Source organism: Microbacterium jepli (assembly GCF_047237905.1).
Taxonomy (GTDB): domain Bacteria; phylum Actinomycetota; class Actinomycetes; order Actinomycetales; family Microbacteriaceae; genus Microbacterium.
In genome coordinates, this window is the sequence record NZ_JBDFLW010000005.1 from 111546 (window position 1) to 223518 (window position 111973).

The window sequence follows — 111973 nt, forward strand, 5'->3', positions numbered from 1 at the left end:
CTCAGCTCGCGTGCCACGGGCACGGGGCGGACGTAGGCGTCATCGGTCACGCCCCCACGCTACGCACGAGCGGATGCCGCGGCATCCGCCTCTCGACGGATCTCGAACTTGCTCTTGACAAGCATGCTTGCTTTTAGCAAGTATAAGTCCAGCCCGAACGGGCGCCACCGACAGAGGAGTCATCGTGAGCACCAGCATTTTCGTCAACATCGCCACCACCGATCTGGAGCGCGCGAAAGCGTTCTACACCGGCCTCGGGGCGACGATCAACCCGCACTTCACCGACGACAACGCCGCCTGCCTGGTCTGGAGCGACGACGTCTACTTCATGGTCCTGAAGCGCGAGTTCATGTCCACGTTCACCGAGAAGGAGATCGGCGACCCGACCAAGACCACGACCGCGCTGGTGTCGCTCAGCCGCGACTCGCGCGATGACGTCGACGCGGCTGTCGCCGCCGCGACCTCCCACGGCGGCCGCGAGCTGCGCGAGCCGCAGGACTACGGCTTCATGTACAGCCGCGACATCGAGGACCCGGACGGCAACGAGGTCGGCTTCCTCTGGATGGACCCGAAGGCCGCCGAGATCGGCCCCGAGGCCTACATGGCGGAGCAGGCGCAGGCCTGAGTGGCCGCCCGAAGCTACGGGCAGTACTGCGGCGTCACGACCGCGGTCGAGCTGGTCGGCGAGCGGTGGGCGATGCTCATCGTCCGCGACCTGCTCGTCGGACCGCGGCGCTACACCGACCTCTCGCGGGGACTGCCGCGCATCCCGACCAACATCCTCTCCGCCCGGCTCAAGGAGCTGCAGGAGGGAGGCGTCGTGCAGCGCGTGCCGCTGAAGAACTGCGGTCTCGTCTACGAGCTCACCCCCTACGGCCGGCAGCTCGAGCCGATCGTGCTCGCGCTCGGGCGCTGGGGCTTCGCGCAGATGGGCGCCCCCGAGCCCGGCGACGTGGTGACGGCGGATTCGCTCACGATGGCGCTGAGGACCGCTTTCCGGCCGGATGCCGCGGCCTCCGGTCCCGCGGTCGACATCGAGCTCCACGTCGGCGACGTGGCACTCCGCGCGCAGGTGGCCGGCGGTGCTCTGCAGGTCTGGCAGATCGCCCCGCCTGCTCCGCCGGTAGGAGGAGCGCCCCCCGCCGGCGACCCCGACGTCGTGATCGTCGCAGGCCCCGGCATCCGCTCCGTCATCTCCGGCGAGCTCTCGCCGGCCGACGCGGTCGCGCAGGACCAGGTGACCGTCGTCCGCGGCGACGCCGACCTGCTCGAGCGCTTCGCCCAGATCTTCCACATCGACCCCACGGGCGGCATCATCTCCGCATGACGACGGCACCGCCGCCGGGAAGGAGGCGACCATGACCGGTCGCATCACCATCGACCTGTTCACCACCCTCGACGGCGTCGCCCAGGCGCCGGGCGGCCCCGACGAGGACACCTCCGGCGGCTTCACCTGGGGCGGATGGCAGACGCCGTACCAGGACCAGATCATCGGCCGCGAGATCATGGCCGGCATCTCGGCCATGGACGCGCTCGTCCTCGGTCGCCGCACCTACGACATCTTCGCGGCCTACTGGCCGCAGCACGAAGAGGGCGACGCGGAAGGGGCGATCGGCCGCCGGTTCGCCGAGATCCCCAAGTACGTCGCCTCCCGCGGCGACGTCGACCTCCGCTGGGCGGGATCGCATCGGCTGGGGGAGGACGCCGCGGCATCCGTCTCCGCGCTCCGCGAGCGACACGACGACATCCACGTCATCGGCTCGATCGACTTCGTCCACTCCCTGCTCGCGGCCGAGGCCTACGACGAGCTGGTGCTGTGGGTGTACCCCCTCGTCCTCGGCACCGGACGCAAGGTCTTCCCCGACGGCACGATGCCGGCTCGCCTGAAGCTGCTCGCACCCGCTGTCACGGGAGACTCCGGAGTCGTCTCGCTGCGCTACGGCCCCGACGGTGCGCCCACGACGGGCGACATCACCGCCTGATACGGTGCGGGCGTGAGCCAGGAGCCGCCGGCGTCGACCGCCGCCCCCGAGCGTCAGCGCCGCGACGTGCCCGTGGGCGTCGTGATGGTCGGCATGTCGGCCATCGCCTGGTGGCCGGCGTTCACGCTCGGCGCGTGGGGCGAGATCTTCTTCGACAACATCCCGGGACTCTGGGCGGCCTCGACGGCGGCCTTCGTCTTCGTGCTGGTCGAGCGCCGGCCGGTGCGCGGGCGTCTCGTGCGCGCGCTCGTGCTGCTGATCCCGACGGTGTGGCTCGTGCTCAGCTTCGCGATCCCCGAGCAGGATCCCACCGACCTCGGCGCGATCGTGGTCGACCTCGTCGCCGCGCTCGTGGTGCTGGCGGGCATCCCGTTCACCCTGTGGGTGCTCGTGCGCATCATCTGGCCCGACTTCGCCGCCGAGCGCCGTCGGCGCACGATCTGGCTCATCACCTCGGTCGTGCTGGGGGTGGCGGTGATCTCGCTGCTGCTCGGCATGAACCAGTCGCGGTTCCTCACCTGCGAGGACTTCGCGATCAGCGGCAACTCCGAGCCGCCGGGCTGCACGCCCGAGGTCACCCCGACGACCGCGGCGCCGTAACTCGCGGCGCCTTAGAAGATCATCGGGCGGTCGTCGTCCTCGTCAGGGCTCGCCAGATCGAGGTCGACGACGACGGGCACGTGATCGCTCGGCGCCTTGCCCTTGCGCTCGTTGCGATGGATGGCCGCGCCCGTCACGGCGTCGGCGAACGCGTGCGAGCCGAGGATGAAGTCGATGCGCATGCCCTCGTTGCGGGGGAACGCCAGCTGCTTGTAGTCCCAGTAGGTGTAGCCGGTCGGCACCAGCGGGCGGACGACGTCGCTCACCCCGGCCTCGACGAGCGCCGCGAAGGCGGCGCGCTCGGGCGGCGAGACGTGCGTGGAGAAGCCCTCGACGACACCGGGCACGCCGTTGTCGGGGTTCGTGGGGGCGATGTTGAAGTCGCCCACGAGCGCCAGCGCGAGGTCGGGGTTCGCGGCCAGCGACTCCCGCGTGTACTGCTCGAGCGCGGAGAGCCAGTCGAGCTTGTAGTAGTAGTGCGGGTCCTCGAGCGCGCGCCCGTTCGGAACGTAGAGGCTCCACACCTCGACCCCGCCGATCGTCGCGGCGATCGCGCGGGCCTCCTGCGGGGCGTCCGGACCCTCGTGGCCCTTCTCGAACCCGGGCATGCCGGGGAACGAGGTGCGGACGTTCTCGAGCGGCTCGCGGCTCGCGATGGCGACGCCGTTCCACTGCGAGAACCCGTGGGCTTCGACGGTGTAGCCGGCGTCTTCGAACGCGTCGTACGGGAACTGCTCGGCCTTGCACTTGATCTCCTGCATGGCCAGCACGTCGACGCTCTCGCGCACGGCGAACTCGACGATCCGGTCCACACGAGCACGCACGGAGTTCACGTTCCAGGTGGCAAGGCGCATGCTCCCAGCCTAGGGTCGGCCGCCGACGTCCGAAGAGCGGATGCCGCGGCATCCCGATCCCTAGAATCGAGGTCATGACCGTCGCCTCCACGCCCGAGCTCGAAGCCGATCGCCAGTACCTCATCGCGCTGATCGAGGACGAGGCCGTGTTCCACGGGGACTTCACGCTCTCGAGCGGCAAGAAGGCCACCTACTACGTCGACATGCGCAAGCTGACGCTCGACCACCGCGCCGCCCCCGCGATCGGCCGCATCATGCTCGATCTCATCCGCGACGTCGACGGCGTCGTGGCGGTCGGCGGGCTGACGCTCGGCGCCGACCCCATCGCGAATGCGGTCATGCACGAGTCGGCCCGCACGCCCCGGCCGCTCGACGCCTTCGTCGTGCGCAAAGAGCCCAAGGACCACGGCCGCGGCCGTCAGGTCGAGGGCGCCGAGGTCTCCGGCAGGCGCGTGGTCGTCCTCGAGGACACCTCCACGACCGGCCAGTCCGCGCTGAAGGCGGTCGAGGCGCTGCGCCGCGAGGGTGCCGAGGTGGTCGCGGTCGCCGTCATCGTCGATCGCCGCACCGGCGCCCAGGCCGCCGTCGAGGCGGAGGGCCTGCAGTGGCTGGCCGCCGTCGATCTCGACGACCTCGGCCTCGACGCCCAGTAGCGCGCGTCAGGCCTCGGGCCCGTCCTCGCGATCGCGCTCGTCGCGGTCGCGCCGGTTCATGCGCACGTACTGCATGACGAAGACGACGAGCGTTCCGAGCAGCACGACGGCCGAGACGCCGTAGATCAGGCCCTGATCGAGTCCGTTCACGGTCTCCTCCCCTCCGCCGCGTCGGCGACGATCTTGGCGATGCGGGCGGAGCGCGTCTCCGGGCGCTTGGCCATCGCGATGTTCGTGAGTCCGACCTTGCGCGTCGACGGCGGGAACGCATCCCAGGCGGCGCGGGCGGCAGGCACCGCGTCGAGCGCAGCGGTCAGCTCGGGCGGCTCGATCAGCGCCTCGGGTCCGTCCAGGAGCGTCCACGACCCGCTGGCCTTCGCCGCCTCCAGCACCCGGATGCCGGCCTCGGCCAGCAGCCCCTCGGCCTCCAGACGCGCGATGCGCGCCTTGTTCGTCGCCGCCCAGCCGCTGCCCGGCCGGCGCGGGGTGAACCACAGCCCCGACGTCTCCTCGTCGAAGACGCGCACCGGCCCGTCGATCCACCCGAAGCACAGCGCCTGGAGGATCGCATCCTCGTAGGCGACGTGCCGGTCGGCGTAGCCCGCGCGCCCGCGCACCAGCCAGGCGCCGGTCGCCGTCGCATGGTTCTCCTCGAGCCAGGCGCGCCAGGCCGCGGCATCCGGAGCCACGACCTTCTCGCCGTCGTCGAGGGCGCCCATCAGAGGATGTCCGCTTCCTCGGTCTCGATGGGCTCGTCGCGCACGAGGTCGGCGACGGAGTCCAGCACCTCATCGGGGCGGAACGGGTAGCGCTCGATCTCGGCGGCGTCGCTGATGCCGGTGAGCACCAGGATCGTGTGCAGCCCGGCTTCGATGCCTGCGACGATGTCGGTGTCCATCCGGTCGCCGATCATGCCCGTGTTCTCGGAATGTGCGCCGATCCGGTTGAGCGCCGAGCGGAACATCATCGGGTTCGGCTTGCCGACGACGTACGGCTCTTTGCCGATCGCCTTCGTGATGAGTGCGCTGATCGCGCCGGTCGCCGGCAGCACGCCGTCGGTCGAGGGACCCGTCGCGTCGGGGTTGGTCGCGATGAAGCGCGCCCCGGCCGCGATGAACCGGATCGCCTTCGTGATCGCCTCGAACGAGTAGTTGCGCGTCTCGCCGACGACCACGTAATCCGGGTCGGTCTCGGTCATGATGAAGCCGGCCTCGTGCAGCGCCGTCGTGAGGCCCGCCTCGCCGATCACGAACGCCGTCGCGCCGGGCGCCTGCCCCTTCAGGAAGTCCGCGGTCGCCATCGCGGAGGTCCAGATGGATGCCTCGGGCACCACCAGTCCGGACGCGCGCAGCCGCGCACTCAGGTCCCGCGGGGTGAAGATCGAGTTGTTGGTGAGGACCAGGAACGGGGTGCCCTCGTTCGTCCACTGCTGCAGCAGCTCGGCCGCCCCCGGGACGGGCGTGTTCTCGTGGACGAGCACGCCGTCCATGTCGGTCAGCCAGCACTCGATCTCGGCGTGGGTCCGCATGCGGTCAGCCTAGCCGCGGGGTGCCTCGTCCGCCCGGGTCGGGTGAGGGGCTTGCGCGCGCGGCTCGCGGGCTGCGGAGCCCGCTCCCCGGCCGACGGCGGGGCTAGTGTCGAGAAATGGCACGCGGCGACTGGGACCCCGAGAACCTCCCCGACCTGTCCGGTCGCACCTACCTCATCACCGGCTCCAACGCCGGCCTCGGCTACTTCTCCGCCGAGCAGCTCGTCGGTGCGGGCGCCCACGTCATCATGACGGGCCGCAGCCCGAACCGGCTGGCGGCGGCGCGCGCCGCGGTGACGCGCCGGGTGGTGGATGCCGGAGCCCCCGGCAGCGTCGAGACCCTGCTGCTGGACACGAGCAACCTCGGATCGGTCCGCGCGGCCGCCGCGACCGTCAAGGGCCGCGGCAAGCTCGACGGCCTGCTGCTGAACGCCGGCATCGTGCACCCGCCGAGGGAGCGCGAGACCTCGCTCGACGGCAACGAGCTCGTCTTCGCCACCAACGTGCTCGGGCACTTCGCGCTCGCGGGCGCCCTGCTGCTGACGCTCGCGGCAGGACGCGGCCGCATGGTGTGGCTCGGCAGCATGTCGACGTCGCTGGGGGCGCAGGACCCCGTCGATCCGCAGCTGCGCGAGAACTACACCGGCTGGCGCGCGTACGTGCAGTCGAAGGTCGCCACCACCGCCCTCGGCTTCGAGGCCGATCGAAGGCTGCGCGACGCAGGCGTGCCCGTGCGGAGCATCATCGCCCACCCCGGATACTCCGTCAGCGGACGCACCCGCGGCGTCGTCGGCGTCAACGAGCCGAGCCGGCTGGCGCGCTTCACCGACAACCTCCAGGCTGCGCTCACGCAGTCGAAGGAGCGCGGCGCCTGGCCGCTGGTGCGCGCGCTCGCCGATCCCGAGGTCGAGGGGGGCGACTTCCTCGGACCGCGCTTCGTGACCCGCGGCGAGCCGCGGAAGGGCAGGGCGTCGAAGATCACCCGCGATCCGGAGATCGCCGAGCGGCTCTGGGGGGTCTGCGAGGACGCCGCGGGCGTGCGCTGGCCGTTCCTCAAGGCCACCAAGACCCGCCGCTGAGGCTCGCACCGCTCGCTCCGCGTTTCACCTGACGCGTGTTGTCGCCGTCTCGCCGCCGTTCCGACATCTTGCGTCAGATGAACACCCGACCGGCTGCGCGAATGACGCCCGAGCCGCGCGTTGAGCGAGCGCAGCGAGTCGAAACGCCGCACCCCCCGCTCGTCGAGCGAGCGCGGCGCATCGAAGCGCCCGCCGCCGGGTGAGCGGGCTCAGGCGGTGAGCCAGACCGCCTCCGCCGCGCCGGGCGGCAGCGACAGGGGCGTGCCGTCGAGCTCGCAGGTCGCGGCATCCGTCACCACCATCTCCGTGCCGGGGCGGACGCCCGCCTCCTCCAGCGCACGCAGCAGACCGGCGTCGCGGTCGCTCACGCGCAGCACGCGACCGCGGTGCCCTGCCGGCGCCGAGCCGAGGATGACGAACTCGTCGCGGTGCACCCGGCCCGCGGCATCCGGGATCGCATCGCCGTGCGGATCGAAGCGCGGGCGTCCGAGGCGCTCGTCGATGCCGTCGAGCAGGCGATCGCTGATCGAGTGCTCCAGCACCTCGGCCTCGTCGTGCACCTCGTCCCAGCCGTAGCCGAACTCCTGCACGAGCCATGCCTCGATGAGCCGGTGCCGGCGGATCACCCCGGCCGCGCGCTGCTCCCCGTCGGCGGTGAGCGAGATCGGCCCGTACGGGCGGTGCGTGACGAGGCCCTGCGCGGCGAGCTTCTGCACCATCTCGGTGACGCTGGACGGGGAGAGGCCCAGCACGAGCGCCAGCTGCGACGGGGTGATCTTCTCGCTCTGCCACTCGGTGTGGTGGTAGATCGCCTTCAGGTAGTCGTCGATCGCGGGGGAGGCCACGGACCTCAGGCTACCGGCGGCCGCCTGTCAGCCGCCGCCGAGCACGAGCCAGAGCAGCACGCCGTTGAGGGCGATGAGGAACACGGATGCCGCGATCCCGGCCGCCGTCGTGATGCGCCGGTTGCGGTGCTCGCCCAGCAGTGCGCGGTCGGCCGTCAGGACGATGAGCGGAATGAGCGCGAACGGGATGCCGAACGACAGCACGACCTGGCTCAGCACCAGCGCGAGGGTCGGGTCGACGCCGGCGCCCAGGATGATGAGCGCCGGGATGAGCGTGACCAGACGGCGGGCGAGGAGCGGGATGCGCACCCGGAGCAGTCCGTGCATGATCTCAGCACCGGCGTACGCGCCGACGGACGTGCTGGCCAGGCCGCTGGCGAGCAGACCGACGGCGAACAGGGTCGCGACGACCGGTCCGATGCCCGCCTCCAGCGCCGAGTAGGCGCCCTCGAGGGAGTCGGTGCCCGGCACGCCCGCGAGGTTCGCGGCGGCGAGCAGCAGGATGCACAGGTTGACCGTGCCCGCGATGAGCATCGCGATGCTCACGTCCCAGCGGGTGGCGCGCAGCAGCCGGGGGATCGGGATGCCGGTGGCCGAAGCATCCGTCCCGTCCTGGGGCTCGGTGTCCGCCATCCGATGACCGGCGAAGCGGTCGCGTGCGAGGGCGGAGTGCGCGTAGATCGCGTGCGGCATGATCGTCGCGCCGAGGATGGAGGCCGCCAGCAGCACCGATTCGGCGCCGTCGAAGCGGGGGACGAGTCCCGCGACGACGCCGGCCGGGTCGGGCGGGCCGACGAAGACTCCGACGGTGAAGCCGACTGCGATGATGACGATGAGTCCGACGATGACGAACTCGAAGGTGCGGGCGCCGCGCCGGGTCTGCAGGACGAGCAGCGCCATCGAGACGAGGCCGGTGACGAGTCCGCCCCAGATCAGCGGGAGACCGAAGAGCAGGTTGAGCGCCACGGCGCCGCCGATGACCTCGGCGATGTCGGTGGCCATCGCGACGAGCTCGGCCTGCAGCCAGTAGGCGCGGCGCGCCCACGGGCGGCGGATGCGCGTGCCGAGGTTCTCGGGGAGGCTGCGCCCCGTGACGATGCCGAGCTTCGCGGAGAGGTACTGGATCAGCCAGGCCATGACGTTGCCCAGCACGACGACCCACACCAGCAGGTAGCCGAAGCGGGCGCCGGCGGTCATGTTGCTGGCGACGTTGCCGGGGTCGAGGTAGGCGACGCCGGCCACGAGCGCCGGACCCAGCAGCCAGGCCAGCCGCTGCGGCGTCGGCGGCCGGGTCGCGCGTCGCGGAGCGGCCCGCAGCGTCGCGGAATCTTTCGGCATGCCGAAAACCTATCAACTCGGTCCGCCGGCGGGTAGTCCGGACGACACACACTCGCGTTGCCGCTCGCCCTGCCCGCGTGCACAGCTCAGGCAATCTGCTGCCGTGTGGACAGCGGCCCCGCGGAATCCCGCGGTTGTCGGCCGAGGTGACGTCGGATCTGCCTGCGTTGTGCACGAGGAGGGCCGGATACTGTGGGCCGGTGAGCGCGGAGGGGAAGCAGGACGAGCCGGAGGAGGCGCGGCTGCCGCACGGCGTCGGGCCCTGGCCGGACGGCGCTCCCGCCGGTGCTGGGTCGGCGCCGCCCACCGACCCGCGCTACGACCCCGAGCTGCTCGCGCAGGGCGACAGGCGCAACGTCGTCGACCGCTACCGGTACTGGCGGATGGACGCGATCGTCGCCGATCTCGATGAGCGGCGGCATCCGTTCCATGTCGCCATCGAGAACTGGCAACACGACATGAACATCGGCTCGATCGTGCGCAGCGCCAACGCCTTCCTCGCCGACAGCGTGCACATCATCGGCCGCCGCCGCTGGAACCGTCGCGGGGCCATGGTCACCGACCGGTACCAGCACGTCGTGCACCACGAGGACGTCACGGCCTTCCAGGCATGGGCTGCGGGGGAGGGCCTGCCGATCATCGCAGTGGACAACGTCGAGGGGTCGCTTCCCCTCGACCGCGCCGACCTGCCGGAGCGGTGCGTCCTGCTGTTCGGGCAGGAGGGCCCGGGGCTGTCCGCAGAGGCGCAGGCCGCGGCATCCGGCGCCGTGGAGATCACGCAGTACGGCTCGACGCGCTCGCTGAACGCCGGCGCCGCCGCGGCCGTCGTCATGTACGAGTGGTGCCGGCGGTGGGCGAGGGGCTGAGTCAGTCCTGGTTGGATTCGCCGGCGGTGAAGGCCGCCGCGCCCCCCGGAGACCAGGCGACCATCGAAGACTCGCCCGCGGGCTCGGCAGGAGCGACACCGGCCGCCGCGCGCCCGCCGAACAGCACGTGCGCGATCCCCTCCGCCGCTTCCATCATCTCGGTGAGCGCAGCATCCAGATCGGCGTCCGTCGGGGTGCGGTCGGCCACCGCGGCACGCAGCACCACCCGGCGGATGAGCTCCTTCGCGAATGACGCGGTGACGCCATCCGCGCGGTCGGCCGCGGCGTCGAGCGCGTCGGCGGACAGATCGACCCCGGAACCGTAGATGCGGAACAGCTCGCGGCGGGCCGTCGCATCGGGGAGCGGCACCTCGACCGCGAGGTCGATGCGTCCTGGACGAGCGGCGAGTGCCGGCTCGAGGATCTCGGCGCGATTGGTCGTCAGCACGAAGGCGACGTCGGCATCGCCGTCGAGCCCGTCGAGCGCGTCGAGGATCTCGAAGAGCAGCGGCTGCGGCCCGCCGAACATCATCCGATCGGAGGCGACGAGATCGACGTCTTCCAGCACGACGATTGACGGCGTCATCGCCCGCGCCAGACGCACCGCCTCGCCCACCGCACCGAGCGTCATGCCCTGCAGCAGCACCGCGGTTGTGCCGGGCGTCTCGCGCAGCAGGTGACGGACGGTGAGGGTCTTGCCGGTTCCCGGCGGGCCGTACAGCAGGAGGCCGCGCTTGAGGTGCTGGCCGAGGCCGCGCAGGGCATCGGCGTTCTCGCCGATGCCCACGACGTGATCGCGGACGCGCGTGAGGAGGCCGGCCGGGAGCACCACATCGGCAGCCGCGACGCCCGGGCGCTCGAGGAACACCATCCGTCCGACGCGATCATGATCGTCCGACTTGGCGAAGGTCACGATGTTCCCGCGCACGACGCTCAGCTCGTTCATGCGTCGGCGGAGGTGCTCGACGACGGCGGCGGTCGTCGCCGGGTCGTCGGTCAGGATGTCGAGCTCGGCGTTCTCCCGGCCGAACATCCGCGCCGCGCCGCGCTGGAGCACGGCGACGGGCTTGTCGTGGAAGTGCAGCAGTCGGATGCCGGCGGTCACGGTCTGCCGCGACGTGCCGAACCCGGTGGCCGACGTCTGATACTCCACGGGGCCGTCGGGGGAGAAGGTGCTGAAACGGTGGCGCAGCAGCCCGGCGAAGTCCTCGTGCTGACGTTCCTGACCGCCCTCGATGCCGAGGAGCTCGGCGCGCGGGTCGGCAGCAGCCAGCTCTTCGAGAGCGAGATCGACGTCGACCAGACGATGCGACGGGATGCTCTCGCGGACGAGGGGGAGAGATGCCGCGTTCACACCCAGGTGCGCATTGATGCGCTCGCCGAGCGGCGTGACCCGCGCCGCACGCTCGTCGGGCATCTCGTTCAGACGGGCCACGAGGGACCGCAGGTCGCGCAGGAGATTCCGCTCGTCGGAGGACTGATCCATGGCCCTCACCCTAACGAGGGGCTGAGTCAGTCCTGGTTGGCGGTCTGCGGCGTGATCACGTAGGTGTAGACCGCCGGGACCGTCGTCGACAGGGTCAGCGAGTGACCGCTGCCGCCCGAGAACGCGATGCTGCCGAGGTCTCCGCGAGCCGCGTCGCCGGCCGTCGAGCAGCGCAGCGGCTGCAGCTCGTTCGTCTCCACGGGCGCGGGGGTCATCGTCATGGCGGAGCCGTCGGCGGACTGGCACACCAGCGTCAGCTGCCACTGGCCCTCGTCCTGGGTCAGGTCGATGACGGCGTCCTTGCCGGGCTCGACCTCGCCGGCGCCGCGGGCGACCTCGGTCGATCCGCCGACCTTGTCGTCGGGGAGTGCCACGAGCGCCCAGGCCTCCACGGCCGCACCGGTGGGCAGCAGGCTCGCGTCCACGCTCTTCGTCGGCAGGGGGGTGAATCCGCCGTCGCCACCGTTCGATTGCGGCTCCGAGGCGGAGCATCCCGCGAGCACACCGACGGCAATGGCGACGGATGCCGCGGCGCCGGCCCTGCGCGAAAGCGGTGACATGACCCCACGATAGGCAGGCATCCTGGAAACCGGCACCACATCGGGCGCGAGCCGGGAGAGCGGATGCTGCGGCTCAGACGCCCGCCGTCATCCACGCCTGCCCGCGCACACGCCTGCCGAGCGTGAGCAGCCGCGCGACCATGTAGACGCCGAAGAACGCGGCGGCCAGCCAGGCCAGCCCCGGCGCGTCCATCGGGTGCAGCACCCCGACGAGGACGAGCGCGGGGACGTACGGCACGAGGTTGAGGGCTCCCGCCAGCGCCAGGTACTTCGCGTCGCCCGCGCCGATGAGCACGCCGTCGAGCACGAAGACGACCCCCGCGATCGGCTGCGCGACCGCCAGTACGAGGAGCGCCGGCTGGATCAGCGCGGCGAGCGCCGGGTCGCCGGTGAAGACGAGCCCGATCACGCCGGAGAGCGCCGCGATCAGCCCGCCGACGATGACCCCGAACCACGCTCCCCACGCGACGGTGCGGGTCAGGACGCGCTGCACCTCGCCGGTGTCACCCGCGCCGAGCCCCTTGCCGACGAGGGCCTGGGCGGCGATCGCCAGGGCGTCCAGCGCGAACGCGGCGGTGGAGAACATCGTGAACGCGACCTGCCAGCCGGCGAGCTCCTCGGTGCCGAGCAGGCTCGCGACGCCCACGGTGCCGAGCAGGGCGGCACGGAGCGACAGGGTGCGCAGCAGCATCCATCCCCCCGACAGTGCCGACGAGCGCACGCCCGCGCCCTGCGGACGCACCGATGCGGAGTGGGTGCGCGCCAGCCGTCCGATGACGACGACGTACGCGGCGACCATGCCCCACTGCGCGAGCACGGTGCCGAACGCCGACCCGGCGATGCCCCACCCGAGGCCGTAGATGAGCAGCCAGTTGAGCAGGGCGTTCGCGGCGAAGCCGATGCCCGCGATCCACAGCGGCGTGACGGTGTCCTGCATGCCGCGCAGCAGTCCGGTCGCGGCGAAGACGACGAGCATGGCCGGCAGCCCCCACACCGAGATGCCCAGGTAGATCTCCGCCTGCTCGGCGACCTCGGGGGCGGCGCCGAAGAGCGCCACGAGCCCGGGCGTGGCGAAGGAGCCGGCGAGGGCGAGGATCGCGCCGATGCCGACCGCGAGCCACATGCCGTCGATGCCCGCCGAGACCGCACGGCCCGGCTCGCCGCCGCCGAAGCGCCGGGCGACGGCGGGGGTGGTCGAGTACGCCAGGAACACCATCAGCCCGACGATCGTCTGCAGCACCGCGCCGGCGATGGCGAGGCCCGCCAGCGGCGCGGCGCCCAGGTGCCCGATCATCGCCGAGTCGACGATGAGGAACAGCGGCTCGGCGACCAGGGCGCCCAGCGCGGGCACGGCGAGCCGCAGGATGTCGCGGTTCAGCGTCGCGGACCCGGTCATGTCGTCAGCCTAGGAGCGACCGGATGCCGCGCTCGGCCGAACACGTCGGCACGGCCTCGACCACCCCTCGGGACGACCCCTCACGACCCGGCCATAGACACGGCGCATATCCTGGATCGCATGACCGACACCCTTCCCCCCGGGCTGGCCCTGGACGACCTCAGTGCCGAGATCCGACCGCAAGACGACCTCTTCCGCCACGTCAACGGGCAGTGGCTCGAGCGCACCGCGATCCCCGAGGACAAGGCCCGCTGGGGCTCGTTCCACCTGATCGCCGAGCAGGCCGAGAAGGACGTCCGCGCGATCATCGAGGAGCCGCAGGACGCCGAGCCCGGCACGGAGACGCGCAAGATCGGCGACCTCTACACGAGCTTCGCCGACACCGCGGCGATCGAGGAGCGCGGGGCGACGCCGCTCGAGCCGAGCCTGGCCGCCGCCGACGCGGTCACCGACATCCCCTCCTTCCTCCGCACGGTCGGCTCGCTCGAGCGCGACGGCGTGAGCGGGCTCATCGACCTCTACGTCGAGCCCGACCCGGGCGATCCGACGCGCTACGTCCCGTTCCTCATCCAGGGCGGCCTCTCGCTGCCCGACGAGAGCTACTACCGCCTCGACAACTTCGCCGAGACCCGTGAGGCGTACACGGCGCACATCGGCCGCATCCTCGGCCTCGCCGGCGTCGACGACCCCGAGGGCCAGGCGCAGCGCATCTTCGCGCTGGAGACCGAGATCGCCTCGCACCACTGGGACAACGTCCGCAGCCGCGACGCCGTCGCGACCTACAACCTCAAGACGTGGGCCGAGGTGCAGGAGCTCGTCGGCGTCGACCTGCAGCCGTGGCGTGACGCCGTCGGCGCGTCGCACGCCGACGCGTTCGAGGAGGTCGTGGTCTATCAGCCCAGCTTCTTCGAGGCCCTCGGCGGACTGCTCACCGACGAGCGCATCGAGGACTGGAAGGCGTGGCTGCGCTTCAAGATCGTGCACTCCGCCGCGCCGTTCCTCTCCGAGGTGTTCGTCGACGAGAACTTCTCGTTCTACGGCACGCAGCTCACCGGCGTGCCCGTGAACCGCGAGCGCTGGAAGCGCGGTGTCGGGCTCGTCGAGGCGGCGCTGGGCGAGGCCGTCGGCCGCGTCTACGTCGAGCGCCACTTCCCGCCCGCCGCCAAGGAGGCGATGGACGAGCTGGTCGCCAACCTCATCGAGGCGTATCGCCGCAGCATCCGCTCGCTCGAGTGGATGACCCCCGAGACGCGCGAGCGCGCGCTCGCCAAGCTCGACGCGTTCACGCCGAAGATCGGCTACCCGGCGAAGTGGAAGGACTACTCGACGCTCGAGATCGACGCGTCCGACGTCGTGGGCAACGTCCGCCGTTCGCATGTGTGGGAGCACGACCGTCAGCTCGGCAAGGTCGGCCGGCCGATCGACCGCGACGAGTGGTTCATGACGCCGCAGACGGTCAACGCGTACTACAACCCGCTGATGAACGAGATCGTGTTCCCGGCGGCGATCCTGCAGTACCCGTTCTTCGACGCCGATCGGGATGCCGCAGCCAACTACGGCGGCATCGGAGCGGTCATCGGCCACGAGATCGGCCACGGCTTCGACGACCAGGGCAGCCGCTTCGACGGCGACGGATCGCTGCGGGACTGGTGGACCGATGAGGACCGCTCCGCCTTCGAAGAGCGCACGTCGGTGCTCATCGCGCAGTACGACGAGCTCGTGCCGCGCGGGCTCGCTCCGGAGAACCACGTGAACGGCGCCCTGACAATCGGCGAGAACATCGGCGACCTGGGCGGACTCGGCATCGCGCTGAAGGCCTACGAGCTGTCGCTCGACGGCCAGGAGGCCCCGGTCATCGACGGCTACACCGGCGTGCAGCGCCTGCTGCTCAGCTGGGCGCAGGTCTGGCAGCAGAAGGGCCGGGATGCAGAGACGATCCGTCTGCTGACGATCGACCCGCACTCGCCCAACGAGTTCCGCTGCAACCAGATCGTGCGCAACGTCGACGCGTTCTACGACGCCTTCGAGGTGACGCCCGCCGACGAGCTGTGGCTCGACGAGGACAAGCGCGTCACGATCTGGTGAGCTCCGCGACCCGGGCGGGGCACCGGCCGGGTCGCGACTCCCGCTCCCCGCACATCGACGAAGGAAGGACCCGCCCGTGGGCACGCCGCCGGAGCCCGCTCGGGACACCGAGCCGCTGCGCGGCACCCGCGGAGCCGGACGCCGTTCGCCCCGCCGTGCGGCCGCGGGCCGGCGCTCCTTCGCGTCGACGCTGAAGACCCTCGACGCGCTCGCCGCCTCGGGTGCCCGCATCTCGGTGCGCGTCGACGACCTCGACCGGGGCACGGAGCTGCTGGCCGGCGACGACTTCGAGACGCTGCCGATCGCGGGCATGGGCGTGGTGCCGCTGCTCATAGAGGTCGCGGCGGCCTTCGAGGCCGGCACGCTCGAGCCGTTCGAGATCGTCGAGCGCTCGTCGGTCGATCCGGTGGTGGTCGCCGGCGTGTGGCAGCACCTCGCCGCGCCTGCGCTTCCGCTCGTCGATCTCGCGGTGCTGGCCGCGTCGACCGGCGACGCGCTCGCGGCGAACGCCCTGCTGGAGCGCCTGGGCCTGCCTGCCGTGCGAGCGCGCATCGAGGCCCTCGGCCTGACGCGGCTCGCCCTGCTCGACCGCTTCCGTGACGCGCGCGGCCTCGACGATGCGCCGCACGTCGCGCTCGGGTCCGCGCGCGAGCTGGCGGCGATGTTCGCCGCCCTCGTCGACACCTCCGCCGTCTCGACCGGCGTGAGCGCCCAGGTCTCGGAGTGGCTGAGCCGCGGACACGACCTCTCGCTCGTCGCCTCCGCCACGGGTCTCGACCCGTTCGCCCACGAGAGCGATCAGCACGGGCTCCTGCTCGTGAACAAGACGGGCCGGGACGCCGGGGTGCGCGTCGAGGCGGGCGTGCTGGCCGGGCCCCGGGCCGGGGTCGCGTACGCGCTCATCGTCTGCTTCGACGACCTCTCGATCGCGCACCGGCTCCGCGCGCACGACGCGTTCCGCGTGCTCGGGACCGACCTCATGGAGTACGTCATCTAGGCGCACCGCCGCCCGTCGGCGCGGATCGCCGCCCAGACGGACAGCGGATGCCGCGGCATCCGCTCCTCTATGCTGGCGCCGTGAGCACCGCCGCTTCCACCGCGCCCGACGTCGCCGCAGCCGGCCCCGCGCGAGCGCGCGACGACCGCATCACCCTGCGCTTCCTGACGACACCGGCCGACACCGCGGCGGGAGGCCGCTCGGTCGCGGCAGGCAGCGTCATGGAGTGGATCGACAAGGCGGGCTACGCCTGCGCCGTGGGCTGGTCGGCGGCCTACTGCGTCACCGCTTACGTCGGCAACGTGCGCCACCGCCGCCCGATCGCGCCGGGCAGCCTGATCGAGGTGCAGGCGCGTCTCGTGCACACCGGGCGCTCGAGCATGCACGTGGTGGTGACGGTCTCGTCCGCCGACGTCGACACCCGCCTGTACACGCCGGCCACGACCTGCATCCTCATCTTCGTCGCGAAGGACGCCGACGGCCGGCCGCAGCAGGTGCCCTCGTGGGAGCCGCGCACGCGCTCCGACCGGGTGCTGGCCGAGGGGGCGCTGCTGCGCATCCCCGCCCGCACCGAGATCAAGAGGCTGATGCTGGAGGAGGAGTACACGGATGCCACGGCCGCGCCCCGCAGCATCCTGCGCTTCCTCGTCCCGCCCGGGGTCGTGAACTGGGGCGGCAAGGCCCACGGCGGCACGGTGATGCGCTGGATCGACGAGAGCGCCTACGCGTGCGCCGTCGGCTGGATGGGGAAGGACCCGCTCGCGGATCACGCCGTCGCGGTGTACTCCGGCGGCATCCACTTCTTCGCGCCCGTGCGCATCGGCGACATCGTCGAGGTCGACAGCCGGCTCATCCACACGAGCGACCGCAGCATGCACGTGAGCACGCGCGTGCTGACGGCCGACCCCCGTGCACCGCACGAGCGCACGCTCACCACCCTGTGCCTGAGCGTCTTCGCCGTGCCGGGGGAGGGTGGCGTCGCACTTCCCGTGCCCTACTGGGAGCCGGTCGAGGCCGAGGACCGGCGGCTGAACGCGCACGCCCGCGAGATCATCCGGCTGCGCGAGGACATCGTGCCGATCGCGGCGTCGCTGTCGCTCGAGCCCTGAGGGGCGCGGTCTACGCGGGTCCGTCGAGGCTGTCGACGAGGGCGAGGCCGCGGCGCGCCCACTCGATTTCGCCGCGCGCGCGCTCGACGAGACCCTCGTAGGCGAAGCGCTTGAAGGCGACCGTGCGGTCCTGCTCCTCGGCGGGGGTCTGCGCGAGGCGGCGCATGAGCATCGGGTTCTCCCGCGCGTCGATGCGGCGTAGCTCGATCTCCCACTGCTCGCGCAGCTCCTCGTGGTGCTCGATGTGCCCGACGAGGAACGCCCGGGCCGCCTCCGGCGTCGTCGTCTCGAGGTACGCGGCGCGCAGATGCGCGGGGTCGCGGACCCGCGCATATTCGAGCGGTGACGACATCCACGCCAGGAAGGCCGCGTCTCCCGCGGGGGTCACGTGGTAGACCCGGCGGGTGCCGCGTTCGCCGCGCGCCTGCTCCTCGCCCTCGATGAGCCCCTCGGACTCCATCTTGCGCAGCTCGGGGTAGATCTGGGAGTCGGGCGCATGCCACACGTGGCCCACCGACAGGGAGAACTGCTTCTGCAGGTCGTACCCCGACAGCGCCCCGACGCGCAGGATCGCCAGCAGCGCGTAGCGCAGGCTCATGGCGCCTCCCGGAGGTGTCGAAACGGAGTGAGGGGGCCCGGCCGGCGACGAACCGCGCGACCGAACCCCCTCGAGACTATTGCCCGGCCTCAGGCCGACTCGTAGCCGGTGCGCCAGCCGCCCTGGTAGGTGGCGCGGGCGACGGTGGAGTACGGCACCGGGCTGACCACGGCGCGCACCTCGGTCTGCTCGTGGGGCTCGACGCTGGCCTTCTTCGTGCCGCCGTTCGGCTCGCCCCAGACGACCTTGAGCTCGGTGCCCTCGGGCACGCTCGGGTCGACGGTGGCGAGCGACAGGCCGCGACGTTCGTTGGCGCTGTAGCCGGTGAACATCGAGTAGCCGACGACGGTGCCGTCCGCATCCACGACGGCGTCGTAGTTCGCCGAGCCGTAGTTCGCCAGCGGCAGGTCGAAGAACTTGTAGTTGGGGCCGTCGACGTTCAACAGCGACGTCCAGACCTTGCCGAGGTCCTCGGCGTCCCAGGCGAGCGTGACCTTCTTGCGCTGCGAGGCGGGGTCGATCTTCTCGAGCGCGTCACGGCCGATGAAGTCGTGGTCGAACTTCACGAACGAGCCGTAGCCGAGCTCCCACGGCGTCAGGTAGTAGTCCTCGATGTCGTCCGAGACGAACGAGCCGGCGAGCGTGCCGGTGGCCTCGTAGCCGTCGGCGGGCAGCCACTCGCGGTAGGCGCGCTCCGCCTCGCCGGTGTAGATGGCGGGGAGCGGCGAGGGGATCCAGCCCGACTCGAGGGTGTTGGACGGGTACGCGCGGGAGCCGACGGGAAGCAGGCCGAACTCGGCGCCGGCCTCGACGATGGCGGTCCAGATGCGGTCGTGATCCTCGTAGGGGCCCCAGATCTCGAGGCCGGGGGCGCCTGCCATGCCGTGACGCAGCGTCTTGACGGTGGTGCCGTCGATCGTCATCGTCGACATGTTGAAGAACTTGAGCTGCTCGAGGGAGCCGCCGTTGAGCTTCTCGATGACCGACCAGGCGTTGGGGCCCTGGATCTGGAAGCGGTAGTACTGGCGCGTGACGGCGTGGCCGTAGGGACGCGAGGGCGAGCGACGGTCGACGGTGATGTCGAGGTTGCTGTAGCCGCCGGTCTCGCCGTGGAACATCAGCCAGTTCGACGCGGGCGCACGGCCGACGTAGGTGTACTCGTCCTCGCCCTCGCGGAAGAGGATGCCGTCTCCGATGACGTGGCCCGACGCGGTGGTGGGCACGTACTGCTTGGCCTTGTTCAGGGCGAAGTTCGCGACCGAGTTGATGGCCGTGTCGGAGATGAGCTTGATGGCGTCGGAGCCGCTCAGGAACACGTTGTCCATGTGGTGCGACTGGTCGTAGAGCACGGCGGTGTCGCGCCACGCCTTCTGCTCCTTGATCCAGTTCTGGAAGTCGGCCGGCACGACGGGGTAGATGTACGAGCCGATCTGGGAGTTGCGCAGCAGCTCGACGGGGCTTCCGGCCGCGTCGATGACTTCCTGCAGATTCTTGGGTGCCACGGTGAACCTCTTTCTGTTCGGGAGGGGGGAGGGATGCGGCGAGGCATCCCTGGTTTCAGGAGAAGACGATGGTCTGGTTGCCGTCGCGGATGACCCGGTCCTGGGCGTGCCACTGCACGGCGCGGGACAGGACGGCCCGCTCGACGTAGGCGCCGCGGGCCTGGAGGTCGGCCGCGCTCATCGAGTGGTCGACGCGGGCGACGTCCTGCTCGATGATGGGGCCTTCGTCGAGGTCCTTGGTGACGTAGTGGGAGGTCGCGCCGATGAGCTTCACGCCGCGCTCCTTCGCCTTCCGGTAGGGCGCCGCGCCGATGAAAGCGGGGAGGAAGGAGTGGTGGATGTTGATCACCGGCACCCCGACGGCGTCGAGGAAGTCCTCCGAGATGATCTGCATGTAGCGGGCGAGGACGACGAAGTCGACGTTGCCGCGCAGCAGGTCGAGGATCTTCGCCTCGGCCTCCGACTTGTCCGGCCCCTGCGAGGGGACGTGGAAGAAGGGGATGCCGAACGAGCGGACGTCCTCGGCGGTGTTGGTGTGGTTGCTGATGACCATCGGGATGGTCACGGGCAGTTCGCCGCGGCGGTGGCGCCACAGCAGCTCGAGCAGGCAGTGATCGGACGTGGAGGCGAGGATCGCCATCCGTTTCGGGATCGACTGGTCCGTCAGCGTCCACTCGAGTCCGAGCGGGGTGACCGTCGCGGTGAGGTCCTCCTCGATCACCGGCATCGCGGCGGCCAGGTCGGGGCGGTGGAAGACGACTCGCTGGAAGTACTCGCCGCCGTCGGCGTTGGAGGAGTACTGGTCGAGGGTGGTGATGTTGCCGCCGTTGCGGGCGATCAGGGCCGTGACGGCCGCCACGATTCCGGGGCGGTCGGGGCCGTGGACGATCAGGCAGGCGTGATCGGCGAGCGCAGGGGTGTGCACGGTCATGGGGGCTCCTGTCAGGACTGGGCGCCGAGGTAGTCCCGCGCCCACTCCGATGTTGCCAGCAGTCCGCCGAACGTATAGAAGTGCAGGCTGACCTTGCCGGCGGCGGGGTCGGCGGACACGAGCGTGGCGAGATCACTGACGAAGCGGTCGGGTCCGGCGGTGCCCATCAGGTTGGTGAGGGAGAAGCCGTATTTCTTCACGATCATCGCGTTCGCGCCGATGCCGAAGCGGCGGGCGAAGCCGAGCAGGCGCTTGATGCCGGCCGGTCCGGGGGTGCCGATGCGGATGGTGGAGTCGATGCCGCGGGAGCGCACCTGGTCGATCCAGCTCATGACGGGGTCGGTGTCGAAGGAGAACTGGGTCAGCACGGTGGTGCCGAGGTTCTGCTCGCGGAGGGAGACGGCCTTCTCGTCGAGCGAGCGCCACAGCACCTCGTCGGAGATGTCGGGGTGGCCCTCGGGGTAGCCCGCGATGCTGACCTCCTTCACGCCGTAGTCGGCGAGGATGCCGGTGCGGATCACGTCGTACGCGCCCTCGTACGGTCCCTCGGGAACGGCCGGGTCGCCGCCGACGACGAAGACGCTCTCGGTGGCGTCGACGTCCTGCAGCCGGGAGAGGAACTCCTCCAGCTGCGCCTGCGAAGAGAGGCGACGGGCGGAGATGTGCGGCACCGGGATGAAGCCCATGTCGCGCACGGCCTTCGATGCCGCGACGCGCATCTCGAGGTCCTCGTTCCCGAGGAACGTCACGTTGATCTTGGTCCCCTGGGGGATGGAGTCCTTCGCCTCGATGAGGCCGGGGACGTCCTTGCCCGTCATCTCGAGCGAGAAGTCGCTGACGAGCTCGCGTTCCGCCGCGGCATTCCGCGTGGACGTGGTGTGTGCCATGAGCGAGGTCCTTTCCTCCGACCGGCCGGACGCCTCTTCGCGTCCTCGCTGAGCACTTTACCTATACACATAGGGAATGTACATAGCGACTTCGGATGCCGCGGCCGCAGGCCCGCTCAGGAGTCGGCGTCGCCGTCGACCAGGGCCTCGCTCTCCAGCGTCATGAGCGCGCGCGTCTCGTCGAGGAGGCGCTGCAGGAGGTCGTTCAGGCGGACGATCTCGTCACTGTCGAGGTGGGACAGCACGATCTCCTGCCCGCGCAGGGAGATCGGGAGCATGAGGTCGTGCATCTCGGCGCCGGCCGTCGTCAGGTACATCGGCCGGGATCCCCGGGGGCCGTCGGACAGCACGATCAGCCGGCGCTCGAGCAGCGTGGCGACGCTCTTGGACACGACCGCCTTGTTCATCGCGGCGTACGCCGCGATGTCGGTCGCGGCCATGCCGGGGTTCACTGCGAGGGTGGAGATCACGCGCCAGTCGTTCGTCCCGAGGCCGTATCGCCGCCGCAGCTCGTGCGACTCGCGCCAGACCAGTGCGTTGGAGACGAGCGCCAGCAGCCGCGGGGTGAAGTGGTCGGGGTCGATGGTGTTCGGCAGCGGCTCGGTGACCACGTCCGCTCTGCCGGCGTCGCCGCCGACCGTCATGTGCGCCATCGCCCATCCTCTCGCCGGGGGCGGTACGGCGTCCTCGCCGTACCGTGTGCACTCCATGGAACACCCCCAGGAGCGTGGATGATTCCCCGGAAAGTAGTTTACGTGCATTCCTGTTTACATGTAAATGAGATCGTGCTAGCTTCACTTCTCGTCGGACCCGCCCTGCGGCGGACGACCATCACGGAGCGTCGACGAAGACCTGCTGCATGCGCCTTCCCGACGTCCACGCGACCCACGACGAGGAGGCTTGCGATGAGCGACACCGTTGCCCTGACCACCCAGCGACCCAGCGTCGCGGAGCTCGAGGAGCTGGCCTACGAGCTGCGCGCCAAGCTCCTGCAGCTCTGCGGCACCTACGAGGGCGCCGTGCACATCGGCGGAGACCTGTCGGCCGCCGACATCTTCACGGCGCTGTACCAGTACGGCCTCAGCGTCGACCCGACCGACATCCGCAACCCCGCCCGCGACCGCTTCGTGCTGAGCAAGGGCCACGCCGCCGTGTGCATGTACATCGCGATGGCCATTCGGGGGTTCTTCTCCTACGACGGCATCGTCGACACCTACGGTCAGCTCGACAGCGCGTACGGCATGCACCCCTGCAAGGTGCAGCTGCCCGGCGTCGAGTGCTCCACCGGCTCGCTCGGTCACGGCCTCCCGCTCGCCGTGGGCATGGCTCTCAGCGCCCGTGGTCGCGGCGAGTCGCACCGCGTCGTCTGCCTGCTCGGCGACGGCGAGACCGGTGAGGGGTCGGTCTGGGAGGCCGCGATGGCCGCCCGCAGCAACCAGCTCGGCAACCTGGTCGCCTTCGTGGACCGCAACCGTCAGCTGATGACGAGCTTCGCCGAGGAGCGGGTCGTGTTCGAGCCGTACCCCGACAAGTGGGCGGCCTTCGGCTGGAACGTGGTGCAGGTCGACGGCCACGACATGTCGCAGCTCGTCGCCGCGATCGACGCGCTGCCGGCCACCGACAGCGACCGGCCCACGGTGGTCATCTGCGAGACCGTCAAGGGCAAGGGCGTCGACTTCATGGAGGCCAACCTCGCCTGGCACGCCGGGTCGCTGGGCGCCGCCGATCTCGAGCGGGCGATGGCCTCGCTCGACGCATCCCGCCAGAAGGAGTCCGTCTGATGCCCAAGACCTTCACGTTCGGTGAGTTCCTCGGAGCCCGCTCCGTCATCGGGACCACCCTCGCCGAGCTCGGCCACGAGCACCCGAATCTGTGGGTGCTGACCCCCGACATCGGCGCCACGGTGATCGAGTTCCGCGACACCTTCCCCGACCGGTTCATCGACGTCGGCCTCGCCGAGCAGGTCTGCGTCGGCATCGCCGCCGGCCTCGCCTACGACGGCAACATCCCCGTCGTATCGGGCATGCTGCCCTTCCTGTCGATGCGCGCGCTCGAGCAGATCCGCACCGACGTCTGCTACCCCAACCTGCCCGTGAAGATCATCGGCACCCACGGCGGACTGGTCGGCAACGGCGGATCCACCCACTACGCCGTCGAGGACCTCGCCCTCATGTGCGCGCTCACCAACATGACCGTGACCTCCGTCGGAGACCCGCTGATGGTGGGCGAGGTGATCCGGCAGTCGATGTCGATGGAAGGACCGCTGTACGTCCGGCTCGCGGTGGGCAAGAAGGACAAGGTGCTCTACGAGCCCGGGGAGCACGACATCCGCATCGGCAAGGGCATCACCGCCCGGCAGGGCACGGATGCCACGATCTTCACCCACGGCACGGTCGTCGCCCAGGCGCTCGACGCCGCCGACGAGCTGGCCAAGGACGGCCGCTCGGTGCGGGTGGTGGACATGTTCACGCTCAAGCCGATCGACGCCGATCTCATCGTGCAGTGCGCGGAGGAGACCGGCGGCCGGGTCGTCGTCCTCGAGGACCACCTCGCCTACGGCGGTCTCGCCAGTCGCGTCGCCGACGTGGTGGCCGATCGCGGGATCCGCCTCGCCGCCTTCGAGCGGCTCGGCATCCCGCAGGTCTACGCCGGCTTCGGCGACGACGAGGAGCTGCGCGACAAGCACGGCTACGGGCTGTCGGCCACCGTCGCCGCCCTCCGCCGCGTCATCGCCGCGGACTGATCCCCCCTCGTGCCCCTCGCTCAACGGAGAGTCGAATGAGAACAGTCGCCGTCACCAGGATCGGCAGCCTGCGCGACCCGGACGAGTCCGCCCGCGGACGCATCGGCATCGTCGACATGCCCCAGCCCGACCTCGGGCCGGAGGACGTGCGCATCCGCGTCGCGTACTCCGCGATCTGCGGGTCCGACCCGCACCTCGCCGAAGGGTTCTTCGGCACGGACGTGCCCATCGGCCTCGGCCACGAGCTGTCGGGCGTGATCGAGGCGCTCGGCGAGCGGGCCCACCGCAACGGCCTGCAGGTCGGCGACCGGGTCTCGGGGAACTTCCTGCGGTTCTGCGGCACCTGCCGCCCCTGCCAGGAGGGCAAGCAGCAGTTCTGCGAGAACATCCAGGAGTACAACCGCCCGGGCATGGCCGAGACGATCACCTGGCACGAGTCGCAGGTCTACCGACTGCCCGACGAGGTCACGCTCCGGCAGGGATGCCTGCTCGAGCCCACCTCGGTGGCCGTCCGGATCGCCGACAAGACCCGCATCCGCGTCGGCGACCGCGTCGCGGTCTGCGGCGGCGGCCCGATCGGACAGCTGACCCTCCAGGTGCTCAGGATGTACGGCGCCACGTCGCTGACCATGATCGAGCCCATCGCCGAGCGCCGCGAGATGGCCCTGCGCCACGGAGCCCAGCACGTCATCGATCCCGTCGCCGAGGACCAGCAGGCCCGCGCCGACGCGATCACGGACGGCCGCGGCTACGACGTCGTCGTCGACGCGTCCGGCTCGCCCCGCGCCGTCCAGGGCCTCCTCGACATCGCCGCGAAGGGCGCCACGGTCGTCTACGGGGCGATGTACCCGCACGACTTCGCGATGCCCCTCAACCTCTCGGATCACCTGTACCTCAAGGAGCTCACGCTCACGGGCGTGTTCGTCTCGCCGTACGCGTTCCCCCGCGCCCTGCAGGTGCTGCCCCTGCTCGATCTCGACGAGCTGACCGAGGCCGTCTTCGACCTCGACGACGCCACCGAGGCCTTCGCCGTCCACGTGAGCGGCCGGCATCCGAAGGTGCTGCTCCGCTGCAACGACCTCGACGACCTCGGGAGCGCCTCATGACGATGACGGATGCCGCGGCTCCCGCGGTCGCGCCCGGGACGCCCGCGCTCGAAGCCCGCGACATCGTCAAGCGGTTCGACGGCGTGCACGCGCTCGACGGTGCGCGCTTCGAGGTGCTGCCGGGCGAGATCCACGCGCTGCTGGGCGAGAACGGCGCCGGCAAGTCGACGCTGATCAAGGTGGTCACCGGCCTCTACGCCCCCGACGAGGGCGTGCTCCTGCGCGACGGCGAGGAGGTCGAGTTCGCCACGGTGCGCGCCGCCAACCACGCCGGCGTCGTCGCGCTCTACCAGGAGCTGTCGGTCATCCCGTCGATCAGCGTCGCCGAGAACATCCTTCTCGGCGACCAGACCCCGAGCCGCGGCGGTCTCGTGCAGTGGCGGGCGCTCAAGCGCAAGGCGCGTGCGCAGCTCGACAGCATCAACCAGCGCATTCCACTGAACATGCTCGCCGGCGACCTCACTCCCGTGCAGCAGACGATGGTCGCCTTCGCGCGGGCCCTCGCGACCGACGCGCGCGTGCTGATCCTCGACGAGCCGACCGCCTCGCTGACCGACACGGAGATCACCGACCTGTTCGCGGTGCTGCGCTCGCTGCGCGAGCGCGGCGTGGCCATCGTCTACGTGTCGCACCGCCTCGAGGAGGTCTTCGAGCTGTGCGACCGGCTGACCATCATGCGCAACGGCCGCACCATCGTCACCAAGGACGTCGCGGACTCGCACATCGACGAGGTCATCTCCACGATGGTCGGCCGCTCCGCGGGCGAGCTCTACCCCGAGCGGGGCTCCGGCGCCGGGGCCGTCGCCCTGACGGCCGCGCACATCGACGGCCGGCGCGTGAAGGACGTTTCGTTCGAAGTGCGCGAGGGCGAGGTCCTCGGCATCGGCGGGCTGGCGGGTTCGGGCCGCAGCGAGCTGCTGCGCATCCTCGCCGGGGCGCAGAAGCACAGCGGCGGCGTCGTGACCGTCGGCGGCACCACGCTGAAGCAGTCGGCCGGCGTGGGCCGCGCGCTCGAGGCCGGCATCGCGCTCGTCCCGGAGGAGCGCCGCAGCCAGGGCGTCATCCTCGGAGCGACCATCCAGGACAACATCGCCGTGGCCAACATCGGCGAGGTCAGCACCATGGGAATCGTCTCGGCCTCCCGCATCTCGGTCATCACCCAGCGCGGGATGAAGGACCTCCAGATCAAGGCGCGCAGCCCCCGGCAGCCCGTCAGCGAGCTGTCGGGCGGCAACCAGCAGAAGGTGGTGCTGGCAAAGATGCTGGCCCGTCGTCCGAAGGTGCTGCTCATGGACGAGCCGACCCGCGGCATCGACGTCGGCACCAAGGCGGAGATCTACCGCCTCATCCGGCAGCTCGCCGAGGGCGGTACGGCCGTCATCGCGGTCAGCTCGGAGCTGCCGGAACTCATCGGGATGAGCGATCGCATCCTCATCATGCACGAGGGGCGGGTCTCGGGAGAGGTCCCCGCCGAGGGCGCGGACGAGGAAGTCCTGCTCGCGTACTGCTACGGAAAGGCGGAAGCACATGACCACCACCAGTAACCCCGGACTGGAGGACACCTCGACCTTGCGCGTTCCGCGCCGCTCGGTCGGGCAGTCGCTGCTGTCGTCGGGCACCGTGCTCGCCCTGGTCGTGCTGATCATCTTCTTCTTCGCGATGCGACCCGACGTGTTCCTGAGCTTCACGAACGTGCGCAACATCCTGTACCAGGTGGCGATCCTGGCGATCATCGCCGGCGCGCAGACGCTGGTCATGGTGGTCGGCGACTTCGACCTGTCGGTGGCGGCCACGTCGGCCCTGGCGGGGGCGACGTCGGCGGCCCTGATGCTGGGCGGCACGCCCACGGGCGTCGCCATCCTCGCCGGCCTCGCCGTCGGACTCCTCGTCGGTCTGGTCAACGGGCTGCTGATCGCCTACCTGAACCTGTCGGCCTTCGTCGCCACGCTCGCGACCCTCACCTCGGTGACGGGTCTGGCGTATCTGGTGACGCAGGGCACGACCCTGTTCAACCTGCCGGCCGACTTCAACAACCTCGGCCAGGGGCGCATCCTCCAGATCCCCCTGCCGGTGTTCTTCGCGATCGGCGTGCTGCTCGTGCTGTGGTTCGTGCTGAAGTACACGACTCTCGGCCGGCGCTGGTACGCCACCGGCGGCAACGTCGAGGTGTCGCGGCTCTCGGGCGTGAACGTGCGCCGGGCGCGGCTCCTCGCCTTCACCGTGGCGGGCGTAGTCTCGGCCTTCGGCGGCATCCTGCTGGCGGCCCGCCTCGGCAGCGCGAGCGCGGTGCAGGGGTCGGACAACCTCCTCTTCTCCGTCGCCGCCGTCTTCCTCGGCATGACCGTGGTCCGCTCGGGCGCCGCGAACATCGTCGGCACCGTCGTCGGCGTCGCGATCATCGGCGTCATGAGCAACGGCCTCAACATCCTCGGCGTGAACTCGTACGTCCAGCAGGTCGTCACGGGCCTCATCATCATCGCCGCCGTCACCCTGTCGTCCCTCAAGACGCGCGAACGCTAGCGCCGGCGCGTCCGACCCCTCGACGCTCCGGCGCCCCCGCGCCGGCTCGTCACCTCGCAGTCCCACCCGCAATCCGCAGTTCAACGAAGGAGTTACACATGCGCAAGCGAATCTCGTCTCTGGTGGCCGTGGCCGCCGTGACCGTGCTCGCCCTCACCGGATGCTCATCCGGATCGGGCGGCGGCGGCGGCACCGGCGGCTCCGGCGACGGACCGTTCAAGGTCATCGCCTTCACCTCCGGCAACCAGACGCCCATCGGCGCCTGGTGGGTCAAGGCGGTCACCGCCAAGGCCGACGAGCTCGGCTGGGATCTCACGATGATCCAGGGCGACTTCGACTTCCAGAAGATGAACCCGCAGGTCGAGAGCGCCATCGGCCAGGGCGCCGACGTCATCCTCGACGGCTACACCGACGTCGCCTCGATCAGCTCGATCGTCACGGCCGCCAAGGACGCGGAGATCCCTATCTTCGCGATCGACAGCGCCACCGAGGCCAGCGACGCGTTCGCGCTCAACATCACCTCCGACCAGCAGGGCATCGTCGATGAGACCGTCGGCGCGCTCGAGGAGCAGCTCGGCGGGCTCGAGGGCAAGACCGTCATGGTCATCGGGCACGACCCGCACCCCGGCATCCGCCTGCGTGCGGGCCTCGCCGAGGAGGCCTTCAAGGCGGCCGGGGCGACCATCGCCGGCGGCTCCATCCAGAAGGTCAAGTCGCCCGCGACCGGCCGCACCGAGGCCCTCGCGCTCACGGCCGACTACCTCTCCGCCAACCCCGACGGACTCGACGCCGTGTGGGTGGGCTGGGACGACGCCGCGCTCGGCGCGGCGAAGGCCATCACCGAGGCCGGATCGAAGGCGAAGGTCACGGGCGTGGATGCCACGAGCGAGGCCATCGCGGGCATCGAGGGCGGCGGGGCGTTCCTGGCCACCGTCGAGCAGCCCTGGCCCTCGATCCTCGACACCGTCATGGAGGCCGTCCAGGCCTACCAGAAGGACGGCACGATGCCCTCGAGCAACTTCGACGCCGTCGCGACCACCCTCGTCGACAAGGCCAACGCCTCGACGATCACCCCGTCCGACAAGCTCCAGTGATCCGCGGAGGGGCGGGAGCAGCATCCTCCCGCCCCTCGTCCCCTCTCCCCTCACACCAGAAGGTCTGCCATGCGCTTAGAAGGAAAGGTCGCCGTCATCACCGGCGGCGCCAGCGGGATCGGTCGCGCGACCGTTCTGAAGTTCGTCCGGGAGGGCGCGAAGGTCGTCGTCGCCGACCTCAACCTCGAACAGGCCGAGGCCGTCGTGGCGGAGGTCGAGGCGCTGGGGTTCGCCGGTGCGGCATCCGCCTCGAAGGTCGACGTCTCGCAGTTCGCGCAGGTCGAGGCCACGGTCGCCCACGCGGTCGAGGTGTTCGGCCGCCTGGACGTCATCTTCAACAACGCGGGCATCGCCGGCGGCAAGGCGCTCCTCGATCACGATCCCGCGGTCGACTACGCGCCCATGATCCGCATCGACCAGGACGGCGTCTACTACGGCATCCTCGCGGCCGGTCGTCAGTTCCGCGAGCAGGGCACGGGCGGCGTGATCATCAGCACCTCCTCCATCTACGGCGAGCAGGCCGCGGAGCTGGCGTTCACCTACAGCGCCGCCAAGGCCGCCGTCATCTCCTTCACGCGCTCCGCCGCATACGAGCTGGCCGAGTACGGCGTACGGGCCGTCGCCATCACGCCCGGCCGCGTCGCCACGCCGATCATCGGCCAGTTCAGCGCCGAGCTCCAGGCGCTGTTCGCCTCCGAGCAGCTGCGGGGGCGCATGACCGCCCCCGAGGAGATCGCCGACGTCGTGGCGTTCCTCGCCTCCGACGAGGCCAACGTCATCAACGGCACCGTCGTGCACGTCGACGACGGCTACTCGGCCTACAAGCAGCGCTTCACCCTGCCCACCTTCTGAGCACGGCGATGACGGACACCACCCGCGACCTGCGGACAGACACCGGGCTCGACGTCGCGTGCCACATCAACGCGCTGCTGCCCACCGCCGACCCCGGCGCGCTGCCCGCCGCCCTCTCGGCGCTGGCCGACGCGGGCTACTCCCGCATCGTGCTGCCGCCGCTGGATCCGAAGACGACGGATGCCGCGACCCTGGCCGCCGTGCTGAGGGATCACGGCATGACGGGCCTCACGATCGCCGGCGGGCAGGGCGGCGAGGCCGACGTGTCGTCGGAGGATGCCGGGCGCCGCGCCGCGGGTGCGGCGCTCCTGCGGGAGGTCGTCGACCTCACCGTCGCCCTCGGCGGCGATCAGATGAACGGCGTGCCCTACGGTCCCTTCGGGCCGCCGCAGGGCCCGACGTCGCCGGCGGCGGTCGAGCGCGCGGCCGCGGAGGTCGGGGCGGTAGCCGACTACGCGCACGAGCGCGGCGTCACGATGACCTTCGAGGTGCTGAACCGCTACGAGACCTCCCTGGTGAACACCGCGGAGCAGGCGATGGCCTTCGCCGAGCTGAGCGGCTCCCCGCATCTGCGCATCCACCTCGACACCTTCCACATGGCGGTCGAGGAGGCCGACATGTCCGCCGCGATCCGCACGGCGCTTCCGCGGCTGGGCTACCTCGAGCTCGGTCAGTCCGGCCGCGGTCGTCTCTCGACCGGCGCGGTCGCGCTCGCCGACGTCGTGCGCCAGGCGCTGGACGACGGCTACGAGGGCCGCTGGGGCGTCGAGGCCTTCTCGCGCTCCGTGCTGGCCCCGCCCGTCTCCGACATGCTGGCCATCTGGCGCTCGCCGTACGACGATGGATCGGAGCTCGCCCGCGACGCGATGCGCGTCATCCGCCAGGGATGGTCCCTGAGCACCGTGGGCCGCCGCAACCAGCGCCTCGCCCGCAGCGCCACGTCCTGACGCATCACCCTTCGAACACCCACCCGCACCACAAGGAGTCACGCTCATGAGCACGACAGCCACCACCTCCGGGACCCTCCTCGACGCCGAGGTCTTCGCCGGACGCATCTTCCTCGACGGCGAATGGGTCGTCGGCGGCGCCGGCGAGATCGCGTCGACCGAGCCCGCGACCGGTGAGACGCTCTCGATGGTCGGCATGGCGGATGCCGCGGACGTGACCCGTGCGGCGGAGGGCGCCGCCCGTGCGCAGAAGGAGTGGGCGGCCCTGCCCCACCCGGCCCGCGCGGCGGTGCTGCGTCGCGCCGGCCAGCTGTGGGAGGAGCACGCCGAGGAGATCTCCGGCTGGAACATCCGGGAGGTCGGGGCGATCCCGCCGCTCGCCGGCTTCGCCCTGCACGTCACCGCCGCCGAGTGCTACGAGGCGTCGTCGCTCCCGTCCGCGCCGCGCGGGACGGTGCTGTCCAGCGAGGAGCCGCGCCTGTCGCTCGCCGAGCAGATGCCGGTCGGCGTCGTCGGCGTCATCTCGCCCTTCAACGTGCCGCTGATCCTCGGCATCCGCGCCGTGGCGCCGGCGCTGGCGCTCGGCAACGCCGTCCTGCTCAAGCCCGACCCCCGCACGGTCGTCACCGGCGGCGTGTCGATGGTGCGCATCTTCGAGGAGGCGGGGCTCCCCGCCGGCGTCTTGCAGCTCGTCCCCGGGGGCGCCGAGGTCGGCGAGGCGATGATCGCCGATCCGCGCGTGCGCGTCATCGCGTTCACCGGCTCGACGCGCGCCGGTCGCTCGGTCGGCGAGCAGGCGGGGCGCCACCTGAAGCGCGCCCACCTCGAGCTCGGCGGCAACTCCGCCTACATCGTGCGCGCCGACGCCGACGTCGACAAGGCCGTGAACCTCGCGACCTGGGGCGCCTTCCTGCACCAGGGCCAGATCTGCATGACGGTCGGGCGCCACATCGTGCACGAGTCGGTCTTCGACGAGTACGTCGCCAAGCTCGCCGCGAAGGCCGAGTCGATGCACGTCGGCGACCCCGCCGCCGGGCAGGTGCACCTCGGGCCGCTCATCGACGAGGTGCAGCGCGACCGCGTGCACACGCTCGTGCAGGACGCCGTGGCGCAGGGCGCAGAGCTCAAAGCCGGCGGCACCTACGACCGGCTCTTCTACCGCCCGACGGTGCTGGCGAACACGCCGAGGGACGCGGCGGCCTACTGCGACGAGGTCTTCGGGCCCGTGGCATCCGTCGTCTCGTTCTCGACCGACGACGAGGCCGTCGAGCTCGCCACCGAGTCGGACTACGGCTTGTCGCTGGGCATCGTGACCGCCGACGTGTTCGGCGGGCTCGAGCTGGCCCGGCGGATCCCCACCGGCATCGTGCACATCAACGACCAGACCGTCAACGACGAGGCCAACGCCCCGTTCGGCGGCACCGGCTCGTCGGGCACGGGCTCGCGCCACGGCGGTGCGCAGGCGAACATCGACGCGTTCACCGAGACCCGCTGGATCACGATGCGCCGCGAGCCGGGGCAGTACCCGCTCTGACACTGGGCGGCCCCGCGGGGCGGCAGCAGACCTAGGCTCGACACACCGAGCCGTCGATGAGGAGCCCGATATGAGGATCACCGCCGCCGTGGCCGAGGAGACCGGCGCTCCGCTGCAGATCGAGACGCTGGAGCTCGACCCCCCGGGGCCCGGGGAGGTGCGCGTGCGGCTGGTCGCGACGGGCGTCTGCCACACCGACGCCATCACCCGTGACGGCCACCTCCCGCTGCCGCTGCCCGGCGTGCTCGGGCACGAGGGCGCCGGCATCGTGGAGGAGCTCGGAGACGGCGTCACCGGCGTGGAGGTCGGCGACCACGTCGTGATGGGCTGGCCGTTCTGCGGCGAATGCCGCAACTGCCTGCGCGGGGAGCCGCGCTACTGCGCGCAGCTCGGCCCGGCGGTCGCGGCCGGCGTGCGCTTCACGGGGCCGCTGGCCGGCACGGGCGCCTATCACCGCGAAGACGGCTCGTCGCTGTCGGGGCACTTCTTCGGTCAGTCCTCGTTCGCGACGGCGTCGATCGCCCTGGCCTCCTCGCTCGTCAAGGTCGATCCCGCTCTGCCGCTCGAGCTGCTCGGCCCGCTCGCGTGCGGCATCTCGACCGGCGCCGGCGCCGTGCTGAACACCGCGCGTCCGCAGCCGGGCGAGAGCATCGTCGTGTTCGGCGCGGGGGCGGTGGGCCTGGCCGCGATCATGGCGGCGCGCAGCACCCCCGCCACGACCATCGTCGCCGTCGACCTCAACGCCGACCGCCTCGAGCTCGCCCGCCGCTACGGCGCCACCCACGTCTTCACGGCGGGGGAGGGCGACGTGGATGCCGCGATCCGCGAGGCGTGCGGAGGAGACCCGGACCACGTCATCGAGTGCACGGGGGTCATCGCCGTCGTCGAGCAGGCCGTCGGGCTGATCGGGATGCTCGGAACGTGCATCCTCGTGGGCGGCGCGCCCGCCGGGACCGCGTTCTCGGTGGAGCACCAGCCCGCGCTGTGGGGCAAGCGCATCGTCGGCACGCTCGGCGGCAGCAGCACCAGCGCGCGGCTGATCCCCGCGCTGATCGCACTGCACGCGCAGGGCAGATTCCCCTTCGACGAGCTCGTGCGCTTCTACGACCTCGACCAGGTGGAGCAGGCCATCGCCGACAGCGCGTCGGGCGAGGTCATCAAGCCGATCCTGCGTATCTCGTCCGTCTGAGGCGGGTTCTGGGGCGCGCGCCGCCGGTCCCTTTCACTCGTAAACGCATTCCGCGCCGGGAAACACCGCGAGGCGGCGTTTCCCGGCGCGAATGGCGTTCACCAGCGCAACGGCGAGGGAGCTCAGCCCAGGTGCACGGCGGGGCCGCCGTCGCCCGAGGGCAGCAGGTGCTCCTTCGTGCCGCGGATCATGAAGAACGCCACGACCGATCCCGCCGCCATGACGACGGCCGACGCGAAGAAGGTCGCCGAGTAGCCGGCCGTGAACGCGGCCAGCTGCGACGCACCGTCGGTGACGTCGACGGTCGCCACGGCCGCGGCGTAGAACGCGGTGAAGACCGACAGCCCGATCGATCCGCCGATCTGCATCGCGGAGTTCGCCGCGGCGGACGCGACCCCCGCATCGTGCGGCGCGACGCGGGCGAGAGCGAGATTCTGCATCGGGATGAAGAGGTTCGCCATGCCGAGGCCCAGGAGCACGAGGCCGGGGAGCACCTCGGTGAAGTAGTTCCCGCCCGGCGTGATGCGGCTGAGGTAGAGCAGGCCCGCTGCCGCGATGAGGGGTCCGGCGATCATCATCGGCCGCGGCCCGATGACGGGGAGCAGGCGCGTCAGCAGCGGCGCGCACACCATGATGACGATCGTCATCGGCAGGGAGGCGACGCCGGCGACAAGCGGCGTGAAGCCCAGCACGATCTGCAGGTGGAACGCGAGGTAGACCGTGCCGCCGATCATGGCGCTGCCCGAGATGGCCTGGAGCAGCAGCGCGCCGCCGCGCACCCGGTCGGTGATGACGCGCAGCGGCAGCAGGGGCTGCGCGACGCGCGATTCGATGACCACGAAGGCGACGAGCAGCGCGATGCCGAGCACGACGAAGCCGATGGTGTCGAGGCGCGCCCAGCCGAACTCCGCGAGGCTGAAGCCGTAGACGAGCGAACCGAGGCCGGCGGTGACCGTCAGTGCCCCGGCGAGGTCGTAGCGGTTCTCGCCGTCGGCGCGCGACTCGCGGAGGAAGAGGAAGCCGCCGATGACGCCCGCGACGACGAACACCACGTTCACCAGCAGGCACCACCGCCAGTCCGCGAACTCGGTCAGCACGCCGCCGAGCAGCAGGCCGACGGCCGCGCCGGTGCCGGCGACCGTGCCGAAGACGGCGAAGGCCGTGTTGCGCTCCTTGCCGCCCGGGAACGACACCGTGAGCAGCGCGAGCGCCGCGGGGGCGAGGAGCGCCGCGAAGACGCCCTGCAGGCCGCGGGCGGCGATGAGCTCGGTGGGGTTCTGAGCGAGACCGCCGAAGACGGATGCTGCGCCGAACCCGATCATGCCGACCATGTAGGTGCGCTTGCGGCCCCAGTAGTCGGCGATGCGGCCGCCGAGCAGGAGCAGGGCGCCGAAGGCGAGGGCATAGGCCGTCACGACCCACTGGCGCTGGCCGTCGGTGAGACCGAGGTCGAGCTGCGCCTGCGGGAGGGCGATGTTGACGATCGTGCCGTCGAGCACGACGACGAGCTGGGCCAGCGCGAGGATGATCAGCGCACCCCAGCGACGGGCGCCGCGGATGCCGCGGGAGCCGACGGGGACGGCCCCGGTGCGGGGAAGGGGGATGGTGCCGGTGGACATGAAGAAACCTCCGGGGCTTCATGGGAAGGATGCCGGAGGTTTCAAGCCTCGGACCGCGATCGCCTTCGGCGACGCAGCCGTCACCCGCCTGTCGTCGGCGGGTCAGGGTTCCATTCTACCCGGCGTCGGCGGCCGGCATCCGCTCGCTCACGATCCGCGCGGTCGCGGCCGGATCGGGGCGGTGCATCACCGACTCCGGCACGATCACGAGCTCGGCGGCGGGCATCGCGTCAGACAGCCGGTCGGCCGCGGTCATGAGCATCGGGAAGGTCTGCTCCCCGCGCAGGATGGTGACGGGCGCCGATACGCTCCGCATCGCCGGCGTCGGTGTCGACAGCCGGGCGGTGAGCAGGGCGTCGTACACCGTCGACTGGGCCAGCGGCACGAGCGCGGGGAACATCTCGCTGCGGCGGATCGACTCCACCATCTCGCGTGGCAGCTCCACGCCCTCGAGCTGGAACAGCGAGACGGCCTCGCCGGGGTCGCCGGCGTCGATCAGCTCCTGCAGCCGATCCGGGAGGCCGGGCTCGGGTTCGTCGATGCCGAAGCGGAACGGCGGCTCTGAGAGGAACAGCGCCCGCACGGGCACTCCGAGCGAGGCCGCGTAGAGCGCGAGCACGGCTCCCGAAGAGTGCCCCAGCACCGCCGCCTCGCCGCCGACGGCGTCGATGACCGCCGCGACATCGGCGACCTCGTCCTCCGGCTGCGATCCGCGGCGGTCGCCGCTCTCGCCCCGCCCGCGCCGGTCGAGGGTCACCGCGCCGAGGCCGCGGGTCACCAGGGCGTCGGCGAGTCCCTGCCCGTCGGAGGCCCGCGAGAAGGCGCCGCCGAGGATCACGACCGGCGGGCCGTCGCCTGTCCGCTGGAATGCGATGCGGGTGCCGTCTGCGGACGTCGTCGTCTCCATGCCGACAGCACACCACGCCCCACCGACATCGCGCGACCGGCGCGGGAGCGAGACCGGCGCGAGACTCAGGGATGCCGTGAAGATCAGGCCGCTTCGCGGGGAATGCCCTGACTTTCGCGACATCCCTGACTATCGTCACCGCTCGGCCTGCGCGCGCAGCCGCGCCCACTCGGGCCGGCGCGCACAGCCGCGCCCGCTCGGCCTGGCACGCGCAGCCGCGACGGATGGGTCAACGCGCACGGCGGCGACGGACGGGCCGACGCGCGGCCGTGACGTGTCGGCCCGCCACCGCTACACGCCCCACCGACATCGCGCGACCGGCGCGATACTCAGGGATGCTGCGAGAATCAGGCCGTTTTGGGGGTAAGGCCCTGACTTTCGCGACATCCCTGACTCTCGTGACCGCTCGGCGTGCGTGCGCAGCCGCGTCCGCTCGGCCCGGCGCGCACAGCCGCGACGGACGGGTCAACGTGTACAGCCGCGACGGACGGGCCGACGCGCGCAGGCGCGACGGCGCACAGCCGCGACGGTTCGGCGTGAGCGCACGGCCGCGCCCGCTCGGCCCGGCGCGCGCAGCCGCGCCGGTCGGGCCGACGCGCGCAGCCGCGACGTGTCGGCCCGCCACCGCTTCGCGCCCGCCGACATCGCGCGACCGGCGCGAGACTCAGGGATGCCGCGAGGATCAGGCCGCTTCGGGGGGAATGCCCTGACTTTCGCGACATCCCTGACTCTCGTGACAGCTCGGCGTGCGCGCGCAGCCGTGACGTGTCGGCCCAGCGGCCGCTCCGCGCCCCTCGAGTTCGCGCGACCTCTTCTCAGCCGAGAGGGGTCAGCGCAGCATCCGCTCGACGTCCTCCGCCCAAATGCGCAGCACGCCGACGTGGCCGCGGCCGGCGCGCAGGTGCACCTCGGCCTGCGGGCACTGGGCGGCGAGGAGGTGCGCGTGCCGCATGGGGATGATCCGGTCCTCGTCCCCGTGCACCAGGTGCACGGGCGCCGTGATGCGCTCGAGATCGACGCCCCACGGGCTGACGAAGGCCACGTCGTCGTCGATGCCGCCGCCCTGCTCGGCCGCTCCGCCGCGCCCCGCATCCTCGCCGACCGCGGCGAGCTCGTTCTGGAGCGCTGCCCAGTCGTCGGCGGTGAACTGCCCGGGGTCGAAGTCGGCCGTCTCGCCCCACGTCTCTCGGGCTGCACGGCCCCGCTGCGCACTCCGGAGCGCTGCCGGATCGTGCATGCCCGCGAACCACGATTCTTCGCCGGTGCACGGCGCGGGCGACGCGAAGGCGACCGCGCCGAGTGCGCGCTCGCCGGCGAGGGCGGCGGCAGCCAGCGCGTGCGGTCCGCCGCCGGAGTACCCCGCCAGGGCGAACCGGTCGACATCCAGCGCGTCGGCCACGGCGAGGAGGTCCGCCGCCGCGTCGGCGACGGAGCGCCCCGCCCGCGGCTCGGAACCGCCGAAGCCCGGCCGCGCGACCGAGATCAGTCGCACGTGGTGCGCGCGTGCCCAGGCCGCGTGCGGAGCCAGCGGCACGCCGGTGTGCGGCGTGCCGCCCGACCAGAGGAGGACGGATGCCGCATCTAGGCCCGCGCCCGCCTCGTAGGCGACCACCGTCCGACCGTCGACGGCGAACTCGTGGCGGACGGCATCGGCGCTCATGCGAGCACCCTACGCCCGACGCCCGACGCCCGACGCCCGACGCCCGACGCCCGACGCCCGACGCCCGACGCCCGACGCCCGACGCCCGATGCCCGACGCCCGACGCCCTACGCCCGACGTGACCGACCGGCCCGAGGCGCCGTGCCCGACCGGCCCGACGCCCCGCGTCCAGCGCCAAGGCGGCGGCGTGGACGGTGTGCGGGACGGTGCACTGTCCCTCCACGCCGGGTTCCGCGACACTGGGCGCATGGATCAGAGCCTGCACTTCGTCACCCTGTCGACGCCCGACCTCGACGCGACGCGACGGTTCTACAGCGCCGGCCTCGGCTGGACCGCGCTGGTCGACGTCGAGGGGGAGGTCATCTTCTTCCAGGCCGCGCCGGGCCTCGTCCTGGGGTTCTTCGACGCCGACAAGTTCGAGCAGGACCTGGGGCGCGAGCGGCCCGGCTCCGGGGTCGAGGGCGTGGTGCTCGCGCACAACGTGGCCGATCGGGAGGCCGTGGCATCCGTGCTCCAGGCCTTCGAGGACGCGGGCGGGACGATCCTCACCCCTGCTCGCGACGGGGCGTTCGGCGGGATCTTCCACGGACACGCGGCGGACCCCAACGGTGTCGTGTGGGAGATCGCGCACAACCCCGGCTGGCGCATCGCGGACGACGGCGCCGTGGTCTTCGACCCCCCGGAGTAGCAGTCGCTCGTGATCGCCGGCCTGCCACACCGATGCCTCCGGTCGCTGAACGAAGGATCTCGCGCGAGGAGAGGACGGATGCTGCGCCATCCGTCCTCTCCCGACGCGAGCACCTCGGCTCGGCCGTGGGTGCGCCTGAGCCCACGCGAGCACCTCGGCTCGGCCGCGGGGACGCCCGAGCCGACGCAAGCGAACGCGCTGACCCGATCGCTCAGTCAACGGATCGGTGACGATCGTCAGGAAACGCTTGACAGTGCCCACGGCATGGCTGACCATGATGTCGTCAGCACAGAGGCGTGTGGACAGGTCTCAGCAGCCCCCGCGCCTCGTCGACGCACCGTCCGTCAACGAGAGGCCCGTCAATGAAGAAGAACCTCGCAGCGCTCGGCCTGCTGGCCGCAGCCGCACTCGCGCTCGCCGGCTGCACCGATTCCGCAGCCCCGGCGCCCGCCGGATCCGCCGCCCCCACCGCCGACGTCGGCTCGGGCGAGATGACGCAGGTCCGCGTCGCCGCGCTGCCCATCGCCGAGAGCGGCGCCCTGTGGGCCGCGATCGACGAGGGCATCTTCGCCGACCACGGGCTGGAGGTCGAGGTGGTCCCGGCCCAGGGTGGTGCCCAGGCGATCCCCGCCCTCATCAACGGCGACATCGATTTCGCGATCGGCCAGCCCTTCGGCCCCTTCCGCGCCAGCCTGCAGAACCTGGGCGCGGTCATCATCAGCAACTACGCCAGCTCGCTCCCGGCCAGCGCCGACACCGACGTGAACGCGGTCGTGGCGCTGTCCAGCTCGGGCATCGCCAGCCCGAAGGACCTCGCGGGCAAGCGCGTCTCGGTCAACAGCCTCGGCGCCGCCGGTGACGTGACGATCATGAAAGCCGTCGAAGACGACGGGGGCGACCCGAAGAGCATCCAGTTCGTCGAGGTCGCGTTCCCCGACGTGCAGGCGCAGCTGGAGACCGGCAGCATCGACGCCGGCTGGGTGCCCGATCCCTTCATGTCGCAGATCGCCGGCAACGGCGGCGCGATCATCACGCACCCGTACCAGGCCACGATCCCGGGGCTCGAGCTGCTGACGAACATCACGACGCAGAAGAAGATCGACGAGGACCCCGAGCTGGTCAAGAACTACGCCGACGCGATGTCGGAGGCTCTCACCTGGGCGTCGTCGAACGAGGACGCCGTCCGTGCCGCCATCGTGGAGAACATGAAGATCCCCGAGGCGGCCGCCGCCGGCATCACCCTGCCGGTGTTCACGCCCGAGCTCGATGTCGACAACCTGCGCACCCTGGCGGGGCTCGCCGTGGGCTACGGCGTGCTCGACAAGGAGCCCGACTTCGACGCGATGATCAAGCTCCAGTGACGTCCGGATGCCGCGTCCCCGGCCTCGCCGGGGACGCGGCGTCCTCCTCGCCTTTCGCCTGAGAACACGGAGCCGGATGATGACCACGCTGGACACTCCGCTGACGACCCCGCCGCCCGCGGGGCGCGATGCGGCCGCGCACACCCGCGCGCGACGGATGCCGAGCACGGCGCGCAAGGCGCTGCTCGGCGCCCTGGGCGTCGTCGGCTTCCTCGCGACCTGGCAGCTGATCCCCGCGCTCGGGATCATCGACGCGCGCTACCTTCCCTACGCGACCGACACCCTCGCGCGGCTGGCGACGATGCTCGGCGACCTGGAGTTCTACCGCAACATCGGACGCACGATGACGTCGTGGGCTATCGGTCTCGCGATCGCGCTGGTCGCCGCCGTCGTGCTCGGCGCGGTGGTCGGGCTCGTGCCCGTGCTGCGCCGCGCGACGCACACCACCGTGGAGTTCCTCCGCCCCATCCCGTCGGTGGCGCTCATCCCGCTGGCCATCCTCATCTTCGGCATCCAGCTGCCCGCCGCGCTCGTCATCATCGTCTACGCGACCTTCTGGCAGATCTTCGTGCAGGTGCTCTACGGGGTGGCCGACGTCGACGCGGTCGCCCGCGACACCGCGCGCAGCTTCGGCCTCGGACGCGGGGCGCGGTTCCGCCACCTCGTGTTCCCGACGACGCTGCCCTACCTCATGACCGGCCTGCGCCTCGGCGCGGCGGTCGCCCTCATCCTGGCCATCACCGCCGAGATGACCATCGGCGTGCCGGGGCTCGGCAACGTGCTGAACGTCGCGCGCAACGCGGGCGACAACGTGACCGTCTTCGCCGTCGTGGTCACGACCGGGCTCCTGGGCCTGCTGGTGAACCTCGTGTTCCGCTTCATCGAGCGCCGCACGCTGTCGTGGCACCAGTCCGTGCGCGGGGAGGAGGTGCTGTGACGCTCTACACCAGCACCGTCGTGACCCCCCGCCGCCGGCCGGGGGTGTGGGCGAAAGTCGGACAGAGCACCGTCTACGCCATCGGGCTGCCGCTCCTGCTCCTCGTCATCTGGGGCGTCTGGTCGAGCGCGTCTCCGCAGATCTTCCTCCCGAACCCGGTCGTCATCGTGCAGGCGTTCGTGAAGACCTGGGTCGGTCCCGCCTTCGTCGTCGACGTGCTCCCGAGCCTCGGCCGGCTGGCGCTGGCGATCGTCCTCGCCGTCGTGCTGGGCGTCGCAGCCGGCATGGTCATCGGCCTCACGCGCTGGCTGCGGGAGATGCTCGAGCCGACGCTGGAGTTCTTCCGCGCCATCCCGCCGCCCACCCTCATCCCCGTCTTCATCCTGCTCATGGGCATCTCCGACACCATGAAGGTGAGCGTCATCGTCGCGGGGGCGATCTGGCCGGTGCTGCTGAACACGATCGAGGGCGTGCGCGCGACCGACGCGATCATGACGGAGACCGCCCGATCGTTCGCCCTGACGCGGACGGAGCACATCCGATACCTCGTGCTGCCGGCCGCGAGCCCCCGCATCATGGCGGGCGTCCGCCAGACCCTGTCGATCGCCCTGATCATGATGGTGATCTCCGAGATGTTCAACACGTCGTCGGGCCTCGGCTACCGCATCGTCTACTTCCAGCGGAACTACCTCATCGCCGAGATGTGGAGCGGCATCCTGCTGCTCGGTCTCGTCGGTGTGCTGCTGGCCGTCATCTTCGGCTTCGCCGAGCGCCGGGTGCTGCGCTGGTACCACGGCATCAAGGAGGTAGAAAGTGCCTGACACCCTGCTCACCGTGACGAACCTCAAGAAGGTCTACGAGTCCTCGACCGGCTCCGTGGAGGCCATCGGCGACATCAGCATCACGATGCGTCGCGGCGAGCTGGTGTGCATCGTGGGGCCCTCCGGCTGCGGCAAGACGACGCTGCTCAAGTGCATCGCCGGCCTCCTCGCGCCGACGGCCGGCGTCATCGAGCTCGACGGAGCCCGGGTGACCGCCCCGCCGCCCAACATGGCGCTGGTGTTCCAGGAGTACGGCCGCAGCCTCTACCCGTGGCTCACGGTGCGCGGCAACGTCGAGCTCCCCCTGCGGCACAAGGGGCTGAGCCGCGCCGAGCGCGACCGGCTCGTCGACGACGCGCTGACCGCGGTCGGGCTCGAGCACGCGGGCAAGAGCTACCCCTGGCAGCTGTCCGGCGGCATGCAGCAGCGCGTGGCCATCGCCCGCGCCGTGGCCTACCAGCCCGAGGTGCTGATCATGGACGAGCCGTTCGCGGCCGTCGACGCGCAGACCCGCGCCGACCTCGAAGATCTGGTGCGACGCCTGCACCTCGAGCGCGGCATGTCGATCCTCTTCGTGACGCACGACATCGACGAGTCGGTCTATCTCGGCGAGCGCGTCGTGGTGCTGTCGAAGTCGCCGACCTGGGTGCAGGAGGATCTCGTCATCGACCTCGCCCCCGAGCGCGACCAGATCACCACGCGGGCGCTCCCGCGGTTCACCGAGCTGCGCACGCACGTCTACGAGCAGATCCAGCGCGCGAAGCGCGGCGAGGCCGTTCGGCCCGCTCGATGACGGCCGGGCAGGAGCGGGTCGCGCCGTATCGCGCACCCCGTGAGCTCCTGCTGGCGCTGCTGGGCGATCATGTGCTCGACCATCCCGAGCGCCCAGTGCGGGCGGCCGCGGTGATCACCGTCCTCGAGGGCGCCGGCATCGCGGAAGCGGCCGTCCGCGCGTCCCTCTCGCGCCTCGTGCGCCAGGGGGTGCTGGCCTCGCAGCGCCACGGGCGCGAGATCGCCTTCCGCCTCACCGCCGCCGGCGCCGCGCTCCTCGCGCAGGGCAACGAGCGCGTGCGCGGCGACCACCCCTTCAGCCCCCACGGCGGCGGCTGGACGCTCGTGACGTTCTCCATCCCCGAGGGGCGCCGCGATCTGCGTCACCGGGTGCGCTCGACGCTGACCTGGCTGGGGTTCGCACCGCTGCGCGACGGGCTGTGGCTGGCTCCCGGCGAGGTCGACCTGCGCACCTCGCTGCTGCCCCTCATCGGGGAGCTCGACGACGGCGCGGTGATGGCGTTCCGCGCGCGCGAGCTCGAGGAGTTCCCGATGGCGCCGAGCGTGCATCAGGCGTGGGACATCGAGGCCATCCGGGCCGCCCACGTCGCCTTCCTCGGCACGTGGGAAGACGTGGATGCCGCGGACGTCACCGCGCGCGACGCGGCGCTGGTGACGCGCATCGAGCTCGTCGCCGACTGGCTCGAGCTGCTGGGCACCGACCCGGGGCTGCCGCCGGAGTACATGGACGTCGACTGGCCGGCCGCCGCATCCGCCCGCGTCTACCGCCGGCTGCGCGACGGGCTGGAGGCCGGCGCGTCGGCGGCGTTCGCGACACTGACCGGCGCCGCTCCCGCCCTGCGCGACTGAGGGTTTCGCCCGACCCGCTTAGACCCGCCTCGGGCTTACCCGCCGGCGCAGACCCGGCCCGCGCGGGGACAGGATCTCGCGCGAGGACAGGACGGATGCTGGGCGAAGCGTCCTGCCTCCGCCCCGCATCCTGTGCTCAGCGGGAGGCGCGCCCGCCCGCGCGGGGACAGGATCTCGCGCGACGACAGGACCGATGCTGCGCGAAGTGTCCTGCCTCCGCCCCGCATCCTCCGCTCAGCGGGACGCCCCCGCCCCGCATCCTGTGCTCAACGCGGAACGCGCTCCCGCACGAACCGCGGCCGGCCCACGAACACCCCGACCACGACCTGCGCGACGAGCACCACCGCCACGAGTCCCAGCGAGGCCGCCCAGCCGCCCGTGAGAGTGACGAGCGCGCCGAATCCGACCGGTCCCAGCGCGGCGAGGAGGTAGCCGCCCGACTGCGCCATGCCCGACAGGGCGCCGGCGTCCTGGTGGGTGCGGGCGCGGAGGCTGAACAGGCTCATCGCCATGCCGAGCGCCGCGCCGCAGCCCAGGCCGCAGACGATCGCCCAGAGCAGGAACAGCCCCGGCGCGACGAGGAGCCCGAGGATGCCGAGCAGGGTCAGCGCGGGGATCGCCGCCGCGGCGAGCCGGGCGACCGCGCCGCGCAGCAGCAGCGGGACGACGAGCGAGCCCGCGAAGCAGAACACCTGGTAGATCATCACGTCGATGCCGGCGACCACCTCCGTGCGGCCGAGCGACTGGGCGATCGGCGCGAACCAGGTCACGAGCATGTAGAAGGTCATCGACTGCAGGCCCATGTAGAGGAGCACCTGCCAGGCGAGCGCGTCGCGCCAGATGGCCCCGCCCACCGACGAGCGTCGGGCCGGGACGCGTCGCGCGGGCAGTCCGCGGGTGCACGCGATCCAGGCGATCACGGCGAAGGGCAGCAGTGCGCCGGTCCACAGCAGCGCCGCCCGCCAGCCGAGCGGACCGCCGCCGGCCTCGATGTGCGAGATCGGCACGACGACGCCGGAGCCGACGGCGCCCATCCCCGCCAGGCACGCGGTGAAGACGGCGGTCACCGCGGGCACGCGATCCGGGAAGTCGCGCTTGATCACGGCCGGCATCAGCACGTTGACGATCGCGAGCGACGCGCCGATGAGCGCGGTGCCCAGCCACAGGTTGACCGCCGTCCCGGGGACGGACCGCCATGCCGTGCCAGCGCACAGCAGCAGCAGCGCCGCGAGCACGGTCCGCGACATCCCGAAGCGGGCGCTGAGACCCTGCGCCAGGGGCGAGACCAGCCCGAACGCGATGAGCGGCACCGCGGCGAGCGCGCCGAGCGCCGCCTCCGTGGTGCCCAGGTCGGCCGAGATCTGCGCCAGCAGCGGCCCGATGCCGGTGATCGTCGGGCGGAGGTTGAGCGCGATCAGCAGGACCGCGACGAGCAGAAGGACACGGGATGCCGCGGGCCGCGGCATCCCGTGTCCTTCGACGTCGTCAGTGGGCCTGGGCTGCAAGGGCCGCCGTGTCGATGTGGGCGATGGAGCGGGTGTCCTGGAAGGCGCGGACGCCCTCGATGCCCTGCTCGCGGCCCATGCCGGACTGCTTCATGCCGCCGAAGGGCGCGCGCAGGTCGAGGCGGGTGGCGCCGTGGTCGTTGACCCAGACGTAGCCGCACACGAGCTGCCCGCCGACGCGGTTGGCCGCCTCGACGTCGGCCGTCCACACCGAGCCGCACAGGCCGCCCCACGTGTCGTTGGCCAGCGCGACGGCCTCGTCCTCGGTGTCGAAGCCGATGATGGGGATGACGGGGCCGAACTGCTCCTGCGTCACCACGCGCAGCGACGGGTCGGGGTTGACCACGAGCGCCGGACGCAGGAAGTTGCCGCCCTCGAGCTCGCCGCCGGGGAGCTCGCCGTACTCGCGGACGTCGGCTCCGGCATCCTTCGCCTCCTGGATGATCTCCTCGACGAAGGCCTTCTGGGCGGGCTGGTGCAGCGGGCCCATCGTGGTGCCCTCATCGAGTCCGTAGCCGAGGACGACCTTGTTCAGCCGCTCCTCGAGGCCGGCGACGACCTCGTCGAGACGCGAGTTGTGCACGAAGACGCGCTTGGCGTTCATGCAGATCTGGCCGGTGGTGTCGTAGATCGCCGCGTAGAGGCGGTCGAGGTGCGTGTCGTCGATGATCGCGTCCTCGAGGAACACCGCCGCGTCGTTGCCGCCGAGCTCGAGGGTCACGCGGGTGAGGGTCGAGGACGCCATCTTCATGATCCGCTTGCCGCCGTTGACGCTGCCGGTGAAGCACACCTTGGCGATGTCGGTGTTCTTGATGAGGCCGGCCATGTTCTCGTCCTTGCCGGTGACGACGTTCAGCACTCCCGCGGGGAGCTTCTCCGCGATGCGCTGCACGACGCGCGTGGTCGCCAGCGGCGCCGAGGGCGGCGGCTTCACGATCGCGGTGTTGCCTGCCAGCAGGGCGTGGGGGAGGGCCGCGCCCAGGATCGCGATCGGCCAGTTGAACGGCACGATGACGGTGACGACGCCGAGCGGCTGGTAGGCCACGGTCGTCTCGACCGGGATCATCCCGGGCACGACGGGGAGCGTCTTGCCCGTGTCGACCTCGTCGGCCAGCATCAGCGCGAGGTTCCAGCGGATCTCGAGCACGAGCGCGTCGACCCACGACTCCATGCGCACCTTGCCGTTCTCCTGCGACAGGATCGCGGCGTCGGCGTCGCGGTCGTCGGCGATGCCGGCGATGGCCTCCGCCATCTTCGCCGCGCGCTCGGTCGCGCTGAGAGCGGCCCAGGCCGGGAAGGCGGACTTCGCGGCGGCGACGGCGTCGGCGACGTCCTCCGCCGAGGCGGAGGCGGCGTGGCCGACGACGACGCCGGGCTTGCCCGGATCGGCGATGGCCAGGGTGTCATCGGTGTGGCGCTCCTCGCCGCCGATGTACAGCCCGGTGCGGACCTCTGTGGTCACGGTGTCACTCATCAAGCACTCCTCTGTGCGCAGATCGGATCGTTCGGGTTCGGGTGAAGCGGGAGCATCCGGGTGCCCGGATGGATCTCGTGGGCTTCATTGCACCATTCATTCACGGGCATGAGAAGCAGAAACTAGTTCTCCTTCACCACCGGGGTGCCGTGGGTGTGGAAGCTCTCGATCGTCTTCATTCCCCAGGCCTGGCCCTTCTTGCGCTCCTCGGCGCTCCACTCCACGACCGGCTGGTCGGGATCGAGCAGCAGACGTGCGCCGGCGTTGGCGAACTCGATGCGATTGCCGCCGGGCTCCCACACGTAGAGGAAGAAGGTCTGGTTGATCGCGTGCTTGTGCGGCCCCGACTCGATGTAGATGCCGTTCTCGAGGAAGATGTCGGCGGCCTTCAGGATGTCCTCGCGGGTGTCGGGCGCGAAGGCGATGTGGTGCAGACGGTCGCCGTGCTTCGTCCAGTCGTCGGAGTAGACCACGTCGTACGACTTGTTGTTGAAGTGGAACCACCAGGCCGCGTAGCCGCCGCCGTCGATGGCGATCCGCTCGCTCTCGCGTCCGCCGAGCGCCTCGGCGATGAACTCGCCGTTGGCGACCACGTCTTTGGCGAGGTAGTTGATGTGGTCGAGGCGACGGGCGTTGACGCCGCGACCGGGGAAGGCCGAGGCCTGGTTCTTCAGCGCCGGCTTGTCGTCGGTCGCGACGTAGCGCTCGGTCTCGTAGTAGATGCCCATCGCGTGCCCGTCGGGGTCGCGGAAGCGGTAGGTCGGACCGGTGCCCTGCTCGCCGTCGACCCATCCCTCGCCCAGACCGAACCGGTCGATCGCGGCGACGCGCCGTTCCAGCGCCTCCTGGCTCGACGCGCGGAACGTGGTGAGACCGACGCCGGCGTCGGACGACGCGGTCAGCTTGATCGTGAACTGCTGGTACTCGTCCCACGTGCGGAGGTAGGTCGAGTCGCCGTCGGTGCCGACGATGCGCATCGCCAGCAGGTCGTGGAAGAACCACAGGCTCTTGTCGAACTCTGCGGTGAGCAGCTCGACGTTGCCGATGTGGGCGACGTCGAAGGAGGTGGAGGCGGTCATCGGGGGTCCTCTCGGGAGGGGGTCGGAGCGGCCGCGGATGCCGCGGGTCGGGGGTAGACGGTGCCGTCGAAGATCTTGCGGGCCGTGCGGAGCGACGACGACGAGGCGGTCCACACGCCGTCGGCGTCCTGCTGCACGCGCACGCGCGCGGGGAAGACCCCGCTCGGGTGCTCGATGCCGAGCGGGGCCCCGTCGTCGGCGGGCAGGTCGGCGAGGTCGTGCCCGACGGCGCCGGGGATGCGGATGCCGGCGGCCACGGATGCCGCCATGAGCACCCCGATCGCGGTGTGCACGCGGGAGGGGATGAACGCACGGGTCGAGATCGCGCCGCCGTGGCGGGGGGCGGAGAGCAGGAGCATCTTGGGCACGGTCGCCGTCGCGGCATCCGTCACACCCAGCAGGTCCGCGGCGGCGAGGCGGACGCGCTCGATCGCGGTGGCCAGATCCCCTCGGCCCTCGAGCTCCTCCGGAGCCTCGTCGCCGTCGACACCGAACTCCGCGGCGTCGAGCAGCACGACCGGCATCCCGTTGTCGATCAGGGTGACGCGGTGGCCGTCGAGCTCCTCCGAGATCCGGCCGGTGGGCAGCACGCCGCCCTCGCCGCGCACCTCGAGCTCGATCGGGGCCGCGGTGCCGGGCACGCCGTCGATCGCCGCGTCGCCGCGGTAGTCGACCCGGCCGCCGGGGGTGGCGAAGCGCGCGTCGGCGACGTCGCCGGTGTTCAGCAGGCGGATGCGGACCCTCGTCTGCTCTCCGTCCGCCTCGAGCAGTCCGCGCTCGATGGCGAACGGTCCGACCGCGGCCAGCAGGTTGCCGCAGGTCTGCAGGGTGCCGACGGTCGCCTCGGCGATGCCCACCTGCAGGAAGAGGTAGTCCACGTCGATGTCAGCGCGGTCCGAGCGCGAGACGACGGCGACCTTGCTCGTGAGCGGATGGGCGCCGCCGAGGCCGTCGATCTGCGCGGGGTCGGGCGAGCCCATGATCCGCAGCATCAGGTCGTCGCGCGCGGCCGGATCGGACGGCACGTCGTCGGCGAGGAAGAAGGCGCCCTTCGACGTGCCGCCGCGCAGCACCATGCAGCGCACGCCGTCGCGGTCGGCGTCAGACATCCTCGGCCTCGAACTCCGCCTGGGCGACCACGTGCACACCCAGGTCGGCGATGACGGGACGCAGGTTGTTGAGGTCCATCGAGATCTCGCCCGCGCGGTAGCGCTCGCGGTTCGCGGCCTCACGGGCCACCCGTGCCTGTGCTGCCTCGAGCGTGACGGCGGCCCGCGCGCGCGGCACCACGGTGACGCCGTCGTCGTCCGCCACCACGATGTCACCGGCGCAGACGCGCACGTCGTGGAGCAGCACCGGGACGTTCACGGAGCCGGCGGTGTCCTTGACGGTCCCTTGGGCGCTGACGTGCGCCGTCCACACCGGGAAACCCATGCCCCGCAGCTCGGCCGTGTCGCGCACCCCGCCCGAGGTCACGTAGCCGCGCACCCCGCGCACCTGCATCTGGGTGGCCATGAGGTCGCCGATGAAGCCGTACGGGGAGTCGGTCACGGGCACGACGACGATCACGTCCCCCGGCTGCGCCTGCTCGATGGCGACGTGCACCATGAGATTGTCGCCGGGCGCGGCCAGCACCGTGACCGCGCTGCCGGCGATCGCCGTGCCCTGCTGCAGCGGGCGGATGCGCGGGCCGGCGTAGCCGATGCGGCCCATGGCCTCGTGGACGGTCGCGGAACCGAACGCGGCGAGCGCGTCGATGATCGCGGCATCCGCTCTCGCGATGTCGGTGACGATGACGGGGCCGGCTGTCACGCCAGCACGTCCGTGACCTGCGGCAGGTAGCGCATGTACGCCTCGCCCATCGTGTCGACCGGCAGGCCGAGGTTGGGTCCGGCGTTGCGCTTGACCTGCACCCCGCGGCGGACGGCGAGGGACGTGTAGTACTCCCACATGTGCTTCTGCGCGGGCAGGCACTCCATGGCGGCGCGCTTGAGCGGGAACGCGGCGGTGATGTCCAGCAGCACGTTCGGCTTGAAGTCGGACTGCTCGGGCTGGTGCGGCTCGAAGAAGAACACGGGCGGGGCGCCGATGATGTCGTCGGTGCCGGGGTAGGTGCCGTCGGAGTTCGCGACGCCGATCGCCTGCGCGAGCACCCGGGCCTGCAGCGCCATCCGCGCGGCCGCGGGGTGGTCGCCGTTGTAGGGGTCGGTCAGCGGGTGGGTGAGCACGACGGTCGGCTGCACGCGGCGGTAGACGTCCACGAGCTTTTCGACGGTGGCGGTCGTCTCCAGGAGCGGGTAGTCCCCGGCATCCAGGAATTCGATGTTTGCTCCGAGAGCGGATGCCGCCGCCGTCGCCTCGTCGCGACGGATCGCCTTGATCTCCTCGAGTGACTTGCCCTGCAGCCACTGGCTGGCGGATTCGCCGCGCTCGCCGTAGGAGAGGCAGACGACGTGGGCGCGCTCGCCCCGCTGGGTGGCGGCGGCGATGGCGCCGCCGGCGCGCCAGACGAAGTCGCCCGCGTGGGCGCTGACGACCAGAAGCGAGGGGGCTGTGTCTGCCAAGGGGGCTCCTGTCGCGGTGTTCTCCGTGGTCGCCGGAGGGGCGTGCTCGACGGCGAGCGGCACGGTGATCACAGGCAACCACACCCCTGGCGGACTGGTCAAGATTTTGGTTACAATCTTGGCTACCGCAGATGACTATGGACAGAGGTATGTGGCCTCCGGTTCTCGCGGACGGCACCATCCGACGATGAAGTGGAAGGGAATACCCATGGCCGACAACCTGCAGCAGGTCCTCGACGAGGCCGGCGACACCGTTCAGCACCTGCGCAACTCGCCGCTGGGCACGTACATCTATCCGGTGGTCCCGGCGGAGTTCAGCAACTGGCGGCGCGAGCAGAAGTCGTGGCGCGAGACGGCTGTGCTCTTCGACCAGTCGCACCACATGGTCAACTTCTTCATGTCGGGCCCCGACGCGCTCAAACTGCTGTCGGACACCGGCATCAACAGCTTCGCGAACTTCCCGCTCAACACGGCCAAGCAGTTCGTGCCGACCGCCTCGAACGGCGGCGTCATCGGCGACGGCATCCTCTTCCACGAGGGCGAGGACGAGTACGTGTACGTCGGTCGCGCGCCCGGAGCGAACTGGCTGCAGTTCCACGCCGAGACCGGCGGCTACAACGTCGACACCCGTTACGACGACCGCTCCCCGTCGCGCCCCTACGGTGCCGCGGTGAGCCGCGAGTACTACCGCTTCCAGATCCAGGGCCCGAACGCGTGGGCGATCATCGAGAAGCTCAACGGCGGCACGCTGGACAAGGTGCGCTTCTTCCACATGGGCGAGATGACGATCGCCGGCGAGAAGGTGCGCACCCTCCGCCACGGCATGGCGGGCGCCCCCGGGCTCGAGCTGTGGGGCCCCTACGAGCAGCACGGCAAGATCCGCGACGCCATCCTCGAGGCCGGACGCGAATTCGGCATCGAGCCGTGCGGCTCGCGCGCCTACTCCTCCAACACCCTCGAGTCGGGCTGGATCCCGTCGCCCCTGCCGGCGATCTACTCCAGCGAGGCCGAGCGCGCGTACCGCGAGTGGTTGCCCGCCAACAGCTACGAGGCGATCAACGCGCTCGCCGGCTCGTTCGTCTCGGACGACATCGAGGACTACTACCTCAACCCCTGGGAGCTCGGCTACGGATCGTTCGTCAAGTTCGACCACGACTTCATCGGCCGCGAGGCGCTGGAGAAGATCGACCCCGACGCCCAGCGCAAGAAGGTCACCCTGGCGTGGAACGACGAGGACCTCGCCAAGCTCCTCACCACTCCGATCGACCGCGACGGCGCCGGCTACCAGGTGTTCGACCTGCCGAACGCGAACTACGGCTCGTCGAACTACGACGCGGTCATCGACGCGAACGGCGACACCGTCGGTCTCTCCCTCTTCACCGGCGTCACCGCGAACGAGAAGCGCGGACTGTCGCTGGCCACGGTGAACCCCGACGTGCCCATCGGCGCGGAGGTGCGCGTGGTGTGGGGCGAGCCCGACGGCGGATCCCGCAAGACCACCGTCGAGCCGCACGAGCAGCTCGCCGTCCGCGCCGTCGTGAGCCCCGTGCCCTACGCCGTCACGGCCCGCACCGAGTACCACGGCGGCTGGCGGACGGCCGCGGCCGCCGTCTGACGGACAACGGACGAGGGGGTGGATGCCGCGGCATCCACCCCCTTCTTCGTTGCTGTCGAGCGGTCAGTCGTTCGCGCGATAGACCGTCCGCGCGTAGTCGTGATACGGCGCGGGGGCGACCGTCGCGCGGATCTCGACCTGCCGGTGCGCGGCGTCGACCGAGTGCTTGCGCGAGATCGGGTCCTCGCCCCACACGACGACGACCTCGGTGCCGTCGGCGATGTCGACGTCGAGGGTGGCCAGCGACATGTACAGCTGGTCGAACGCGATGTAGCCCGCGTCGGTCGAGATGCCGACCGGCCGGCCCTCGTGGCGCACCTCGTCCATCTGGTAGAAGCCGTAGCGGGCTTTCGGGAACTCCAGGAACTTCGCCGGGATCCCGGGCTCGACCTGCGACCGGACAACCCCCGCGACATCCTCCGCGTTCCACAGCAGGGTGACCTTGCGGCGCTGCGGGTCGGCGGCGATCCGCTCGAGGGCCTCGCGCCCATGGAAGTCGTGGTCGAAGCGCACCGAGCGCCCGAGGCCGAGGTCGAACGGCGTCATGTAGTAGTCGTGGATGTCGTCGGACTGCAGCGAGCCGCCGAGGTTGCCGATGCGCGCCGCGGGCAGCCACTCGCGGTACTCGGCGAAGTCCTCGTCGAAGATCGCGGGGAAGGGCGTGGGCACCCAACCCGACTCCAGGGGCGTGGACGAGTACGCCTTCGCGCCCACGCGCCGGATGCCGAACTCCTCGCCGGCCTCCATGATCGCGTCCAGCACGGTCTCGTTGTCCTCCCACGGCCCGAAGAACTCGAAGCCCGGCTGGCCGGCCATGCCGTGGCGCAGCGCCTTGACCGGACGTCCGGCGATCGTGACGTCGCCGATGTGGAAGAACTTGATGTCGGGCGCGGGTCCGCCGAAGAGCTTCTCCATCACGCGGTCCGCCTCGGGACCCTGCAGCTCGTAGCGGTAGAACGTGGGAGGCCCCTGCCGCATGTGCGAGTTCGGGTCGAGGCGGTGGTGCACGTCCTTGCCGGCGGCCTCCGCCTTCTCGGCGTTGAAGCGCACCCAGTCGATGAGGATGTGGTGCCCGACGAGCACGAGTCCCTCCTCGCCCTCGGCGATGTTGAACAGGATGCCGTCTCCGATGAGGTAGCCGTCCTTGTTCACCGAGATGAGCTGCTTCGCGACGCCCGGACGGAACGTGCCGAAGGTGTTCGGCGAGATGCCCTCCAGCATCGGGATGAGGTCGTCGCCCCAGAGGAACAGCTGCGTCATGTGGTGCGACTGGTCCATCAGCGCGACGCTGGTGTTCCAGGCGCGCTGCTCGTCGCGCCAGTTCGTGAACTCGGGCGCGACCGGGAACGTGAAAGCCGGCCAGTTCTGGTTGCGCAGCAGCGCGACGGCTCCGCCCGCGCGGGTGATGGCCTCGGCCAGGGATTCGTTCGTCATCATCGACCTTCCTGTGGGTGGGGCCAGCGTACGAGCGCCGCGCGCGCCGTCGCGGGGTCGATTCCGTTGAACGGAAAGGCGAGCGGATGCCGCGGCCCCCGCTCGCGCATAGATCAGACCCGCCCCGCGGCATCCCCATGGATGGCGAAGAACTCGCCGTGGGTGCCGCGCACCGCGTCGGCGGTCGTGGCGTAGAGCCAGTCCAGCGCGGTGAGCTGCTGGGTGGTCGCGCGCCGGTACAGGCACACGTCCACCGAGGGCATGTCGAGCGGCAGCGGCCGCACGGTGAGCGGCCAGCTCCGCGCCCAGCCCTCGGCGATGGTGTCGGGCGCCGTGGCGATGAGGTCGGGCGCGGCCGCGAGCAGGGAGGGGAGCGACGCGAAGTGGGTGAGCACCACCTCGGGGCGGTAGAGCGCACCGGCGCGGCGCAGGGCGAACTCCACGGACGGGCGCCCGGAGTCGCCGCCGACGACGACGTGCTGCGCGGCGATGTAGTCCTCGAGCGTGAGGTCGTCGCCCTGCGCGAGAGGGTGGTCGTCCGACATGAGCACCGCGTAGCCCTGGCGCTTGAGCACCGTGTGCTCGAAGTCACCGGCGACGGGGGACGACGTGATGGCGAGGTCGACCGTACCCTCCGACAGCCAGTCGGGGAGGGCGGCGACGTCGAGGGCGACCGTCTCGAGGCGCAGGTGAGGAGCCGCCCGGCGGACGGCGCGATGGATGGCGGGGAAGTAGCCGATCTCGCCGAGCTCCGAGACGGCGAGGCGCGACCGGCGGGTGGACAGGGCGGGGTCGAAGCCGGTCGCGCCGTCGATCGTGCGGTCGATGGCGGCGAGGGCGTCGCGGAAGCCGGGGAAGAGGGTCACCGCGAGAGGAGTGGGCTCCATCGCGCGGCCGGCGCGGGTGAACAGCGGATCGTCGAGGTCGCGACGCAGGCGCGCAAGCGCCTGGCTGACGGCCGGCTGCGTGACGAAGAGCCGCGAGGCGGCGGTCGTGAGGCTGCGGGTCTCGTGCACGGCGACGAAGACGCGAAGGAGGTTGAGGTCCACGGGCGGCTCACGCATCCTTTCGTCTCGATAAGCGATGCTTATGCGCGATCGTAGGCCGCCTGCGCTCTCGTGCATAGCATCGGAGAGCCGGAACAGTCGGAACGAAGGAGTCCCCATGACCGAGTCGCTTGCCACCGCCATCGCCCGCGCGGGTGGTGCCGTCAGCCTGCTGCGCAACGCGCAGGCGCGTCCCACCGTCTTCCCGGTCACGCCGGAGTTCAGCAACTGGCGATCGGAGCAGCGGTCGTGGCGGGAGTCCGTCGCGCTGCTGGACCAGTCCCACCACATGACCGACCTGTTCCTCTCGGGGCCGGACGCGCTGAAGCTCCTCTCGGACGTCGGCGTGAACAGCTTCGCCACCTTCGCGGTCGACCACGCGAAGCAGTTCATCGCCGTCAACCACGAGGGCTACCTCATCGGCGACGCGATCCTGTTCCACCTGGCCGAGGACTCCTTCGACCTCGTCGGGCACCCGATGGTGATCGACTGGGTGCAGTACCACCTGGAGACGGGGGAATACGACGCGACCGCCGAGCGCGACGGCAACTCCCTCGTGCGCGAGGGCGACCCGCGCCTCTACCGCTACGAGCTGCAGGGACCCCGCGCGCTCGAGCTGATGGAGCGGCTCACCGGCGGGCCCGTGCCGCCCACGAAGTTCTTCCACATGGCGACCTTCACGATCGACGGCCTGACCGTGCGGTCGCTCCGCCACGGCATGGCCGGACAGCCCGGGTTCGAGCTCTTCGGGCCGTGGGCGGAGGGCGCGCGCGTGCGGGCGGCGATCGTGGCCGCCGGCGAGGAGTTCGACCTGGTGCCGGTGGGGGCGAAGGCCTACTCGTCGGCGAACCTCGAGTCGGCCTGGGTGCCGTCGCCCCTTCCGGCGATCTTCACCGGCGAGGGCACGGAGGCGTACCGCGAATGGCTGCCCGCCGCCCGCGCCGGCTCGCTCGCGGGGTCGCTCGACTCCGACGACATCGAGGACTACTACGTGACGCCCTACGACCTCGGCTACGGGCGCAGCGTCGCCTTCGACCACGACTTCATCGGACGCGCGGCCCTCGAGCGGCACGCCGCCGCGCAGCGCCGCACGAAGGTGACACTCGTGTGGGACGAGGACGACGTGGCCGCGGCCGTGCGCACCCTGCTCGAGCCCGGTGTGCCGGCCAAGTACATCGACTTCCCGAAGGCGCGGTACGGGCTCTACCAGGTGGACCGCGTGCTGATCGACGGCGCCGACGTCGGCATCTCGCACGACGCCGGCTACATCACCAATGAGCACGCCTTCGTCTCGCTGGCGAGCATCGACGTCGCGCACGCCGAGCCGGGCACCCCCGTCGAGGTCGTCTGGGGCGAGGACCCGAACTCGCAGAAGCCCGCCGTCGAGCCGCACCGGCAGGTGCGCATCCGCGCCACCGTGCAGCCGGCGCCGTACTCCGCCTTCGCCCGGGAGAACTACCGGAAGGCCTGAGTCGCGACGGAACGGATGCCGCGGTCAGGGCAGTTCGCGGAGGGCCGCGATGACGCTCCGCAGGTGGGTGCGCACCGCCTGCTCCGCGGCATCCGGATCCTTCGCGACGATCGCGTCGATGATGGCCACGTGCTCCTGCACCGACACCTTCGCGCGGAGCGGGCGCCCGGAGAGCTTGAACTGGTGCCGCACGCTCTGCGCGTGCAGGCGCGCCAGCACCCCCGCGGCGGTGGCGTGCCGGGCGAACTCGCGCGTGCGCTGGTCGAGCAGCTGGTTCAGCCGGGAGTACTCGGGGAGGTCGCCGTCGGCGACGGCGCGCAGCATGTCGGCGCGCAGGTCGAGGAGCTCGGCGATCTCGCCCTCGCCGACCTCCTCGGCGGCCTTGGCGGCGCACAGGCCCTCCACGCCCATGCGGACCTCGAGGATCTCGATGGCCTCCTCGAGCGAGATGGCGCGGACCCGGGAGCCCTTGTTCGGCATCCGCTCGACGAGGCCCTCGCCGGTGAGGGCGAGCAGGGCCGTGCGCACGGTCGCGCGGCTCGCGTCGAAGGCGGCGCTGAGGTCGGCCTCGATGAGGCGCTGGTTGGGCGCGTAGTCGCCGCGGACGATGGCCGCACGGATGCGGTCGGCGGCCGTCTCGCCGATGGCGGTCTCGCCGACCGCGGTCTCGCTCGGCGTGTTCTCGCCGGTCGCGGACGTGTCGGGCATGGTCTCAGCCGTGTTCAGGGCGGCGTCTGCGATGGCGGCCACTGCGCTCCCTCCGGCCCGCGGGGCGGGCGTCCGCTGATCGAGACGCCCGGCATCCCCCGGATTCGAGCCACTATTGTCGACAATACTCGGACAGTCCAGCGACCGAAGGAGGTCGGATGCGCGTCGCAGTGCTCGGACTCGGCGAAGCGGGCAGCGTCTACGCCGGCGACCTCGCCGCCCGCGGAGCGATGGTGGCAGGGGTCGACCCCCGCGTGCGGCCGGAGCTGCCGGGGGTGCGTCAGGTGCCGACGATCGCCGAGGCGGTCGACGGCGCGGAGGTCGTGCTGAGCCTCGTCGGCGGCGAGGCGTCGACGACCGCGCTCGACGAAGCCCTGCCGTCGATGGGCGACGGGGCTCTCTACGCCGACCTGAACACGAGCCACCCCGACACCAAGCGGGCTCTCGCGGCGCGGGCGGCCGAGCGCGGCATCCCGTTCTCCGATATCGCCATCCTGGCGCCCGTCGGTCGCGCGCGGATCGAGACCGACCTGCTGGTCAGCGGGGCCGCGACCCCGCGCCTGCTCGACGTGCTCCGCGGCGTGGGGATCCCGGCCGCCGACGCCGGGCCGGAGCCCGGTGCCGCCGCCGGACGCAAGCTGCTGCGGAGCGTGTTCATGAAGGGCCTCGCGGCACTGGTGCTCGAGAGCGCCACGGCCGCGGACGCGGTCGGCGCCCGGGACTGGGTGATGGGGCAGATCGCCGCGGAGTTCGGCGACGGCGGCGAGCGATTCGTGGAGAGGCTGCTCGACGGCACCCGCCGGCACGCCGTGCGCCGCGAGGCGGAGATGCGCGACGTCGCCGCCTACCTCGAGTCGCTCGATGCGGCGCATCCGATGACCGACGGCACGGTGCAGTGGCTCCGGACGGTCGCGGCCGATCCCGCTCTTCCCGCTCGTTGAGCGAGCGGAGCGAGTCGAAACGCCTGTCTGATCCGTTTCGTCTCGTCGCTGCGCTCCTCGCGCAACGACCGGAACGGCTTACGCGTCGCCCCAGACGCGGCCGGCGATCGCGACGGCGGCGTCGATCTTGGCCCACTGCTGGTCCTCGGTGAGCACATTGCCCTCCTCGGTCGACGCGAAGCCGCACTGCGGGCTCAGCGCGAGCTGCTCGAGCGGCGCCACCTCGGCGGCCTCCTCGATGCGGCGGACGACGTCGTCGGCAGCCTCCAGCTCGCCCGTCTTGGTCGTGATGAGCCCGAGCTCGACGACCTTGTCGCCCTTCGGCAGGAACCGCAGCGGCTCGAAACCGCCCGAGCGCTCGTTGTCGTACTCGAGGAAGTATCCGTCGAAGGCCGTCTCGCCCAGCAGCTGCTCGGCGACCGGCTCGTAGCCGCCCGACGAGATCCAGGTCGAGCGGAAGTTGCCCCGGCACACGTGCGTCGTGACGACCAGATCATCGGGCTTGTCGCGCAGCGCCGCGTTGATGAGGTTCGCGTAGCGCTCGGCGAGGTGATCGGTGCGGATGCCGCGCTCGGCCGCCTTCGCGAGCTCGACGTCCGAGCAGAGGTAGGCCCACGCGGTGTCGTCGAACTGCAGGTAGCGGCAGCCGGCGTCATAGAACGCCTGGACGGCGGAGCGGTAGGTCGCGGCGAGATCCTCGACGATGTCGTCGCGGTGGTCGTAGGGCGACCGGGCGAGCGCCTCGGCCTCGAGGCGGAAGTCGAGCACCGTGGGCGCGGGGATGCTGAACTTGGGCGTCACGCCCGCGGCCTCGGCAACCGGCTTGAGGAAACGGAAGTGCTCGAGCATCGGGTGGTCGTCGGGGAAGCCGACGGGACCGTCGATCTTCAGGCCGCGCGGGCGCGTCTGCACCCCCTGGAACTGGATGCCGTGGTCGAGCTCGACGACCTCGACGCCGTCCAGCATCCCGAAGAAATCGAAGTGCCACCACGACCGGCGGAACTCGCCGTCGGTCGCGACGCGGAGTCCGGTCTGCGCCTGGCGTGCGACCAGGGCGGTGATCGCCTCGTCCTCGACGGCGCGCAGCTCGGCGGCCTCGAGCTCTCCGGCGGCGAACCGGGCGCGGGCGGAGGAGACGGCCTCGGGCCGCAGGAAGCTGCCGACGATGTCGGCGCGGAACGGGGGGTTCACAGACATGCCGCTCACGATAGCCGAGCGTCGCGGACGCCCGGCCGGGGGAGTCCCCGCGTTACGGCGCGGCGGAGCCGGCCCGCGCCTCGAGGTATTCCATCGACCGCACCGACGAGGTCACGAGCGGTCGGAAGCGCCCGCCGGGAAGGGCTGCGGGATGGCTCGGGGGGAGGGATGCCGCGCGCATCGCCTCCGTGATCGCGTGCGACGCGCGGGTCAGCAGCTCGATGTGCGCGAGCGGATCGGCGCCGTCGTTGGGCACCACCACGCCGATCGCCGCGATCACGTCGTGGTGTGCGCCGTGCACCGGCACGGCGATGCCGCGCGACTCCTCGTGGACGTGCCCGTCGCACACCGCCCACCCGCGTGCCCGCACGTCGCGGAGGGCCGCCGTGAGGTCCGCCGGCGTGCACAGCGTCGCGGCCGTGTACCGGGTGCGCGGCGCGGCGAGCACCCGCTCCAGCACCTCCGGTCCGGCGTGGGCCAGCAGCACGAGACCGGACGACGAGACGTGCAGCGGGATGCGCCCGCCGATGAGCGTGGCGTTCACGACGGCGTCGCGCGCGGAGAGCCGGTCGAGGAACAGCACGTCGGTGCCGTTGAGGACGCCGAGCTGGGCGTGCTGGCGCACGCGGCCGTGCAGCGACTGCAGGTGCGGCCGCGCGAGCTCTCGCAGCCCCAGCGCACCGGGCGTGCGACACGCCATCTCCCACAGCCGCACGCCGAGGCGGTAGGTGCGGTCGGGGAGCCGCTCGACCAGGCCCTCGCGCTCGAGCTCGGCGACGAGCCGGTGCGCGGTGGAGGCGGCGAGCCCCGCGCGGGCGGCGATGTCGGAGAGCGACAGGAAGGGGTCGGCCGCGTCGAAGGCCTCCATCACCCGCAGGTGCTTGCTGAGCACGGATTCGCCGCCGGATGCGCGCGCCATCGGGTCCCCCTCCGACCGGGCGTCATCGCACCGACCTCTGGGAAGCGTAGCCGCCGGTTCCGTTGAACGGAATCGACGATGACGGCGGATGCTGCGGCCCCTACGGTCGACGCACCGCCCTGCGCCGCAGAATCACGAACCGGCAACCATTCCGATTCTCAAGCCAAAATCGTTGACAATCTTGGCCCCGATCCATAGTTTCGACCAGGAGCGGACGTTGGATCCGACAACCCGCAGCAACGACGCCATACGGGAGAGGTGACGCATGGCCGCCCGGCTGAGCCTGAAAGACGTGAATCTCCGCTTCGGCGGCATCTCGGTGCTGCACGACGTGTCCTTCGACGTCGAGCCGGGCGCGATCTTCGGACTCGTCGGCCCGAACGGCGCCGGCAAGACGTCGCTCTTCAACTGCATCAGCGGCCACTACCGGCCGAGCTCGGGATCCATCACGATCGACGGCGACGAGGTCATCGGCCTCGCGCCGTCGAAGCTCGCCCGTCGCGGGCTCGCCCGCACGTTCCAGCATCCGGCCCTCCAGCTGAAGGCGTCCGTGCTCGAGAACGTGCTGCTCGGCGGGCACACCCGCCTCCCGGGCGGCCCGCTCTCGTGGTCGGTGCGCCTGCCTGCCACGGGGAAAGCGGAGAAGTCGCTGCGCGCCGAGGCCCGGGGTCTGCTCGAGCGCGCCGGGCTGGGCTGGGCTGCCGACGTGCCCGCCGACGAGCTGAGCCACGGCCTGCACAAGGGCATCGAGCTGTGCCGGGCGCTGCTGCTGAAGCCGTCGCTGCTGCTCCTGGACGAGCCGGCCGCCGGCCTCTCCCACGCCGAGGTCGAGCACTTCATCGAGACCGTGCGGCGCCTGCGCGCCGAGGACGACATGACGGTCGTCATCGTCGAGCACCACATGGGGCTCATCTCCGCCCTCACCGACCGGGTCGTCGTGCTCGACCACGGCCGCACCCTCCTGGAGGGGACGGCCGCGCAGGCGCAGTCCGACCCGCGCGTGATCGAGGCCTACCTCGGCAAGGATGCGGCCGATGACGCTGCTTGAGCTGGAGGAGGTGACGGCCTCCTACGGACCCGTGCAGGTGCTCGAGGGCGTTTCCCTCAGCGTCCCGGAGGGCGGTGCCGTCGGCATCCTGGGCGCCAACGGTGCGGGCAAGACCACCACGCTCCGCGCCATCAGCGGCATGGTGCGCGCGGGCGGGCGCATCCGCTTCGACGGCCGCGACATCCGCGGGCTCGGCCCCGACCGCACCGCCGCGCTCGGCATCGCGCACGTGCCCGAGGGGCGCGGCACCCTGACGCAGCTGACCGTCCGCGAGAACCTCCGCGTCGGCGCGTACCTCCGCAAGGACCGCAAGGCGATCCCCGCCGACATCGACTACTGCCTCGACCTCTTCCCGCAGCTCAAGGAGCGCATCGGCTCGCAGGCCTCGGCCCTCTCCGGCGGGGAGCAGCAGATGCTCGCCGTCGGCCGGGCGTTCATGGCGCGTCCCCGCCTGCTGCTGCTCGACGAGGCGTCGCTCGGACTCGCCCCCTCGACGGCGAAGAACGTCTACGACGCGATCCGGCGCCTCCGGGTGGAGTCGGGCATCGCGATGCTCATCGTCGAGCAGAACGCCAACCTCGCCTTCACTCTCGTCGACACCGCCACCGTGCTGGAGACGGGCCGCAACGCCCTCACCGGCACCTCGGCCGAGCTCAAGGGCATGGACGAGATCCGACGCGCCTACCTGGGAGGCTGACATGGGCACCTTCGTGCAGCTGGTCATCGACGGCCTGTCCACCGGCTCGATCTACGGCGCGCTCGCCCTCGCGATCGTGCTGGTGCACCAGGCGACCGGCCTGATCAACTTCGCCCAGGGCGGCATGGCGGTGCTGTCGGCCTACATCGCCTACGTCTTCACGCAGCTGGGCCTGCCCCTGATCGTGGCGATCCTCATCGCGGTGGTCATCTCCTTCGCATTCGGCGCGGCGGCGGAGCGCCTGCTCGTCCGCCGGTTCGAGCGCGGCGATCCCGACACCGCCGTCGTGGTGACGATCGGCATCCTGACGCTCGCCACCGGCATCTGCGCCTGGATCTGGGGCTACGACAACCGCCAGTTCCCGTCGCTCTTCCCGCTGAGCACGGTCGAGGTGCTGGGTGCGGTGGTGAGCATCCGCTCGCTCGGCACCATCGGCGCGATCGTCGCCATCATGATCGTGCTGCAGGTGCTGTTCATGCGCACGAAGCTGGGCTTGGCCCTCCGCGCCGTCGCCATCAACCCCGAGTCGGCCGCCCTGTCGGGCCTGCCCGTGGGGCGTCTGCTCATGATCGGCTGGGGTCTGGCCGCAGCGCTCGGCGCGATCGCCGGGTCGCTCGTCGCCCCGCAGCTGACATTGACGCCCGGGATGATGGACGGCGCCCTCGTCTACGCGCTCGCCGCCGTGATCATCGGCGGTCTGAACAGCCCCCTCGGCGCCGTCGTCGCCGCCTGGATGATCGGCGTACTGGAGAACCTCGCCGCCGTCTACGTGCCCTTCATCGGCTACGACCTCAAGATCGCCGTGCCGTTCCTGCTCGTCTTCGTCGTGCTGATCCTGAGGCCGCAGGGCCTGTTCGGCCGCCGCGTCGTGGTGCGCGTCTGATGGCCGCCGTGTCGACGATGTGGCGCACCCCGTGGGTGCGGTGGGCGACGATCGCCGTGGTGGCGATCGCGCTGATCGTGGCGCCGCTGATCCTGCCGCAGTTCGCGAACCAGACGCTCATCCGCATCGGCGTGTACGCCGTCGCCGTGCTCGGCCTGAACATCGTCATGGGCTACGGCGGGCAGGTGAACCTCGGGCAGATCTTCTTCCTCGGCCTCGGGGCCTACGTGACCGCCTACGGGGTTCAGAACGACTGGAACATCGTCCTCGTCTTCGCCGCGGCCTGCCTCATCCCCGCAGCTGCCGGCCTCCTCGTCGCACTGGCCGCCGCGCGCCTCGGCGGGCTGGCGATCGCCATGGTGACCATCGCGCTCCCGATCGTGGGCGTGCCGCTGGCCAAGCGGTTCTCCGACGTGACCGGCGGATCGCAGGGCGTCTCCGCGCGCTTCTCGAACGCCCCCGAGGGCAGCGGGCTCTACGACGATCAGTGGCAGTTCTACATCGTGCTGGCCATCGTCGCGGTCTCCTTCGTCCTCGCGCGCAACTTCGTGACCGGCCGCTTCGGCCGCGCGCTGGCGATCGTCCGCGAGAACGAGAACGTCGCCTCCTCCATGGGCATCTCGCCGTACCGGTACAAGGTGCTGGCCTTCACCGTGGCATCCCTCTTCGGCGGCGTCAGCGGCTTCCTCTACATGGTGGCCGTCCAGTACACCTCGCCGGAGACCCTCAGCTTCGGACACTCCATCAGCCTGCTGGCGGCGATGGTCATCGGCGGGGCGGGCAGCATCGTCGGATCGCTCATCGGCGGCGCCTACTACGTCTTCGTCCCGCAGGCCACGAGTGCGATCGACCCGAACCTCACCACGATCATCCAGGGCGTCGTCCTGCTCGTGGTGCTGTTCGTCCTCCCCGGCGGGCTGGTCAGCCTGCCCCGCCGCATCCGCCGCCGCCTGCGGCGCACGTCGTCGCCCGACGTCGTCCGGACCGCGACGCAGACCTCCTCCCGTCCGGCTCCCGGCCGCGACGAGGAGGGCACCGAAGAGACAGAGAGGCAAGGACAGGCATGAACATGCGCAGGAGAGCAAGAGGGGTCATCGGCGTCGTCGCCCTGACGTCCGCCGTCGCGCTCGTGCTCGCGGGGTGCTCCCGCGGCGGAGAGCCGGCCGGAGGAGGGGATGCGTCGGGCGGAGCTGCTGCGGCGAGCCCCGGCATCACCGACACCAGCATCACGATCGGCATCACCAGCCCGCTGACGGGTGCCACCGCCGGCCCCGGCAACTGCACCGTCGACGGGGCGAAGGCCTACTTCGGCGTGAAGAACGCCGAGGGCGGCATCGAGTTCGGCGACGGGAAGACCCGCACCGTCGACATCAAGGCCTACGACGACGCCTACGACCCGCAGAAGGCGCTCGCCAACTTCCAGCAGATGGTCTCCGACGGCGTCTTCGCCGCGGGCATCGGCCTCGGAACGCCGACCAACCGCGCGTGGCGCGAGGCGGCGATCGACGAGAAGGTGCCGCAGGTGCTCGTCATGACCGGCGATCCGCTGTTCAGCAACCGCGAGGAGAGCCCGGAGCAGCTCGGCTTCGTGCCGATCTACCAGCAGGAGGGCGGCGCGTTCGGCGAGCTGCTGGCCGCCTCCAGCGAGGACCACAAGGTCGCGATCCTGTCGCAGAACGACGACTACGGCAAGGGCTACGTCGAGGGCTTCAAGGATGCGATCTCGGGTGCGTCCAACATCCAGATCGTCGGCGAGCTGACCTACGAGGCCACCGACACGTCGGTCGACGCGCAGCTGACCGAGCTCGCGGCATCCGGCGCCGACGTCTTCTTCAACGCGATGTCGATCACCCCGCTGGTGATCTCGTCGATGCAGAAGACGCAGCAGCTCGGCTGGCTGCCCAGCTGGTTCCTGCCGTCGAACACGTCGAGCCCCACGGCGATCCTCGAGCCCGGCGGCGGCTCGGCGTTCCCCGGCGTCTACTCGGTCGCCTTCTCGCAGTCGGCCGCGAGCCCGACCTTCGGCGACAGCGCCGACGGCAAGGCCTTCCTCGACGCGATCGCGGAGTACACCGACCAGCAGGGCGTCCCGGCGTTCCCGCACTGCGTGTGGAGCTGGATCGCCGCCTCGACGCTCGAGCAGGCGTTCACCACCATGACCGAGCCGACGCGCGAGAGCTTCATGACGGCGCTCGAGGGCATCTCGGACTTCCAGGCGCCGCTCATGCTCGAGGGGTCGACGATCGACACGACGCAGGACGGCAAGCCGGCCGTCTCCAGCGTCCAGGTGCAGAAGTACAACGGCAAGGGCTACGCCACGGCGGAGTCCTTCGGCTGATCGGCGACGCACGACGGAACGGGGCGGTCCTTGCGGGCCGCCCCGTTCTGCGTGCTCACGCGGCGCGGCGACCTCGGGGGTCAGGCGGCGAAGCGCCCCCGCAGCTCGGCCTTGAGGACCTTGCCCGACGCGGTGCGCGGGAGCTCGTCGACGACGACCACCCGCTTCGGGATCTTGTACCGCGCGAGCTTGCCGTCGAGGAAGGCGGCGACCGTCGCCGTGTCGACGGCGGCGCCGGGCGCGACCGTCACGACGGCCCACGGCACCTCGCCCCAGCGGTCGTCGGGCACGCCGATGACGGCCGCCGCCGCGACGCCGGGCACATCCGCCAGCAGGTTCTCGACCTCGGCCGGGTAGATGTTCTCGCCGCCGGAGATGATCATGTCCTTCAGCCGTCCGGAGATGAAGAGGTAGCCGTCGGCGTCGACGTAGCCGAGGTCGCCGGAGCGGAACCAGCCGTCGGCCGTGAAGGCGGCGGCGGTCGCCTCGGGGAGGTTGAGGTATCCCGCGAAGACGTTGGGTCCGCTGACCTGCACCTCGCCGACCTCGCCCACCGGCAGCGTGCGGCCGTCCTGGTCGGCGACGCGCACGTCGAGGAAGAACTGGGGGAGGCCGACGCTGCCCTGCTTCTCCCGCGACATCGCGGGGGGCACGCTGGTGCCGCCGGGCGAGGTCTCGGTCATGCCGTAGCCCTGGGCGAAGGCGAGCCCGCGCTCCTCGTACGCGGTCAGGATGCGCGTGGGCACCGCCGATCCGCCGCACGTGAGCTTGTCGAGGCTCGACAGGTCGGTGGTCGCCCAGTCGGGGTGGTCGGCCATCATCATGTACGTCGTGGGCACGCCGCTGAGCATCGTCACCCGGTGGCGCTCGATCTGCCGCAGCGCGGCGCCGGGCTCGAAGCCCTTCTCCAGCACGAGGGTGCCGCCCTGCAGCAGCACGGGCAGCGCGCCCATGCCGAGCGAGGCCACGTGGAAGAGCGGCGAGATCATCAGGGCGACGTCGTGCGAGGTGACGTCGTAGTCGATGATGCAGTTCAGCGAGACGAACGTCAGGTTCTGGTGGGTGAGGATCGCGCCCTTCGGGCGGCCCGTCGTCCCCGACGTGTACACGATCGCCGCGGGGTCGGTCGGCGCGACGCGGACCCCGGGCAGACCGGGCGCGGCCTCCCGCATCAGCGAGGGGAACCCGGGCCGCCCGTCGCCGTCGGCGGTGGGCAGGGTCGGCGGGAGCGCGTGCTCCGCGGCGACCGCGGCGAGCCGCTCGTCGAACTCGACGTCGTGCACGAGGAGCGCCGCGGCGCTGTCGCGGAGGATGTGCGCGACCTCGGGCGGGGCGAGGCGCGTGTTGACCGGGACGAACACGGCCCCGAGCTGCACGGTGGCGAACAGCGCGATGATGAAGCCGGGGCTGTTCTCGCCGAGGTAGGCCACCCGGTCGCCCCGGGAGATCCCCCGCGAGGCCAGCACGGCGGCGGCCCGCTCGGTGGCGTCGGCCAGCTCCTTGTAGGTCATCCGGCCGTCTTCGCCGTGCAGCAGCGCGGCCTTGCCGGGGGAGCGCAGACGGCGCCGGGCGAGCCAGCCGCCGAGTCCCTGGTCGTTCATTCGCCGACTCCTTCGTCGCGGGGGTGGTGGCCGGCGGGCGCAGGGCGCCCGCCGGTGTCAGGCGTAGAAGCGGCTGAGACCGCGCGCGACCACGGCGGGCTTGGTGCCGCCCTCGATCTCGATGGTCTGGTCGATGACGAGCTGGTAGCCGCCGGCGACCTCGGTGACCTCGGCGATGACGGCGCCCATGCGCACGCGCGCACCGACCTTGACGGGCGAGACGAAGCGCACCTTGTCCAGGCCGTAGTTGACCTTCGTGGTCACGCCCTCGACGTCGAGCAGCTCGGTGATGAAGGGGATCGTCAGCGACAGGGTGAGGAAGCCGTGCGCGATCGGTCCGCCGAACGGGCTCTCGGCGGTGGCCCGCTCGGGGTCGGTGTGGATCCACTGGTCGTCGTCGGTGGCGTCGGCGAACACGTTGACGCGCTCCTGGGTCACCTCGATCCAGTCGGAGAAGCCGAGGTCCCGGCCGACGAGGGAGGGAAGGTCTGCGTATGCGACGGTCGTGGTCACGATGTGCCTTTCAGGTGGGTGTTCAGAGGCCGAGCAGGCGCACGGCGTTGTCTTTGTAGATGGCCGGGAGCGCGTCGGGCTTCATCGCGGTCTGGGCGATGTCCGACATCCAGCGATCCGGCGTGAGGAGCGGGTAGTCCGAGCCGAACAGCACGCGCGAGCGGAGGTAGCTGCCGGCGGCGCGCACGAGCGACTCGGGGAAGTACTTCGGGCTCCAGCCGGAGAGGTCGATCCACGTGTTGTGCTTGTGGGTCGCCACCGCGAGCGCCTCGTCCTGCCACGGCACCGAGGGGTGGGCCATGATGATCTGCAGGTCGGGGAAGTCCGCCGCCACCGGGTCGAGCAGCATCGGGTTCGACAGCGCCAGCCGGAAGCCGCGCCCGCCCCGCATGCCCGCGCCGATGCCGGTCTGACCGGTGTGGAACAGGGCCGGGACGCCGGCATCCTGGATCGTCTCGTAGAGCGGGTACCAGCGCTCCTCGCTCGGGTCGAAGCCCTGCACGGTCGGGTGGAACTTGAACCCGCGCACCCCCGACTCCTCGATGAGGCGCTTCGCGACGTCGACCGCGTCCGAGCGACGGGGATCGACCGAGCCGAACGGGATCAGCACGTCGTTGTGGCGGGCGGCCCCGTCGGCGATCTCGGCGCTGGAGAGGGCGGGATGCTGCAGCTCGGTCTGCGCGTCGACGGTGAAGACCACCGCGGCCATCCGCCGTTCGCGGTAGTAGTCGGCGACGCCGTCGAGGTCGGGGCTCGTCCCGGCCTTGAAGTACTGGGCCGCGGCCTCCGCGAGATCGGGCGGCAGGGAGGAGTGCCCGTGCGCGTCGACCTCGATGTGCACGTGCACGTCGATGGCGGTCAGCGCGTCGACGTCGATCGCGCTCTCGTAGCGGGTCACGAGCGCTTCAGGTCCTCCGGGAGCGGCGGGAAGGTCTCGCCGACCGACTGCAGCCTGCCCTCGCTGAGGCCCGGGAACTCGTCCTGCAGCGCCTCGGCCGACCATCCGCCGTCGTGGTAAGCGGTGACGACCGGCTCGGGGTGCGACCACAGCTGCAGGCGGTCGCCGCCCACGCCGATGGCCTGACCGGAGATGCCGGCCGCAGCGTCGGAGGCGAGGTACGCGATGACGCCCGAGACGTCCTCCGAGACGCCGAAGCCGAGGTCGTGTCGGAAGAACGGCGGCATGGCCTCGCCCCGCTCGGTGGCCTCGACGGCGGCGGCGAAGTAGGGGATGGTCGAGGTCATCGCCGTGGCGGCCACGGGGATGACGGCGTTGGCGGTGATGCCGGCCTTCTTGAGCTCGAGCGCCCACGTGCGCACCATGCCGACGATGCCGGCCTTCGCGGCGGCGTAGTTGGTCTGGCCGAAGTTGCCGCGCTGCCCGGTGGGCGAGCCGATGCAGATGATGCGTCCGGCGACGCCGTTCGTGCGCATGTGCACCGCGGCCTCGCGGACGCAGGTGAAGGTGCCGCGGAGGTGCACGTCGATCACGGTGTCGAAGTCGTCGTCGCTCATGTTCCAGAGCGTCTTGTCGCGGAGCACACCGGCGTTGGTGACGAGGATGTCCAGGCCGCCGAACGTCTCGACGGCGGTGCGCACGAGCTCCTGCGCGGTCTCGGTCGGGCCGACGGGCGCGACGACGGAGACGGCGCGTCCGCCGCTCTGCTCGATCGTGGCGACCGCGGCGTCGGCGGTGGCGGCGTCCACATCGTTGATGACGACGGCCGCACCCTGCCGGGCGAGCTCCTGGGCGTATGCGAGACCGAGCCCGCGTCCCGATCCGGTGACGATTGCGACTTTGCCTTCGAGCAGCATGAGGACTCCTTCGTGTCTCGATCATCGAACCGCAATCCGTTGAGAAAGTCAATGATTGCGAAACGGGCGTTTCGCCTACGCTGGGGGGATGAGCCGCGACCTGCCGGAGGTGCCCGCCGAGGTCGAGTTCGCGCTCACGGAGGACCTGAGCTTCCTGCTCGCCCGGGCCAACGCCCTGTCGCTCGCGGCCGGCAACGCCGCACTCGCGGCTCACGGACTCAAGGTGCGCTCGTACTCGGTGCTGATGCTGGCGGCCGGGGCGCAGCATCCCTCCCAGCGCGGTCTCGCGGAGTTCCTGCGCCTCGACCCCAGCCAGGTGGTCGCCCTCGTCGACGACCTCCAGTCGCGCGGGCTGATCGTGCGCGAGCCCGACCCGTCCGACCGTCGTGCGAACGTCGTCACGGCGACGGACAAGGGCCGGTCGCTGCTGGCCGCCGCGTCGGCGTCGGCGCGCGAGGCCGAGGAGCTGCTGCACGCCGACCTGTCGCCGCGGGACCGCGCGCACCTCGTCGGGCTGCTGCGCACGATCGCGTTCCCCCCGGCGTGAGTGCGATGTCGTCCCGCTCCGCCGCCGTCCGCGGCTCGCTCGTCGCCCTGACCATCGCGGTCGTGCTGAGCGCCGCCATGCTGCGGGCGCCCGTGGTCGCCGTGGCGCCCGTGGCGCGGGCGATCGGAGACGACCTCCAGGTCAACGCCGGCGTGGTCGGGCTGCTCACCAGCATCCCGGTGCTCTGCTTCGCCCTGTGCTCGCCCATCGCCGTCGCGATCGTGCGGCGCGGCGGTCCGGACTTCGCCCTCGCGGTCTGCCTCACCGGCGCGGTCGCGGGCAGCCTGCTCCGCTCGGCCGGCGGACTCGTGCCGGCCCTCGTCGGCACCGCTCTGCTGGGCCTGTTCCTCACGATCGGCAACGTGGTGGTGCCGATCATCATCGGGCGGGAGTTCCCGCCGGAGCGCACGCACCTGATGACCGGCGTCTACACCTCGGCGATCAACGTCGGCACGATGACGGTCACGCTCGCCACGGCGCCGCTGGCGACCGGCATCGGCTGGCGCGGCGCGATCCTCGTGTGGTCGGGCTTCGGGCTCGCGGCGCTGGCCGTGTGGGTCGGTCTCCGCGGGCTGCGGGGCGCCTTCGTGCCGGATGCCGCGGCCGGCGCCGCCCCGGCGACCGGTGAGCCCGCGCGGGTGCTGCGACAGGCCTCGACGTGGCTGCTCGCGTCGGCGTTCGCCGGCCAGGCGTTCGCGTTCTACGGCGTGACGGCCTGGCTGCCGTCGCTGCTCGGCGACCAGGGCTTCGGCGGCACCGAGGCCGGGGCGATCGCGGCGATCTTCCAGGTCGCGGGCATCGCCGGGGCGCTGCTGACGCCGCTGGTCACGACCCGCGTCTCGGTGCGCGCCGCCGTGCTGCTCGTCGCCCTCGGATGGCTCGCCGTGCCGCTGGGCTTCCTCCTCGCGCCGCAGCTGTGGCTGCTGTGGTGCGCCCTCGGCGGCGTCGCGCAGGGCGGCGGACTGACCGTGGTGTTCATCCTCATCAACGCGCTCGGCGGCGACGAGCGCACCATCGCCGGACGCTCCGGCCTCGTGCAGGGCATCGGCTACGGCGTCGCCGCAGCCGGGCCGCTCATCGTCGGGGCGCTGCACGAGGCGACCGGATCCTGGACCGCCTCCCTGCTGGCCGTCCTGGTCGCCGTCGTGCTGTTCGGCGTGGCCGGGTCCGCGGCGACCGCGCCGCTGCGTCGACGCACCTGAATCGGGCTTCACCCTCCCGTCGTACCCGCCGAGGCCAGGCGCTCGGACGAGGACAGGATGCTCCGGGCCGCATCCGTCCTGTCCTCGCCCGACCTCCTGGCCTCGCGCAGCGCACCGGACGCACACCGACCCCACCCGCCCCCGCACCTCCTCCCGCTAGCCTCGAACCGGGAGGCGGACCATGGGCGGCGACGACGCGGGCGAGGGGATGCTGGCCCGCGCCATGCGCGTGCTGCACTGCTTCTCGGACGACCGGCCCGCCCTCACCGCCGCGGAGCTCGGCCGCCGCACGGGGCTCGCCACCTCCACGCTGCACCGCCTGCTCGCGCAGCTCACGGACTTCGGGCTGCTCGCGCGCGGACCCGGCCGCACGTACACGATCGGCTCGCGGCTGTGGGAGCTCGGCGAGCTGTCCCCCCTCTCGCTGCGCCTGCGCGAGACCGCGCTGCCGCACATGTCGCGGCTCTACGAGGCGACGGGCGAGAACGTCCACCTCGCGGTGCTCGACGCCCCGACGCCCGAGACGGCGACCGCGCTGTTCGTCGGCCGCGTCACCGGTCAGGACTCCATCCCGACCCTCAGTCGCATGGGCGGCCGGCAGCCGCTGCACACCACCGGTGTCGGCAAGGCGCTGCTGTCCACCCGCCAAGACGACTGGCTCGACCGCTACTTCGCCGTGCCGCTCGAGCGCGAGACGACGCACTCCATCACCTCGGAGTCCGGGCTCCGCGCCGACCTCGCCCGGGCGCGCTCGCGCGGCTACGCGACGACGCGCGAGGAGATGACGCTCGGCAACATCTCCGTCGCCGCACCGCTCGCGCACGTCGACGGACTGCCGCCGGTCGCCATCGGCATCGTCGTGCACCTGGAGCGCGCCGACGAGCGCCGGCTGGGGCCGCTCGTGGTGCAGTCCGCGAAGGACATCGCGGCCGCCCTGCGCGCCGCCTGATTCCCACTGACCGGGAAAGCGAGCGGATGCCGCGGCCCCGGGATGGCACGCTGAAACCGAACACGCCCCGTCGAAGGAGACGCCATGACCGGCCCCGACGCCCCCACGGATCCCGCCGAGACCCGCGAGACAGCCGACAGCGAAGAGACCTTCCGCTCGTCCGTCGTGCTGGAGCAGACCGCGGCGGCCCCCGAGACGCTGCTCGCCTCGGCCGACATGCCGACCCAGACGCAGATCACCCGCGAGATCGAGGAGATCGCCGCCGACGTCGCCCGCCGCGACGCCGCGGGCGAGAGCGGGCGCGCGACGCTGCACGACTACGCGCCCTACCGCTCCAGCATCCTGCGCCACCCCACGAAGAACCCGCGGCTGGTCGATCCCGAGACGATCGAGCTGTACTCGCCGGCGTTCGGTCAGCGGGACGTCGCGGCCATCGAGTCCGACCTGACGCTTCAGCACCGCGGCGAGCCGCAGGGCGAGCGCATCACCGTGCAGGGCCGGCTGCTCGACTCGTGGGGTCGTCCGCTGTGCAACCAGCTCATCGAGATCTGGCAGGCCAATGCGGCCGGGCGCTACATCCACCAGCGCGACCAGCACCCCGCCCCGCTCGACCCGAACTTCACCGGCGCCGGGCGCATCGTCACGAACGACGACGGCGAGTACTTCTTCACGACCATCAAGCCCGGCCCGTACCCGTGGAAGAACCACGTCAACGCGTGGCGTCCGGCGCACATCCACTTCTCCGTGTTCGGCAGCGGGTTCACCCAGCGCCTCATCACGCAGATGTACTTCCCGGGCGACCCGCTCTTCGCGCTCGACCCCATCTACAACACCATTCCGCGGCAGGCGGACCGCGACCGTCTCATCGGCGCCTACGACCACGACCTGACGGTGCCCGAGTTCTCCATGGGCTACCGCTGGGACATCGTCGTCGACGGTCCGGATGCCACGTGGTTCGAGCAGGAGGACGAGCACTGATGCCCACGCCCACCACCCCCAAGACGCACGCGGCGACGCCGGGTCAGACGATCGGCCCGTTCTTCGCCTTCGGCCTCGACTACGACAAGAAGCACGAGGTCGCGTTCCCGCACAGCCCCGGCGCGATCGTCGTCGGCGGCATCCTGCGCGACGGCGCGGGTCAGCCGATCCCCGACGCGATCGTGGAGATCTGGGGAGCGGACGCCGATGGCTCCGTGTCGCGTGGTCGCGGCTCGCGCCGGCGCGACGACCACACCTTCACCGGCTTCGGCCGCTCGGCCACCACCGACGAGGGGCGGTTCGAGTTCTGGACCCGCAACCCCGGGTCCATCGACGGGCGCGCGCCCTTCTTCGCCGTCGTCGTGTTCGCCCGCGGGCTGCCCGACAAGCTGCACACCCGTATCTATCTCCCCGAGGACGAGGCGGCGCTCGCCGCCGACCCGCTGCTGTCGTCGCTGGACGCCGACGAGCGCGCTACGCTCATCGCGACCCGCCTGCCCGACGGCAGCCTGCAGCACGACATCCGGCTGCAGGGCGAGGGCGAGACCGTCTTCCTGACGTTCTGAGAGCGGATGCCGCGGCCCGCCGCCTCCGAGAGGCCGGGCGTCCGCGGTCCGCGGAGGAGGAACGCATGAGTGCCATCGATTCCGGCCTGCTGTCGCCTGTGACCGCCGGCCGCGACGCGCTCGTCGACGACGCCGCGTTCCTCGACGCCGCGATCCGCGCCGAGGTCGCCCTGGTGCGCGCGTACGCGGCGGTCGGGGTCGCCCCCGCGTCGGCGGCCGACGACGTCGCCGGCGCCCTCGGCGTCGACGGCGACGAGCGCGGCGCCGGGCGCCCGAGCAACCGGATCAACCTCGACGGCCTGGCCGCGGCATCCGTCGTCGGCGGCAATCCGATCATCCCGCTGGTCGGGCTGCTCAAGGAGCGCGTGCCCGCGGAGAGCCGCGCGTGGGTGCACCGCGGCGCGACGAGCCAGGACATCTGGGACACGGCGATCATGGATGTCGCGGCCCGCGCCGTCGCGCAGGTGCGCACGTCGCTCACCGAGACCGCCGAGGCGCTGCTGGTTCTGGGAGAGTCGCACGCGGACGACGTCGCGGCGGCGCGCACGCTGACGCAGCACGCGGTGCCCACGACGATCGGCGCCCGCGTGGCGGGGTGGTCGCGCGCCGTGGAGCGCGCGGCAGCCCGGCTCGACGCGCTGGAGTTCCCGGCGCAGCTCGGCGGAGCGGGCGGGACCCGGGCCTCGTTCGTCGAGGTGACGGGGTCGATCGAGGGCGCCCAGGCGCTCGCGGCCGCGTACGCCGGCGTCGAGGAGGCGCCCGCGCCGTGGCACGTCGACCGCGCGCCGGTGACCGGGATCGGCGACGCGCTCGTGACGACGCTCGACGCCCTCGGCAAGTTCGCCGGCGATGTCGCGACGCTGAGTCGCACCGAGATCGGCGAGGTCTCCGAGGGCGAGGGCGGCGGGTCGTCGGCCATGCCGCAGAAGCAGAACCCGACGGAGGCGGTGCTGATCCGCTCGGCCGCCCTGCGCGCGCCGCACCTGGCCGCCACCCTGCACCTCGCGTCGGCGCTCGCCGTCGACGAGCGTCCCGACGGTGCGTGGCACGCCGAATGGCCGACGCTGCGCGAGCTGCTGCGCCTCGCCCTGGGGGCTTCCGCCCACGCGGCGCACCTGGCCGCGCATCTGCGGGTCGACGCCGCCGCCGCGCGGGCGAACCTCGCGTCGTCCGGCGGCCTCATCGTCGCCGAGCGGCTGTCGATCGCGCTCGCACCGCTGCTCGGCAAGGACGTCGTCGCCGCGATCGTCGCCGACGTCGAGGCCGGTGCCGACCTGGCCGACCGCGTGCGCGCGGCCGTCGAGACCGCGGGCGTCGAGGTCGACGTCGACGGCCTGGTCGACCCCGCCAACTACACCGGCGTGGCCGGCGTGCTCGTCGCGGATGCCCGCGCCGCGCACGACGTCCGCGCCGCGTCGACCGCACCCGCGCCGACCGCACCCGTGCCGAACGGAACCACGCCGGCCGGACCCGCGCCCGCCGAGAACCGACCCGAAGGAGCCGGACGATGACCGTCCCCGCGATCGCCCTCACCGCCTGGCAGGGGCCGAACGACGCGCCGATCGTCGTGCTCGGCCCCTCGCTGGGCACCTCGACCATCCTCTGGGAGGACGTCGTCCCCGCGCTCGCGTCGCAGTACCGCGTCGTCGCCTGGGACCTCCCGGGGCACGGCGACTCCGCACCCGCGAGCGACGCGTTCACCGTCGACGATCTCGCCGACGCCGTCGTCGACGCGATCGACGAGCCCTTCCTCTACGCGGGGGTGTCGCTCGGCGGCGCCGTAGGGCTCACGCTGGCGCTGCGGCATCCGTCGCTCGTGGATCGCGCGGCCATCGTGGCGTCGGGCGCGAAGCTCGGGGAGCCCGACAGCTGGGCGGAGCGCGCGACGCAGGTGCGTGCGCAGTCGACCTCGAGCCTCATCTCCGCCTCGGCCGGGCGCTGGTTCGCGCCGGAGTCGATGGCGCGCCGCCCGGAGCTGTCCGGTCGTCTGCTTCACGCCCTGCAGGACGCCGACGACGAGAGCTACGCCCTGTGCTGCGAGGCGCTCGCCGCCTACGACGTGCGAGCCGACCTCGGGGGGATCGATGTCCCGGTCCTGGCCGTCTGGGGCGAGCACGACGCGGTCGCTCCGGAGGCGAAGGCCGTCGAGATCGCCGAGGGCGTCCGCGATGGACGCGTGCTGCGCATCGACGGTGCCGCGCACCTGCCACCCGCCGAGCAGCCGGAGGCCGTGGCATCCGCTCTGCTCGCCTTCTTCGAGGAGAACCGATGAGACCCGACGGCGACGGACTGACCGACCAGGAGCGCTACGACCAGGGCATGGAGGTGCGCCGGGCCGTGCTGTCCGACGCGCACGTCGACCGGTCGACGGCGGCGGCCACGTCGCTCACCGCCGAGTGGCAGGACTTCATCACCCGCGTCGCATGGGGCGACGTGTGGTCGCGGCCGGGCCTGGACCGCCGGTCGCGCTCGATCGCGGTGCTGTCCTCGCTCATCGCCCACGGTCACCACGAGGAGTTCGCGATGCACCTGCGCGCCGCACGGCGCAACGGCCTCACGCTCGACGAGATCAAGGAAGTGATCCTGCAGAGCGCGGTGTACTCGGGCGTCCCCGCCGCCAACACGGCCTACCGCATCGCGGGCGAGGTCTTCGCCGACGAGCTCTGACGGGCCGTGCCGAGCCCGCCTCGGCGTCAGTGCGCGCCCGGGCGGCGCTGGAGGCGCGTCTCCTCCAGGTCGAGCAGCGCCTGCGCCTCCGCGAGGATGCGCGACGGGTGGTTGCCGAGGGCGCGCAGCTCGAGCATCTTCTGCCGCTCGGCCGCGACGATCGTGAGCCGCAGCTCGCGGAAGAGCCTGTGCGGGGTGTCGACCTCGTTGCGCCCGCGGTCGACCCGCTCCCACGCTGCCTCCGTGCGGAGGAAGGTCGACTGCCGGGCGCGCTCGACGACATCCGGGTCGTAAGGGCGGTCGCTCTCGCTGACGACCCGCTCCAGCTCCTCGATGCCCGCATTGCTCAAGGTCTCCAGCAGCTCGGCGATCTCGCGGCGATCCTCCCGTGCATCCACTCCCTGCACGCCGAGGACCCGGATGAGCCACGGCAGCGTGCCGCCCTGCAGCACGATGGATGCCACGGCCACCGTGAACGCGATGAGGATGAGCTGCGGGCGGTACGGGGTGTCCTCGGGCAGCGACTGCGCGGCCGCGAGCGTGACGACGCCGCGCATGCCGGCCCAGCCGAGCACGATGCCGCCGCGCCAGTCGATGCGCTCCTGCCGCTGCTGCTCGAGATCCCCGCGGCGACGGCCGTAGTCGCGCTCCAGGCGGTTGCGCATCCGGGCCTCCCGCTTCGTGCGGCTCGGATGCGCGCGGAAGTAGTAGAGCGCCAGCAGTGCGCGGTAGGTCGTCCGCTCGGCATGCCGCTCGCGCAGTCGCAGGGCCACGATGAGCGGGCCCACCCACAGGTAGCGGATCACGATGAGCACGACGGTCGCGAGCAGGCCGATGCCGAAGGAGGCCTCGACGCTGAACACCTCCGGGTCGGCGTCCTCGATGAGGGTGCGGATCTCCAGCCCGATGAGCAGGAACACCCCGTTCTCGAGGAGGAACTGGATCGTCCGCCAGTTGATGCGGTCGCTGATGCGCGACTGCGGCGAGAATGCGCGCGGCGCGGCGTGCCCCGTGTAAAGCCCGGCGACGACGACGGCAAGGATGCCCGACGCGCCGATGTACTCGGCCGGGGTGAAGGCCACGAACGGGACGGCGAGGCTGAGCGCGGTGTCGAGCACGGGGTCGGAGAGCTTGGAGCGCACCCACACCGTGACGATGCCGGCCACGATGCCGATCACGATCGCGAGGGCGGCGGCGTAGAGGAAGTCCGCGACCCCCGCCCACGGCGACGCGAGACCGCCCGCCGCGGCGGCGACCGCGGAGCGCAGCAGCACCAGGGCGGTCGCGTCGTTGACGAGTCCCTCACCCTCCAGCAGCGTGAGCAGTCGTGGCGGGAGTCCGAGCCGGCGTCCGATGGAGGTCGCGGCCACGGCGTCGGGCGGGCTGATGATCGCTCCCAGCGCGACGGCCGCCGCGTAGTTCAGGTCGGGCAGGAGGAAGAAGAGCAGGGTGCCGGTCGCGAAGGCCGTGACGACGACGAGCGCAACGGACAGGCCCGCGATGGGCGCGAGGTTGCGCCGGAAGTCCATCACCGGCACGGCGACCGCGGCGGCGTAGAGGATCGGCGGCAGCAGCCCGTCGAGGATGATCTCGTGCGGCACCTCGATGTCGGGCACCCCGGGCAGGTAGCTCAGCGCCACGCCGACGACCACGAGGATGATGGGCGCCGCGATGCCCAGGCGTTTCGAGAACGCCGCGACGGCGACGATGACCGCCACCGCGATGATGCCGTACAGGCCGAGCTCCATGCCGACCTCCCGCCAACGCCCCTTCCGAGAGTAGGCGCCCGGTGCGGACAGGAGGGCCGCGCCGGCGGGTGGCGCCCGCTGAGCGGGAATTCCCTCGCCCCGATGGACGGGGAAGAGTAGGGTGGATGCTGTGCGAACACGTATTCGCACAGCGAACACCACCGACGAGGAGTGTCGATGATCGACAAGACCGTGACGGATGCCGCGGCCGCGGTCGCCGGAGTGCAGGACGGATCCACCGTGATGATCGGCGGGTTCGGCCGTGCCGGCCAGCCCGTCGAGCTGATCGACGCCCTCATCGCGCAGGGTGCCGGCGACCTGACGATCGTGAACAACAACGCGGGCAACGGCGACACCGGCCTCGCCGCGCTGCTGGCCACCGGTCGCGTGCGCCGCATCATCTGCTCGTTCCCCCGGCAGCACGACTCGTGGGTCTTCGACGGGCTCTACCGCGCCGGGAAGATCGAGCTAGAGATCGTCCCGCAGGGCAACCTCGCCGAGCGCATCCGCGCCGCGGGCGCCGGCATCGGCGCCTTCTTCAGCCCGACCGGCGTCGGTACCGAGCTCGCCGAGGGCCGCGAGTCCCGGAAGATCGACGGCCGGCAGTACGTGCTGGAGTACCCGATCAAGGCCGACGTGGCCCTCATCTCCGCCTGGCGCGGCGACCGCTGGGGCAACCTCATCTTCCGCGAGACCGCTCGCAACTTCGGCCCGATCATGGCGACCGCCGCCACCACGACGATCGCGCAGGTCGACGAGATCGTGCCGCTGGGCGACCTGCACCCCGAGACCGTCGTCACCCCGGGCATCTTCGTCGACCGCGTCGTGCCGGTCGGGGAGCGCCGCTGGCTCGAGGACGGCCGCTTCATCGGCGGCGTCGACATCGAGGGCCGTCCGCTGAAGGACTCCGCCGCACCCGGGGCCGCGGCATCCGTCGAAGGGAAGCGCTCATGACCACCACCATCACCCGCGATGAGCTCGCGGCGCGGATCGCCGCCGACATCCCGGAGGGCGCCTACGTGAACCTCGGCATCGGCGCGCCGACGCTCGTGGCCAACTTCCTGCCCGACGACCTCGAGATCATCCTGCACACCGAGAACGGCCTGCTCGGCATGGGCGAGGCGCCGGCGGCCGGCATGATCGACCCCGACCTCATCAACGCCGGCAAGCAGCCCGTCACCGCCTTGCCGGGCGCGGCGTACTTCCACCACGCGGACTCGTTCGCGATGATGCGCGGCGGCCACCTCGACGTCTGCGTGCTCGGCGCCTTCCAGGTCTCCGAGCGCGGCGACCTCGCCAACTGGTCGACCGGCGCGCCCGGGGCGATCCCCGCGGTCGGCGGTGCCATGGACCTCGCCATCGGCGCCAAGTCGGTCTACGTCATGACCGACCTGCTCACCAAGACCGGCGAGTCCAAGCTCGTCGCGGCCTGCACCTATCCGCTGACCGGCGTGGGCTGCGTCACCCGCGTCTACACCGACCACGCGATCTTCGACGTCACGCCCGACGGGTTCTCCGTCCGCGAGGCGTTCGGCGACAACACCGTCGAGACGCTGGAGGGCCTCACCGGCCTGTCGCTCGGCCCGGCGGACGCCTCACGAGACGCGGATGCCGCGGCATCCGCGGAAGGGAACTGACATGACCACCTTCATCTACGACGCCGTCCGCACCCCGTTCGGTCGGGCCGGCGGCGCGCTCTCCGGCGTGCGCCCCGACGACCTCGCCGCCGTCGCGATGCGCGCGATCGTGGAGCGGACGGGCCTGGATCCGGCGCGCATCGACGACGTGATCTTCGGCGACGCCAATCAGGCCGGCGAGGACAACCGCGACGTCGCGCGCTTCGGCGCGCTGCTGGCGGGCTTCCCGACGAGCGTGCCCGGCGTCACCGTCAACCGCCTCTGCGGCTCGTCGGTCGAGGCGGTCATCCAGGGGTCGCGGGCCATCGAGGCGGGCGACGCCGACCTCATCCTCGCCGGCGGCGTCGAGTCGATGAGCCGCGCACCCTACGTCGTGGAGAAGTCGCCCAAGCCGTTCCCGGCCGTGGGCAACCAGACGATGTGGAACACCTCGATCGGCTGGCGCATGGTCAACAAGGCGCTGCCGAAGGAGTGGACGATCTCCAACGGCGAGTCGGCCGAGAAGCTTGCCGGCATCTACGGCATCAGCCGGGAGGAGCAGGACGCCTTCGCCCTGCGCAGCCACCGCCTCGCCGCCGAAGCCTGGGCTGCGGGCGTCTACGACGGCGAGATCGTGCAGGTGCCGGGGGCGGAGCTCGCCCGCGACGAGGGCATCCGCGCCGACACGACGCTCGAGAAGCTCGCCGGCCTGAAGGCGCTGTTCGCCGCCGACGGCACCGTGACCGCGGGCAACGCCTCGCCGATCAACGACGGCGCCTCCGCCGTGCTCCTCGGCGCCGAGGGCGCCCTCGACGTCGAGCCGCTCGCGCGGGTCACCGGGCGCGGCGTGTTCGGCAACGACCCCGACGTGTTCGGCGTCGCGCCGGTCGAGGCGGCGAACCGCGCGCTCGCGCGCGCCGGCCGCACGTGGGCGGACGTCGACGTCATGGAGCTGAACGAGGCCTTCGCCTCGCAGAGCCTCGCGTGCGCGCAGCTGTGGACCGAGCTCGACCCCGAGAAGCTCAACATCCACGGCGGCGCGATCGCGATCGGCCACCCGCTCGGCGCCTCCGGCGGGCGCATCATCGGGCACGCGGCACACGAGCTGCGCCGCCGCGGCGGGGGAGTGGCGGTGGCTGCGATCTGCATCGGCGTCGGCCAGGGCCTCGCGGTCGTCCTGGAGCGGTGAGCCGGCGCGGGAGGATCGTTCCATGAGCGATGACAGCGAGCCCGGCTCGGCCGAGTTCGTCCAGTCGCTGGCGCGCGGCCTGCGGGTCATCAAGGCGTTCGACGCGCAGCATCCGGAGCTCACGCTCAGCGACGTCGCCCGCCGGTCGGACCTCACCCGCGCCGCCGCACGCCGTTTCCTGCTGACGCTCGTGCATCTCGGCTACGTGCGGGCGAACCCGGATGCCGCGACCGGCGCGTCCCGCTTCGCCCTCACCCCGCGGGTGCTGGAGCTCGGGGTGTCGTACCTGTCGTCGCTGTCACTGCCGGAGGTCGCCCAGCCGCACCTCGAGCGCCTGTCGCGCGAGGTCGACGAGAGCGTGTCGGCCGCCGTGCTGCACGGCCCGTCGATCGTCTACGTCGCGCGCGTGCCCACCCGCCGCATCATGAGCGTGCGCATCACGCTCGGAACGCAGCTCCCGGCGGCGGCGACCTCGATGGGGCGCGTGCTGCTGGCCGCGCTGCCGGACGACGAGACGGATGCCGCGCTCGCCGCCGCGGAGCTCGAGGCCTACACGCCCCGCACGCGGGCGACGCCCGACGAGCTCCGCGCCGAGATCGCGCGCGTGCGCGCGCAGGGCTGGGCCGTCGTGGACGGCGAGCTCGAACCGGGGCTCCGCTCGGTCGCGGTGCCGGTGCGCGGCCGTGACGACCGGGTCGTCGCCGCGCTCAACGTCTCCACGAGCGCCACCCGCGACGCCCTCGACCGCCTCACGGACGTCTACCTCCCGCGCCTGCAGGAGACCGCGGCCGCCATCGGCGCCGAGCTGCGGATGCTCTGACGCCCGCGGGCGGTCGGATGCCGCGGGCGGTTGGATGCCGTGGGCGCAGGCCCGCGGCATCCGGTCTCCTTCCACCGGCGCCGGAATCAGGGATGTCGCGAGAATCAGGCCGATTCGCAGCGGACGGCCTGACTTTCGCGACATCCCTGACTCTCGTGACACAGCTGCTGCCCCGCGCCGCCTGACCGCACCCGCTTTGTGGGGCTCCGCCCCACACCCCTGATCGCTACCGCACTCCCGCCATCAGCTTCAGGACCGGCTTGACGCCGAAGAACAGCGCGACGCCCAGCGCGATCGCAATGAGGCCGAGGATCGTGAAGTACGGCACCTCGTTCGTCGGGTCGTAGTAGCCGGCCAGCGCGCCGGCGATCGACGTGCCCAGTGCGACCGACAGGAAGTACAGGGCGACCATCTGCGTGCGGAAGTTCTTCGGCGCGAGCTTCGTCGATGCGGACAATCCGACGGGCGAGATGAACAGCTCCGCGATCGTGAAAACGAGCAGGATGCCCACGATGCCCAGCAGCGGGGTGGAGTTGGGCGCCCCGTTGGCGAAGAGCAGGAACATCAGGAACGCCAGACCCATCACGACCACGCCGATCGCGAACTTCACCGGCGTCGTCGGCTGACGCCGGCCCAGCTTCGTCCAGATCGCGGCGAAGACGCCCGACAGGATGATGACGAAGATCGGGTTGATCGAGTTCACCCACGACACAGGCATCTCCCACCCGAAGATGCTGCGGTTCAGCCGCTCGTCGGAGTAGATCGTCAGCACAGTGAACTGCTGCTGGTACAGCGACCAGAAGCCGACGTTCACGATGAAGAGCGGGATGAAGCCGAACACGCGCGAGCGGTCGGTGGCGTCGATCCGCTTCGACGTGAGGATCACGGCGAAGTAGGCGATCGCCGCGCCGAGCGTCACGATGATGACGATGATCGCGAGGTTGTCGGCCCGGATGAGCCCCACGAGCACGAGCAGGGCGAGCACGACGACCCCGGCCACGGCGATGCCGGCGAACAGGAGGCGGCGGTTCTTCGGCAGCGGGTTCGGAACGACACGGGATGCCGCGGGCAGGGCCTTGCGGCCGAACGAGTACTGGATGAGGCCGAGGGCCATGCCGACGGCCGCCGCGCCGAAGCCCCAGTGGAACCCGATCGAGGACTGCAGCGCACCCGTGACGATCGGACCGAAGAACGCGCCGAGGTTGATGCCGAGGTAGAAGAGGGAGAATCCGGCATCCCGTCGCACATCGTCGGGAGCGTAGAGGGTGCCGACGACCGACGTCGCGTTCGCCTTCAGGCCGCCGGAGCCGACGGCGACGAGCACGAGGCCGGCCGCCAGGCCCACGAGCCCCGGCAGGAGGGCGAGCGCGATGTGGCCGGCCATGATGACGATCGCGCTGTAGAAGAGCACCCGCTCCGAGCCGAGGAGCCGGTCGGCCAGCCACGCCCCGAGGATCGTCGAGAGGTAGACCGTGCCGCCGTACGCGCCGACGATGCCGGCGGCGACGCTCTGGTCGATGCCCAGCCCGCCCTCGCTGACGGCGTAGTACATGTAGATGAGCAGGATGCCCTGCATGCCGTAGAAGCTGAACCGCTCCCACATCTCCACGCCGAACACGTGGGCCAGCGCGAACGGCTGGCCGAAGAACCGGGTGTCGTGGTCGCCGACCTCGTCCTCGGACTTCCGGTAGCTGCCGGTCGGCGGACCGACGGGGATCTGCGGGGTCTGACCGCCGCCTGTGCCGCTCATGGCGTCAGGTTAGTCCTCAGCGGCGCAGCGAGGGGTGGCTCTCGTGCGGGTCGCGGCTGCCCGGGATGAACAGCGCCACCACGAGGGCCACCAGAGCCGCGGCGCCGCCGAGCACGAACGACAGGGTGAAGGCGGTCGCCGTCGGGGCGGCCGTGCCGTTGAAGTCGGCGGAGTTGGATGCCAGCACCGCACCCACGACGGCCGCCGCGACGCTCGTGCCGAGGGAGCGGCAGAGTGCGTTCAGCCCGTTCGAGGCGCCCGTCTCGCTCTGCGGCACCGACCGCATGATGAGCATCGGCATCGACGCGTAGCCGAACCCGATGCCCACGCCGATGAGCACGTTGGCCACCAGGAGGTGCCAGACCTCGGTGGACAGCAGGAGGGTGAAGACGTAGGCCACGAGCAGCGAGCCGGCTCCGAGGATCAGCAGCAGCTTCGGTCCGGTGCGGCGGGAGAGCCGGCCCGACACCGGCGAGAGCAGCATCATCACGAGCCCCGACGGTGCGACGACGAGGCTGGCCGCCAGCAGCGAGAGCCCGAACCCGACGCCGGTGGCGACGGGCTGCTCCAGCATCTGCGGGTACGACACGTTCGAGGAGAAGAGCGAGAACCCCATCGCGACGGACGCGATGTTCGTGAGCAGCACGGCGGGGCGCGCGGCGACCCGCAGGTCGAGCAGAGGCTCGGAGATGCGCAGCTCGTACCAGCCCCACACCGCCAGCACGGCGAGGCCGCCGAGGCCGGTGCCGAGCGTGAGCGGCGAGGTCCAGCCCCACGTGTTGCCGCGCGAGACGGCGAGGAGGATGCCGATCAGGCCGACTGCCAGGCCGGCTGCGCCGACGTAGTCGAAGCGGCCCGCGGTGCGCAGCACGCTGACGGGCACGATCAGCACCACGAGCACGAGGCTGACGGCGCCCAGACCGGCCGCCGCCCAGAACAGCAGGTGCCAGTCGCTGCGCTGCGCGATGAGCGCGCTGATCGGCAGGCCCAGCGCCGCCCCGACGCCGAGGGTGGCGCTGATGAGGGCGATGGCCGAGTCGACGCGGTCCTCGTGCAGCACGTCGCGGAGGATCGAGATGCCCAGCGGCACGACGCCGACGATGGCGCCCTGCAGCGTGCGGCCCACGATGACGCCGACGATCCCGGGCGACAGCGCGGCGATGATCGACCCCGCGATCATCACGCCCAGCAGCACCAGCACGATGCGGCGCTTGCCGTACATGTCGCCGAGGCGGCCCGAGATGGGGGTGATCACCGCGGCGGCGAGAAGCGTCGAGGTCACGACCCAGGCCGTGTCGTCGCGGGTGGCGTCCAGCAGCTCGGGCAGCTTCGACTGGATCGGCACCATCAGGGTGAACATGAACGACGACACCAGGCCGGAGAAGGCCAGGACGGCGACGATCACGCCCTGGCGGGGCATCCGGGTCAGTCGTCTGCGCTGGTCGTCGTCCCGTTCTCCCACCTGTCGAGCCTAGGGGCGCCCGCGGACGCGGGCTGCCGCGGTGCCAGGATGGAGGGATGGGCTCGCCAGCAGGGATCACGCCGGAACCGTCGTCCGAGTCGGGTGTCGACATCCGTCCGCTCGCGACGATTGAGGAGGTCTTCGCGGCCGCCGCGGTGCTCGGCCAGGTGTGGGGCGGTGACCACTCCGGCATGCCGCCGAACCTCCTCCAGGCCCTCGCCCACTCGGGCAACTACGCGGTCGGGCTCTACCGCGACGACGTGCTGGTCGGGGCATCCGTCGCCTTCTTCGCCGCCCCCGCGGCCCGCTCGATGCACTCCCACATCACCGGCGTGCTGCCCGATCACCAGTCCCTCGGACTCGGCCGTGTGCTCAAGCAGCATCAGCGCGAGTGGGCGCTGGCCCGCGAGGTGGGCCACATCACGTGGACCTTCGATCCGCTGGTCGCCCGCAACGCGCACTTCAACCTGCGCGTGCTCGGCGCCCGCGCCACCGAATACCTGGTCGACCACTACGGCGCGATGGACGACGGCGTGAACCGCGGCGACGAGACCGACCGCGTGATGGTGTCGTGGGCGCTCGCGGCCCCGCCGGTGGCGACTCCGGAGGCCGATCGCGTGGTGGCCGCCGTCGCGGTGCCCGCCGACATCGGCGCCCTCCGCCGGGAGAGCCCGCAGGATGCCGCGGCCTGGCGCGTGCGCGTGCGGGAGCAGATGCTCGCGCACCTCACCGACGGCCTCGTCATCGGAGGCTTCGACGACGCGCGCGGCTACCTCTTCGTCCGCCCCTAGCCGCGACGGCCGCGCCCGGCGCGCCGGATCACGGGTCGGACACGATGGCCGTTCTCCCAGGATCGTCCTCAGACCAGCCCATACGCTGAGGGGATGCCCATCGCCCGCCCCTCGGCATCCGTCACCCTCGAGGGGTTCGAGCTGCGGGTGGTGCACCTTCCGCTCGTCTCGCCGTTCACGACGAGCTTCGGCACCGAGCACGTGCGCGAGGCGATCATCGTCCGGGCGCTCGGTGACGGAGTCGAGGGCTGGGGCGAGATCGTCACGAGCCCCGCACCGCTGTACTCGAGCGAGTACACGCAGACGGCGTGGGACGTCTCGGTACGCCATCTCATCCCCGCGCTCCTGGAGCGCGGAACCCTCCGCGGCGACGACGTCGCCGACGTCCTCAGCCCCGTCGTCGGGCACCGCATGGCGAAGGCCGGCATCGAGCTCGCCGTGCTCGACGCGGCGCTGCGCACCGAGGGCCGCCCGCTCGCCGACTACCTCGGCGCCGTGCACGACCGGGTGCCCTCCGGGGTGTCCGTCGGGATCCAGCAGGATGCCGCGGCTCTCGTCCGCACCGTGCAGGGCTATCTCGACGAGGGCTACGTGCGCATCAAGATCAAGATCAAGCCCGGTCGCGACGTCGCCGACACCGCCGCGGTGCGCGACGCCTTCGGCACGATCCCGCTGCAGGTGGACGCGAACTCCGCGTACACCCTCGCCGATACGGATCTTCTCGCCGAGCTCGACCGCTTCGACCTGCTTCTCATCGAGCAGCCCCTCCAGGAGGACGACATCGTCGACCACGCGACGCTCGCCCGGCGCCTGCGCACCCCCGTCTGCCTCGACGAGTCGGTGGTGTCGGCCAAGGCCGCCGCCGACGCGCTCGCGCTGGGTGCGGCATCCGTCATCAACATCAAGGCCGGCCGCGTCGGCGGCTACCGCGAGGCGGTCGCGATCCACGACCTGTGCGCGGACGCCGGCATCCCTGTGTGGTGCGGCGGCATGCTCGAGACCGGCATCGGCCGCGCCGCCAACGCCGCGCTCGCCGCCCTGCCCGGCTTCACGCTTCCCGGCGACGTGTCGGCCTCCGCGCGCTTCTACGAGCGCGACATCGTCACCCGTCCCGCCGTGCTCGAGGACGGTCACGTGCGGGTGCCGACCGGCCCCGGACTCGGCGTCGAGATCGACGAGGCGGCACTCGACGAGGTCACCGTGGCGCGCGAGATCGTCCGGCGGAGCGCATGAGGCGCGTCGCCGGCGTCTCCGCCGTCGCGGCCGTGCTCACGGCCGTCGCGGTGCTGGTCGCGGGCTGCGCCGAGCCGCCCCGCCCGCAGCCCTCCGCCACCGCCCTCCCCGGCGGCATCACCGCGTCCATCGTGCAGCTGCGCTCCGACGTCGCCGAGCGCCAGGCCCAGGTGCGCATCCACAACACCGACGACGAGCCGCTCGTCGTGGGCACCGTGCGCGTCGACGACCCGCGCTTCCTCGGCCACGCGGTGCGCACGATCCGCCGTCAGACCGAGATCCAGCCGGGGGCGACGGTCGACATCCGCGTGCAGCTCCCGCCGATGAACTGCGCCGCGGAAGACACCTCGACGGGTGCGCCGACCCCGGCGCCCACCGGCACGGCCGGTGCGGCGACCCCCGAGCCCACGGCAGAGCCGCAGGCGACGGCCGACCCGGGCGCGACCCCCGACACGGGCAGCTCCGCGGACCCGTCCGCCGTGCCCGAGCTCACCCCGGTCCCGTCCCGCACCGGCGGCCCGCCCGACCCCGCGAGCACCCGCGCCACCGTCGGCTACCGCTTCGGTGCGAGCATCGCGATCGCCGTCGCGGAGCTGTCGGAGCCGATCCCCTTCCTCTCGGCGATGTACGAGCGCGAGTGCCTGGGCGAGCGGCTGTCGGATGCCGCGACCGTGACCCTCGGGGCGTTCACGCCCTCCGCGCCCGGCGAGCCGGCCGACCTCGAGCTGAACGTCGACGCGACCAGCCGCGGCGAGGCGTCGATCGTCGGCATCCACCAGACGAACCTGCTCTCGTTCGGCCCCGTCGGCGGTCCCTACCCGGCGGTGTATCCGATCGGGGTCGCCGTCGCCGAGGACTCCGCTCCGCAGACCGTGCACCTCCCGCTCGTGCCCGCACGCTGCGACGCGCACGTGGTCGCCGAGGACAAGCGCGGCACGGTCTTCGGTCTCGACGTCGACGCGGAGGGGACGGCCGGCACGATGCAGCTCGCGGCCACGCCCGAGCAGCGCGGCGAGATCCTGTCCTGGGTCAGCAGCTGGTGCGGCCTCACCCCGTGAGCTCCGCTCGTGGATGACATCGCGCTCGCACGCATCCCCGCCGGCACCGTCGCGCTCCACGACGCCCGGCAGAAGCGCCGGTGGACCGTCGAGCTCGAGCCGTTCGAGATCGGCGTCTACGCCGTCACCGAGGAGCAGCTCGCCGAGATCCTCGGGGAGGCGGCGTCCCATCCGCGCCGACCGGCCGTCGAGGTGAGCTGGCTGCGGGCGGTGCACTTCTGCAACGCCGCGTCGGAGTGGGAGGGGCTCGACCCCGCCTACGGCTTCGACGGGGAGGACATCACGTGGCACGTCGACGCGGACGGCTACCGTCTGCCCACCGAGGCGGAGTGGGAGCACGCGTGCCGCGCCGGATCGACGGGCCCGCACTACGGACCGCTGGCAGAGGTGGCCTGGACCGCCGCCGACGGCGTGAGCACCCCGCAGCCCGTGGGCGGCCGGCTGCCGAACCTCAACGGCCTGTTCGACACCCTCGGCAACGTGTGGGAGTGGTGCTGGGATCTGCTCGACCCCGAGGAAGCCGACGGCTACCGGGTGTTCCGCGGCGGCGGTTTCGCCGACGACGCGTGGAGCGTGCGCGCGTCGACACGGCGGGGCGGCGTCCCGCGCATGTCGCATCCCGACGTCGGCTTCCGGCTCGCCCGCGGGGCCTCCGCCTCGTAGGACCCGCCCACCACGCCGATACAATCGGAGGAGCCGCTCGCCGCGGCATCCTCCTTCCGGACGCACCTCCGACGTCCGCGATCTCCACGCCCGACCATTGGAGCCACCATGGCCGAACAGTCCCGCCTCGACAAGGTCATCGCCCTCGCCCGCCACCGCGGTTTCGTCTTCCAGGCCGGTGAGATCTACGGCGGCTCCCGGTCGGCGTGGGACTACGGCCCGCTGGGCACCGAGCTCAAGGAGAACATCCGCCGGCAGTGGTGGCAGACGTTCGTGCGCGGCCGCGGCGACATGGTGGGCCTGGACTCCTCGGTCATCCTCCCCAAGCGCGTCTGGGAGGCCTCCGGCCACGTCGCGACCTTCACCGACCCGCTCGTGGAGTGCCTGCACTGCCACAAGCGCTTCCGCGCCGACAACCTCCTCGAGGACTTCGAGGCGCGCAAGGGCCGCGTCGCCGAGAACGGCCTCCTCGACGTGCCGTGCCCCAACTGCGGCACGAAGGGCCAGTACACCGAGCCGAAGGCCTTCTCGGGTCTGATGAAGACCTACCTCGGCGTCGTCGACGACGAGTCGGGCGTGCACTACCTGCGCCCCGAGACCGCTCAGGGTATCTTCGTGAACTTCTCGAACGTGCTCACGGCCGCCCGCAAGAAGCCGCCGTTCGGCGTCGGCCAGGTCGGCAAGGCGTTCCGCAACGAGATCACCCCCGGAAACTTCATCTTCCGCACGCGCGAGTTCGAGCAGATGGAGATCGAGTTCTTCGTGCCGCCCGCTGAGGCGCAGGAGTGGTTCGAGCACTGGGTCGAGGCCTGCTGGAACTGGTTCGTCGACCTCGGCATCGACCCCGACCACATGCGCCGCTACGACGTGCCCGAGGACGACCGCGCGCACTACTCCGACGGCACCATCGACGTCGAGTACGCGTTCGGCTTCCCGGGCAAGCAGTGGGGCGAGCTGATGGGTGTGGCCAACCGCACCGACTACGACCTGCGGAGCCACAGCGAGGCCTCCGGCCAGTCGCTCACCTACTTCGACCAGGCCTCGGGCGAGCGCTACACGCCCTACGTCATCGAGCCGTCCTTCGGCCTGACGCGCGCCATGATGGCGTTCCTCGTCGACGCCTACTCCGAGGAGGAGGCGCCCAATGCCAAGGGCGGCACCGACACCCGCACGGTGCTCAAGCTCGACCCGCGTCTGGCCCCGGTGAAGGTCGCCGTGCTGCCGCTGTCGCGCAACGAGCAGCTGTCGCCGATCGCGCGCGAGCTCGCGGCCGACCTGCGCGGCGAGTGGAACATCGACTTCGACGACGCCGGCGCCATCGGCCGCCGCTATCGCCGTCAGGACGAGATCGGCACGCCGTTCTGCGTCACGATCGACTTCGACTCGCTCGAGGACCGCGCGGTCACCGTGCGCGACCGCGACACCATGAACCAGGAGCGCGTCTCGCTCGACCGCCTGCACGACTACCTCGGCGAGCGGCTGCGGGGAGCCTGACCCCGCTTCCCCGTCCTCAGGCGCCTCCAAGCTCGGCCACATCGCTCTGCTCAGGAGGGCGCCTAGCTTGCTCCTGTGACGACATACGACGCCTCCGTTCCCTTCGCCGCCACTCCGACGCGGCGGGGGAGCGCCCGCCGGTGGGGCGCGTGGCACACGGGCCTGCTGGTGATCTCGCTCGGTGCGGCGCTGCTGACGACGTGGGCGGTGTGGACGGCGCAGCCGTCGGAGTACTACGCCTCGATCGCGCTGTCGATGAGCCGGAGCTGGCAGAACTTCTTCTTCGGCGCGGTCGACCCGGCGGGCACGGTCACCCTGGACAAGATCCCCGGGTCGTTCTGGATCCCGGCGCTGTTCGTGAAGGCGTTCGGCTACTCGGCGTGGGCCGTCGTGCTGCCCGATGCGCTGGCGGCCGTCGGCGCGGTGGCGCTCGTGGCGATCACGGCGAGGCGGATGCTGGGGGCGACCGCCGGCCTCCTCGCCGGGGCCGTCGTCGCCACGACGCCGATCCTGGTGGCGGTGGCCCGGTCCAATCAGCCCGAGACGTTCTTCGTGCTGGGCCTCGCGGCCGTCGCGTGGGCGGCGATGCACGCGCTCACGCGCCGCAGCTTCGGCTGGCTCCTGGTCGCGGGGCTGCTCGTCGCCGCCTCGTTCCAGACCTACATGCTCGAGGCGTGGGCGGTGTGGCCGGCGCTGGCGGCGGCGTGGCTCTGCACCCGCGGACGCTTCCTGTCGAAGCTCTGGCGACTCGCGGTCGCCGGAGTGGTGAGCCTGGCGGCATCCGTCTCATGGATCGTCGTCGTCTCGCTCGTGCCGGCCTCGGAACGGCCCTACATCGGCAGCACCCTGAACAACAGCGCCTGGGAGATGGTCTTCGGCTACAACGGGCTCGGCCGCTTCGGCTCGGCGACGGCGGACTCCGAGGCGTACCGCTCGTTCACGCCCTCGTTCTCGGGGAGCCCGGGCGTGCTGCGCCTGTTCAACGAGCAGCTCGCCGGTCAGATCGGCTGGCTCCTGCCGGCGGCCGTCGCGGCCGTGGTCGTGCTGTGGGTGCTGCGCTTCTCGCGGCCTGTCACGGTGCTCGTGACGGTGTGGCTGGCGACCTTCGCCGCGATATTCTCGGTCGTCGCCGGGATGCACCAGTTCTACACCGCGGCCCTCGCCGTGCCGGTGGCGCTGGCCATCGCCCTCGCGTTCGGGGTGGCCCGGCGCGCGGGGAGCACGTGGCCGCAGGTGCTGCTGATCGCGGTCGCGGCGCTGACGGCCCTGGGCATCGGATTGTCGACGGGCGGCTACTCCGTGCCGGTCGCGCTCGTGCAGGCCGTGGTCGCCGCGATCGCGATCGTTCTGCTGCTCATGGCCCGTCGCGGCGGAAGGCCGGCTCGTCGCGTCGGCCGGGCGCTGGCGGCGCTCACCGCGGGCGTGGCCATGCTCCTCACCCCGCTCGCGTGGTCGATCGTGACGATCTCCCACCCGAGCTCGATCAACCCCGTCGCGGGCGGCGTGAGCGAGCTGTCGGGAATCGGCGGCGGGCGCGGCGGCCCGGGAACGACCGGCGCGGGCACCGGCCCGGGGGCCTTCGGCTCCGGGCGCGACGGCTCACGCGGCGCCCCCGGCGGAACGACGGACGGGATGCCGCAGGCCGGGGCGCCCGCGAACGGTGCGGCCCCCGGCGGCCAGGCGCCCGGCGGCCAGGCCCCCGGCGGCGCGCCCGGCGGCCAGGGCTTCGGTGCCGCGGCATCGGGCTCGGGCAGCCGGAACACGGCGCTGCTCGCCTACCTGCAGGAGCGGACGCTGGGCTCGCGCTACCTCGCGGCCACCTTCGGGGCGCAGGCCGCGGCATCCCTCATCCTCGACAGCGACGGCGGCTCGTTCTTGCCGATCGGCGGGTTCAACGGCGGCGACCCGGTGCCGACACTCGCCGCGTTCCAGCAGCTCGTCGCCGACGGCGACCTGCGGTACGTCATCCTCAGCTCGACCGGTCGCGGCGGCTTCGGCATGAACGGCGGTGCCGACGCCGACACAGGGGTCTCGGCCGAGATCCGTGCGTGGGTGGTGGCGAACTGCAGCGTCCCGACGGACGCCCCCGACAGCTCGCTCTACGCCTGCTCGTGACGCGGGCTCAGGACTTCGACGCCTTGGCCTCCCGAGCGGCGGCCTTCATCTCCTGCTTGTAGGCGCGCACCTTCGTGAGCGACTCCGGCGAGACGATGTCGGCGACCGAGCGGAACGAGCCGTCCTCGCCGTAGGGGGCGGATGCCTCGCGCCACCCCTCACCCGTGAACCCCCGCTGCTTGCCGAGCAGGGCCAGGAAGATCTTCGCCTTCTGCTCGCCGAACCCGGGCAGGGCCTTGAGGCGGGTGAGCACCTCGGCCCCGCTGGGCGATCCCTTCGTCCAGATCGCGGACGCGTCGCCGCCCCACTCCGACACGATCGCCTCGCACAGCGACTGCACGCGGCCGGCCATCGAGCCCGGATACCGGTGCACCGCGGGGCTCTCCTGGAACAGCGCGACGAGCTTCTCCGGGTCGTACGACGCGAGGGCCGCGGCATCCACCTTCCCGGCGCGCTCCCGGATCTTCAGCGGACCCGCGAACGCGGTCTCCATCGCGACCTGCTGGTCCAGCAGCATCCCGATCAGCAGCGCCAGCGGGTCGTCGCTGAGGAGTTCGTCTGCGGCGTCGTCGCCGGTGATGTGGAGGCTCGTGCTCATGCCCTCATCCTCCCACCCGGCTGGGCGCGGTTCATCTGACGCAAGCTGTCGCTTCCCGGCGGTCGTTCCGCACGTTCGCGTCAGGTGATCACGCGAGAAAGGGCCGCGAGCAGGCCCGGATCAGCCGGCGACGTCGAGGCGGGGGACGGATGCCGCGGCCGCCGGTGCGGCGGCAGGCGCGACCCCGAACAGCGTCTCGAGGGCTGCGGCGTACTCGTCGGCGCGGCCGGCGGCGGCGAGCTCGTGCGCGCGGGCGGTCGGAGTGTGCAGCAGCACGCCGACAAGGTGGCGCAGCGCCTGCTCGGTGCTGCCGTCCTCGTCGCCGCGGGCGCGGGCACGGGCGATCTCGGAGTCGAGCAGGCCGAAGACCTTCGTGCGCAGGGCGACGAGCGCGGGCTCGACCGCGCGGCGCTCGCCGACGTCGGCGAAGCGGCGGGCCGCGTCGCGCACGACCTGACGCGCGGCATCCGTCGCCTGCAGCTCCTCGAGAGGGGCGTGCAGGCGGATGGTCTCGAGGTCGAGCAGGTCGAGGTCGCCCAGCGTCGCGACGTCGGGGTCGACGTTGCGGGGGAGCCCGAGGTCGATGACCATGCGGCGACGCGTGCGGGGAGCGGCGCCGGCGGCGAGCGACGCCTCCGCGCCGGCCGCGATGACGCCGGCGGACAGCACCGTCGTCTCGGCGGAGGTGCAGGTGATGACGAGGTCGGCCTCGGCGGCCTCGCGCGCGTACGCGCCGGAGGCCACGGCGCTGATGCCGTGCTTGGCGGCGAAGACCTGGGCACGGCCCGACGGCGAGTGCACGGAGATGTCTTCGGCGCCGTGGTCGCGGAGCGCGGCGAGCGTCGCGGCGGCGTACGAACCGGTGCCCACCAGCAGCACGCGGAGGTTCGACCAGTCCGCTATGCGGCTGTCGGCGAGCTCGAGCGCGAGGCGCACGAGCGACCGGCCCGCGCGGCCGAGGGCGGTGGAGTTCTTGACGCCCCGCTGAGCTTCGGAGGCGCGCTGGAACAGACGCTCGAGCTCGCGCGACGACGTGCCGTCGGTGCGGGCCTGCGCGAGCGCGCGCCGCACCTGGCCGGCGATCTCGCCCTCGCCGACGACGACCGATTCGAGACCGGATGCCACGGCGAACAGGTGCTCGGCGACCTCGTCGCCCTGCAGCACGCGGTAGGAGCCGGCGACGTCCTCGGCGGGGATGCCGGTGGCGGACTCGATGGCCAGGAGCGTGGCCTCGACGCCCAGCGCCGCGGCAGCGGTGACGGGCTCGTCCATCTCGACGTAGGCCTCGAAGCGGTTGCAGGTCGCGACGACGACGGCTCCCTGGACGCAGTCCGAGTGCGCCGAGATCAGCGGGGCGATCGCCGCGGGGTGGGTGCTGAGTCGCTCGAGCAGTTCGAAGGAGGCGGTCTTGTGGCTCGCCGTGACGCACATCAGCACTGACCAAGGATATCCCGCCGTGCGCGGGCCAGCCCTGCGATGCCTCGACGTCGTGATTGTGCGCGCGCAGGCTTCCGACAGGCGCGGATGGGAGAATGGACGGATGCCTGATCCCGTCGACTCCGCGCTGGTGCACGCCCTCCACGGAAGGCGCCAGGACCGCCCCCCGGTGTGGTTCATGCGGCAGGCCGGCCGCTCCCTTCCGGAGTACCGGGCGCTGCGCGTCGGCACCGACATGCTCGACGCGTGCCTCGACCCGGCGATGGCCGCCGAGATCACGCTCCAGCCCGTGCGCCGTCACCGCGTCGACGCGGCCGTGTTCTTCAGCGACATCGTCGTGCCGCTGCGCCTCGCCGGCGTCGACGTGGCCATCGAGCCCGGCCGCGGGCCGGTCTTCGCGGAGCCCATCCGCTCCGCGGCCCAGGTCGCGCAGCTCACCTCGATCGACCCGAGTGCCGTCGCCGAGGCCGCGGCGCCCGTGCACGACGCGGTGGCGATCACCGTCGCCGAGCTCGCGGCAACCGGCACGCCTCTCGTCGGATTCGCCGGCGCCCCCTTCACGCTGTCGGCCTACCTCATCGAGGGCGGCCCCTCGAAGGAGCACCTGCGCGCCCGGGCGATGATGCACGCCGACCCCGCGTCGTGGCATCGGCTGGCCGGCTGGCTCGCCGAGGTGTCCGCCGCATTCCTGGAGGTGCAGGTGGGCGCCGGGGCCTCCGCGGTGCAGCTGTTCGACTCGTGGGCGGGCTCGCTCTCGCGGGCGGACTACCTCGAGTTCGTCGCGCCGCACTCGCGGGCGGCCCTCGCCCCGCTGCGCGGCCGCGTGCCCGCGATCCACTTCGGCGTGGGCACCGGGCCGATCCTCGCCGACATGCGCCTGCAGGACGCCGACGGCGTCGGCGTGGAGGGTGTCGGCGTCGACTGGCGCGTGCCCCTCGACGAGGCCGCCGCCGTGCTCGGCCCCGACACCACGGTGCAGGGCAACATCGATCCCGCGATGCTCCAGGCGCCGTGGGAGGTGCTGGCCGCGCACGTCGACGACGTGATCGCCCGCGGACGATCGGCGCGCGCGCACATCCTCAACCTCGGCCACGGCGTGCCGCCCGACACCGACCCCGACGTGCTCACCCGCCTGGTGGCGTACGCGCACGGAGAGCTCGGATGACCGACGTCCGCGACCTCGCGGCCGCCGCGGCGCGCACCTCCGTCGTGGTGATCGGCGGCGGCATGGCCGGCCTCGTCGCCGCCTACGAGTGCGCCAAGGTCGGCATCCGCGTGACCGTGGTCGAGGCGTCCGACCGCGTCGGCGGCGTGCTCCGCGCCGACGAGATCGACGGCATCGTCGTCGACACCGGCGCGGAGAGCTACGCGACCCGCGGCGGGACGGTGCGCGCGCTCGTCGACGACCTCGGCCTCGCGGGCGACATCGTGACGCCGACCCGCGGCGGCGCCTGGGTGTCGGGTCTGCCCGGAGGCCAGGCGGCGCCCCTGCCCGGCGGCAGCCTGCTCGGCATCCCGGACAACCCGTGGGCCGATGACGTCCGTCGCGTGATCGGCTGGGGCGGCGCCTGGCGCGCCTACCTCGACCGTCTGCGTCCGCCGCTCACGATCGGCCACCAGCGCAGCCTCGGCGCGCTGGTGCGCACACGCATGGGCCCCAAGGTGCTCGACCGGCTGGTCGCGCCCGTCACCTCCGGCGTCTACTCCGCGCGTCCCGACGACGTGGACGTCGACATCGCCGCGCCCGGCCTCAACGCCGCCCTCACCCGCACAGGTTCGCTGAGCGGCGCCGTCGCCGCGCTGAAGGGCGAGCGCACCTCGGCTCCCGGCTCGGCGGTCGAGGGCATCGACGGCGGGATGTCCCGTCTGCCCGCCGCACTCCGCACGCGGCTCGAGGAGCTCGGCGTCGACGTGCGCACCTCCACCGCGGCGACGGCCGTGCGCCCGCGACCCGAGGGCGGCTGGCTCGTCGCCGTCGATGCGGTCGCCGCTCAGGCCGATCCCGCGGCGGAGCTCGCCGCCGACGCGGTGATCGTCGCGACGACCGAGGCCGAGGCGCGCCGCCTGCTGGCACCCGTCGTGCCGGGCCTCGGGCGCGAGGACGTCGTCGCCCCCGTCGTCGAGGTCGTCACGCTGGTGCTCGACGCCCCCGAGCTCGACGCGCGCCCCCGCGGCTCGGGCGTGCTGACGGTGCCGGGCAGCCACATCGCCAAGGCGCTCACGCACTCGACCGCGAAGTGGGAGTGGGTCGCCCGCGCGGCCGGCCGCCGCCACGTCGTCCGCGTCTCCTTCGGCGCGCAGGGCGAGGCTCCGGCCACGGAGGGGATGGACGACGCGGATGCCGCGGCCCTGGCCCTCTCCGAGGCATCCGCTCTCCTCGGTGTCGCGCTCCCGCCCGCAGCCCTCCGCGGCGCGCACCGGCAGCGGTGGACGCAGTCGCAGCCCGCGTCGGAGATCGGTCGGATCGACCGTCAGCGCGCCGCCCGTGCGGCGATCCACGCCGTGCCGGGACTAGTGGCGACCGGCGCCTGGCTGTCGGGCACGGGGCTCGCGCAGGTCGTGCCCGATGCGGCCGAGGAGGCCGAGCGCGTGCGCGCGGCCATCCTGTTCGGCGGCCCCGACGCGCCCGGGAGCGCGAAGGACGACGGGCCGTCGTCCTTCGCGTGAGACGCAGTGGTTGTCAAGGGTGGATGCCGGGACGGGCATACGGTCTAATCTGAGTGCTGACCAGCAGTCCATCCAGCGTGAGGAGACCCCATGAGGGGCAAGGTAGGACTCGTGATCGGCGTCGGCATCGGCTACGTGCTCGGCACGCGGGCGGGGCGCGAGCGTTACGAACAGATCAAGACGCAGGCGTCCAGCCTCTGGAACACCGACACGGTGCAGAAGCAGGTCGGCAAGGTGAGCGACTTCGCCAAGTCCAGCGCCCTGGCTCTGCCGAAGACGCTGTGGGACAGCGCCGTCAAGGTGACCAAGGCCGCGACCCACTCCGGCGGCGACGCCGGCGACAAGCTGGACGCCGCCGTCAAGGCCGGCAAGAGCTCGGCAGACGACGTGTCGCGCGCGGCCGAGACCAGCAAGCGCTCGGTGAAGAAGGCGGCCGACGACGTCGCAGACGCCGTTCACCGCGACAGGAGCTGACGTGACGACTCCCCGGGGCTTCCGCGATCGCTCGGACGACAGCCTCCTCACCCTCGTCGGGGAAATTCCCGAGCTGGTGCGCAACCTCGTCATGGCCGAGGTCGACAACGCCAAGAAGTGGGCGTCGCGCACCGCCAAGACCGCCGGCATCGGCGCGGGGTGGTTCGTCGGTGCCCTGTTCATACTGTTCTGGTCCATCCCCGCACTCGGCACGTTCGCCATCGCGGGGCTAGCCTCCTGGTGGCCGGTCTGGCTGTCGGCTCTCGCCGTCTTCGGCGTGATGCTCGTCATCGCGATCATCCTGGCCCTCCTGGGGCTGGCGCGCTTCCGCAAGATCGGCAAGGACGACAACCCCGCCCAGTCGGTCGCCCGTGATGTGAAGGAAGTACGCGATGAGCTCGTCTGACTCGCTGACCCCGGTCCCGGTGCCGCGCACCGGCGTGATGATCGGCATCGCCGATCCCGTCGAGCAGGCGCGCGCAGAGCTCAAGGCGGCCCTCGCCGCCATCGAGGAGAAGGCGAACGTGCCCCGGCGCGTGTCGCGCGCGACGGATGAGACGATCGCCAAGGCGCGCCGGTTCTCGCGCGAGAACCAGAACGCGACCCTCGCGCTCATCGTCGGCGGTGCAGCTCTGGTCGGCGTGGTCGTGTGGGGCGCCGTGCGCGCCTACACGCGCTGAACGGTCGTCACGAACACGGCGACGGCCGCGCGTTTGGCGCTCGGGAAACGGCGGGGGAGACTGGAGTCATGACGTCCGATTCCACTCCCTCCCCCTCCGCCTACACGCTGTGGGCTGTGCTGCGCCGTGACCCGGCGCGCCCGGTGAGCGCGGTGGACGACGCCGAACTGGCCGACGTCGTCGCCCTGATCGAAGAGGGCGGCACCACCGTCCGCGGGTTCTACGACGTGAGCGGGCTGCGGGCCGACGCCGACCTCATGATCTGGCTGCATGGTCCCGACGCCGACGGGCTCCAGCGCGACCTGCGTCGCCTGCGGCGGACGATGATGCTCTCCCCGCTCCTGCCGGTGTGGAACGCGATGGGCGTCCACCGCGATGCGGAGTTCAACCGCTCGCACGTGCCCGGATTCCTCCGCGGCGAGCGTGCCCGCGACTGGCTCTGCGTCTACCCCTTCGTCCGCAGCTACGAGTGGTACCTGCTGCCCGAGGCCGAGCGGCGCACGATGCTCGCCGAGCACGGCCGCAAGGGCGCCGGCTTCACGGGCGTCGTCGCCAACACGGTCGCCTCCTTCGCCCTGGGCGACTACGAGTGGGTGCTGCCGATGGAGGCCGACGAGCTCACCGATCTCGTCGACATGATGCGCGACCTGCGGTACACCGAGGCGCGCCGTCACGTGCGCGAAGAGGTGCCGTTCTACACCGGCCGCCGCATCGCGGTGAGCGAGATCGCCGAGGTCCTGCAGTGACGGCGACCCGGATGCGGCGAGGCTCGCGCTGATGGCGACGGCGCTGCGCCTGGGAACGCGCCGCAGCGCTCTGGCTGTGGCGCAGTCCTCGCAGGTCGCGCGGGCGCTGGCCGCGGCATCCGGTCGCGAGGTCGAGCTGGTCCCGATCGTCTCGGAGGGCGACGTCTCGCGCGCCTCGCTCGCCGCGATCGGCGGCACGGGCGTCTTCGCCACCCGCCTGCGCGAGGCGCTCCTCAGCGACGAGTGCGACCTTCTCGTGCACTCCCTGAAAGACCTCCCCACCGCGCAGCCGCCGGGGCTCGTCATCGGCGCCGTGCCCGTCCGCGAGGACGCCCGCGACGTCGTCGTCACGCGCGACGGCACACCGCTGAACGATCTGCGGGAGGGGAGCGTCGTCGGCACGGGGTCGCCGCGCCGGGTGGCGCAGATCCACCGCCGCAATCACCGGGTGACGGTGCAGGACCTGCGCGGCAACGTCGACTCCCGCGTCGCCCGCGTGCGCGACGGCGAGCTCGATGCCGTGATCCTCGCCGCGGCCGGCCTGCGCCGGCTCGAGGGCACCGCGGCCGACCTGCAGCTGGAGGAGCTGGGCCTCGCCGAGTGGCCCACCGCCCCGGGGCAGGGAGCGCTCGCGGTGGAGATCCGCGAGGACGCGCCCGACGAGCTCCGCGCGGCGATCGCGCTCCTGGACGACGAGTCGACGCGCATCGCGGTCGCCGCCGAGCGCGCGGTGCTGTCGACGCTCGAGGCCGGGTGCCACGCCCCGGTCGCCGCCCACGCGGCGCTGTCGGGCGACGACCTGCGCATCCACGCCGTCGCCTACGCCCTCGACGGCTCGCGACGCGTGGGTCTCGACCGGACCCTGCCGCTCCTGCCGGGGTATGCTCGGGTTCCAGGCAGTGGCAACGGTGCGGATGCTGCCGACGACGCGAACCCGATCGTGCGTGCTGCGCGCGCCGGGGCCGATGTCGCTCGTCGGCTGCTCGAACGCGGGGCGGCCGACATCGTCCCACGAGAGTCGACCCCATGAACACAGCAGCCATCCCCACGTCCAAGCCCCTCGCGGGCTGGCGCGTGCTCGTGCCCCGCGGCGGGCCGTGGGGCGACGGCGTGGCGGCGACCCTCCGGTCGCAGGGGGCGACTCCGGTCGTGGCTCCGCTGATCAACTTCGCGCCCGCGAACGACGCCGTCACCCTCGACCGCGCGCTCGCGGATCTCGCCGCCGGGGCCTTCGACTGGCTGACCGTGACGAGCGCCACCACCGCCGACGTGCTCTACGCCTACCGCGCGCAGATCCCTCCCACCACCCGCGTCGCCGCCGTCGGCGAGACCACCGCCGCCGCCCTGCAGTCGATGGGCTATCGCGTCGACCTCATCCCCGACCAGGACAACTCCGCCGCGGGCATGGCGGAGCAGCTGCTCGCCCTCGAGCCCGAGCCGCGCGACATCCTGACCCTCCGCAGCGAGATCGCGAAGCCGGTGCTCACGCGCATGCTCGAAGAGGCCGGGCACCGCGTCCGCAGCGTCGTCGCCTACCGCACGGTCGGCGTGCCCGTCTCCGACAAGGTCGCCGCCGACGTCCGCTCCGGCCGCATCAACGCGATCCTCATCACCAGCGGCTCGGTCGCCGAGCAGGTGTACGAGCAGTTCCCCGAGATCCCCGAGTCGACCGTGATCGCCGCGATCGGCCCGCGCACCGCCAAGGACGCCCGACGTGCCGGCCTCACGGTCGACGTGGTCGCCGAGCGTCAGACCGTCGATGCGCTCATCCAGTCCGTCGCGCGGTTCTCTCTCCCGCACGCGGCGGACGAATTCTCCGTCTGAGGCGGTTCTTCGTGTCGTTCCCCGTTCATCGCCCTCGTCGACTGCGCCAGTCGCCGGCCGTCCGCCGTCTCGCCCGCGAGACGCACCTCGTGCCCTCGCAGCTCGTGCTGCCGCTGTTCGTCCGCGAGGGCATCACCGAGCCCGCCGACATCTCGTCGATGCCGGGCGTGCGCCAGCACACCCTCGACTCCCTCCGCGCCGCGGTGACGGATGCCGCGGCCGCCGGCGTCGGCGGTGTCATGCTCTTCGGCGTACCGTCCGAGCGCGACGCGATCGGGTCGGGAGCGGACGACCCGCGCGGCATCCTGAACGTCGCGACGGCCGCGGTCGCCCAGGAGGTCGGCGACGTGCTCGTCGTGCAGACCGACCTGTGCCTGGACGAGTTCACCGACCACGGCCACTGCGGCGTGCTCGACGCGCGCGGCCGCGTCGACAACGACGAGACGCTCGTCCGCTACGCCGCCATGGGCCTCGCGCAGGCGCGCGCCGGCTCGACGATGCTGGGGCTGTCGGGGATGATGGACGGCCAGATCGGCTACGTCCGCGACGCGCTCGACGCCGAGGGCTTCATCGACACGATCCTGCTCGCCTACTCCGCGAAGTATGCAGGTGCGTTCTACGGCCCGTTCCGCGAGGCCGTGGACTCCCAGCTGACCGGTGACCGCCGCACCTACCAGCTCGACGCCGGCAACGGCCGCGAGGGGGTGCGGGAGGCGCTGCTCGATGTCGAGGAAGGCGCCGACATCGTCATGGTCAAGCCCGCCCTGCCGTACCTCGACGTGCTCGCCGAGGTGCGGGCGTCGGTCGACGTACCGGTCTGGGCGTACCAGGTGTCGGGGGAGTATGCGATGGTCGAGGCCGCCGCCGCGAAGGGCTGGATCGACCGCCGCGGCGCCGCGATGGAGAGCGTGCTCGGCATCCGCCGAGCGGGCGCCGACGCCATCCTGACCTACTGGGCCGTCGAGGCGGCCGGCTGGCTGCGAGAGGACCTGGTCCGATGACCGACCGCAACGACGAGCTGTTCGAGCGCGCCCGCGCCGTCATCCCCGGTGGGGTCAACTCGCCGGTGCGGGCCTACGGCTCCGTCGGCGGCACGCCGCGCTTCCTCGTGTCCGCGCGAGGACCCATGGTGACGGATGCCGCGGGCACCGACTACGTCGACCTCGTGGCCTCATGGGGCCCCGCTCTGCTCGGCCACGCGCACCCGGAGGTCGTCGAGGCGGTGCAGGCCGCAGCATCCCGTGGCCTGTCCTTCGGCGCCCCCACCGGTGCGGAGGTCGAGCTCGCCGACCTCATCGCCTCCCGTGTCGTCGTGGGCGACGCGCGTCCGATCGAGCGCGTGCGCCTCGTCTCGACGGGCACGGAGGCGACGATGACGGCGATCCGTCTCGCCCGCGGCGTCACCGGCCGCGACCTGCTCGTGAAGTTCGCCGGCCACTACCACGGCCACTCCGACGGCCTGCTGGCCGCGGCGGGATCCGGCGTCGCCACGCTCGCGCTGCCCGGGTCCGCCGGGGTGCCCGCCCCGATCGCCGCCCAGACGATGGTGTTGCCCTACAACGACCTCGACGCGGTGCGCGCGGCCTTCGAGACGCACGGCGACGACATCGCCGCCGTCATCGTCGAGGCGGCCGCGGCCAACATGGGCGTCGTCGCACCGCTCCCCGGCTTCAATGCCGCGCTGGCCGAGATCGCGCACGCGCACGGCGCGCTGCTCATCGTCGACGAGGTGCTCACCGGCTTCCGGGTGCACCCGGCCGGCTTCTGGGGCCTGCAGGCCACGCAGGGCGAGGTGTACACGCCCGACATCCTCACCTACGGCAAGGTCGTCGGCGGCGGCATGCCGCTGGCCGCGCTCGCCGGCCGCGCCGACGTCATGGAGCACCTGGCCCCGACCGGCCCGGTCTACCAGGCCGGCACGCTGTCGGGCAATCCGCTCTCGGTGGCCGCCGGTCTGGCGACGCTGCGGCTCGCGACGCCGGAGGTCTACGAGCGGGTGGATGCCGCGGCATCCGTCGTCGCATCGGCTCTCTCCGACGCGCTCACCGCCGCCGGCGTCGTGCACACCGTGCCCCGGGCGGGGTCGCTGTTCGGCGTCGCGTTCTCGGCCGAGGCGCCGCGGGACTACGCGGGGGCGCTCGGCCAGGAGTCGTGGCGCTACCCGCCGTTCTTCCACGCGATGCTCGACGCCGGCGTCTCGCTGCCGCCGAGCGTGTTCGAGGCCTGGTTCCTCACGGCTGCGCACGACGACGACGCCCTGGGGCGCATCGTCGATGCGCTGCCCGCGGCGGCCCGGGCGGCTGCGCAGGCGCTCGGTCCCGTCGCGCTTGCCCAGTGAGCGCGTCGCACCCCCGGGTCGTCGTCCTCGCCGGCGGCGTCGGCGGCTCGACCTTCACGGTCGGCGTGCGCGCCGCGCTGGCGCGCCGGGGCGCGCCGGAGGCGACCGTCGTCGTCAACACCGGCGACGACCTGTGGCTGAGCGGCGTACGGCTGCAGCCCGACGTCGACTCCGTGCTCTACCGGCTGGCCGGCCAGAACGACGCCGTGCGCGGCTGGGGCCGCGCGGGTGAGACCGAGCGCGTCAACGCGGAGCTGCAGGAGTGGGGAGCGGGCTGGCCGTGGTTCACCCTCGGCGACCTCGATCTCGGCACGCACCTCGCCCGCACCGGCTGGCTGCGCGAGGGACTGACACCCAGCCAGATCGTCGCGCGTCTGTCGCAGCGGTGGCCGCTCGGCGCGCGCCTGCTGCCGATGACCGACCACGAGGTCGACACGCACGTCGTGGTCGCGGCCGAGGGCCCTGCGAATGACGGCGGTGCGGGGGAGCGGGTGCTGCACTTCCAGGAGTGGTGGACGCGGCACCGCGCGACGCTGCCGCCGGTGCGGTTCGAGAACCCCGGGATGGCCGACGCGTCGCCCGCGCCGAGTGTGCTCGACGCCATCGCGGACGCCGACGTCGTGCTCGTCGCGCCGTCCAACCCGGTGGTCTCGATCGGTCCCATCCTCGCCGTCCCGGGGCTGCGCGAGGCCCTCCGCGCCGCGTCGGCGCCGGTCGTCGGCGTCTCGCCGATCATCGGCGGACGCGTCGTCCGCGGCATGGCCGACGTCTGCCTCACCGCGATCGGCGTCCAGACGAGCGCCTCCGCCGTGGCCGCGCACTACGGCGCGCGCGCGGACGGCGGGCTGCTAGACGCCTGGCTGCTCGCGGAGGAGGATGCCGATTCCGCCGACGAGGTGTCTGCTCGCGGCATCCGTCCTGTCGTCCGTCCGCTCTGGATGACGGATGCCGCGGCCACCACGGCCATGGCAGACGCCGCCCTCGACGCCGCCGGGGTCTGACCCGTGATGCTCCCCGATCTCCCGGCGTTCGCGTGGCTGCTGCTCGCCCTGGCGGCGGTGACGGTCGGGCTGTCGAAGACCGCGATCCCGGGTGCGGGCACCGTGCCGGTGGCGCTCTTCGCCGCGATCCTGCCGGCGCGGCAGTCCACCGGCACGCTGCTGCTGCTGCTCATCACCGCGGACGCCTTCGCGATCACCATGTACCGCCGCAACGCGAACTGGGGCGTGCTGCTGCGGCTCGTGCCCGCCGTGCTGCTGGGCGTGGGCCTCGGTGTCGCCTTCCTCGCCGTCGCCTCCGACGGGTGGGTGAAGCGGCTGATCGGCGTCATTCTGCTGGTCGTCGTGGGCGTGACGCTCTACCGGCGGTGGGTGCAGAGCCGGGCGGTCGTCGGGCCCGACGGTGATGCCGGGGGAGCGGTCGGGAGGCGGCATCCGGTCGCTGCGGCGGTCTACGGATCGCTCGGCGGCTTCACGACCATGGTCGCCAACGCGGGCGGCCCGGTCATGTCCATGTACCTGCTCGCGATGCGCTTCCCGGTCAAGGAGTTCCTCGGCACGGCGGCGTGGTTCTTCGCGATCATCAACCTCTGCAAGGTGCCGTTCTCGGCCGGGCTGGGCCTCATCACCGTCCCCGGGCTGTGGGTCGACCTCGTGCTCGCCCCCGCGGTGGTCATCGGGGCGCTGTGCGGCAGGTGGCTTGCGAGTCGCCTCAATCAGCGCCTCTTCGAGCGGCTCGTCATCGTCTTCACGGTCGTCGGAGCCGTCTACCTGCTCGTCTGACCGGCCATTTATTGCGATTCTGGCCTTTCGTCAAGCCCCTCCGTGGCGAGGTGCCGGGATGTCTAATGGGACCAGTGCCTCGATAGACGATCGGGCCGAGTGGAAGGAGTCACCCATGGGTCTGGACGACAAGATCAAGAACGCTGCCGAAGACATCGCCGGGAAGGCGAAGGAGGCAACGGGCAAGCTGACCAACAACGAGCGACTGGAAGCCGAAGGTCAGGCCGACCAGTCGAAGGCCGACGTCAAGAAGGCCGGCGAGAACGTCAAGGACGCTTTCAAGTAAGCCGACGCCTCGAGGGCGGCCGCAGCGGATGCTGCGGCCGCCCTCGTCGTCTGTGCGGGAACGGATGCCGCGGTCGCGCTCGTTGTTGAACCGATACGTAAAACATAATTGTGTTCGTATGTTCGGGCTGTTTCAAACGCATTCTGTAGAACGCAATGTCGGAGGTCCGTGCGAGGATCATGGTATGGACGAGCTGCCGCAGGCCCCGGAGATCCCCCCTGAGGTGGAGGAGTGGCTGTGGGCCGAGCGCATCGCCGAGGCGCAGCAGTGGGGACCGCTGTCCGACATCCGATGGAGCGCTGAGGAGTGCCTCGACGCCGGTGATGCGGCGACCGCCCGGTGGCTGGCGATCGAAGACCGCCGCATCGAGCTGCTGACCGAATGGACGCACGCGGCCGAGCAGATCGCCCGGTGGGAGGCGGTGCAGATCCGTCTGCTCGGGCGGGCGCTCGATGACGCGCTGTCCGACGGGCGGGGTGATGCCGACATGGCCGTGCGCAGCGTCGCCGCCGAGCTCGCGAGCGCCGTCGGCGTCAGCGACCGGACGGTGCAGCGGCGGATGTCGGACGCCTCGACCCTGCGCGACTGCTTCCCCGCGACACTCGAAGGTCTGACGCACGGGCGGTTCTCCCGCGCGCACGCGCAGACGGTGATGGAGGAGGGCACCCGCCTCGACCAGGCGGCCCGGGCCGCGTACGAGCAGATCGTCCTCGATCTGGCCCCGCAGCTCACGACCGGTCGGCTCCGCGTGGCCGCTCGCGCCATTGCAGAGCGGCTCCAGCCGACGGCCCTCGTCGAGCGCCATGCCCAGGCACGCGACGAGCGCCGCGTGGTCGTGCGCGATGGCGACGACGGCATGGCCGAGCTCTGGGCGCTCCTGCCTGCGGTGCTGGCGCACGGCATCCACGACCGCTTGACCCGGCTGGCGCATGTCGTCCGGGCGGATGCCGCGGCGGAAGCATCATCGGACAGTGACGCGGCCTCTGATCCTGACGACCGGACGATCGACCAGCTCCGCGCCGACATCCTCTGCGACCTGGCGCTCACGGGGCACGCGACGGGTGCGGACTCCGAGCGCGGCGGCCCGACCGGCTCCGACGCGGTGCGCGCCGTCGTCCAGATCACGGTGCCCGTGCTGACGCTCCTCGGGGAAGAGGGGCGCGAGTCCGACATCGACGGGGGCGCCACGCTGAACGGTCGGTGCCCGGTGACGCCCGCCGAGGCCCGTCGTCTGGCGGGCGGCGCGACGATGTGGGACCGCGTGCTCACCGACCCGATCAGCGGCGACGTGCTGGCCGTGGATCGGCGCTTCCCAAGCGAGGCGCAGCGCCGGCACCTCCGCGCGCGCGACGAGCACTGCCGCTTCCCGGGGTGCCGCATCTCCGTCGGCCGGAGCGACATCGATCACACCGTCGACCATCAGTACGGCGGAGCGACCGCCGTCGACAACCTCGCGCACGTGTGCCGACGGCATCACTCGTTGAAGCATCACAGCGCGTGGACGGTGACGCAGAAGTCGCGGGGCGTGCTGGTCTGGACGAGTCCGCTCGGGCGCACCTACGCCGATCGGCCTCCACCGACGCTCCGGTTCGTGCCGGGCGTCACCGGGGTCGAGCGGGAGCAGCACCTGCCTCCGGCGGCGCGAATCCCTCAGGCGCGGGCGGCCCGGACGTAGGCGACGATCGCATTCGCGTGGCCGTGGCCCAGCCCGTGCTCCGACTTCAGCCAGGTCACGACGGCCATGTGGCTCTCGTCGTCGAGGCGGTCGGCGGCCAGGTCGAGCCACTCCTGCACGGGCCGGCCGTAGGTGCTCTCGATGCTCGGGAAGTACGAGGCCGGGCCTTTCGGCTTCGATCCGTCTGCGGGCGGCTGCGGAGCGAGCACGCGATCTCCAGTCATGGCCCTCAGGCTAGCGACTCTGTGGGGCCGGGGAGCAGAGATGTCCCCAGCACTGCCGCCGTCCGCGAGCCGACTCCGAGCAGCGCGGCTGCCGACAGGTGTGCCGCGGTGTCGACGTCGCGACGGAGGGTGGAGTCGGCAGACACGTCGAGCGCGACGAAGCCCTGTGCACGGTGGCGCGCGAAGGAGTCGACGCCGAAGGCCGACACCCAGGGAACCCCGGGCCCGGCGGTGATGAGCGTGGAACCCGTGCCCTCGTAGTCGGCGACGACGCCCCGCTCCACCGCGGCGCCGCGCGCCAACGCCGCGGCCAGATCCCCCGGCGCGAGGGCGGGCAGATCGCCCAGCAGCGCGGCGCGCCAGCGGCCGGGCGCCACACCTCCCGCGACACCCGTCGCGCCACCCCCCGCGACACCCGTCGCGCCAGCCGCCGCGACGCCCGCAGCGACCGCCGCGTCCAGCCCTCGCGGCTCCGTCTCGCGCACGACGCGCACGCGGTCGAGGGCGGAGGCCGCAGCATCCACCTCGTCATCAGCGGTCACCACGACGACCTCGTCCACTCTGGAGGCCTGCGCCGCAGCGGCGATGGTGTCCAGCGCGATCGCGCGGGCGAGCGCCACGCGGTCGACGCCGTCCGGCAGGCCGTCGGCGAGGCGGGATTTGCCCACCGCCGCCGGCTTCACCGGGATGACGACCGCCCAGCGCACCGCCGAGCTCGTCGCTCCGTCCGCGGTGCCGCCCGCCGCCTCACCCGAGGCGGGATCGGTCACTCGGCGAACCGTGCGCGCAGCCTCGGCAGGATCTCAGCGCCGTACATACGCAGGAACTCCTCCTGGTCGTCGCCCGGGTCATGGAACACGAGGTGCCGGAAGCCCAGGTCGACGTACGTCGCTATGCGCTCGACGTGCTCCTCGGGGTCGGTCGAGACGATGAACCGCGACGCCGCCCGCTCGATGGGGAGCTCGTCGGCGAGACGCTGCATCTCCATCGGGTCGTGCACGTCGCGCTTCTCCTCGGGCGACAGTGCGAGAGGCGCCCAGAACCGGGTCTTCTCCATCGCCGTGTCGTGGTCGGGGTGATACGAGACCTTCACCTCGATGAGCGTGTCGATCGCGTCATCGGGACGCCCGGCCTTCGACAGGCCTTCATGCAGCGCCGGCAGCAGCGTGTCGGTGTACAGCGCCGGGTCCTTGCCGCTGGTGGTGATGTAGCCGTCGGCGATGCGGCCGGCGAGGCGCGTGGCAGCCGGACCCGAGGCGCCGATGTAGATCGGCACCTTCGCATCGGGACCGGGCCGGTCGTAGATCGTGGCGTCCTTCACCGAGTAGTACGTGCCGTCGTAGGTCACGCGCTCGTCGTCCCAGAGCTTCTCGATGAGGGTGATGGCCTCCTTGAGGCGCTGGAAGCGCTCCGGCGGATCGGGCCAGTCCAGTCCGAGGGTGACCTCGTTCAGCGCCTCGCCGGTGCCCACGCCGAGGATGACCCGCTTCGGGAACATCACTCCCAGCGTCGCGAACATCTGCGCGACCACGCCGGGGTGGTAGCGGAACGTGGGCGTCAGCACCGACGTGCCCATGAGGATCTTCGAGGTGCGGGCGCCGAGCGCACCCAGCCACGGCACGGCCGCCGGGGCGTGACCGCCGTCATGGCGCCAGGGCTGCAGGTGGTCGGACACGAACACCGAGTCGAAGCCCATCTCCTCGGCGAGCACGCCGAAGTCGAGCAGCTGCGAAGGCGTGAACTGCTCGGCCGAAGCCTTGTAGCCCAGGCGAAGGGGAACGGTCATGTGTCTTCTCCTCTCAGTGAGGGCTCCCGGTCGCGACGACCGGGTCCCTCCGACGTCGTGCGGATGTGCAGGAACTCCGAGCCGTCCGCGCGGGCGAGCCGCGACCGGAACGCGTCGACGGTCCCGGGCCAGAGCAGCGTCAGTCGACCCGAGCGGTCATCGACGTACCAGTTGCGGCAGCCGCCGGTGAGCCAGGGGGTGGATGCCGCGGCCCGGCCGATCTCGTCGGTGTAGGCCCGTTCCATCTCGGGGTCGACGCGGAGCACCCCGCCGGGGGCGGCGGCGCGCAGCGCGAGGGCCCGGACGGCGTAGGCGGCCTGCTCCTCGACCATGAGCACCGAGGAGTTGTGGCCCAGGGAGGCGTTCGGTCCGTTGAGGACGAACAGATTCGGGAAGTCGGAGACGACGGTCGATCCGAAGGACGTCATCCCGTCGTCCCAGTGCTCATCGAGCGTCACCCCGTCGACCCCGCGGACCAGTCCGGCGTACGGCTGACGCGTCGAGGCGAAGCCCGTCGCGAGCACCAGCACATCGGCGTGGTGGCGCTCGCCGCTCGCCGAGACGAGCGTCGAGCCCTCGACCGAGACCAGGGCGCTCGGCTCGAGGGTGACCCGGTCCGAGGCGACGGCCGGGTAGAACTCGTCCGAGAGCAGCACCCGCTTGCAGCCGAAGGCGTAGCGGGGCGTGAGCTGCGCGCGCAGCGTCTCGTCGGCGACCTGCGCGTGCAGGTGCGCCAGGGCGGCCTCCCGCGCATCGGCGGCGGCCGTGGCATCCCCCGACCGGCTGGCGAAGCGCGCCTCGCCCTCCGCATACAGCTGCGCGCGGAGGCGGTCGAGCAGGTCGGGGCGTGCGGCGAACAGCTCGCGCTCCTCGGCGCTGTAGGGCCGCGCTCCGCGCGGCACGATCCACGCCGGCGTGCGCTGGAAGAGCGTGACGTGCTCGGCGCGGCGGGCGAGCTCGGGCACGAGCTGCACCGCGCTGGCGCCGGTGCCCACCACGGCGATCCGGGCGCCCTCGAGATCGGTCGCGTGATCCCAGCGGGCCGAGTGGAACAGCGCACCGGGGAAGGTCTCGAGCCCGGCGATCTCGGGGACCTCGGGCTCCGTCAGCCGCCCGCAGGCGAGCACGAGCGCGTCGGCCTCGATGACGCCCGCGTGATCGCCGCCGGTCTCGATGCGCCAGAAGCCGGCACCGCGCCCCGCGCCGGAGGCCGCCTCGATCCACGACGCGGACAGCATGGGCGTGCGCAGCCGCACGCGCTCGCCGAGATCCTCGCGTCGCGCGACGTCGGTCAGATAGTCGCGGATCTCGTCACCGCGCGCGTAGACGCCCGACCAGTGCGGGTTGGGGTGCGCGGCGAAGCCGTAGAGGTGCGAGGGCACGTCGCAGGCCACGCCCGGGTAGGTGTTGTCGCGCCAGGTGCCGCCGACGCCGTCGCCGCGCTCGAGCACGACGAACGACTCCCGCCCTGCACGGCGGAGCGCCATGGCCATGCCCAGACCGGCGAAGCCGGCGCCGACGATGGCGACCTCGACGCGGTCGGGGGCCGCCGATCGCCGCGTCGCGGCGGGCAGGTCCGCCGTCACGAGGCCACTCGGCGGTCGGCGGGCGGTTCGCGGTAGTCGGTCGTCCGCTGGCGGAACGGCCGGAACAGCCGGGCGACCAGGCGTGCCGCGTCGGCGAGCGGCAGCTCGAGGCCCTGCTCGACGCCCGCGTCCGGACGCACGCGTCCGTCGAGCAGCGTGCCGCCGAGGTCGTCGCCGCCGGCGCGGAGCAGTTCGACCGCGTGCTCGCGGCCGACGCGCGTCCACGGGATCTGGATGTGCGGGATGCTGCCGGTCAGCAGCAGTCGCGAGACGGCGACCATCGCGCGGTGCTCGTCGAGGGGCGCGCGGCCGGCGACGAGCGGAACGCCGCCCTGAGGCCCCGGCAGCGGGATCGGCACGAACTCGGAGAAGCCCCCGCCGGAGCCGGCCGTCTGCGCCGCGTCCTGCAGCCCGCGGAGCGCCCGCAGATGCGCGATGCGCTCGGCGGCGGTCTCGACGTGGCCGTAGAAGAGCACCGAGGTCGAACGGAAGCCGGCGCGGTGCGCCGCCGTCATCGCCTCGAACCACGCGTCGATCGGCAGGTCGTCCGCGGCGACGAGGCCGCGCACGCGCTCGTCGAGCACCTTCACCCCGGTGCCCGGCACCGAGTCCACTCCGGCGGCGCGCATCAGCTCGAGCGTCGCGGTCAGCTCGAGCCCGCCGCGCTCGGCGAGGTCGACGACGTCCTGCGGCCGGTACGCGTGCACGTGGATGCCGGGGGCGGCGGTCTTCACCGTGCGCACGAGATCGAGGTACGCGTCGGCGGGCTCGGCCCGCGGCATCCGTCCCTGGATGCAGATCTCCGTCGCGCCCAGATCCCACGCGTCGCGGGCGATGTCCGCGGCCTCGTCGAGCGAGTACTCGCCGGCGCCCTCCGGGGCCGAGCGCAGCCCGGACGACGCGAGGTTGCGGTTGACGACGAGGCTCACGGCCTCGCCGATCGTGTAGCGGCGCACGTCGTCGGCCGTGGAGACGACGGCCTCGAGGTCGTCCCCGGTCGCCGTCAACAGCGCCGCCCAGTCGTCGTCGCCGAGGTCGGAGGGGGAGGATGCCGCGGCCTCCGCGAGACGGGCGATGCCACGGTCGCGACCGCCGCCGCCGCCGGCGCGCCCGGCACCTCCGGCCGCGGGCTGCGGCAGGGTGTCGGCGCGCGCAAGGCGGGTCTGCGGATCGGCCAGGGCCTCCACGGCGGGACGCAGGGCGGGATCGAGCCAGGTCTCGGCGTCCGCGACGTACTCCGGGTGCGCGGTGAGACGCTCGCGCAGCTCGAACCCGAGCTCGGCGGTGCGCTCGGCGAGATCGGACAGGTGCGGCCACGGACGCTCGGGGTTGACGTGATCGGCCGTCAGGGGCGACACCCCTCCCCAGTCGTCGGCGCCGGCCTCGACGAGCAGCGCGAACTCCTGCGGGTCGGAGAGGTTCGGCGGCACCTGGATGCGCATGCGCGGACCCATCACGAGCCGCGCCACGGCGACCGCAGCGACGTACTCGAGCACGCCCGCGTCGGGGACCGACTGCATCGCGGTGCGGGGCTTCGCGCGGAAGTTCTGCACGATGACCTCCTGCACGTGGCCGACGCCGCCGCGGCGGTGCCGCTCCTGCGCGTCGCGGAGGGCGACGAGCGACTCGGCGCGATCGCGCAGGGTCTCTCCGATGCCGACCAGGATGCCGGTGGTGAACGGCACCGCGAGGCGTCCGGCGTCCTCGATCACCCGCAGGCGCAGGTCGGGATCCTTGTCGGGCGAGCCGTAGTGCACCTGGCCGGGCTCCTCGAACAGCCGGCGCGAGGTCGTCTCGAGCATCATCCCCATCGAGGGGGCGACGGGCCGCAGCATCCGCAGCTCGTCCTCGGTCATGACACCGGGGTTCGCGTGCACGAGCATGCCGGTCTCGGCGGTGATCAGGCGCGCGACGTGCGCGACGTAGTCGATCGTCGAGGCGAAGCCGTGCTCGTCGAGCCACGCCCGGGCGGTCGGCCAGCGATCCTCGGGTCGGTCGCCGAGCGTGAGCAGCGCCTCCTTGCACCCGAGGGCCGCTCCCTGGCGCACGACCGCGAGCACCTGCTCGGGCGTCATGTAGACGGGCTTGTGCAGGGTGAGGAGCTGCCCCGGGGTGTCGACGAAGATGCAGTAGTGGCAGCGGTCGCGACACAGGGTCGTCAGCGGGACGAACACCTTGCGGGAGTAGGTGATGACGCCGGGGCGCCCGGCCTCGCGGAGTCCCGCGTCGCGCATCTCGGCGGCCAGCCCGCGCACGCGCGCGGCGTCGTCGCCCTCGGCCGACAGCAGCACCTCGGCGTCGTCGGCGTCGAGGCGGAAGCCGGCGGCGGCGCGCTCGAACGCCTCCGCGAAGGACCGCTGAGCCGGGGGCTGCGGGCGGTGGACCGAGGTCGGCGCGGGCTCGGTGACGGTCATCGCTCCAGTCTCCCACCGCCGGGGCGCCGGGGCGCGCGGGATCGTTGCCGGTCCGTAAGCAAACGCGCGGGCGCGGGAGAGGCTCCGCTGGCAGACTGGAGGGCATGGTGACCCTGCTCCTGGACTCGACGCGGCTCGAAGTCGCGCTGTCCGGCATGGAGCGGGCGCTCTCATTCCACAAGGGGAATGTCATCCTCGAGCGCACGACGATCGTCAAGGTGCAGCTGGTCGACGACGCGTGGACATGGCTCCGCGGGGTGCACGCGCCCGGCACCTATCTGCGCGGCGCCCTCGCCATGGGCACCTGGAAATCGGCGGGCGCCAGCGACTTCGTGCTGATCCGCCGTCGGCGGCCGGCCATCGTCATCGACCTCGACGGTCACGACGAATTCGAGCGGGTCATCCTCAGCACCCGTCACGGACTCGCGCTCGTCGAGGCCCTGCGCGTCGCCACCGGCGACGAGCCGGAGGACGTCACCGAGATCGCCGCGCAGGCGCGCCGCCGTCGCACCCGCAAGACGGCCGGCGGCACCGCCGTCGCCCCTGCGCTCGGCTGAGGCTCCGCCCCCCGCGACGGTAGCCTTGCCCGCATGAGCGAGACAGCGACGTCAGCGGAGTCCGAACACCCCCGTGTCCGCGTCGAGCGCACCGGCCGCCTGGGACGACTCACGCTCGACCGGGTGCGGGCGATCAACGCGCTCGACCTCGGCATGGTCGAGGCGCTCTCCGCCGCCCTCGACGACTGGGAGGGCGACGCCGGCGTCGAGATCGTGCTGCTCGACGGCGCGGGCGACCGGGGGTTCTGCGCCGGCGGCGATGTCCGCGGCCTCTACGACCAGATCGTCG

Annotated in this window: 111 protein-coding genes (2 of these 111 only partly in view); 68 read left to right on the forward strand and 43 right to left on the reverse strand. The window is 71.9% G+C overall.

The annotated features are described in order from the left end of the window. A protein-coding gene (locus tag ABC304_RS04810) for a sensor histidine kinase (protein WP_412929238.1) crosses the window boundary here: on the reverse strand, nt 1–50 show its 5' portion. The gene continues 1255 nt to the left of window position 1, outside the view; 50 of the gene's 1305 nt are visible here — the first part of the coding sequence; its start codon is at nt 48–50; its stop codon lies off the left edge, out of view. 134 nt (nt 51–184) lie between these two features. Here ABC304_RS04810 and ABC304_RS04815 point away from each other — a divergent pair, with 134 nt between their 5' ends. From ABC304_RS04815 to ABC304_RS04830, 4 genes are read left to right on the forward strand one after another with little or no spacing between them, the layout of a single operon-like run. Then, nucleotides 185–625, forward strand: coding sequence for a VOC family protein (locus ABC304_RS04815; protein WP_412929240.1), 441 nt, complete (start codon nt 185–187; stop codon nt 623–625). Then, complete coding sequence (locus ABC304_RS04820) at nt 626–1327, forward strand: winged helix-turn-helix transcriptional regulator (RefSeq protein ID WP_412929242.1); 702 nt, start codon at nt 626–628, stop codon at nt 1325–1327. A 31-nt stretch (nt 1328–1358) separates the two neighbouring features. Next, nucleotides 1359–1982 (forward strand): dihydrofolate reductase family protein, encoded by a 624-nt coding sequence (locus ABC304_RS04825; protein ID WP_412929244.1) that lies wholly within the window; start codon nt 1359–1361, stop codon nt 1980–1982. 12 nt (nt 1983–1994) lie between these two features. Then, nucleotides 1995–2582 carry a hypothetical protein gene (locus ABC304_RS04830; RefSeq protein WP_412929246.1) on the forward strand — a complete coding sequence of 196 codons (588 nt, stop codon included), beginning with the start codon at nt 1995–1997 and terminating at the stop codon, nt 2580–2582. Between the two features lie 11 nt (nt 2583–2593). Here the strand turns inward: ABC304_RS04830 and ABC304_RS04835 are convergent, their stop codons facing one another. Continuing rightward, on the reverse strand, nt 2594–3436 hold the full coding sequence (locus tag ABC304_RS04835; RefSeq protein ID WP_412929248.1) for an exodeoxyribonuclease III: 843 nt from the start codon (nt 3434–3436) through the stop codon (nt 2594–2596). A gap of 74 nt (nt 3437–3510) precedes the next feature. Here ABC304_RS04835 and pyrE point away from each other — a divergent pair, with 74 nt between their 5' ends. After that, nucleotides 3511–4089 (forward strand): orotate phosphoribosyltransferase, encoded by a 579-nt coding sequence (gene pyrE / locus ABC304_RS04840; protein WP_412929250.1) that lies wholly within the window; start codon nt 3511–3513, stop codon nt 4087–4089. Between the two features lie 6 nt (nt 4090–4095). Here the strand turns inward: pyrE and ABC304_RS04845 are convergent, their stop codons facing one another. Genes ABC304_RS04845 through ABC304_RS04855 form a run of 3 tightly spaced genes read right to left on the reverse strand, consistent with a single transcriptional unit; the run spans nt 4096 to nt 5617 of the window. Then, on the reverse strand, nt 4096–4239 hold the full coding sequence (locus ABC304_RS04845) for a hypothetical protein (RefSeq protein ID WP_412929252.1): 144 nt from the start codon (nt 4237–4239) through the stop codon (nt 4096–4098). Continuing rightward, nucleotides 4236–4808, reverse strand: coding sequence for a YdeI/OmpD-associated family protein (locus tag ABC304_RS04850; protein ID WP_412929254.1), 573 nt, complete (start codon nt 4806–4808; stop codon nt 4236–4238). The genes ABC304_RS04845 and ABC304_RS04850 overlap by 4 nt, the downstream gene beginning before the upstream one ends. Beyond that, complete coding sequence (locus tag ABC304_RS04855) at nt 4808–5617, reverse strand: HAD-IIA family hydrolase (RefSeq protein ID WP_412929256.1); 810 nt, start codon at nt 5615–5617, stop codon at nt 4808–4810. Before ABC304_RS04855 ends, ABC304_RS04850 begins: the two co-directional genes overlap by 1 nt. 116 nt (nt 5618–5733) lie before the next feature. Here ABC304_RS04855 and ABC304_RS04860 point away from each other — a divergent pair, with 116 nt between their 5' ends. Beyond that, nucleotides 5734–6696: an SDR family NAD(P)-dependent oxidoreductase gene (locus ABC304_RS04860; protein WP_412929258.1), complete on the forward strand. Its 963-nt coding sequence runs from the start codon at nt 5734–5736 to the stop codon at nt 6694–6696. Nucleotides 6697–6905: 209 nt separating this feature from the next. Here ABC304_RS04860 and ABC304_RS04865 read toward each other — a convergent pair whose 3' ends face one another. Together ABC304_RS04865 and ABC304_RS04870 are read right to left on the reverse strand one after the other, a co-directional pair. After that, nucleotides 6906–7541 (reverse strand): metal-dependent transcriptional regulator, encoded by a 636-nt coding sequence (locus tag ABC304_RS04865; protein ID WP_412929260.1) that lies wholly within the window; start codon nt 7539–7541, stop codon nt 6906–6908. A 27-nt stretch (nt 7542–7568) separates the two neighbouring features. Then, entirely contained in the window at nt 7569–8879 is a 1311-nt protein-coding gene (locus ABC304_RS04870; RefSeq protein WP_412929262.1) for an Nramp family divalent metal transporter, read from the reverse strand. A 200-nt stretch (nt 8880–9079) separates the two neighbouring features. Here ABC304_RS04870 and ABC304_RS04875 point away from each other — a divergent pair, with 200 nt between their 5' ends. After that, nucleotides 9080–9745, forward strand: coding sequence for a TrmH family RNA methyltransferase (locus tag ABC304_RS04875; RefSeq protein ID WP_412929263.1), 666 nt, complete (start codon nt 9080–9082; stop codon nt 9743–9745). 1 nt (nt 9746) lies between these two features. Here ABC304_RS04875 and ABC304_RS04880 read toward each other — a convergent pair whose 3' ends face one another. The 3 genes from ABC304_RS04880 to ABC304_RS04890 form a co-directional block, all read right to left on the reverse strand. Next, nucleotides 9747–11231, reverse strand: a complete 1485-nt coding sequence (locus tag ABC304_RS04880) for an AAA family ATPase (RefSeq protein WP_412929265.1) — start codon at nt 11229–11231, stop codon at nt 9747–9749. A gap of 26 nt (nt 11232–11257) precedes the next feature. Next, a complete protein-coding gene (locus ABC304_RS04885) occupies nt 11258–11791 on the reverse strand; it encodes a hypothetical protein (protein WP_412929267.1) in 534 nt (177 codons plus the stop codon). A gap of 73 nt (nt 11792–11864) precedes the next feature. After that, the gene (locus tag ABC304_RS04890; protein WP_412929268.1) at nt 11865–13187 is read right to left on the reverse strand and encodes an MATE family efflux transporter; all 1323 of its coding nucleotides are present in this window, start codon (nt 13185–13187) and stop codon (nt 11865–11867) included. Nucleotides 13188–13307: 120 nt separating this feature from the next. On the opposite strand from ABC304_RS04890, the gene ABC304_RS04895 reads away from it, so the two are divergent. The 3 genes from ABC304_RS04895 (at nt 13308) to ABC304_RS04905 (ending at nt 17378) form a co-directional block, all read left to right on the forward strand. After that, nucleotides 13308–15272 (forward strand): M13 family metallopeptidase, encoded by a 1965-nt coding sequence (locus ABC304_RS04895; protein WP_412929269.1) that lies wholly within the window; start codon nt 13308–13310, stop codon nt 15270–15272. A gap of 76 nt (nt 15273–15348) precedes the next feature. After that, entirely contained in the window at nt 15349–16269 is a 921-nt protein-coding gene (locus ABC304_RS04900; protein WP_412929270.1) for a serine hydrolase, read from the forward strand. Between the two features lie 80 nt (nt 16270–16349). Next, nucleotides 16350–17378 carry an acyl-CoA thioesterase gene (locus ABC304_RS04905; protein ID WP_412929272.1) on the forward strand — a complete coding sequence of 343 codons (1029 nt, stop codon included), beginning with the start codon at nt 16350–16352 and terminating at the stop codon, nt 17376–17378. Nucleotides 17379–17388: 10 nt separating this feature from the next. Here the strand turns inward: ABC304_RS04905 and ABC304_RS04910 are convergent, their stop codons facing one another. From ABC304_RS04910 to ABC304_RS04930, 5 genes are all read right to left on the reverse strand, one after another. Further along, nucleotides 17389–17976, reverse strand: a complete 588-nt coding sequence (locus ABC304_RS04910) for a PadR family transcriptional regulator (protein WP_412929273.1) — start codon at nt 17974–17976, stop codon at nt 17389–17391. Nucleotides 17977–18065: 89 nt separating this feature from the next. After that, entirely contained in the window at nt 18066–19478 is a 1413-nt protein-coding gene (ligM, locus tag ABC304_RS04915; RefSeq protein ID WP_412929274.1) for a vanillate/3-O-methylgallate O-demethylase, read from the reverse strand. A gap of 55 nt (nt 19479–19533) precedes the next feature. Then, nucleotides 19534–20409, reverse strand: coding sequence for a formyltetrahydrofolate deformylase (gene purU / locus ABC304_RS04920; protein WP_412929275.1), 876 nt, complete (start codon nt 20407–20409; stop codon nt 19534–19536). A gap of 11 nt (nt 20410–20420) precedes the next feature. Then, nucleotides 20421–21296: a methylenetetrahydrofolate reductase gene (locus ABC304_RS04925; RefSeq protein ID WP_412929276.1), complete on the reverse strand. Its 876-nt coding sequence runs from the start codon at nt 21294–21296 to the stop codon at nt 20421–20423. 116 nt (nt 21297–21412) lie between these two features. Then, complete coding sequence (locus tag ABC304_RS04930; protein WP_412929277.1) at nt 21413–21949, reverse strand: MarR family transcriptional regulator; 537 nt, start codon at nt 21947–21949, stop codon at nt 21413–21415. A gap of 252 nt (nt 21950–22201) precedes the next feature. On the opposite strand from ABC304_RS04930, the gene ABC304_RS04935 reads away from it, so the two are divergent. The 10 genes from ABC304_RS04935 (at nt 22202) to ABC304_RS04980 (ending at nt 33281) form a co-directional block, all read left to right on the forward strand. After that, nucleotides 22202–23077, forward strand: coding sequence for a transketolase (locus tag ABC304_RS04935; protein ID WP_412929278.1), 876 nt, complete (start codon nt 22202–22204; stop codon nt 23075–23077). Continuing rightward, entirely contained in the window at nt 23077–24039 is a 963-nt protein-coding gene (locus tag ABC304_RS04940; RefSeq protein ID WP_412929279.1) for a transketolase family protein, read from the forward strand. Before ABC304_RS04935 ends, ABC304_RS04940 begins: the two co-directional genes overlap by 1 nt. Nucleotides 24040–24074: 35 nt before the next feature. Further along, nucleotides 24075–25145 carry a zinc-dependent alcohol dehydrogenase gene (locus ABC304_RS04945; RefSeq protein ID WP_412929280.1) on the forward strand — a complete coding sequence of 357 codons (1071 nt, stop codon included), beginning with the start codon at nt 24075–24077 and terminating at the stop codon, nt 25143–25145. After that, the gene (locus ABC304_RS04950; RefSeq protein ID WP_412929281.1) at nt 25142–26689 is read left to right on the forward strand and encodes a sugar ABC transporter ATP-binding protein; all 1548 of its coding nucleotides are present in this window, start codon (nt 25142–25144) and stop codon (nt 26687–26689) included. Before ABC304_RS04945 ends, ABC304_RS04950 begins: the two co-directional genes overlap by 4 nt. After that, nucleotides 26673–27665, forward strand: a complete 993-nt coding sequence (locus ABC304_RS04955) for an ABC transporter permease (RefSeq protein ID WP_315267526.1) — start codon at nt 26673–26675, stop codon at nt 27663–27665. The genes ABC304_RS04950 and ABC304_RS04955 overlap by 17 nt, the downstream gene beginning before the upstream one ends. Nucleotides 27666–27763: 98 nt before the next feature. Then, entirely contained in the window at nt 27764–28759 is a 996-nt protein-coding gene (locus ABC304_RS04960) for a sugar ABC transporter substrate-binding protein (RefSeq protein WP_412929283.1), read from the forward strand. A 69-nt stretch (nt 28760–28828) separates the two neighbouring features. Next, on the forward strand, nt 28829–29611 hold the full coding sequence (locus ABC304_RS04965; protein WP_412929284.1) for an SDR family NAD(P)-dependent oxidoreductase: 783 nt from the start codon (nt 28829–28831) through the stop codon (nt 29609–29611). Between the two features lie 8 nt (nt 29612–29619). Then, nucleotides 29620–30558 carry a sugar phosphate isomerase/epimerase family protein gene (locus tag ABC304_RS04970; protein ID WP_412929286.1) on the forward strand — a complete coding sequence of 313 codons (939 nt, stop codon included), beginning with the start codon at nt 29620–29622 and terminating at the stop codon, nt 30556–30558. 46 nt (nt 30559–30604) lie between these two features. Beyond that, complete coding sequence (locus ABC304_RS04975) at nt 30605–32092, forward strand: benzaldehyde dehydrogenase (RefSeq protein WP_412929287.1); 1488 nt, start codon at nt 30605–30607, stop codon at nt 32090–32092. A gap of 70 nt (nt 32093–32162) precedes the next feature. After that, nucleotides 32163–33281, forward strand: a complete 1119-nt coding sequence (locus tag ABC304_RS04980; protein ID WP_412929288.1) for an NAD(P)-dependent alcohol dehydrogenase — start codon at nt 32163–32165, stop codon at nt 33279–33281. 122 nt (nt 33282–33403) lie between these two features. On the opposite strand, the gene ABC304_RS04985 is transcribed toward ABC304_RS04980, so the two are convergent. From ABC304_RS04985 to ABC304_RS04995, 3 genes are all read right to left on the reverse strand, one after another. Beyond that, a complete protein-coding gene (locus ABC304_RS04985; RefSeq protein ID WP_412929289.1) occupies nt 33404–34900 on the reverse strand; it encodes an MFS transporter in 1497 nt (498 codons plus the stop codon). A gap of 115 nt (nt 34901–35015) precedes the next feature. Further along, nucleotides 35016–35807, reverse strand: coding sequence for an alpha/beta fold hydrolase (locus ABC304_RS04990; protein ID WP_412929291.1), 792 nt, complete (start codon nt 35805–35807; stop codon nt 35016–35018). Nucleotides 35808–36636: 829 nt separating this feature from the next. After that, nucleotides 36637–37467, reverse strand: a complete 831-nt coding sequence (locus ABC304_RS04995; protein ID WP_412929292.1) for an alpha/beta fold hydrolase — start codon at nt 37465–37467, stop codon at nt 36637–36639. A 247-nt stretch (nt 37468–37714) separates the two neighbouring features. Between ABC304_RS04995 and ABC304_RS05000 the strand changes: the two genes are divergently transcribed. The 6 genes from ABC304_RS05000 (at nt 37715) to ABC304_RS05025 (ending at nt 42915) form a co-directional block, all read left to right on the forward strand. Beyond that, complete coding sequence (locus ABC304_RS05000; RefSeq protein WP_412929294.1) at nt 37715–38155, forward strand: VOC family protein; 441 nt, start codon at nt 37715–37717, stop codon at nt 38153–38155. Between the two features lie 362 nt (nt 38156–38517). Then, on the forward strand, nt 38518–39516 hold the full coding sequence (locus ABC304_RS05005; protein ID WP_412929295.1) for an ABC transporter substrate-binding protein: 999 nt from the start codon (nt 38518–38520) through the stop codon (nt 39514–39516). A 76-nt stretch (nt 39517–39592) separates the two neighbouring features. Beyond that, a complete protein-coding gene (locus ABC304_RS05010; RefSeq protein WP_412929296.1) occupies nt 39593–40453 on the forward strand; it encodes an ABC transporter permease in 861 nt (286 codons plus the stop codon). Then, nucleotides 40450–41274, forward strand: coding sequence for an ABC transporter permease (locus ABC304_RS05015; RefSeq protein WP_412929298.1), 825 nt, complete (start codon nt 40450–40452; stop codon nt 41272–41274). Before ABC304_RS05010 ends, ABC304_RS05015 begins: the two co-directional genes overlap by 4 nt. Further along, complete coding sequence (locus ABC304_RS05020) at nt 41267–42067, forward strand: ABC transporter ATP-binding protein (protein ID WP_412929300.1); 801 nt, start codon at nt 41267–41269, stop codon at nt 42065–42067. Before ABC304_RS05015 ends, ABC304_RS05020 begins: the two co-directional genes overlap by 8 nt. Then, a complete protein-coding gene (locus ABC304_RS05025) occupies nt 42064–42915 on the forward strand; it encodes a PaaX family transcriptional regulator (RefSeq protein ID WP_412929301.1) in 852 nt (283 codons plus the stop codon). The genes ABC304_RS05020 and ABC304_RS05025 overlap by 4 nt, the downstream gene beginning before the upstream one ends. A gap of 266 nt (nt 42916–43181) precedes the next feature. On the opposite strand, the gene ABC304_RS05030 is transcribed toward ABC304_RS05025, so the two are convergent. The 6 genes from ABC304_RS05030 to ABC304_RS05055 form a co-directional block, all read right to left on the reverse strand. Next, on the reverse strand, nt 43182–44381 hold the full coding sequence (locus ABC304_RS05030) for an MFS transporter (protein WP_412929302.1): 1200 nt from the start codon (nt 44379–44381) through the stop codon (nt 43182–43184). A gap of 19 nt (nt 44382–44400) precedes the next feature. After that, nucleotides 44401–45894, reverse strand: a complete 1494-nt coding sequence (locus ABC304_RS05035; protein WP_412929303.1) for an aldehyde dehydrogenase family protein — start codon at nt 45892–45894, stop codon at nt 44401–44403. A gap of 122 nt (nt 45895–46016) precedes the next feature. After that, entirely contained in the window at nt 46017–46973 is a 957-nt protein-coding gene (locus ABC304_RS05040; RefSeq protein ID WP_412929304.1) for a VOC family protein, read from the reverse strand. Beyond that, a complete protein-coding gene (locus ABC304_RS05045; protein WP_412929306.1) occupies nt 46970–48082 on the reverse strand; it encodes a PrpF domain-containing protein in 1113 nt (370 codons plus the stop codon). Before ABC304_RS05045 ends, ABC304_RS05040 begins: the two co-directional genes overlap by 4 nt. After that, nucleotides 48075–48785, reverse strand: a complete 711-nt coding sequence (locus ABC304_RS05050) for a 4-carboxy-4-hydroxy-2-oxoadipate aldolase/oxaloacetate decarboxylase (RefSeq protein WP_412929308.1) — start codon at nt 48783–48785, stop codon at nt 48075–48077. The genes ABC304_RS05045 and ABC304_RS05050 overlap by 8 nt, the downstream gene beginning before the upstream one ends. Continuing rightward, complete coding sequence (locus tag ABC304_RS05055; RefSeq protein ID WP_412929309.1) at nt 48782–49537, reverse strand: PIG-L deacetylase family protein; 756 nt, start codon at nt 49535–49537, stop codon at nt 48782–48784. The genes ABC304_RS05050 and ABC304_RS05055 overlap by 4 nt, the downstream gene beginning before the upstream one ends. A gap of 208 nt (nt 49538–49745) precedes the next feature. Here ABC304_RS05055 and ligM (ABC304_RS05060) point away from each other — a divergent pair, with 208 nt between their 5' ends. After that, on the forward strand, nt 49746–51152 hold the full coding sequence (gene ligM / locus ABC304_RS05060) for a vanillate/3-O-methylgallate O-demethylase (protein ID WP_412929310.1): 1407 nt from the start codon (nt 49746–49748) through the stop codon (nt 51150–51152). A gap of 63 nt (nt 51153–51215) precedes the next feature. On the opposite strand, the gene ABC304_RS05065 is transcribed toward ligM (ABC304_RS05060), so the two are convergent. Both ABC304_RS05065 and ABC304_RS05070 read right to left on the reverse strand, forming a co-directional pair. Then, nucleotides 51216–52586, reverse strand: a complete 1371-nt coding sequence (locus ABC304_RS05065) for an aminomethyl transferase family protein (RefSeq protein ID WP_412929311.1) — start codon at nt 52584–52586, stop codon at nt 51216–51218. Between the two features lie 113 nt (nt 52587–52699). After that, a complete protein-coding gene (locus ABC304_RS05070) occupies nt 52700–53650 on the reverse strand; it encodes a LysR family transcriptional regulator (protein ID WP_412929312.1) in 951 nt (316 codons plus the stop codon). Between the two features lie 100 nt (nt 53651–53750). Here ABC304_RS05070 and ABC304_RS05075 point away from each other — a divergent pair, with 100 nt between their 5' ends. Beyond that, entirely contained in the window at nt 53751–55103 is a 1353-nt protein-coding gene (locus tag ABC304_RS05075; protein WP_412929313.1) for an aminomethyl transferase family protein, read from the forward strand. A 24-nt stretch (nt 55104–55127) separates the two neighbouring features. Here ABC304_RS05075 and ABC304_RS05080 read toward each other — a convergent pair whose 3' ends face one another. Then, nucleotides 55128–55853, reverse strand: coding sequence for a GntR family transcriptional regulator (locus ABC304_RS05080; RefSeq protein ID WP_412929315.1), 726 nt, complete (start codon nt 55851–55853; stop codon nt 55128–55130). Between the two features lie 116 nt (nt 55854–55969). Here ABC304_RS05080 and ABC304_RS05085 point away from each other — a divergent pair, with 116 nt between their 5' ends. Continuing rightward, on the forward strand, nt 55970–56752 hold the full coding sequence (locus ABC304_RS05085; RefSeq protein ID WP_412929316.1) for an NAD(P)-binding domain-containing protein: 783 nt from the start codon (nt 55970–55972) through the stop codon (nt 56750–56752). A 78-nt stretch (nt 56753–56830) separates the two neighbouring features. Here the strand turns inward: ABC304_RS05085 and ABC304_RS05090 are convergent, their stop codons facing one another. Next, a complete protein-coding gene (locus ABC304_RS05090; protein WP_412929317.1) occupies nt 56831–57949 on the reverse strand; it encodes a 5-methyltetrahydropteroyltriglutamate--homocysteine S-methyltransferase in 1119 nt (372 codons plus the stop codon). Nucleotides 57950–58001: 52 nt separating this feature from the next. Beyond that, nucleotides 58002–58868: an IclR family transcriptional regulator gene (locus tag ABC304_RS05095; RefSeq protein ID WP_412929318.1), complete on the reverse strand. Its 867-nt coding sequence runs from the start codon at nt 58866–58868 to the stop codon at nt 58002–58004. Nucleotides 58869–59133: 265 nt separating this feature from the next. Here ABC304_RS05095 and ABC304_RS05100 point away from each other — a divergent pair, with 265 nt between their 5' ends. Genes ABC304_RS05100 through ABC304_RS05120 form a run of 5 tightly spaced genes read left to right on the forward strand, consistent with a single transcriptional unit; the run spans nt 59134 to nt 63834 of the window. Beyond that, entirely contained in the window at nt 59134–59916 is a 783-nt protein-coding gene (locus ABC304_RS05100; protein ID WP_412929319.1) for an ABC transporter ATP-binding protein, read from the forward strand. After that, nucleotides 59903–60613, forward strand: coding sequence for an ABC transporter ATP-binding protein (locus ABC304_RS05105; protein ID WP_127096872.1), 711 nt, complete (start codon nt 59903–59905; stop codon nt 60611–60613). The genes ABC304_RS05100 and ABC304_RS05105 overlap by 14 nt, the downstream gene beginning before the upstream one ends. Before the next feature lies 1 nt (nt 60614). Further along, nucleotides 60615–61496 (forward strand): branched-chain amino acid ABC transporter permease, encoded by an 882-nt coding sequence (locus ABC304_RS05110; RefSeq protein WP_412929321.1) that lies wholly within the window; start codon nt 60615–60617, stop codon nt 61494–61496. Then, nucleotides 61496–62563 carry a branched-chain amino acid ABC transporter permease gene (locus ABC304_RS05115; protein ID WP_412929323.1) on the forward strand — a complete coding sequence of 356 codons (1068 nt, stop codon included), beginning with the start codon at nt 61496–61498 and terminating at the stop codon, nt 62561–62563. Before ABC304_RS05110 ends, ABC304_RS05115 begins: the two co-directional genes overlap by 1 nt. Further along, nucleotides 62560–63834 carry an ABC transporter substrate-binding protein gene (locus ABC304_RS05120; RefSeq protein ID WP_412929325.1) on the forward strand — a complete coding sequence of 425 codons (1275 nt, stop codon included), beginning with the start codon at nt 62560–62562 and terminating at the stop codon, nt 63832–63834. The genes ABC304_RS05115 and ABC304_RS05120 overlap by 4 nt, the downstream gene beginning before the upstream one ends. Nucleotides 63835–63914: 80 nt before the next feature. Here the strand turns inward: ABC304_RS05120 and menE are convergent, their stop codons facing one another. Genes menE through ABC304_RS05140 form a run of 4 tightly spaced genes read right to left on the reverse strand, consistent with a single transcriptional unit; the run spans nt 63915 to nt 67763 of the window. Then, nucleotides 63915–65435, reverse strand: coding sequence for an o-succinylbenzoate--CoA ligase (menE, locus tag ABC304_RS05125; RefSeq protein WP_412929327.1), 1521 nt, complete (start codon nt 65433–65435; stop codon nt 63915–63917). 57 nt (nt 65436–65492) lie between these two features. Continuing rightward, a complete protein-coding gene (locus ABC304_RS05130; protein WP_412929329.1) occupies nt 65493–65948 on the reverse strand; it encodes a MaoC family dehydratase in 456 nt (151 codons plus the stop codon). Nucleotides 65949–65970: 22 nt separating this feature from the next. Further along, the gene (locus ABC304_RS05135; RefSeq protein WP_412929331.1) at nt 65971–66846 is read right to left on the reverse strand and encodes an amidohydrolase family protein; all 876 of its coding nucleotides are present in this window, start codon (nt 66844–66846) and stop codon (nt 65971–65973) included. Continuing rightward, nucleotides 66843–67763, reverse strand: a complete 921-nt coding sequence (locus tag ABC304_RS05140; protein ID WP_412929332.1) for an SDR family oxidoreductase — start codon at nt 67761–67763, stop codon at nt 66843–66845. The genes ABC304_RS05135 and ABC304_RS05140 overlap by 4 nt, the downstream gene beginning before the upstream one ends. Before the next feature lie 88 nt (nt 67764–67851). Here ABC304_RS05140 and ABC304_RS05145 point away from each other — a divergent pair, with 88 nt between their 5' ends. From ABC304_RS05145 to pcaC, 8 genes are all read left to right on the forward strand, one after another. After that, complete coding sequence (locus ABC304_RS05145) at nt 67852–68310, forward strand: MarR family winged helix-turn-helix transcriptional regulator (protein WP_412929334.1); 459 nt, start codon at nt 67852–67854, stop codon at nt 68308–68310. 5 nt (nt 68311–68315) lie between these two features. Beyond that, nucleotides 68316–69512, forward strand: a complete 1197-nt coding sequence (locus ABC304_RS05150) for an MFS transporter (RefSeq protein ID WP_412929336.1) — start codon at nt 68316–68318, stop codon at nt 69510–69512. 181 nt (nt 69513–69693) lie between these two features. Next, entirely contained in the window at nt 69694–70461 is a 768-nt protein-coding gene (locus tag ABC304_RS05155; protein WP_412929337.1) for an IclR family transcriptional regulator, read from the forward strand. A gap of 84 nt (nt 70462–70545) precedes the next feature. After that, the gene (pcaH, locus tag ABC304_RS05160; protein ID WP_412929339.1) at nt 70546–71439 is read left to right on the forward strand and encodes a protocatechuate 3,4-dioxygenase subunit beta; all 894 of its coding nucleotides are present in this window, start codon (nt 70546–70548) and stop codon (nt 71437–71439) included. Continuing rightward, nucleotides 71439–72005, forward strand: coding sequence for a protocatechuate 3,4-dioxygenase subunit alpha (gene pcaG / locus ABC304_RS05165; protein ID WP_412929341.1), 567 nt, complete (start codon nt 71439–71441; stop codon nt 72003–72005). The genes pcaH and pcaG overlap by 1 nt, the downstream gene beginning before the upstream one ends. Nucleotides 72006–72070: 65 nt before the next feature. Continuing rightward, complete coding sequence (locus tag ABC304_RS05170; protein WP_412929343.1) at nt 72071–73516, forward strand: lyase family protein; 1446 nt, start codon at nt 72071–72073, stop codon at nt 73514–73516. Next, complete coding sequence (locus ABC304_RS05175) at nt 73513–74277, forward strand: alpha/beta fold hydrolase (protein WP_412929345.1); 765 nt, start codon at nt 73513–73515, stop codon at nt 74275–74277. The genes ABC304_RS05170 and ABC304_RS05175 overlap by 4 nt, the downstream gene beginning before the upstream one ends. After that, nucleotides 74274–74672 carry a 4-carboxymuconolactone decarboxylase gene (gene pcaC, locus ABC304_RS05180; RefSeq protein ID WP_412929346.1) on the forward strand — a complete coding sequence of 133 codons (399 nt, stop codon included), beginning with the start codon at nt 74274–74276 and terminating at the stop codon, nt 74670–74672. Before ABC304_RS05175 ends, pcaC begins: the two co-directional genes overlap by 4 nt. A 26-nt stretch (nt 74673–74698) precedes the next feature. Here pcaC and ABC304_RS05185 read toward each other — a convergent pair whose 3' ends face one another. Next, entirely contained in the window at nt 74699–76420 is a 1722-nt protein-coding gene (locus ABC304_RS05185; protein ID WP_412929347.1) for a cation:proton antiporter, read from the reverse strand. A 177-nt stretch (nt 76421–76597) separates the two neighbouring features. Here ABC304_RS05185 and ABC304_RS05190 point away from each other — a divergent pair, with 177 nt between their 5' ends. The 4 genes from ABC304_RS05190 to ABC304_RS05205 are packed head-to-tail and all read left to right on the forward strand — an operon-like array spanning nt 76598 to nt 80045. Further along, nucleotides 76598–77374, forward strand: coding sequence for a 3-oxoacid CoA-transferase subunit A (locus ABC304_RS05190; protein WP_412929348.1), 777 nt, complete (start codon nt 76598–76600; stop codon nt 77372–77374). Beyond that, nucleotides 77371–78057: a 3-oxoacid CoA-transferase subunit B gene (locus ABC304_RS05195; protein WP_412929350.1), complete on the forward strand. Its 687-nt coding sequence runs from the start codon at nt 77371–77373 to the stop codon at nt 78055–78057. The genes ABC304_RS05190 and ABC304_RS05195 overlap by 4 nt, the downstream gene beginning before the upstream one ends. Before the next feature lies 1 nt (nt 78058). Next, a complete protein-coding gene (locus tag ABC304_RS05200; RefSeq protein ID WP_412929351.1) occupies nt 78059–79225 on the forward strand; it encodes a thiolase family protein in 1167 nt (388 codons plus the stop codon). Between the two features lie 22 nt (nt 79226–79247). Further along, on the forward strand, nt 79248–80045 hold the full coding sequence (locus ABC304_RS05205; RefSeq protein WP_412929352.1) for an IclR family transcriptional regulator domain-containing protein: 798 nt from the start codon (nt 79248–79250) through the stop codon (nt 80043–80045). Nucleotides 80046–80271: 226 nt separating this feature from the next. Here the strand turns inward: ABC304_RS05205 and ABC304_RS05210 are convergent, their stop codons facing one another. Together ABC304_RS05210 and ABC304_RS05215 are read right to left on the reverse strand one after the other, a co-directional pair. Further along, nucleotides 80272–81795, reverse strand: a complete 1524-nt coding sequence (locus tag ABC304_RS05210; protein ID WP_412929353.1) for a peptide MFS transporter — start codon at nt 81793–81795, stop codon at nt 80272–80274. A 16-nt stretch (nt 81796–81811) separates the two neighbouring features. Next, on the reverse strand, nt 81812–83215 hold the full coding sequence (locus tag ABC304_RS05215) for an MFS transporter (protein WP_412932832.1): 1404 nt from the start codon (nt 83213–83215) through the stop codon (nt 81812–81814). Nucleotides 83216–83313: 98 nt separating this feature from the next. Between ABC304_RS05215 and ABC304_RS05220 the strand changes: the two genes are divergently transcribed. The 6 genes from ABC304_RS05220 to ABC304_RS05245 all read left to right on the forward strand — a co-directional run bounded on the left by ABC304_RS05220 (nt 83314) and on the right by ABC304_RS05245 (nt 90611). After that, the gene (locus tag ABC304_RS05220) at nt 83314–84048 is read left to right on the forward strand and encodes a GNAT family N-acetyltransferase (protein WP_412929354.1); all 735 of its coding nucleotides are present in this window, start codon (nt 83314–83316) and stop codon (nt 84046–84048) included. Nucleotides 84049–84141: 93 nt separating this feature from the next. After that, complete coding sequence (menC, locus tag ABC304_RS05225) at nt 84142–85281, forward strand: o-succinylbenzoate synthase (protein ID WP_412929355.1); 1140 nt, start codon at nt 84142–84144, stop codon at nt 85279–85281. Next, nucleotides 85278–86339 carry an RAD23 family protein gene (locus ABC304_RS05230; RefSeq protein ID WP_412929357.1) on the forward strand — a complete coding sequence of 354 codons (1062 nt, stop codon included), beginning with the start codon at nt 85278–85280 and terminating at the stop codon, nt 86337–86339. Before menC ends, ABC304_RS05230 begins: the two co-directional genes overlap by 4 nt. Nucleotides 86340–86348: 9 nt before the next feature. Continuing rightward, nucleotides 86349–87002: a formylglycine-generating enzyme family protein gene (locus tag ABC304_RS05235; RefSeq protein WP_412929359.1), complete on the forward strand. Its 654-nt coding sequence runs from the start codon at nt 86349–86351 to the stop codon at nt 87000–87002. A 108-nt stretch (nt 87003–87110) separates the two neighbouring features. Further along, a complete protein-coding gene (locus ABC304_RS05240) occupies nt 87111–88496 on the forward strand; it encodes a glycine--tRNA ligase (RefSeq protein WP_412929361.1) in 1386 nt (461 codons plus the stop codon). A gap of 75 nt (nt 88497–88571) precedes the next feature. Beyond that, nucleotides 88572–90611: an ArnT family glycosyltransferase gene (locus ABC304_RS05245; protein WP_412929362.1), complete on the forward strand. Its 2040-nt coding sequence runs from the start codon at nt 88572–88574 to the stop codon at nt 90609–90611. Nucleotides 90612–90618: 7 nt separating this feature from the next. Here the strand turns inward: ABC304_RS05245 and ABC304_RS05250 are convergent, their stop codons facing one another. After that, nucleotides 90619–91209 carry an HhH-GPD-type base excision DNA repair protein gene (locus ABC304_RS05250; RefSeq protein ID WP_412929364.1) on the reverse strand — a complete coding sequence of 197 codons (591 nt, stop codon included), beginning with the start codon at nt 91207–91209 and terminating at the stop codon, nt 90619–90621. 120 nt (nt 91210–91329) lie between these two features. Next, nucleotides 91330–92640: a glutamyl-tRNA reductase gene (locus ABC304_RS05255; protein WP_412932834.1), complete on the reverse strand. Its 1311-nt coding sequence runs from the start codon at nt 92638–92640 to the stop codon at nt 91330–91332. Nucleotides 92641–92749: 109 nt separating this feature from the next. Between ABC304_RS05255 and hemE the strand changes: the two genes are divergently transcribed. The 14 genes from hemE to ABC304_RS05325 all read left to right on the forward strand — a co-directional run bounded on the left by hemE (nt 92750) and on the right by ABC304_RS05325 (nt 105117). After that, a complete protein-coding gene (gene hemE / locus ABC304_RS05260) occupies nt 92750–93811 on the forward strand; it encodes a uroporphyrinogen decarboxylase (RefSeq protein ID WP_412929366.1) in 1062 nt (353 codons plus the stop codon). Then, nucleotides 93808–95313, forward strand: coding sequence for a protoporphyrinogen oxidase (gene hemG, locus ABC304_RS05265; protein ID WP_412929368.1), 1506 nt, complete (start codon nt 93808–93810; stop codon nt 95311–95313). Before hemE ends, hemG begins: the two co-directional genes overlap by 4 nt. 90 nt (nt 95314–95403) lie before the next feature. Then, nucleotides 95404–95787, forward strand: coding sequence for a hypothetical protein (locus ABC304_RS05270; RefSeq protein WP_412929370.1), 384 nt, complete (start codon nt 95404–95406; stop codon nt 95785–95787). 1 nt (nt 95788) lies between these two features. Further along, nucleotides 95789–96193, forward strand: coding sequence for a phage holin family protein (locus ABC304_RS05275; protein ID WP_412929372.1), 405 nt, complete (start codon nt 95789–95791; stop codon nt 96191–96193). Beyond that, nucleotides 96180–96467: a hypothetical protein gene (locus ABC304_RS05280; RefSeq protein ID WP_412929374.1), complete on the forward strand. Its 288-nt coding sequence runs from the start codon at nt 96180–96182 to the stop codon at nt 96465–96467. The genes ABC304_RS05275 and ABC304_RS05280 overlap by 14 nt, the downstream gene beginning before the upstream one ends. Before the next feature lie 68 nt (nt 96468–96535). Continuing rightward, nucleotides 96536–97213 (forward strand): hydrogen peroxide-dependent heme synthase, encoded by a 678-nt coding sequence (hemQ, locus tag ABC304_RS05285; RefSeq protein WP_412929375.1) that lies wholly within the window; start codon nt 96536–96538, stop codon nt 97211–97213. A 31-nt stretch (nt 97214–97244) separates the two neighbouring features. Further along, nucleotides 97245–98243, forward strand: coding sequence for a hydroxymethylbilane synthase (gene hemC / locus ABC304_RS05290; protein WP_412929376.1), 999 nt, complete (start codon nt 97245–97247; stop codon nt 98241–98243). Further along, a complete protein-coding gene (locus ABC304_RS05295; RefSeq protein ID WP_412929377.1) occupies nt 98240–99037 on the forward strand; it encodes a uroporphyrinogen-III synthase in 798 nt (265 codons plus the stop codon). Before hemC ends, ABC304_RS05295 begins: the two co-directional genes overlap by 4 nt. 11 nt (nt 99038–99048) lie before the next feature. Beyond that, nucleotides 99049–100038, forward strand: a complete 990-nt coding sequence (hemB, locus tag ABC304_RS05300) for a porphobilinogen synthase (protein WP_412929378.1) — start codon at nt 99049–99051, stop codon at nt 100036–100038. Beyond that, a complete protein-coding gene (gene hemL, locus ABC304_RS05305; RefSeq protein ID WP_412929379.1) occupies nt 100035–101375 on the forward strand; it encodes a glutamate-1-semialdehyde 2,1-aminomutase in 1341 nt (446 codons plus the stop codon). The genes hemB and hemL overlap by 4 nt, the downstream gene beginning before the upstream one ends. After that, nucleotides 101372–102376 (forward strand): 2-phospho-L-lactate transferase, encoded by a 1005-nt coding sequence (cofD, locus tag ABC304_RS05310; protein ID WP_412929380.1) that lies wholly within the window; start codon nt 101372–101374, stop codon nt 102374–102376. The genes hemL and cofD overlap by 4 nt, the downstream gene beginning before the upstream one ends. A 6-nt stretch (nt 102377–102382) precedes the next feature. Continuing rightward, nucleotides 102383–103156, forward strand: a complete 774-nt coding sequence (locus tag ABC304_RS05315; protein WP_412932836.1) for a sulfite exporter TauE/SafE family protein — start codon at nt 102383–102385, stop codon at nt 103154–103156. Nucleotides 103157–103271: 115 nt separating this feature from the next. Then, nucleotides 103272–103442 (forward strand): CsbD family protein, encoded by a 171-nt coding sequence (locus tag ABC304_RS05320; protein WP_412929381.1) that lies wholly within the window; start codon nt 103272–103274, stop codon nt 103440–103442. Nucleotides 103443–103626: 184 nt separating this feature from the next. Further along, the gene (locus ABC304_RS05325) at nt 103627–105117 is read left to right on the forward strand and encodes an HNH endonuclease signature motif containing protein (protein ID WP_412929382.1); all 1491 of its coding nucleotides are present in this window, start codon (nt 103627–103629) and stop codon (nt 105115–105117) included. On the opposite strand, the gene ABC304_RS05330 is transcribed toward ABC304_RS05325, so the two are convergent. Genes ABC304_RS05330 through cofG form a run of 5 tightly spaced genes read right to left on the reverse strand, consistent with a single transcriptional unit; the run spans nt 105093 to nt 111127 of the window. Then, on the reverse strand, nt 105093–105341 hold the full coding sequence (locus ABC304_RS05330) for a DUF4287 domain-containing protein (RefSeq protein WP_412929383.1): 249 nt from the start codon (nt 105339–105341) through the stop codon (nt 105093–105095). The genes ABC304_RS05325 and ABC304_RS05330 overlap by 25 nt on opposite strands. 5 nt (nt 105342–105346) lie before the next feature. Continuing rightward, nucleotides 105347–106111 (reverse strand): 2-phospho-L-lactate guanylyltransferase, encoded by a 765-nt coding sequence (locus tag ABC304_RS05335; protein WP_412929385.1) that lies wholly within the window; start codon nt 106109–106111, stop codon nt 105347–105349. Further along, complete coding sequence (gene fgd, locus ABC304_RS05340) at nt 106108–107127, reverse strand: glucose-6-phosphate dehydrogenase (coenzyme-F420) (RefSeq protein ID WP_412929386.1); 1020 nt, start codon at nt 107125–107127, stop codon at nt 106108–106110. The genes ABC304_RS05335 and fgd overlap by 4 nt, the downstream gene beginning before the upstream one ends. Next, nucleotides 107124–108713 (reverse strand): flavin-containing monooxygenase, encoded by a 1590-nt coding sequence (locus ABC304_RS05345; RefSeq protein WP_412929387.1) that lies wholly within the window; start codon nt 108711–108713, stop codon nt 107124–107126. The genes fgd and ABC304_RS05345 overlap by 4 nt, the downstream gene beginning before the upstream one ends. Further along, a complete protein-coding gene (cofG, locus tag ABC304_RS05350; RefSeq protein ID WP_412929388.1) occupies nt 108710–111127 on the reverse strand; it encodes a 7,8-didemethyl-8-hydroxy-5-deazariboflavin synthase CofG in 2418 nt (805 codons plus the stop codon). The genes ABC304_RS05345 and cofG overlap by 4 nt, the downstream gene beginning before the upstream one ends. A 104-nt stretch (nt 111128–111231) precedes the next feature. Here cofG and ABC304_RS05355 point away from each other — a divergent pair, with 104 nt between their 5' ends. Further along, a complete protein-coding gene (locus ABC304_RS05355; protein ID WP_412929389.1) occupies nt 111232–111684 on the forward strand; it encodes a hypothetical protein in 453 nt (150 codons plus the stop codon). A 33-nt stretch (nt 111685–111717) separates the two neighbouring features. Next, a protein-coding gene (locus ABC304_RS05360) for an enoyl-CoA hydratase/isomerase family protein (protein ID WP_412929390.1) crosses the window boundary here: on the forward strand, nt 111718–111973 show its beginning. 830 nt of this gene lie beyond the right edge of the window; 256 of the gene's 1086 nt are visible here — the first part of the coding sequence; its start codon is at nt 111718–111720; the stop codon falls past the right edge of the window.

Bases quoted from the DNA above. Each gene is read 5' to 3' on its own strand.
- ABC304_RS04965 (WP_412929284.1), top strand. From the start codon at position 28,829: ATGCGCTTAGAAGGAAAGGTCGCCGTCATCACCGGCGGCGCCAGCGGG.
- ABC304_RS05330 (WP_412929383.1), bottom strand. From the start codon at position 105,341: ATGACTGGAGATCGCGTGCTCGCTCCGCAGCCGCCCGCAGACGGATCG.
- ABC304_RS05155 (WP_412929337.1), top strand. From the start codon at position 69,694: ATGGGCGGCGACGACGCGGGCGAGGGGATGCTGGCCCGCGCCATGCGC.
- cofG (WP_412929388.1), bottom strand. From the start codon at position 111,127: ATGACCGTCACCGAGCCCGCGCCGACCTCGGTCCACCGCCCGCAGCCC.
- ABC304_RS05210 (WP_412929353.1), bottom strand. From the start codon at position 81,795: ATGAGCGGCACAGGCGGCGGTCAGACCCCGCAGATCCCCGTCGGTCCG.
- ABC304_RS05095 (WP_412929318.1), bottom strand. From the start codon at position 58,868: ATGGCGCGCGCATCCGGCGGCGAATCCGTGCTCAGCAAGCACCTGCGG.
- ABC304_RS05320 (WP_412929381.1), top strand. From the start codon at position 103,272: ATGGGTCTGGACGACAAGATCAAGAACGCTGCCGAAGACATCGCCGGG.
- ABC304_RS05195 (WP_412929350.1), top strand. From the start codon at position 77,371: ATGACCACCACCATCACCCGCGATGAGCTCGCGGCGCGGATCGCCGCC.
- ABC304_RS05140 (WP_412929332.1), bottom strand. From the start codon at position 67,763: ATGCTGCTCGAAGGCAAAGTCGCAATCGTCACCGGATCGGGACGCGGG.
- ligM (WP_412929310.1), top strand. From the start codon at position 49,746: ATGGCCGACAACCTGCAGCAGGTCCTCGACGAGGCCGGCGACACCGTT.
- ABC304_RS05185 (WP_412929347.1), bottom strand. From the start codon at position 76,420: ATGGAGCTCGGCCTGTACGGCATCATCGCGGTGGCGGTCATCGTCGCC.
- ABC304_RS05250 (WP_412929364.1), bottom strand. From the start codon at position 91,209: ATGAGCACGAGCCTCCACATCACCGGCGACGACGCCGCAGACGAACTC.
- ABC304_RS05120 (WP_412929325.1), top strand. From the start codon at position 62,560: ATGAACATGCGCAGGAGAGCAAGAGGGGTCATCGGCGTCGTCGCCCTG.
- purU (WP_412929275.1), bottom strand. From the start codon at position 20,409: ATGACCGTGCACACCCCTGCGCTCGCCGATCACGCCTGCCTGATCGTC.
- ABC304_RS05005 (WP_412929295.1), top strand. From the start codon at position 38,518: ATGAAGAAGAACCTCGCAGCGCTCGGCCTGCTGGCCGCAGCCGCACTC.
- hemQ (WP_412929375.1), top strand. From the start codon at position 96,536: ATGACGTCCGATTCCACTCCCTCCCCCTCCGCCTACACGCTGTGGGCT.
- ABC304_RS04940 (WP_412929279.1), top strand. From the start codon at position 23,077: ATGCCCAAGACCTTCACGTTCGGTGAGTTCCTCGGAGCCCGCTCCGTC.
- ABC304_RS05145 (WP_412929334.1), top strand. From the start codon at position 67,852: ATGAGCCGCGACCTGCCGGAGGTGCCCGCCGAGGTCGAGTTCGCGCTC.
- ABC304_RS05025 (WP_412929301.1), top strand. From the start codon at position 42,064: ATGACGGCCGGGCAGGAGCGGGTCGCGCCGTATCGCGCACCCCGTGAG.
- ABC304_RS04890 (WP_412929268.1), bottom strand. From the start codon at position 13,187: ATGACCGGGTCCGCGACGCTGAACCGCGACATCCTGCGGCTCGCCGTG.
- ABC304_RS05205 (WP_412929352.1), top strand. From the start codon at position 79,248: ATGAGCGATGACAGCGAGCCCGGCTCGGCCGAGTTCGTCCAGTCGCTG.
- ABC304_RS05325 (WP_412929382.1), top strand. From the start codon at position 103,627: ATGGACGAGCTGCCGCAGGCCCCGGAGATCCCCCCTGAGGTGGAGGAG.
- ABC304_RS04975 (WP_412929287.1), top strand. From the start codon at position 30,605: ATGAGCACGACAGCCACCACCTCCGGGACCCTCCTCGACGCCGAGGTC.
- ABC304_RS04895 (WP_412929269.1), top strand. From the start codon at position 13,308: ATGACCGACACCCTTCCCCCCGGGCTGGCCCTGGACGACCTCAGTGCC.
- hemL (WP_412929379.1), top strand. From the start codon at position 100,035: ATGACCGACCGCAACGACGAGCTGTTCGAGCGCGCCCGCGCCGTCATC.
- ABC304_RS04870 (WP_412929262.1), bottom strand. From the start codon at position 8,879: ATGCCGAAAGATTCCGCGACGCTGCGGGCCGCTCCGCGACGCGCGACC.
- ABC304_RS04925 (WP_412929276.1), bottom strand. From the start codon at position 21,296: ATGGCACACACCACGTCCACGCGGAATGCCGCGGCGGAACGCGAGCTC.
- ABC304_RS04860 (WP_412929258.1), top strand. From the start codon at position 5,734: ATGGCACGCGGCGACTGGGACCCCGAGAACCTCCCCGACCTGTCCGGT.
- ABC304_RS05170 (WP_412929343.1), top strand. From the start codon at position 72,071: ATGAGTGCCATCGATTCCGGCCTGCTGTCGCCTGTGACCGCCGGCCGC.
- ABC304_RS05280 (WP_412929374.1), top strand. From the start codon at position 96,180: ATGAGCTCGTCTGACTCGCTGACCCCGGTCCCGGTGCCGCGCACCGGC.
- ABC304_RS04980 (WP_412929288.1), top strand. From the start codon at position 32,163: ATGAGGATCACCGCCGCCGTGGCCGAGGAGACCGGCGCTCCGCTGCAG.
- hemG (WP_412929368.1), top strand. From the start codon at position 93,808: ATGACCGACGTCCGCGACCTCGCGGCCGCCGCGGCGCGCACCTCCGTC.
- ABC304_RS04970 (WP_412929286.1), top strand. From the start codon at position 29,620: ATGACGGACACCACCCGCGACCTGCGGACAGACACCGGGCTCGACGTC.
- hemC (WP_412929376.1), top strand. From the start codon at position 97,245: ATGGCGACGGCGCTGCGCCTGGGAACGCGCCGCAGCGCTCTGGCTGTG.
- ABC304_RS04945 (WP_412929280.1), top strand. From the start codon at position 24,075: ATGAGAACAGTCGCCGTCACCAGGATCGGCAGCCTGCGCGACCCGGAC.
- menC (WP_412929355.1), top strand. From the start codon at position 84,142: ATGCCCATCGCCCGCCCCTCGGCATCCGTCACCCTCGAGGGGTTCGAG.
- ABC304_RS05220 (WP_412929354.1), top strand. From the start codon at position 83,314: ATGGGCTCGCCAGCAGGGATCACGCCGGAACCGTCGTCCGAGTCGGGT.
- ABC304_RS05110 (WP_412929321.1), top strand. From the start codon at position 60,615: ATGGGCACCTTCGTGCAGCTGGTCATCGACGGCCTGTCCACCGGCTCG.
- pcaH (WP_412929339.1), top strand. From the start codon at position 70,546: ATGACCGGCCCCGACGCCCCCACGGATCCCGCCGAGACCCGCGAGACA.
- menE (WP_412929327.1), bottom strand. From the start codon at position 65,435: ATGAACGACCAGGGACTCGGCGGCTGGCTCGCCCGGCGCCGTCTGCGC.
- ABC304_RS05355 (WP_412929389.1), top strand. From the start codon at position 111,232: ATGGTGACCCTGCTCCTGGACTCGACGCGGCTCGAAGTCGCGCTGTCC.
- ABC304_RS04855 (WP_412929256.1), bottom strand. From the start codon at position 5,617: ATGCGGACCCACGCCGAGATCGAGTGCTGGCTGACCGACATGGACGGC.
- ABC304_RS05000 (WP_412929294.1), top strand. From the start codon at position 37,715: ATGGATCAGAGCCTGCACTTCGTCACCCTGTCGACGCCCGACCTCGAC.
- ABC304_RS05035 (WP_412929303.1), bottom strand. From the start codon at position 45,894: ATGAGTGACACCGTGACCACAGAGGTCCGCACCGGGCTGTACATCGGC.
- ABC304_RS04995 (WP_412929292.1), bottom strand. From the start codon at position 37,467: ATGAGCGCCGATGCCGTCCGCCACGAGTTCGCCGTCGACGGTCGGACG.
- ABC304_RS04910 (WP_412929273.1), bottom strand. From the start codon at position 17,976: ATGAGCCTGCGCTACGCGCTGCTGGCGATCCTGCGCGTCGGGGCGCTG.
- ABC304_RS05030 (WP_412929302.1), bottom strand. From the start codon at position 44,381: ATGCCGCGGCCCGCGGCATCCCGTGTCCTTCTGCTCGTCGCGGTCCTG.
- ABC304_RS05045 (WP_412929306.1), bottom strand. From the start codon at position 48,082: ATGTCTGACGCCGACCGCGACGGCGTGCGCTGCATGGTGCTGCGCGGC.
- ABC304_RS05230 (WP_412929357.1), top strand. From the start codon at position 85,278: ATGAGGCGCGTCGCCGGCGTCTCCGCCGTCGCGGCCGTGCTCACGGCC.
- ABC304_RS05090 (WP_412929317.1), bottom strand. From the start codon at position 57,949: ATGTCTGTGAACCCCCCGTTCCGCGCCGACATCGTCGGCAGCTTCCTG.
- ABC304_RS04950 (WP_412929281.1), top strand. From the start codon at position 25,142: ATGACGATGACGGATGCCGCGGCTCCCGCGGTCGCGCCCGGGACGCCC.
- ABC304_RS04955 (WP_315267526.1), top strand. From the start codon at position 26,673: ATGACCACCACCAGTAACCCCGGACTGGAGGACACCTCGACCTTGCGC.
- ABC304_RS05070 (WP_412929312.1), bottom strand. From the start codon at position 53,650: ATGCGTGAGCCGCCCGTGGACCTCAACCTCCTTCGCGTCTTCGTCGCC.
- ABC304_RS05115 (WP_412929323.1), top strand. From the start codon at position 61,496: ATGGCCGCCGTGTCGACGATGTGGCGCACCCCGTGGGTGCGGTGGGCG.
- ABC304_RS04835 (WP_412929248.1), bottom strand. From the start codon at position 3,436: ATGCGCCTTGCCACCTGGAACGTGAACTCCGTGCGTGCTCGTGTGGAC.
- ABC304_RS05190 (WP_412929348.1), top strand. From the start codon at position 76,598: ATGATCGACAAGACCGTGACGGATGCCGCGGCCGCGGTCGCCGGAGTG.
- pyrE (WP_412929250.1), top strand. From the start codon at position 3,511: ATGACCGTCGCCTCCACGCCCGAGCTCGAAGCCGATCGCCAGTACCTC.
- ABC304_RS05085 (WP_412929316.1), top strand. From the start codon at position 55,970: ATGCGCGTCGCAGTGCTCGGACTCGGCGAAGCGGGCAGCGTCTACGCC.
- ABC304_RS05175 (WP_412929345.1), top strand. From the start codon at position 73,513: ATGACCGTCCCCGCGATCGCCCTCACCGCCTGGCAGGGGCCGAACGAC.
- ABC304_RS05315 (WP_412932836.1), top strand. From the start codon at position 102,383: ATGCTCCCCGATCTCCCGGCGTTCGCGTGGCTGCTGCTCGCCCTGGCG.
- ABC304_RS05010 (WP_412929296.1), top strand. From the start codon at position 39,593: ATGATGACCACGCTGGACACTCCGCTGACGACCCCGCCGCCCGCGGGG.
- ABC304_RS05105 (WP_127096872.1), top strand. From the start codon at position 59,903: ATGACGCTGCTTGAGCTGGAGGAGGTGACGGCCTCCTACGGACCCGTG.
- ABC304_RS04935 (WP_412929278.1), top strand. From the start codon at position 22,202: ATGAGCGACACCGTTGCCCTGACCACCCAGCGACCCAGCGTCGCGGAG.
- ABC304_RS04990 (WP_412929291.1), bottom strand. From the start codon at position 35,807: ATGGAGACGACGACGTCCGCAGACGGCACCCGCATCGCATTCCAGCGG.
- pcaG (WP_412929341.1), top strand. From the start codon at position 71,439: ATGCCCACGCCCACCACCCCCAAGACGCACGCGGCGACGCCGGGTCAG.
- ABC304_RS05270 (WP_412929370.1), top strand. From the start codon at position 95,404: ATGAGGGGCAAGGTAGGACTCGTGATCGGCGTCGGCATCGGCTACGTG.
- ABC304_RS05040 (WP_412929304.1), bottom strand. From the start codon at position 46,973: ATGACCGCCTCCACCTCCTTCGACGTCGCCCACATCGGCAACGTCGAG.
- ABC304_RS05075 (WP_412929313.1), top strand. From the start codon at position 53,751: ATGACCGAGTCGCTTGCCACCGCCATCGCCCGCGCGGGTGGTGCCGTC.
- ABC304_RS05200 (WP_412929351.1), top strand. From the start codon at position 78,059: ATGACCACCTTCATCTACGACGCCGTCCGCACCCCGTTCGGTCGGGCC.
- ABC304_RS04960 (WP_412929283.1), top strand. From the start codon at position 27,764: ATGCGCAAGCGAATCTCGTCTCTGGTGGCCGTGGCCGCCGTGACCGTG.
- ABC304_RS05150 (WP_412929336.1), top strand. From the start codon at position 68,316: ATGTCGTCCCGCTCCGCCGCCGTCCGCGGCTCGCTCGTCGCCCTGACC.
- fgd (WP_412929386.1), bottom strand. From the start codon at position 107,127: ATGACCGTTCCCCTTCGCCTGGGCTACAAGGCTTCGGCCGAGCAGTTC.
- ABC304_RS04930 (WP_412929277.1), bottom strand. From the start codon at position 21,949: ATGGCGCACATGACGGTCGGCGGCGACGCCGGCAGAGCGGACGTGGTC.
- ABC304_RS05255 (WP_412932834.1), bottom strand. From the start codon at position 92,640: ATGTGCGTCACGGCGAGCCACAAGACCGCCTCCTTCGAACTGCTCGAG.
- ABC304_RS05100 (WP_412929319.1), top strand. From the start codon at position 59,134: ATGGCCGCCCGGCTGAGCCTGAAAGACGTGAATCTCCGCTTCGGCGGC.
- ABC304_RS04850 (WP_412929254.1), bottom strand. From the start codon at position 4,808: ATGGGCGCCCTCGACGACGGCGAGAAGGTCGTGGCTCCGGATGCCGCG.
- ABC304_RS04985 (WP_412929289.1), bottom strand. From the start codon at position 34,900: ATGTCCACCGGCACCATCCCCCTTCCCCGCACCGGGGCCGTCCCCGTC.
- pcaC (WP_412929346.1), top strand. From the start codon at position 74,274: ATGAGACCCGACGGCGACGGACTGACCGACCAGGAGCGCTACGACCAG.
- ABC304_RS04825 (WP_412929244.1), top strand. From the start codon at position 1,359: ATGACCGGTCGCATCACCATCGACCTGTTCACCACCCTCGACGGCGTC.
- ABC304_RS05240 (WP_412929361.1), top strand. From the start codon at position 87,111: ATGGCCGAACAGTCCCGCCTCGACAAGGTCATCGCCCTCGCCCGCCAC.
- ABC304_RS04885 (WP_412929267.1), bottom strand. From the start codon at position 11,791: ATGTCACCGCTTTCGCGCAGGGCCGGCGCCGCGGCATCCGTCGCCATT.
- hemE (WP_412929366.1), top strand. From the start codon at position 92,750: ATGCCTGATCCCGTCGACTCCGCGCTGGTGCACGCCCTCCACGGAAGG.
- ABC304_RS05065 (WP_412929311.1), bottom strand. From the start codon at position 52,586: ATGACGAACGAATCCCTGGCCGAGGCCATCACCCGCGCGGGCGGAGCC.
- ABC304_RS04880 (WP_412929265.1), bottom strand. From the start codon at position 11,231: ATGGATCAGTCCTCCGACGAGCGGAATCTCCTGCGCGACCTGCGGTCC.
- ABC304_RS05215 (WP_412932832.1), bottom strand. From the start codon at position 83,215: ATGCCCCGCCAGGGCGTGATCGTCGCCGTCCTGGCCTTCTCCGGCCTG.
- ABC304_RS05295 (WP_412929377.1), top strand. From the start codon at position 98,240: ATGAACACAGCAGCCATCCCCACGTCCAAGCCCCTCGCGGGCTGGCGC.